The 113,938-nt window shown below is 35.1% G+C and carries 121 protein-coding genes and 5 tRNA genes (2 of these 126 only partly in view); 56 read left to right on the top strand and 70 right to left on the bottom strand.

The window, feature by feature from the left end:
* Positions 1–2,365, bottom strand: the 5' portion of a protein-coding gene (gene carB, locus ACZ5EP_RS06950; protein WP_464508508.1) for a carbamoyl-phosphate synthase large subunit. 908 nt of this gene lie to the left of the window's left edge; the window shows 2,365 of its 3,273 coding nt (coding positions 1–2,365); it begins with the start codon at positions 2,363–2,365; its stop codon lies beyond the left edge, outside the window.
* Between the two features lie 96 nt (positions 2,366–2,461).
* Between carB and ACZ5EP_RS06955 the strand changes: the two genes are divergently transcribed.
* The gene (locus ACZ5EP_RS06955; protein WP_464508509.1) at positions 2,462–3,277 is read left to right on the top strand and encodes a 3'-5' exonuclease; all 816 of its coding nucleotides are present in this window, start codon (positions 2,462–2,464) and stop codon (positions 3,275–3,277) included.
* Here the strand turns inward: ACZ5EP_RS06955 and ACZ5EP_RS06960 are convergent, their stop codons facing one another.
* A complete protein-coding gene (locus ACZ5EP_RS06960; RefSeq protein ID WP_464508510.1) occupies positions 3,278–4,033 on the bottom strand; it encodes a glycerophosphodiester phosphodiesterase in 756 nt (251 codons plus the stop codon).
* 9 nt (positions 4,034–4,042) lie between these two features.
* Positions 4,043–5,557, bottom strand: coding sequence for a glycerol-3-phosphate dehydrogenase/oxidase (locus ACZ5EP_RS06965; protein WP_464508511.1), 1,515 nt, complete (start codon positions 5,555–5,557; stop codon positions 4,043–4,045).
* Positions 5,558–5,618: 61 nt separating this feature from the next.
* Here ACZ5EP_RS06965 and ACZ5EP_RS06970 point away from each other — a divergent pair, with 61 nt between their 5' ends.
* Positions 5,619–6,407 (top strand): undecaprenyl-diphosphate phosphatase, encoded by a 789-nt coding sequence (locus ACZ5EP_RS06970; protein ID WP_464508512.1) that lies wholly within the window; start codon positions 5,619–5,621, stop codon positions 6,405–6,407.
* Between the two features lies 1 nt (position 6,408).
* Here ACZ5EP_RS06970 and ACZ5EP_RS06975 read toward each other — a convergent pair whose 3' ends face one another.
* The 24 genes from ACZ5EP_RS06975 to alaS form a co-directional block, all read right to left on the bottom strand.
* Positions 6,409–6,588: a hypothetical protein gene (locus ACZ5EP_RS06975; RefSeq protein ID WP_127679266.1), complete on the bottom strand. Its 180-nt coding sequence runs from the start codon at positions 6,586–6,588 to the stop codon at positions 6,409–6,411.
* A 1-nt stretch (position 6,589) separates the two neighbouring features.
* Positions 6,590–7,714: a glutamine-hydrolyzing carbamoyl-phosphate synthase small subunit gene (gene carA, locus ACZ5EP_RS06980; protein WP_464508513.1), complete on the bottom strand. Its 1,125-nt coding sequence runs from the start codon at positions 7,712–7,714 to the stop codon at positions 6,590–6,592.
* A gap of 6 nt (positions 7,715–7,720) precedes the next feature.
* Positions 7,721–8,278 carry a DUF507 family protein gene (locus ACZ5EP_RS06985; protein ID WP_464508514.1) on the bottom strand — a complete coding sequence of 186 codons (558 nt, stop codon included), beginning with the start codon at positions 8,276–8,278 and terminating at the stop codon, positions 7,721–7,723.
* An 80-nt stretch (positions 8,279–8,358) separates the two neighbouring features.
* Complete coding sequence (locus ACZ5EP_RS06990) at positions 8,359–9,072, bottom strand: hypothetical protein (protein WP_464508515.1); 714 nt, start codon at positions 9,070–9,072, stop codon at positions 8,359–8,361.
* The gene (locus tag ACZ5EP_RS06995; RefSeq protein ID WP_127679262.1) at positions 9,041–9,589 is read right to left on the bottom strand and encodes a MotE family protein; all 549 of its coding nucleotides are present in this window, start codon (positions 9,587–9,589) and stop codon (positions 9,041–9,043) included. The genes ACZ5EP_RS06990 and ACZ5EP_RS06995 overlap by 32 nt, the downstream gene beginning before the upstream one ends.
* Positions 9,590–9,606: 17 nt before the next feature.
* Positions 9,607–10,380: a phosphatidylserine decarboxylase gene (locus tag ACZ5EP_RS07000; protein ID WP_464508516.1), complete on the bottom strand. Its 774-nt coding sequence runs from the start codon at positions 10,378–10,380 to the stop codon at positions 9,607–9,609.
* Between the two features lie 11 nt (positions 10,381–10,391).
* Positions 10,392–11,381, bottom strand: coding sequence for a phosphoribosylformylglycinamidine cyclo-ligase (gene purM / locus ACZ5EP_RS07005; RefSeq protein WP_464508517.1), 990 nt, complete (start codon positions 11,379–11,381; stop codon positions 10,392–10,394).
* Complete coding sequence (locus tag ACZ5EP_RS07010; RefSeq protein WP_127679259.1) at positions 11,381–11,614, bottom strand: YgaP-like transmembrane domain; 234 nt, start codon at positions 11,612–11,614, stop codon at positions 11,381–11,383. Before ACZ5EP_RS07010 ends, purM begins: the two co-directional genes overlap by 1 nt.
* A 9-nt stretch (positions 11,615–11,623) precedes the next feature.
* Complete coding sequence (gene trpS / locus ACZ5EP_RS07015) at positions 11,624–12,595, bottom strand: tryptophan--tRNA ligase (protein ID WP_464508518.1); 972 nt, start codon at positions 12,593–12,595, stop codon at positions 11,624–11,626.
* Positions 12,592–13,395 (bottom strand): TIGR04219 family outer membrane beta-barrel protein, encoded by an 804-nt coding sequence (locus ACZ5EP_RS07020; RefSeq protein WP_464508519.1) that lies wholly within the window; start codon positions 13,393–13,395, stop codon positions 12,592–12,594. Before ACZ5EP_RS07020 ends, trpS begins: the two co-directional genes overlap by 4 nt.
* Positions 13,392–14,771: a ribosome biogenesis GTPase Der gene (der, locus tag ACZ5EP_RS07025; protein ID WP_464508520.1), complete on the bottom strand. Its 1,380-nt coding sequence runs from the start codon at positions 14,769–14,771 to the stop codon at positions 13,392–13,394. The genes ACZ5EP_RS07020 and der overlap by 4 nt, the downstream gene beginning before the upstream one ends.
* Before the next feature lie 21 nt (positions 14,772–14,792).
* Entirely contained in the window at positions 14,793–16,343 is a 1,551-nt protein-coding gene (locus ACZ5EP_RS07030; protein WP_464508521.1) for a 2-isopropylmalate synthase, read from the bottom strand.
* Between the two features lie 120 nt (positions 16,344–16,463).
* Positions 16,464–17,171, bottom strand: coding sequence for a CDP-diacylglycerol--serine O-phosphatidyltransferase (gene pssA, locus ACZ5EP_RS07035; RefSeq protein WP_127679254.1), 708 nt, complete (start codon positions 17,169–17,171; stop codon positions 16,464–16,466).
* A complete protein-coding gene (locus ACZ5EP_RS07040; RefSeq protein ID WP_464508522.1) occupies positions 17,161–17,799 on the bottom strand; it encodes a phosphatidylserine decarboxylase in 639 nt (212 codons plus the stop codon). Before ACZ5EP_RS07040 ends, pssA begins: the two co-directional genes overlap by 11 nt.
* Positions 17,777–19,687: an ATP-dependent zinc metalloprotease FtsH gene (ftsH, locus tag ACZ5EP_RS07045; protein ID WP_464508523.1), complete on the bottom strand. Its 1,911-nt coding sequence runs from the start codon at positions 19,685–19,687 to the stop codon at positions 17,777–17,779. The genes ACZ5EP_RS07040 and ftsH overlap by 23 nt, the downstream gene beginning before the upstream one ends.
* Entirely contained in the window at positions 19,688–20,512 is an 825-nt protein-coding gene (locus ACZ5EP_RS07050) for a 50S ribosomal protein L11 methyltransferase (protein WP_464508524.1), read from the bottom strand.
* Positions 20,509–20,880, bottom strand: a complete 372-nt coding sequence (locus tag ACZ5EP_RS07055) for a response regulator (RefSeq protein ID WP_127679250.1) — start codon at positions 20,878–20,880, stop codon at positions 20,509–20,511. The genes ACZ5EP_RS07050 and ACZ5EP_RS07055 overlap by 4 nt, the downstream gene beginning before the upstream one ends.
* A complete protein-coding gene (gene hisA, locus ACZ5EP_RS07060) occupies positions 20,880–21,584 on the bottom strand; it encodes a 1-(5-phosphoribosyl)-5-[(5-phosphoribosylamino)methylideneamino]imidazole-4-carboxamide isomerase (protein WP_464508525.1) in 705 nt (234 codons plus the stop codon). Before hisA ends, ACZ5EP_RS07055 begins: the two co-directional genes overlap by 1 nt.
* A gap of 9 nt (positions 21,585–21,593) precedes the next feature.
* Positions 21,594–22,202 carry an imidazole glycerol phosphate synthase subunit HisH gene (gene hisH, locus ACZ5EP_RS07065; protein ID WP_464508526.1) on the bottom strand — a complete coding sequence of 203 codons (609 nt, stop codon included), beginning with the start codon at positions 22,200–22,202 and terminating at the stop codon, positions 21,594–21,596.
* A 27-nt stretch (positions 22,203–22,229) separates the two neighbouring features.
* The gene (locus ACZ5EP_RS07070; protein ID WP_464508527.1) at positions 22,230–23,126 is read right to left on the bottom strand and encodes a PDC sensor domain-containing protein; all 897 of its coding nucleotides are present in this window, start codon (positions 23,124–23,126) and stop codon (positions 22,230–22,232) included.
* Positions 23,116–23,670, bottom strand: a complete 555-nt coding sequence (gene maf, locus ACZ5EP_RS07075; protein ID WP_464508528.1) for a septum formation inhibitor Maf — start codon at positions 23,668–23,670, stop codon at positions 23,116–23,118. The genes ACZ5EP_RS07070 and maf overlap by 11 nt, the downstream gene beginning before the upstream one ends.
* 39 nt (positions 23,671–23,709) lie before the next feature.
* The gene (locus ACZ5EP_RS07080) at positions 23,710–25,578 is read right to left on the bottom strand and encodes a sensor histidine kinase (RefSeq protein ID WP_464508529.1); all 1,869 of its coding nucleotides are present in this window, start codon (positions 25,576–25,578) and stop codon (positions 23,710–23,712) included.
* Complete coding sequence (locus tag ACZ5EP_RS07085; RefSeq protein ID WP_464508530.1) at positions 25,565–26,248, bottom strand: response regulator transcription factor; 684 nt, start codon at positions 26,246–26,248, stop codon at positions 25,565–25,567. The genes ACZ5EP_RS07080 and ACZ5EP_RS07085 overlap by 14 nt, the downstream gene beginning before the upstream one ends.
* Positions 26,249–26,272: 24 nt before the next feature.
* Complete coding sequence (gene alaS / locus ACZ5EP_RS07090; protein WP_464508532.1) at positions 26,273–28,810, bottom strand: alanine--tRNA ligase; 2,538 nt, start codon at positions 28,808–28,810, stop codon at positions 26,273–26,275.
* Positions 28,811–28,859: 49 nt separating this feature from the next.
* Here alaS and ACZ5EP_RS07095 point away from each other — a divergent pair, with 49 nt between their 5' ends.
* A complete protein-coding gene (locus tag ACZ5EP_RS07095) occupies positions 28,860–29,918 on the top strand; it encodes an aminotransferase class I/II-fold pyridoxal phosphate-dependent enzyme (protein WP_127679242.1) in 1,059 nt (352 codons plus the stop codon).
* A 1-nt stretch (position 29,919) separates the two neighbouring features.
* Positions 29,920–31,851 carry a transglycosylase domain-containing protein gene (locus tag ACZ5EP_RS07100; protein WP_464508533.1) on the top strand — a complete coding sequence of 644 codons (1,932 nt, stop codon included), beginning with the start codon at positions 29,920–29,922 and terminating at the stop codon, positions 31,849–31,851.
* Here the strand turns inward: ACZ5EP_RS07100 and ACZ5EP_RS07105 are convergent.
* From ACZ5EP_RS07105 to ACZ5EP_RS07140, 8 genes are all read right to left on the bottom strand, one after another.
* A complete protein-coding gene (locus tag ACZ5EP_RS07105; RefSeq protein WP_464509642.1) occupies positions 31,848–32,750 on the bottom strand; it encodes a 5-oxoprolinase subunit C family protein in 903 nt (300 codons plus the stop codon). The genes ACZ5EP_RS07100 and ACZ5EP_RS07105 overlap by 4 nt on opposite strands.
* Positions 32,743–33,405 carry a 5-oxoprolinase subunit PxpB gene (gene pxpB, locus ACZ5EP_RS07110; RefSeq protein ID WP_464508534.1) on the bottom strand — a complete coding sequence of 221 codons (663 nt, stop codon included), beginning with the start codon at positions 33,403–33,405 and terminating at the stop codon, positions 32,743–32,745. The genes ACZ5EP_RS07105 and pxpB overlap by 8 nt, the downstream gene beginning before the upstream one ends.
* Positions 33,402–34,121, bottom strand: a complete 720-nt coding sequence (locus tag ACZ5EP_RS07115) for a 5-oxoprolinase subunit PxpA (protein WP_464508536.1) — start codon at positions 34,119–34,121, stop codon at positions 33,402–33,404. The genes pxpB and ACZ5EP_RS07115 overlap by 4 nt, the downstream gene beginning before the upstream one ends.
* Positions 34,118–35,449: a TRAP transporter large permease gene (locus ACZ5EP_RS07120; protein WP_464508537.1), complete on the bottom strand. Its 1,332-nt coding sequence runs from the start codon at positions 35,447–35,449 to the stop codon at positions 34,118–34,120. Before ACZ5EP_RS07120 ends, ACZ5EP_RS07115 begins: the two co-directional genes overlap by 4 nt.
* Positions 35,439–35,921, bottom strand: a complete 483-nt coding sequence (locus ACZ5EP_RS07125) for a TRAP transporter small permease subunit (protein ID WP_464508538.1) — start codon at positions 35,919–35,921, stop codon at positions 35,439–35,441. Before ACZ5EP_RS07125 ends, ACZ5EP_RS07120 begins: the two co-directional genes overlap by 11 nt.
* A complete protein-coding gene (locus ACZ5EP_RS07130; RefSeq protein WP_464508539.1) occupies positions 35,918–36,874 on the bottom strand; it encodes a TRAP transporter substrate-binding protein in 957 nt (318 codons plus the stop codon). Before ACZ5EP_RS07130 ends, ACZ5EP_RS07125 begins: the two co-directional genes overlap by 4 nt.
* A gap of 62 nt (positions 36,875–36,936) precedes the next feature.
* Positions 36,937–37,782 carry a DMT family transporter gene (locus ACZ5EP_RS07135; protein WP_464508540.1) on the bottom strand — a complete coding sequence of 282 codons (846 nt, stop codon included), beginning with the start codon at positions 37,780–37,782 and terminating at the stop codon, positions 36,937–36,939.
* Complete coding sequence (locus tag ACZ5EP_RS07140) at positions 37,769–38,611, bottom strand: helix-turn-helix domain-containing protein (protein ID WP_464508541.1); 843 nt, start codon at positions 38,609–38,611, stop codon at positions 37,769–37,771. Before ACZ5EP_RS07140 ends, ACZ5EP_RS07135 begins: the two co-directional genes overlap by 14 nt.
* An 87-nt stretch (positions 38,612–38,698) precedes the next feature.
* Here ACZ5EP_RS07140 and ACZ5EP_RS07145 point away from each other — a divergent pair, with 87 nt between their 5' ends.
* A complete protein-coding gene (locus ACZ5EP_RS07145) occupies positions 38,699–39,838 on the top strand; it encodes an amino acid permease (protein WP_464508543.1) in 1,140 nt (379 codons plus the stop codon).
* Here ACZ5EP_RS07145 and gltX read toward each other — a convergent pair.
* Positions 39,835–41,220: a glutamate--tRNA ligase gene (gene gltX / locus ACZ5EP_RS07150; protein WP_464508544.1), complete on the bottom strand. Its 1,386-nt coding sequence runs from the start codon at positions 41,218–41,220 to the stop codon at positions 39,835–39,837. The genes ACZ5EP_RS07145 and gltX overlap by 4 nt on opposite strands.
* Before the next feature lie 116 nt (positions 41,221–41,336).
* Between gltX and ACZ5EP_RS07155 the strand changes: the two genes are divergently transcribed.
* Complete coding sequence (locus ACZ5EP_RS07155; protein WP_464508545.1) at positions 41,337–41,789, top strand: hemerythrin domain-containing protein; 453 nt, start codon at positions 41,337–41,339, stop codon at positions 41,787–41,789.
* Here ACZ5EP_RS07155 and ACZ5EP_RS07160 read toward each other — a convergent pair.
* From ACZ5EP_RS07160 to topA, 4 genes are read right to left on the bottom strand one after another with little or no spacing between them, the layout of a single operon-like run.
* Complete coding sequence (locus ACZ5EP_RS07160; RefSeq protein WP_127679235.1) at positions 41,786–42,919, bottom strand: cation:proton antiporter; 1,134 nt, start codon at positions 42,917–42,919, stop codon at positions 41,786–41,788. The genes ACZ5EP_RS07155 and ACZ5EP_RS07160 overlap by 4 nt on opposite strands.
* A complete protein-coding gene (locus tag ACZ5EP_RS07165; RefSeq protein ID WP_464508546.1) occupies positions 42,909–43,739 on the bottom strand; it encodes a biotin synthase in 831 nt (276 codons plus the stop codon). The genes ACZ5EP_RS07160 and ACZ5EP_RS07165 overlap by 11 nt, the downstream gene beginning before the upstream one ends.
* A 1-nt stretch (position 43,740) precedes the next feature.
* Complete coding sequence (locus tag ACZ5EP_RS07170; RefSeq protein ID WP_127679233.1) at positions 43,741–44,265, bottom strand: metallophosphoesterase family protein; 525 nt, start codon at positions 44,263–44,265, stop codon at positions 43,741–43,743.
* Between the two features lie 31 nt (positions 44,266–44,296).
* Complete coding sequence (topA, locus tag ACZ5EP_RS07175; protein WP_464508547.1) at positions 44,297–46,480, bottom strand: type I DNA topoisomerase; 2,184 nt, start codon at positions 46,478–46,480, stop codon at positions 44,297–44,299.
* A gap of 172 nt (positions 46,481–46,652) precedes the next feature.
* Between topA and ACZ5EP_RS07180 the strand changes: the two genes are divergently transcribed.
* Positions 46,653–48,698, top strand: a complete 2,046-nt coding sequence (locus tag ACZ5EP_RS07180; RefSeq protein ID WP_464508548.1) for an EAL domain-containing protein — start codon at positions 46,653–46,655, stop codon at positions 48,696–48,698.
* 52 nt (positions 48,699–48,750) lie between these two features.
* Positions 48,751–50,730, top strand: coding sequence for an EAL domain-containing protein (locus ACZ5EP_RS07185; RefSeq protein WP_464508549.1), 1,980 nt, complete (start codon positions 48,751–48,753; stop codon positions 50,728–50,730).
* Here ACZ5EP_RS07185 and nspC read toward each other — a convergent pair.
* From nspC to ACZ5EP_RS07215, 6 genes are all read right to left on the bottom strand, one after another.
* Positions 50,711–51,826 carry a carboxynorspermidine decarboxylase gene (gene nspC / locus ACZ5EP_RS07190; protein ID WP_464508550.1) on the bottom strand — a complete coding sequence of 372 codons (1,116 nt, stop codon included), beginning with the start codon at positions 51,824–51,826 and terminating at the stop codon, positions 50,711–50,713. The two genes, ACZ5EP_RS07185 and nspC, sit on opposite strands and share 20 nt — an antisense overlap.
* Positions 51,827–52,099: 273 nt before the next feature.
* The gene (locus ACZ5EP_RS07195; protein ID WP_464508551.1) at positions 52,100–52,549 is read right to left on the bottom strand and encodes a DUF1931 family protein; all 450 of its coding nucleotides are present in this window, start codon (positions 52,547–52,549) and stop codon (positions 52,100–52,102) included.
* Positions 52,550–52,625: 76 nt separating this feature from the next.
* Positions 52,626–53,147: a hypothetical protein gene (locus ACZ5EP_RS07200; protein ID WP_464508552.1), complete on the bottom strand. Its 522-nt coding sequence runs from the start codon at positions 53,145–53,147 to the stop codon at positions 52,626–52,628.
* Positions 53,148–53,180: 33 nt separating this feature from the next.
* Positions 53,181–54,368, bottom strand: a complete 1,188-nt coding sequence (locus tag ACZ5EP_RS07205; protein WP_464508553.1) for a molybdopterin molybdotransferase MoeA — start codon at positions 54,366–54,368, stop codon at positions 53,181–53,183.
* Positions 54,369–54,385: 17 nt separating this feature from the next.
* Positions 54,386–54,817 carry a molybdopterin synthase catalytic subunit gene (locus tag ACZ5EP_RS07210; protein WP_127679225.1) on the bottom strand — a complete coding sequence of 144 codons (432 nt, stop codon included), beginning with the start codon at positions 54,815–54,817 and terminating at the stop codon, positions 54,386–54,388.
* A gap of 43 nt (positions 54,818–54,860) precedes the next feature.
* The gene (locus ACZ5EP_RS07215) at positions 54,861–55,082 is read right to left on the bottom strand and encodes a MoaD/ThiS family protein (protein ID WP_127679224.1); all 222 of its coding nucleotides are present in this window, start codon (positions 55,080–55,082) and stop codon (positions 54,861–54,863) included.
* A 37-nt stretch (positions 55,083–55,119) separates the two neighbouring features.
* Between ACZ5EP_RS07215 and ACZ5EP_RS07220 the strand changes: the two genes are divergently transcribed.
* The gene (locus ACZ5EP_RS07220; RefSeq protein WP_464508554.1) at positions 55,120–55,764 is read left to right on the top strand and encodes an MqnA/MqnD/SBP family protein; all 645 of its coding nucleotides are present in this window, start codon (positions 55,120–55,122) and stop codon (positions 55,762–55,764) included.
* Complete coding sequence (locus tag ACZ5EP_RS07225) at positions 55,761–56,069, top strand: cupin domain-containing protein (protein WP_464508555.1); 309 nt, start codon at positions 55,761–55,763, stop codon at positions 56,067–56,069. The genes ACZ5EP_RS07220 and ACZ5EP_RS07225 overlap by 4 nt, the downstream gene beginning before the upstream one ends.
* Here ACZ5EP_RS07225 and aroC read toward each other — a convergent pair.
* The 4 genes from aroC to rnhA all read right to left on the bottom strand — a co-directional run bounded on the left by aroC (position 56,063) and on the right by rnhA (position 59,091).
* A complete protein-coding gene (gene aroC / locus ACZ5EP_RS07230; protein WP_464508556.1) occupies positions 56,063–57,136 on the bottom strand; it encodes a chorismate synthase in 1,074 nt (357 codons plus the stop codon). The genes ACZ5EP_RS07225 and aroC overlap by 7 nt on opposite strands.
* An 86-nt stretch (positions 57,137–57,222) precedes the next feature.
* On the bottom strand, positions 57,223–57,903 hold the full coding sequence (gene rnc / locus ACZ5EP_RS07235) for a ribonuclease III (protein WP_464508557.1): 681 nt from the start codon (positions 57,901–57,903) through the stop codon (positions 57,223–57,225).
* Entirely contained in the window at positions 57,893–58,669 is a 777-nt protein-coding gene (locus tag ACZ5EP_RS07240) for an HDOD domain-containing protein (RefSeq protein WP_464508558.1), read from the bottom strand. Before ACZ5EP_RS07240 ends, rnc begins: the two co-directional genes overlap by 11 nt.
* A complete protein-coding gene (gene rnhA, locus ACZ5EP_RS07245; protein ID WP_127679218.1) occupies positions 58,669–59,091 on the bottom strand; it encodes a ribonuclease HI in 423 nt (140 codons plus the stop codon). The genes ACZ5EP_RS07240 and rnhA overlap by 1 nt, the downstream gene beginning before the upstream one ends.
* A 113-nt stretch (positions 59,092–59,204) precedes the next feature.
* Between rnhA and ACZ5EP_RS07250 the strand changes: the two genes are divergently transcribed.
* The 10 genes from ACZ5EP_RS07250 (at position 59,205) to ACZ5EP_RS07295 (ending at position 65,211) form a co-directional block, all read left to right on the top strand.
* On the top strand, positions 59,205–59,591 hold the full coding sequence (locus ACZ5EP_RS07250) for a class II SORL domain-containing protein (RefSeq protein WP_464508559.1): 387 nt from the start codon (positions 59,205–59,207) through the stop codon (positions 59,589–59,591).
* 178 nt (positions 59,592–59,769) lie between these two features.
* Positions 59,770–60,000, top strand: a complete 231-nt coding sequence (locus ACZ5EP_RS07255; protein ID WP_464508560.1) for a DUF4492 domain-containing protein — start codon at positions 59,770–59,772, stop codon at positions 59,998–60,000.
* 1 nt (position 60,001) lies between these two features.
* A complete protein-coding gene (locus tag ACZ5EP_RS07260; RefSeq protein WP_464508561.1) occupies positions 60,002–61,576 on the top strand; it encodes a cytochrome ubiquinol oxidase subunit I in 1,575 nt (524 codons plus the stop codon).
* Positions 61,576–62,772, top strand: coding sequence for a cytochrome d ubiquinol oxidase subunit II (locus ACZ5EP_RS07265; protein ID WP_127679214.1), 1,197 nt, complete (start codon positions 61,576–61,578; stop codon positions 62,770–62,772). The genes ACZ5EP_RS07260 and ACZ5EP_RS07265 overlap by 1 nt, the downstream gene beginning before the upstream one ends.
* Before the next feature lie 9 nt (positions 62,773–62,781).
* Entirely contained in the window at positions 62,782–62,994 is a 213-nt protein-coding gene (locus ACZ5EP_RS07270) for a hypothetical protein (RefSeq protein ID WP_464508562.1), read from the top strand.
* A gap of 127 nt (positions 62,995–63,121) precedes the next feature.
* Positions 63,122–64,699, top strand: coding sequence for a phosphoenolpyruvate carboxykinase (ATP) (gene pckA / locus ACZ5EP_RS07275; protein WP_464508563.1), 1,578 nt, complete (start codon positions 63,122–63,124; stop codon positions 64,697–64,699).
* A gap of 78 nt (positions 64,700–64,777) precedes the next feature.
* Positions 64,778–64,854, top strand: a tRNA-Gly gene (locus tag ACZ5EP_RS07280).
* A gap of 25 nt (positions 64,855–64,879) precedes the next feature.
* Positions 64,880–64,954 (top strand) — tRNA-Cys (locus ACZ5EP_RS07285).
* Between the two features lie 46 nt (positions 64,955–65,000).
* A tRNA-Leu gene (locus ACZ5EP_RS07290) sits at positions 65,001–65,088 on the top strand.
* Positions 65,089–65,121: 33 nt separating this feature from the next.
* A tRNA-Ser gene (locus ACZ5EP_RS07295) sits at positions 65,122–65,211 on the top strand.
* Positions 65,212–65,347: 136 nt separating this feature from the next.
* Here ACZ5EP_RS07295 and ACZ5EP_RS07300 read toward each other — a convergent pair.
* Entirely contained in the window at positions 65,348–66,202 is an 855-nt protein-coding gene (locus ACZ5EP_RS07300; RefSeq protein ID WP_464508564.1) for a hypothetical protein, read from the bottom strand.
* A gap of 905 nt (positions 66,203–67,107) precedes the next feature.
* Between ACZ5EP_RS07300 and ACZ5EP_RS07305 the strand changes: the two genes are divergently transcribed.
* Positions 67,108–68,148 (top strand): GGDEF domain-containing protein, encoded by a 1,041-nt coding sequence (locus ACZ5EP_RS07305; protein WP_464508565.1) that lies wholly within the window; start codon positions 67,108–67,110, stop codon positions 68,146–68,148.
* On the opposite strand, the gene ACZ5EP_RS07310 is transcribed toward ACZ5EP_RS07305, so the two are convergent.
* From ACZ5EP_RS07310 to ACZ5EP_RS07340, 7 genes are all read right to left on the bottom strand, one after another.
* Positions 68,145–68,906, bottom strand: a complete 762-nt coding sequence (locus ACZ5EP_RS07310; RefSeq protein ID WP_464508566.1) for an alpha/beta hydrolase — start codon at positions 68,904–68,906, stop codon at positions 68,145–68,147. The two genes, ACZ5EP_RS07305 and ACZ5EP_RS07310, sit on opposite strands and share 4 nt — an antisense overlap.
* Positions 68,907–68,961: 55 nt before the next feature.
* Positions 68,962–69,741, bottom strand: coding sequence for a thiazole synthase (locus tag ACZ5EP_RS07315; RefSeq protein ID WP_012663827.1), 780 nt, complete (start codon positions 69,739–69,741; stop codon positions 68,962–68,964).
* Positions 69,742–69,756: 15 nt separating this feature from the next.
* Positions 69,757–70,809, bottom strand: a complete 1,053-nt coding sequence (locus ACZ5EP_RS07320; RefSeq protein WP_464508567.1) for a branched-chain amino acid ABC transporter permease — start codon at positions 70,807–70,809, stop codon at positions 69,757–69,759.
* A gap of 2 nt (positions 70,810–70,811) precedes the next feature.
* The gene (locus ACZ5EP_RS07325) at positions 70,812–71,726 is read right to left on the bottom strand and encodes a branched-chain amino acid ABC transporter permease (RefSeq protein WP_127679206.1); all 915 of its coding nucleotides are present in this window, start codon (positions 71,724–71,726) and stop codon (positions 70,812–70,814) included.
* On the bottom strand, positions 71,727–72,158 hold the full coding sequence (locus ACZ5EP_RS07330) for a PAS domain-containing protein (protein ID WP_246831072.1): 432 nt from the start codon (positions 72,156–72,158) through the stop codon (positions 71,727–71,729). It abuts the gene before it with no gap.
* 1 nt (position 72,159) lies between these two features.
* A complete protein-coding gene (locus tag ACZ5EP_RS07335; RefSeq protein WP_464508568.1) occupies positions 72,160–73,827 on the bottom strand; it encodes an oxygen-binding di-iron domain-containing protein in 1,668 nt (555 codons plus the stop codon).
* Positions 73,828–73,911: 84 nt separating this feature from the next.
* The gene (locus ACZ5EP_RS07340; RefSeq protein ID WP_127679204.1) at positions 73,912–75,051 is read right to left on the bottom strand and encodes an ABC transporter substrate-binding protein; all 1,140 of its coding nucleotides are present in this window, start codon (positions 75,049–75,051) and stop codon (positions 73,912–73,914) included.
* Positions 75,052–75,126: 75 nt separating this feature from the next.
* Between ACZ5EP_RS07340 and serS the strand changes: the two genes are divergently transcribed.
* The 5 genes from serS (at position 75,127) to ACZ5EP_RS07365 (ending at position 79,891) form a co-directional block, all read left to right on the top strand.
* The gene (gene serS / locus ACZ5EP_RS07345) at positions 75,127–76,377 is read left to right on the top strand and encodes a serine--tRNA ligase (protein WP_464508570.1); all 1,251 of its coding nucleotides are present in this window, start codon (positions 75,127–75,129) and stop codon (positions 76,375–76,377) included.
* An 8-nt stretch (positions 76,378–76,385) separates the two neighbouring features.
* Positions 76,386–78,608 carry a tetratricopeptide repeat protein gene (locus ACZ5EP_RS07350; RefSeq protein ID WP_464508571.1) on the top strand — a complete coding sequence of 741 codons (2,223 nt, stop codon included), beginning with the start codon at positions 76,386–76,388 and terminating at the stop codon, positions 78,606–78,608.
* Positions 78,609–78,690: 82 nt separating this feature from the next.
* Positions 78,691–79,437: a Bax inhibitor-1/YccA family protein gene (locus ACZ5EP_RS07355; protein ID WP_464508573.1), complete on the top strand. Its 747-nt coding sequence runs from the start codon at positions 78,691–78,693 to the stop codon at positions 79,435–79,437.
* A complete protein-coding gene (locus ACZ5EP_RS07360; RefSeq protein WP_464508574.1) occupies positions 79,427–79,825 on the top strand; it encodes a thiamine-phosphate pyrophosphorylase in 399 nt (132 codons plus the stop codon). The genes ACZ5EP_RS07355 and ACZ5EP_RS07360 overlap by 11 nt, the downstream gene beginning before the upstream one ends.
* Positions 79,816–79,891, top strand: a tRNA-Ala gene (locus tag ACZ5EP_RS07365). The genes ACZ5EP_RS07360 and ACZ5EP_RS07365 overlap by 10 nt, the downstream gene beginning before the upstream one ends.
* Before the next feature lie 107 nt (positions 79,892–79,998).
* Here the strand turns inward: ACZ5EP_RS07365 and ACZ5EP_RS07370 are convergent.
* The 6 genes from ACZ5EP_RS07370 to ACZ5EP_RS07395 all read right to left on the bottom strand — a co-directional run bounded on the left by ACZ5EP_RS07370 (position 79,999) and on the right by ACZ5EP_RS07395 (position 87,989).
* The gene (locus ACZ5EP_RS07370; RefSeq protein WP_464508575.1) at positions 79,999–80,991 is read right to left on the bottom strand and encodes a DUF4365 domain-containing protein; all 993 of its coding nucleotides are present in this window, start codon (positions 80,989–80,991) and stop codon (positions 79,999–80,001) included.
* Positions 80,992–81,033: 42 nt separating this feature from the next.
* Positions 81,034–83,757, bottom strand: coding sequence for a type I restriction endonuclease subunit R (locus tag ACZ5EP_RS07375; RefSeq protein WP_464508576.1), 2,724 nt, complete (start codon positions 83,755–83,757; stop codon positions 81,034–81,036).
* Entirely contained in the window at positions 83,758–84,237 is a 480-nt protein-coding gene (locus ACZ5EP_RS07380) for a hypothetical protein (protein ID WP_464508577.1), read from the bottom strand.
* Between the two features lie 12 nt (positions 84,238–84,249).
* Complete coding sequence (locus ACZ5EP_RS07385) at positions 84,250–85,449, bottom strand: restriction endonuclease subunit S (protein ID WP_464508579.1); 1,200 nt, start codon at positions 85,447–85,449, stop codon at positions 84,250–84,252.
* Positions 85,446–86,300 carry an Abi family protein gene (locus ACZ5EP_RS07390; RefSeq protein ID WP_464508580.1) on the bottom strand — a complete coding sequence of 285 codons (855 nt, stop codon included), beginning with the start codon at positions 86,298–86,300 and terminating at the stop codon, positions 85,446–85,448. The genes ACZ5EP_RS07385 and ACZ5EP_RS07390 overlap by 4 nt, the downstream gene beginning before the upstream one ends.
* Positions 86,301–86,411: 111 nt before the next feature.
* Positions 86,412–87,989 carry a type I restriction-modification system subunit M gene (locus ACZ5EP_RS07395; RefSeq protein WP_464508582.1) on the bottom strand — a complete coding sequence of 526 codons (1,578 nt, stop codon included), beginning with the start codon at positions 87,987–87,989 and terminating at the stop codon, positions 86,412–86,414.
* A 548-nt stretch (positions 87,990–88,537) separates the two neighbouring features.
* On the opposite strand from ACZ5EP_RS07395, the gene ACZ5EP_RS07400 reads away from it, so the two are divergent.
* The 7 genes from ACZ5EP_RS07400 (at position 88,538) to ACZ5EP_RS07430 (ending at position 94,047) form a co-directional block, all read left to right on the top strand.
* On the top strand, positions 88,538–89,335 hold the full coding sequence (locus tag ACZ5EP_RS07400) for a DUF932 domain-containing protein (RefSeq protein ID WP_464508583.1): 798 nt from the start codon (positions 88,538–88,540) through the stop codon (positions 89,333–89,335).
* Between the two features lie 72 nt (positions 89,336–89,407).
* Positions 89,408–89,974: a hypothetical protein gene (locus ACZ5EP_RS07405; RefSeq protein WP_464508585.1), complete on the top strand. Its 567-nt coding sequence runs from the start codon at positions 89,408–89,410 to the stop codon at positions 89,972–89,974.
* Between the two features lie 9 nt (positions 89,975–89,983).
* Positions 89,984–90,241 (top strand): hypothetical protein, encoded by a 258-nt coding sequence (locus ACZ5EP_RS07410; RefSeq protein ID WP_464508586.1) that lies wholly within the window; start codon positions 89,984–89,986, stop codon positions 90,239–90,241.
* A gap of 3 nt (positions 90,242–90,244) precedes the next feature.
* The gene (locus ACZ5EP_RS07415; RefSeq protein ID WP_464508587.1) at positions 90,245–90,862 is read left to right on the top strand and encodes a hypothetical protein; all 618 of its coding nucleotides are present in this window, start codon (positions 90,245–90,247) and stop codon (positions 90,860–90,862) included.
* A 779-nt stretch (positions 90,863–91,641) separates the two neighbouring features.
* A complete protein-coding gene (locus tag ACZ5EP_RS07420) occupies positions 91,642–92,625 on the top strand; it encodes a hypothetical protein (RefSeq protein WP_464508589.1) in 984 nt (327 codons plus the stop codon).
* Complete coding sequence (locus tag ACZ5EP_RS07425; protein WP_464508590.1) at positions 92,622–92,861, top strand: hypothetical protein; 240 nt, start codon at positions 92,622–92,624, stop codon at positions 92,859–92,861. The genes ACZ5EP_RS07420 and ACZ5EP_RS07425 overlap by 4 nt, the downstream gene beginning before the upstream one ends.
* Before the next feature lie 73 nt (positions 92,862–92,934).
* Positions 92,935–94,047 carry a tyrosine-type recombinase/integrase gene (locus ACZ5EP_RS07430; RefSeq protein WP_464508591.1) on the top strand — a complete coding sequence of 371 codons (1,113 nt, stop codon included), beginning with the start codon at positions 92,935–92,937 and terminating at the stop codon, positions 94,045–94,047.
* Positions 94,048–94,082: 35 nt separating this feature from the next.
* On the opposite strand, the gene ACZ5EP_RS07435 is transcribed toward ACZ5EP_RS07430, so the two are convergent.
* Positions 94,083–94,739 (bottom strand): methyltransferase domain-containing protein, encoded by a 657-nt coding sequence (locus ACZ5EP_RS07435; protein ID WP_464508592.1) that lies wholly within the window; start codon positions 94,737–94,739, stop codon positions 94,083–94,085.
* 53 nt (positions 94,740–94,792) lie between these two features.
* On the opposite strand from ACZ5EP_RS07435, the gene secG reads away from it, so the two are divergent.
* The 10 genes from secG to ACZ5EP_RS07485 are packed head-to-tail and all read left to right on the top strand — an operon-like array spanning position 94,793 to position 101,763.
* Positions 94,793–95,119, top strand: a complete 327-nt coding sequence (secG, locus tag ACZ5EP_RS07440) for a preprotein translocase subunit SecG (RefSeq protein ID WP_127679199.1) — start codon at positions 94,793–94,795, stop codon at positions 95,117–95,119.
* Positions 95,119–96,042, top strand: coding sequence for a polysaccharide deacetylase family protein (locus ACZ5EP_RS07445; RefSeq protein ID WP_464508593.1), 924 nt, complete (start codon positions 95,119–95,121; stop codon positions 96,040–96,042). Before secG ends, ACZ5EP_RS07445 begins: the two co-directional genes overlap by 1 nt.
* The gene (frr, locus tag ACZ5EP_RS07450; RefSeq protein WP_371264366.1) at positions 96,039–96,596 is read left to right on the top strand and encodes a ribosome recycling factor; all 558 of its coding nucleotides are present in this window, start codon (positions 96,039–96,041) and stop codon (positions 96,594–96,596) included. The genes ACZ5EP_RS07445 and frr overlap by 4 nt, the downstream gene beginning before the upstream one ends.
* Positions 96,597–96,608: 12 nt before the next feature.
* Entirely contained in the window at positions 96,609–97,217 is a 609-nt protein-coding gene (gene pyrE, locus ACZ5EP_RS07455; protein WP_464508594.1) for an orotate phosphoribosyltransferase, read from the top strand.
* On the top strand, positions 97,217–97,621 hold the full coding sequence (locus tag ACZ5EP_RS07460) for an HIT family protein (RefSeq protein ID WP_464508595.1): 405 nt from the start codon (positions 97,217–97,219) through the stop codon (positions 97,619–97,621). Before pyrE ends, ACZ5EP_RS07460 begins: the two co-directional genes overlap by 1 nt.
* Entirely contained in the window at positions 97,611–98,657 is a 1,047-nt protein-coding gene (locus tag ACZ5EP_RS07465) for an MFS transporter (protein ID WP_464508596.1), read from the top strand. Before ACZ5EP_RS07460 ends, ACZ5EP_RS07465 begins: the two co-directional genes overlap by 11 nt.
* A 28-nt stretch (positions 98,658–98,685) precedes the next feature.
* Positions 98,686–99,651, top strand: a complete 966-nt coding sequence (locus tag ACZ5EP_RS07470) for an ATP-binding protein (protein WP_464508597.1) — start codon at positions 98,686–98,688, stop codon at positions 99,649–99,651.
* Positions 99,633–100,208 (top strand): ribonuclease HII, encoded by a 576-nt coding sequence (locus ACZ5EP_RS07475; RefSeq protein WP_464509643.1) that lies wholly within the window; start codon positions 99,633–99,635, stop codon positions 100,206–100,208. The genes ACZ5EP_RS07470 and ACZ5EP_RS07475 overlap by 19 nt, the downstream gene beginning before the upstream one ends.
* A gap of 9 nt (positions 100,209–100,217) precedes the next feature.
* Positions 100,218–100,910: a glucosaminidase domain-containing protein gene (locus ACZ5EP_RS07480; protein ID WP_464508598.1), complete on the top strand. Its 693-nt coding sequence runs from the start codon at positions 100,218–100,220 to the stop codon at positions 100,908–100,910.
* 52 nt (positions 100,911–100,962) lie between these two features.
* Positions 100,963–101,763 (top strand): mechanosensitive ion channel family protein, encoded by an 801-nt coding sequence (locus ACZ5EP_RS07485; RefSeq protein ID WP_464508600.1) that lies wholly within the window; start codon positions 100,963–100,965, stop codon positions 101,761–101,763.
* Here ACZ5EP_RS07485 and ACZ5EP_RS07490 read toward each other — a convergent pair.
* Entirely contained in the window at positions 101,760–102,683 is a 924-nt protein-coding gene (locus ACZ5EP_RS07490; protein WP_464508601.1) for a D-2-hydroxyacid dehydrogenase, read from the bottom strand. The genes ACZ5EP_RS07485 and ACZ5EP_RS07490 overlap by 4 nt on opposite strands.
* A 157-nt stretch (positions 102,684–102,840) precedes the next feature.
* Between ACZ5EP_RS07490 and ACZ5EP_RS07495 the strand changes: the two genes are divergently transcribed.
* The gene (locus tag ACZ5EP_RS07495) at positions 102,841–103,575 is read left to right on the top strand and encodes a DUF3108 domain-containing protein (protein ID WP_464508602.1); all 735 of its coding nucleotides are present in this window, start codon (positions 102,841–102,843) and stop codon (positions 103,573–103,575) included.
* Here the strand turns inward: ACZ5EP_RS07495 and ACZ5EP_RS07500 are convergent.
* From ACZ5EP_RS07500 to ACZ5EP_RS07510, 3 genes are read right to left on the bottom strand one after another with little or no spacing between them, the layout of a single operon-like run.
* Entirely contained in the window at positions 103,559–104,893 is a 1,335-nt protein-coding gene (locus ACZ5EP_RS07500; RefSeq protein WP_127679188.1) for an acetyl-CoA carboxylase biotin carboxylase subunit, read from the bottom strand. The two genes, ACZ5EP_RS07495 and ACZ5EP_RS07500, sit on opposite strands and share 17 nt — an antisense overlap.
* A complete protein-coding gene (gene accB, locus ACZ5EP_RS07505; protein WP_464508603.1) occupies positions 104,894–105,355 on the bottom strand; it encodes an acetyl-CoA carboxylase biotin carboxyl carrier protein in 462 nt (153 codons plus the stop codon).
* A 9-nt stretch (positions 105,356–105,364) separates the two neighbouring features.
* Positions 105,365–105,622 carry a hypothetical protein gene (locus ACZ5EP_RS07510; RefSeq protein ID WP_464508604.1) on the bottom strand — a complete coding sequence of 86 codons (258 nt, stop codon included), beginning with the start codon at positions 105,620–105,622 and terminating at the stop codon, positions 105,365–105,367.
* A gap of 113 nt (positions 105,623–105,735) precedes the next feature.
* Here ACZ5EP_RS07510 and dcd point away from each other — a divergent pair, with 113 nt between their 5' ends.
* From dcd to ribE, 11 genes are all read left to right on the top strand, one after another.
* Positions 105,736–106,296: a dCTP deaminase gene (gene dcd / locus ACZ5EP_RS07515; RefSeq protein ID WP_464508605.1), complete on the top strand. Its 561-nt coding sequence runs from the start codon at positions 105,736–105,738 to the stop codon at positions 106,294–106,296.
* The gene (gene pyrF / locus ACZ5EP_RS07520; RefSeq protein ID WP_127679184.1) at positions 106,296–106,988 is read left to right on the top strand and encodes an orotidine-5'-phosphate decarboxylase; all 693 of its coding nucleotides are present in this window, start codon (positions 106,296–106,298) and stop codon (positions 106,986–106,988) included. The genes dcd and pyrF overlap by 1 nt, the downstream gene beginning before the upstream one ends.
* Entirely contained in the window at positions 106,988–107,722 is a 735-nt protein-coding gene (locus tag ACZ5EP_RS07525) for a thioredoxin fold domain-containing protein (protein ID WP_127679183.1), read from the top strand. Before pyrF ends, ACZ5EP_RS07525 begins: the two co-directional genes overlap by 1 nt.
* Positions 107,719–108,408, top strand: a complete 690-nt coding sequence (locus tag ACZ5EP_RS07530; protein WP_464508606.1) for an FIG domain-containing protein — start codon at positions 107,719–107,721, stop codon at positions 108,406–108,408. The genes ACZ5EP_RS07525 and ACZ5EP_RS07530 overlap by 4 nt, the downstream gene beginning before the upstream one ends.
* A 2-nt stretch (positions 108,409–108,410) precedes the next feature.
* Positions 108,411–109,256 carry an acetyl-CoA carboxylase, carboxyltransferase subunit beta gene (gene accD / locus ACZ5EP_RS07535; RefSeq protein ID WP_464508608.1) on the top strand — a complete coding sequence of 282 codons (846 nt, stop codon included), beginning with the start codon at positions 108,411–108,413 and terminating at the stop codon, positions 109,254–109,256.
* Between the two features lie 81 nt (positions 109,257–109,337).
* Positions 109,338–109,943: a thiamine phosphate synthase gene (locus tag ACZ5EP_RS07540; protein ID WP_464508609.1), complete on the top strand. Its 606-nt coding sequence runs from the start codon at positions 109,338–109,340 to the stop codon at positions 109,941–109,943.
* Complete coding sequence (locus ACZ5EP_RS07545) at positions 109,889–110,320, top strand: 23S rRNA (pseudouridine(1915)-N(3))-methyltransferase RlmH (RefSeq protein ID WP_464508610.1); 432 nt, start codon at positions 109,889–109,891, stop codon at positions 110,318–110,320. The genes ACZ5EP_RS07540 and ACZ5EP_RS07545 overlap by 55 nt, the downstream gene beginning before the upstream one ends.
* A 14-nt stretch (positions 110,321–110,334) precedes the next feature.
* Positions 110,335–110,688, top strand: a complete 354-nt coding sequence (gene dksA, locus ACZ5EP_RS07550) for an RNA polymerase-binding protein DksA (RefSeq protein WP_127679178.1) — start codon at positions 110,335–110,337, stop codon at positions 110,686–110,688.
* A 6-nt stretch (positions 110,689–110,694) separates the two neighbouring features.
* A complete protein-coding gene (locus ACZ5EP_RS07555; RefSeq protein ID WP_127679177.1) occupies positions 110,695–111,618 on the top strand; it encodes a hypothetical protein in 924 nt (307 codons plus the stop codon).
* Positions 111,590–112,534: a tRNA dihydrouridine synthase gene (locus ACZ5EP_RS07560; protein ID WP_464508611.1), complete on the top strand. Its 945-nt coding sequence runs from the start codon at positions 111,590–111,592 to the stop codon at positions 112,532–112,534. Before ACZ5EP_RS07555 ends, ACZ5EP_RS07560 begins: the two co-directional genes overlap by 29 nt.
* The gene (ribE, locus tag ACZ5EP_RS07565; RefSeq protein ID WP_464508613.1) at positions 112,527–113,132 is read left to right on the top strand and encodes a riboflavin synthase; all 606 of its coding nucleotides are present in this window, start codon (positions 112,527–112,529) and stop codon (positions 113,130–113,132) included. The genes ACZ5EP_RS07560 and ribE overlap by 8 nt, the downstream gene beginning before the upstream one ends.
* 154 nt (positions 113,133–113,286) lie before the next feature.
* Here the strand turns inward: ribE and ACZ5EP_RS07570 are convergent, their stop codons facing one another.
* Positions 113,287–113,682, bottom strand: a complete 396-nt coding sequence (locus ACZ5EP_RS07570) for a hypothetical protein (protein ID WP_464508614.1) — start codon at positions 113,680–113,682, stop codon at positions 113,287–113,289.
* A 133-nt stretch (positions 113,683–113,815) separates the two neighbouring features.
* On the opposite strand from ACZ5EP_RS07570, the gene ACZ5EP_RS07575 reads away from it, so the two are divergent.
* A protein-coding gene (locus ACZ5EP_RS07575; protein WP_464508616.1) for a Do family serine endopeptidase crosses the window boundary here: on the top strand, positions 113,816–113,938 show its start. The gene runs 1,260 nt beyond the window's last position; the window shows 123 of its 1,383 coding nt (coding positions 1–123); it begins with the start codon at positions 113,816–113,818; its stop codon lies beyond the right edge, outside the window.

Consider the following 113,938-nt stretch of genomic DNA (forward strand, 5'->3'; position numbering starts at 1 on the left):
GCGAACATGCACTGTCCCCTGAGTGGATTCCGGCTTCTTCGATATGCTGCATAATACCGCCGATATACACTTCTTTGGTATCACTGATAGCGTCTACGTCAAGTTCGATAGCTCTATCGAGGAATTTGTCTATAAGTACCGGGCTTTCATTTGAAACGCTTACCGCTTCATCCATATACGCTTTTAGTTCGTCTTCGTTGTAAACGATTCTCATAGCTCTTCCGCCAAGTACGTAACTTGGTCTGACAAGTACCGGGTAGCCGATATTTTCCGCGATTTTATATGCTTCTTCTTTTGTAAAAGCAGTACCATTTGCAGGCTGATTAAGACCAAGCTCTTCAATAAACGCTGAGAATTTTTCCCTGTCTTCCGCAGTATCGATTACCTCAGCGGATGTCCCTATAATATTAGCATTGATTCTTGTAAGACCTTTTGCAAGTTTAAGAGGAGTCTGCCCCCCGAACTGAACGATAACACCGTCCGGTCTTTCAAGCTCAACTACGTTTCTTACTCTTTCAAAAGTAATAGGTTCAAAATAAAGAACATCGCTTGTATCGTAATCAGTTGAAACCGTTTCCGGGTTACAGTTATACATGATTGTTTTAACGCCTAAATCTTCAAGTGCAAAAGCCGCGTGTACACAGCAATAGTCAAATTCAATCCCCTGCCCGATTCTGTTCGGTCCGCCGCCTAAAATAAGAACTTTTTTATCATTTTCAAGGTCGCTTCCTCTTAAAGGCACGTTTTTGGTAACGTTTACACTTGAATAAAGGTAGCTTGTAGTCGTATCAAACTCGGCCGCACAGGTGTCAACTTCGTTATAGTCGATTTCAACACCTAATTTTTTTCTTGCCTGATATACGTCCTCTTCGGTTTTGCCTATAAGTTTTGCAATCATTCTATCGCTGAATCCGTATGTTTTGGCTTTTCTTAAAAGATCTTCGTTTTCTAAAATCTCCGGAATTATCTCTTTTTCAAGTTCAATAATTTCTTTAATCTGATTTAAAAACCACGGGTCAATTTTGCAAATATCAAAAATTTCCTCAACGTTTTTACCTCTTCTGAATGCTTCCGCAACATACAATAATCTGTTTTCATTAGGAATTCTTATGTTTTTAACAAGAGTCTCTTCATCGCATTCTATTTTTTCAAATCCGTCAAGTCCCGTCTCAAGTGAATAAAGAGCTTTTTGAACTGATTCTTTAAACGTTCTTCCTATCGCCATAACTTCACCGACGCTTTTCATTGAAGTGGTAAGAGTAGCGTCAGCCTGAGGGAATTTTTCAAACGTAAATCTAGGAATCTTAGTAACAACATAATCTATTACGGGCTCGAAACTCGCCGCTGTGCCGGTAATATCGTTTTCAATTTCGTCAAGTGTGTATCCCACAGCTAAAAGAGTCGCTATTTTTGCAATAGGGTATCCAGTAGCTTTAGAAGCGAGAGCCGAACTTCTTGAAACCCTCGGATTCATTTCAATTACAATCATTCTTCCGTTTTGAGGGTTTACCGCAAACTGAACATTACTTCCACCCGTATCAACGCCTATTTCTCTAAGAATGGCAAAAGAGGCGTCTCTCATTTTCTGATATTCTTTGTCAGTAAGCGTAAGTGCCGGTGCAACCGTAATACTGTCACCCGTATGCACACCCATAGGATCAACGTTTTCTATAGAGCACACAATAATACAGTTATCATTTCTGTCCCTGATAACTTCCATTTCGTATTCTTTCCAGCCGAGCATTGATTCAAGAATTTCTATTTCGCTAATCGGGCTGGCTTCTATTCCCGTTTTGGCAAGAGCTTCAAACTCTTCCATGTTGTAAGCTACACCGCTTCCTAGTCCGCCAAGTGTATATGCAGCTCTTACAATTAAAGGAAATCCGATATTTTTTGCAATTTCAACAGCTTCATCAAGGGTATGGGCGGTTTCACTTTTTGCCAAATCAAGCCCTATTCTTTCAACGGCCTGCTTAAATTCTTCCCTGTCTTCACCCTTTTTAATCGCTTCCGGGTTCGCTCCTAAAAATTCAATGCCTTCAAGCATTCCTTTTTCATACATTTCCATTGCAACGTTAAGTGCGGTCTGCCCTCCCATTGTAGGAAGAATCGCATCAACATTTTCTTTTTCGATAATTTTTGCCACCACATCTGCGGTAATCGGCTCGATATACGTAGCGTCGGCAAATTCCGGATCTGTCATAATTGTAGCCGGATTTGAGTTTACAAGAACAACTCTATATCCTAATGATTTAAGTGTTTTTGCGGCCTGGACGCCTGAATAGTCGAATTCGCAAGCCTGTCCTATTACGATCGGACCGGAACCTATAAGCAGTATGGTCTTAATATCTTCTCTTTTTGGCATACGGTACCTTTTTTATATGTAATTATATCTTAATAATGAAAAATGGAAAACTGCAAAACATAAAAATAATGTATAATTCCATAAAAAAGGCTTAATTTGAGTTTACCTCAAAAAATTGAAACGTTAAGACTTGCCACCGTTTTTAATAAATCCGTAAGAGATTATGCAAAAGAAAAACTTAAAAACGACAAATCCTACCTGCTTAAATGTTTAAAAGAAGACATCAAAGAAAACATAATATTCAGAAACTATAACGATTATCTCGTATCCGTAGTTTTGGAAGAAGAAGGCAAACTTAAAAGATTCAAACCCATTAAAAGACAAAAAGTATTTTCCACAAAAGAATTTTTAAAATTTTACTTAACCGATTTAGAAAACACACCTAAAGACTACAGAATCAAAAAAGTAGGAGTATTCGATACCGAAACGACAGATATTGCGGGATATATCGTATCATATGCTTTTGTTATCCAAAATATGGAAGATTTAAGCACAGAGGAGATATACGACTTTTTAAACCCTGAGGCAAAAATAAGCGAAGAGGCGTATGAAGTTCACAAAATCAAACAGGAAGACCTGGTAAACAAACCGACTTTTAAAGAAAAAAAAGAGGAATTTTTAAAAATATTCGATAACCTGGATATGGTAGTGGGTCACAATGTATTATACGATTTCGGCGTACTTAAAAGAGAACTCGAAAGAGCAGAACATTTTCCGAATATCATTGATACTCCGATATTCGACACAATGTATTATTCAGCCGATGTCGTAGTGCTTGAAAAGAAAAAAATGCCCCGTCTTGAAGAGTGTGTGGCGTTTTTCTTCGGAAAACAGAACGTAAACTACCACGATGCTTTGGAAGACGTTAAAATGACGCTTAAAGTATTCAACAAACTTCTTGAAGAGAAATAATCAGTAATCGCAAAATATTCCCTTAACCCCTTGATCAAACAGTTTAAGTTTAAGTTTTTCGTCATCCACCGTATATACGTTCGTAAATATTCCGCTCTTTAGCAGTACCTGTATATCCTCTGTTTTTAAATGTTCTACATCCACATGATAAGAATCGACTTTTAAATCTTTCAGATAATCCAAAAGCCCTTCTTTATAACCGTCAAAAAGAGCGGCTTTATAAAAACCTTCTATTTTTCTGACATAATCATGGTTAAAAGAAGAAATTATCACATAATCTTTAACCCCGTGTTTTTCAACCCTGCTTAAAACATCCCCGACAATAAAACCGGCATCAAGATCGGAGTTTTTTATTTCCAGATTTGCCGGAAATCTGTTTTGTTTTATAAATTCCAGCACCTCATCAAGCGTAGGAATAGAGTGTTTAGGAATGGTATTTAAATAACCGTAATCCAAATCCGTATTAAAAGGGTTTTGTTTTATAAACCAGGATACATTGTCAAGACGTTTTATTTCATCAAAGGTCAGTTCTCTTACCGTATATTTGTCAAACATCTCCTTTACATTTGTACATCTCAACAGATCCTCGTCGTGAAAAATTACCGGCACCATGTCTTTGGTATACTGAACGTCAAACTCAAACATATCAAACCTGCCAAGAGCAGCCTGAAACGCAAAAAGCGTGTTTTCCGGGAAATATGCCCTGTATCCTCTGTGGGCTATGCAAATATGCTCTTTTTTAAACGGTGCAAACATCTTTTTTCCTTATATATCCGTATCCAGAATTTTTTGTGCTGATATGAGCTCATTTTGATATTTTTCATCAGACCAGCCAAGTTCTTTTTTAAATATTTTACATACAGGTTCTAAAATTCTTTTGGCTTTTACCCTGTCCACAATTCCTACCATACTCCGTCTGACGATAAAGTCCAGCGGTTTTTTGGCATATTCCATCCTAATGGAAAACAAAACTTCCCCTTTTAATATATCCTCAACCAAAACATCCTCTCCCATTTTTAATACTTGTTCAGTTTCATCCCCGTAAAGTTTCAGCAGCCTTTCATATTTTCCGTTTTTGTATTTTTCATACGCTTCTTTTAGATTGCGTGAACCGATAAGTTTATAATCGTATGTACGGCATTTTATATCTTTAAATCCGAAATTCTTAATTACAAAATCCACGGCGTCTTGAGCCATCTGCCTGTATGTAGTCCATTTGCCTCCCGCTATGGTTACAAGGCCGCATTCAAGCTTTTCAATAATATGCTCCCTTACTATATTGGCGGTATTCGTTTTTTTATCCAAACTTACAAGCGGTCTTATACCTGCAAAAGAAGCCAAGATATCGTCTTTTGTAACGTTTAAGGTAAAATACCGGTTAATGTGTTTCAAAATATAATCAATTTCTTCTTCACTCACTTTCGGATGCTCTTCAATCTCCGCTTCAACGTCTGTAGTCCCAACAAGACATTTATCCATAAAAGGCAGTATAAACAAAACCCTTCCGTCTTCGGTTTTAGGAATAAGCAGACCTTCATTTACAGGCAGAAACTTTTTATCAAGGACAATATGCACCCCTCTGCTCGGGACAATTATATTTTTAACGTTTTTATCCGCCATTTTTCTTATTTCGTCACTGAAAGGACCCGTGGCGTTTATTACCGTTTTTGAATATATTTTTTTAATTTCACCGCTTTCCCTGTCCAAAACTTCCACACCGGCGATTTTACCCTTATCGAAAATAAACCCGGTTACTTTATGATGGTTATATATTTCAGCGCCGTTTTCCGCTGCCGTTTTTAATATCGCAATTACCATCCTCGCATCCAAAAACTGTCCGTCGTAATATTTTACGGCAGCTTTATATTTTTTAACAGGAAGATTTTCTGGTTTATTTAAAATAAGAGAGCTTCTTCCGACTCTGAATTTTCCACTAAGCAGATCATAAAGAACAAGCCCCGAATAAATGTAAGGCACCTGAAGCCACTTATAAACCGGGGTAATCAAAGAAAGCCTGTTTGACAAATGCGGAGCATTATTGAGTATTCTGTATCTTTCCCTTAACCCTTCCAAAACCAGTGAAAACTGCTTTTTATCCAAATGTTTTACCGCAGCCTCAAGATATCTGACACCTCCGTGAGCCAGTTTGGTGCTTCTCGAGCTGGTGCCTTCGGCAAAATCGTTCTGTTCAAATAAAATTGTTTTAAATCCCCTCAGTGCGGAATCAAGCGCTATACCGCTGCCTGTAGCTCCGCCTCCTATTATCAATATATCATACATTTTTTGCCTTTGCTTCTTTTACATATTATAATTCGTTTTACAAATTAAATAAAGGGCGTTTATGACAGTAATAGACAGCATTATTCTCGGAGTAGTAGAAGGTGTGACTGAATTTTTACCGATATCCTCAACCGCTCACCTGATTATCGTATCTACCCTGTTAGGACTAAAACAGACAATGCAAAACGTGGCTTTCGAAGTCATTATACAGCTTGGCGCTACACTGGCTATAGTATGGATATATCTTGAAAAAATCAATTTCAAAGAAATAAAACTTTGGAAAAAAGTTTTTCTGGCGTTTATGCCGCTGGCTGTCATAGGTTTTCTGTTAAGGCATCAGATTAAAGAACTCTTTACCATAACTACGGTAGCATGGATGTTTATAATCGGAGGTATCGCTTTTTTTATCGTAGAAAAACTTTACAGTGAAGAAAAAGTAAAAGTTAACGATGTTGAAAAAGTAAGTTTCAGACAGGCGTTAATAGTGGGGATATTTCAGGTGTTTGCACTAATTCCGGGTACAAGCAGAAGCGGAGCCACAATAGTCGGAGGGATGCTCAGCGGACTCAGCAGAAAAACAGCTGCGGATTTCAGCTTTTTACTGGCAATTCCGACAATGTTCGCAGCAAGCGGATATGAGCTTCTTAAAAATATACACTCTTTTTCCGATCAGAATTTCACTGTTTTAGCCGTAGGATTCGTAATAAGTTTCTTAAGCGCATATGTTGCGGTAAAACTGTTTTTGAAATTTGTACAAAAATACACACTCAACGCATTCGGAATTTACAGAATAATATTCGGTATTTTACTGCTGTATCTGATCAATCAGGGAATTATCCAAAACGGATAATTCATTCTTCCATAAAATATTTTATAGCCAGATAATAAGCAAAATAGATTAAAAAGAAAAATATTACGGTAGAAACAAGAGGATTGCTCATAAAAGTGGTGACGAGTGCAAAAATTGCAACAAAAAGAATAAAAAGTTCAAAAATCCCAAACATTATTTTGTTCAGAATTTCAAACTTCATTTTAAATCATTTCATAAAACTGTTTAAAGATATATTTAGCGTCTCTCGGCCCTGGACTTGCTTCCGGATGATGCTGAACCGAAAAAACTTTTTCGTTTTTGTATTTTACGCCTTCAATTGTGTTGTCAAAAAGGTTTTTATGCGTTACTTCCGCAATCTCTTCAATCTTTTCAGGTACGTTGTAGTTATGGTTTTGTGCCGTAATTTCAACTTCCGGATATTTTCCTATAAAGTTTTTAACCGGATGGTTTCCGCCGTGGTGACCGAATTTAAGCTTAAATGTAGGATAACCGTGCGCTATGCTTAAAAGCTGATGCCCAAGACAGATTCCAAACATAGGAACTTTTGCCTCAAGCAGTTTTTTGATTTTTTCATGCACATCTTTTAAAATAAGAGGATCCCCCGGTCCGTTGCTTAAAAAGACACCCTGAATTTCTCCGTTTTGATATTTTTCAATTACTTTTTCTACAGGTGTATCGGCAGGTACTACCACACATTCCATTCCGGCTTCAGTCAGTTCGTTTAATATGTTTCTTTTTACCCCGAAATCATATACGACAATTCTCTTATCGGTGTTTTTAGGATTATATTTGAATTCTATATCGTTCCATGCGCCGTTTGGATGTATATATTCTTCTTTGGTTGTAACTTCTTTAATATAATCTATTTCCTGAATGCTTGGCGTTGAATCAAGTATTTTTTTAAGCTCTTCTTTATCGTGAATTTCACTCGATGCTATCATCATCATAGCACCTTCTTTTCTTAATGTTTTTGTTAAAAATCTTGTATCAATTTCGCAAATACCCAAAATTCCCTGTTGTTGTAAAAATTCTCCAAGACTTTTTTCGCCTCTGAAATTAGAATAAGTATCCACATATTCTCTGACAATTACGCCTTTTAACCATGCGCCTTTACTTTCCATATCGTCTTCGTTTACTCCGACGTTTCCTATTTCAGGCATGGTAAATACAACAAACTGCCCTGCGTAACTAGGATCTGTAATAATTTCCTGATATCCCGTCATTGAAGTATTAAACACTATCTCACCGACACTTGTGCCTTCAGCGCCGAAGCCTTTCGCTTCAAAAAACATTCCGTTAGCCAAAAGAATACTTATTTTCATCATTATCCTTTAAATTAATCCTCTTTTTCTCAGCTCCTGCTCATACAGTCTTTGAAAAACCAGTTCAAACTCTTCACTTCCCGGAACAAGCGGTCTTTTATAATTTTCTATTTTTTTGTAAACCGCATCTCTTGCTTCAACTTCCCTGTGTAAAAACTCCATAACCGATTTATAAATTACATTTTTGATTTTTCCGTCTCTTACATCATAATCTATTAACTCTTTATCCCAAAGCTCTTTTACCAAGAAATGAGCCAAATCGTCTATTCTTTCATCTCTTTTAAGATTAAAGCCTTCTTCTTCGGCTATTTTGCTTTTGATAAGTTTGAATACTTCTCTTCTGTCCACATCATAAAAAAGAAACTCGTTCTCTTCTTCCTGATTCGCTAAAATTTCTCTTGCTTTATCTTCTATTTCCCTTTCCCACGCAACATCGTCTGCAATAATTTCTTCTATCTCTTTTGTAGCGTTTTCTATATTATTCGGAAAAGTAACATAACCGCTGTTTAATAAATCTATACTGATTTTTCTAGCAAGAAAAGGCACTTGGGCTTCTTTTATAAGCATACTAAACCTTTTTTTAAAATTATATCAAATAATAAGATATAATAGGTCTAATACGTTTGATTAATTTTACAAAACGCCCTTCAAAAAATATATTCGCTTTGTGCGTTTATTCCGGTTTCGTTATATCTGTTTGCAAAGTCTACTGCTTCATTTATTTTCTCGCCTCTTACCAAAAACCCTACACCACCTTTTGAGTCTTCAATTCCACCGGAAAGAATAATCTGAGCGTCTAAATCAAAAAGTGTTTTAAAAGCTTCTATTTCCGTAAAAACCTCTCCGGTAAAAAACCTAAGCATTGCTATTTTACTGCCTGTGGAAACATCTACGTTTTGTGACGTCTCTACAAAACAGGGTATAAGTTTTTCATGTCCCACCGGTATAATAATTTTCGCCCCCCTGCAGGCAGCCTTTATATAAAAATTACCGTAAGTGCCGCCGTTTGGATCGGCTGCCGCAACAGCGGCGTGTTTTTTCCCGTTTTCATACCAAAGGGCGTTTGCGCCTTTTATAAAAACATCTTTTGAAGATATATCAAACTCACTTATATCCTTTAGATTTCCGTTTTGAACAATTACGGCTTTGTCTCTGTCGGCTGTTACGTTGAATTTGCCCTTTACGTTACAGCCCGCAGCATAAAGTTTTGAAGTTTTTATCCCTAAATGATAAAGAAGATAGTTGTTGGTTGTTCCGTATGCTATATATACGCGCTTTGAAAAATCAATATATTTAGTTAAAGCCTTTGCGATTAAATGTTTCGCGCCGTTAACGGTTAGTAGTATTTGTGCCTGTTTCATTATTATCGCCTTGTTGCATCATCTGTGTAAGTTTAGCAGCCGTATAAGGATCCATTTTAGCAAGGATTTTAGCCATAACTTTCGGCTGAAGACGCTGGAGTATTTCAAGGGCGTCTTTAGGTTTCATGTTTGAAAGAATCTGCGCCGCGTTATTCGGACGCATTTTCGCGTAACTTTGAGTAATTTTGTCAAGTTTGGCTTTTTTAATGTCTGCTAGAATCTGCTGATTTTTTTTAATTAGCTCCTCAATCTGTTTTTTTTCATCTTCTATTTTTTTAAGTGTTGCGTTTAACTCTTCCTGCTGCTGTTTTAGTTTTTGCTCTTTTTTCTTTACAAGAGCCATATATGTGTTTTTAAGGGCTTCAAAGGCTTCCTGCTTTTCCAGAAGTCTTTCGGCCTGCGCCTCAAGCTCCGCCCTTTTTTGATCGAATATTTCATAACAGTCAAGAAGTTTTTGCTGATCAACGGCAAAAAGGGCGATAGGTATTAATAAAACCCATAAAAATTTAATTTTCACTTCTTAACTCTCCATTTTTAATATATTTCTCCGAGAATATCTCCTACTTCCACATCATCCTGCTGATTTAAATATTTAAAATGATCAGGCCCGAAAAACAGTAAAATGGAACTACCGAACTCAAATCTTCCGAGCTCGTCGCCTTTTTTTAGTTTTACAGGTTTATTATATTCAAAAGTTGTTATTTCGTTATAGTCTTTTTGTAGTCTTTCATCGAAATTAAAATGTATTTTACCTACAATCATGGCTCCAACGGCCACGAAATAGAAATATCTGTCTTTTTTGTCTTTACATCGTAAAACAACCCTTTTATTTTTTGGGAAAACAAGCTCTTTTTCAAGCTGGGCGGGTTTAACCGGCATCAATTCTCCCGGAATGTATGTGGCTTTTACAATTTCCATGTCAATAGGAACGTGGAAACGGTGATAATCTTTAGGCGAAAGGTACAGATTAACAAAATGTCCGCCGTTTAATTTTGTTTCATAAGGTATAAGCTCGCTTATATGATACTTTTTGCCTTTTATCTGATAAACATATCCGTCCTCGATTTCATCATGCGCTATAACCAGAGAATCCGAAGGACTCACCACTATATCTTCGTCTTCATAAAATTCAATAAATTTCTTGTGTCTGATGAAAAGATCGTTTAACGTTTCATATTCGCAAGGGTTTTCGGGTTCGAAATCTTCCATATTGATTTTAAAGACTTTTACATAGGTTTTATTGATAAAACACTGTATAAATTTCGGAAATTTTGTAGTTGCAATTTTTACGACTAATTTAGAGAGCAAACGGGAGGGGCTCATTTTAGTTTTACTCCTTTTTGTCCTTTTTCGATATGTCCTATTACATAAGCATCGGAATTAGAAGTGATATATTCCACATTCTCTTCATCTACCGCAAGAACAAGTCCTACACCCATATTAAACGTTCTATACATTTCCGCTTCATCCACGTATTTTGCCATAAAATCGAATATAGGCAGTGTTTTTATTTTATCTTTATAAACTACCGCTTCCAAATCGTCCGGCAATACTCTCGGAAGGTTTTCAACAATTCCTCCGCCTGTAATATGTGCAAGAGCGTTTATTTTATCTTTAAATTTTTTAAATTCTTTCACGTAAATTCTTGTAGGAGTAAGTAAAATATCAATCAGTTTTTTACCTTCGATTTCATCGTCGAATTTCATACCCAGTTTATCAAAGAACAGTTTTCTAACAAGCGAATATCCGTTTGAATGAATGCCGCTGCTAGGCAATGCCAGTAAAACATCGCCTTCTTTAACCCTTGGATTAAGTTCGTCTTCTTCAGCCACACCCACTGCAAACCCGGCCAGATCGAAATCGTCTTCACTGTACATTCCAGGCATTTCTGCAGTTTCTCCGCCGATTAAAGCACATTCGGCCTGTTTACAGCCTTCGGCTATACCTTTTACGGTCTCAGCAGCGGCTTCAACGTCAAGCTTTCCGGTAGCATAATAATCCAGGAAAAACAGAGGCTCACCGAAATTACATATAAGGTCATTCACACACATGGCGACCAGATCAATCCCTACGGTATCATATTTTTTAGCATCGATTGCAAGTTTCAGTTTGGTTCCCACTCCGTCAGTGGCACTTAATAAAACGGGCTTCTTATACCCCTGAGGCATTCTGAATGCGCCCGCAAAACTTCCTATTCCCCCTACTACGTTTGAATTAAACGTATCTTTTACGAAAGGTTTTATCTTTTCTACTAAAGAGTTGCCGGCATCAATATCAACACCGGCGTCTTTATAACTGATCGTTCCCATTATTCCTCCTCTTTGCATTCACAGTAACAACTGCCGAACAGTTTTGTAAGCAACCATGTGCTAGGGCAAAAATCAAACGCACCGTAAATAAAAAGCATAATTGAAACAAACGCCAAAAGCGCTAACGCCAAAGTCGTTACGCCTTTTGCAAGCAGTACTAAAATCAAAAGCATCATAAACGCCATTAAAAATCTCTGTAATCTTTCGGCACATACAAATTTTTTAGTTTTCATTTTTCTCCTTTAAAATATTATTTGATTTACTTTTTCCATTTTTTTAGAAGCAATATCTTTTGCTTTTCTTTCTCCTGTTTTTATTATATCCAAAATATCATCGTCTTTTAAAGAGGCTTTTTTCTCCCTGATAGGAGCCACTATTTTTTCTATATTGGCCGCACATCTTTTTTTACATTCCACACAGCCAATACTTCCGGCTTTACATGCGCTTTCTATCTCTTTTACCTCTTCTTCGCTTGAAAACGCTTTATGGTATTCAAAGACTATACACACTTCCGGATGTCCAGGGTCTGTTTTTTTAATTCTGGCCGGATCGGTCTTAGCCTGACGCACCTTACCCCAGATATCTTCCGTTGTTTCTTCAAGATAAATGGCGTTATTGAAGCTTTTTGACATTTTTCTGCCGTCAAGCCCCGGAAGTCTCGGCATTTCCGTTAACAGCTCTTTTGGTTCTACAAATACGTTTTCGTTTTTAAACAGATAATGAAATCTTCTTACAATTTCCCTTGCTATTTCAAGATGCGGCTTTTGGTCTTCTCCGATAGGTACCAGGTTTGCATCGTAAAGTATGATATCAGCCGTCTGTAATACGGGATACGTAAGAAAACCGGCATTGTTTTTGTCTTTATATTCAACCTGCGCCATAGCGTCTTTATATGTAGGATTTCTCTCCAGCCAGCTTACCGGAGTAATCATATTCAGAACAAGATAAAGTTCCGCGTGCTCTTTTATATCGCTTTGTATAAATATTGTCGATTTTTCAGGATCAATACCGCACGCTATCCACTCTTTTACCAAATCTATGCTTAATTCCTTTAAATCAAGCCCTTCGTCGTATTTTGTCGAAAGCGCATGCCAGTCGGCGACAAAAAAGAACGTATCGTATTTTTCCTGCAGCTCCAGCCAGTTTTTTATAACACCTATATAATGACCAAGATGTAATTTACCCGTAGGTCTCATTCCGCTTACTACTCTCAAAACTTCGCTCCTATTTCTAAAAATGCACCTTTATATTTTAAAAGTGTTTCGTTGTCTCCGTCAACACCGTATGCCTCTTTATATCTGTATCCTATTTTTACAAAAGGATTTACAGGACCCGGCGCGTCAAACGTGTATTTTACGGCTCCTATATAATCGTAATGGTGATTGTCACCGGCTTTTGCCCATTTTACCGTAGCTATGCCTGAAAATCCGAATACTTTCATCGTCTCTATATGTCCGTATAAATACGGAAGAGCGACACTCCAGTCGTCATCGACCCAGTTTTTGGTTACTCCGCCCGCAGTACCGTATATTTTGGTATGCCCTTTCCAGTAATCAACTCCTAATCCCGCTTCAATATCCGCCACTACAGGTTTGAATTCATAAAAAAGCGTTAAATCATATGAATCGATTGTCTGGGAAGTCGAAGCGTTCGTAACAGCCGTAGGAATAGTTACGTCACCGAATATTTCAACGTTTCCGGCTATATAATCACTGTGACCGGTTGAATCGTATTTCGTATATTGAAATTTAACATTCGGGACAATAGGTATCGGATGAATAACTTTAATCCAGAAATAAGGATTTTTTTCATCCTGAAGTCCGAAATTACCTGTATTTACATTGCCGTCTGTTTCGGCTGATTTGTTATTAAAATAGTTGGTTACTCCGTTTAGCTTAACATATCCGCTTATATCCTGCTGTTCATACCCGACACCGGCGCTTATGCTTAACAAATCTGCGCTTACTATACTGACAGCTCCGGCTAAAATTAATGCAATACTGAGTTTTTTCATTCTTTTTCTCCTTTTTTTCTAGGCACAAAAATAATAGGAGTACCTGTAAAATCCTCTTTTTGTCTTAGGAAGTTTACCAAATATCTTTTATAAGAAAAATGCAGTTTTGTTCTGTTCATTACCAGAGCAATGGTAGGCGGCTTTGTTTTAAACTGCGTAGCAAAAAATATTTTAACTTCCTTACCTCCGATATCCGTCGGTATTCTGTGTCTCTGAGTCGCTTCTTCTATCCATTTGTTAAGAATCGAAGTAGGTATTCTTTTTGAATAATTTTTATAAACTTTTATTATTTCATCTTTGAGTTTGTCAATATTTCTTCCGGTTTTTGCGCTAACAACCAAAAACGGAGCAAAATAAAGATACTTAAATCTGTAATAAATCTCGTCTCTGAATTTATGAAACTCTTCAGAGTTTTCATCCCATTTGTTTGCTACTATAATTACACCGTTTTTATGCTTGTCTATAAGCCCTCCGATTTTTTCGTCAAGTTCTACGACACCTTCGTTCGCGTCGACTACAAGTATTGCTATATCCGCGTTTTCAAGAACTTTTTCCGTTCTTAAGAGTGCGTATTTTTCAATATCTTTTATTTTGCTTCTTCTTCTGATCCCCGCCGTATCCACAAACGTAATATTCCATCCGTCATGATAAATACTCTCGTCGATAGGATCTATAGTAGTGCCGTCAACATCGCTGACAATCGCCCTCTCTTCTCCTACAAGAGCGTTTAAAAGAGAACTTTTACCGACATTTACACGTCCAACAATCGCAACTTTTATCTCTTTTAATTCTTCCAGGTTTTCGTTTTCTTCATTTTCCTCAAAAAGAAGATCTTCAAGAGGTATTTCCTGTTCAAATTCGCTTACTTCAAACGTTTTGGGTTTTTTTGGAACAAACGCTTTTATTCTTTCTATAAGTTTGCCGACTCCTCTGTTGTGCGCAACGGAAATAGGATATATCTCATCGGCTCCGAGCTCGTAAAAATCATACACTTTTTCCATCATTTTATCGTTGTCAATTTTATTCACAACCAAAATGATATGTTTACCCAGCTTTTGAAGGTTTCTGAAATATTTTATTTCCTCTTCGTCCGGAATTGTTTTTCCGTCCACCATATAAAGCACTATATCGGCTTCTTTTGCCACTTCAAGGGCTTTTTCTTTAACTTTGTTAAAAAGTTCGTCCCTCTCTTCGAGTCCGCCCGTATCTAAAAGCACTATTTCTTCCAGATCGTCATCAAGACTTACCTCTCTTTTTTTAATATCTCTGGTCGTTCCGGCTCTTTCACTTACAATTGCGTCTCTTTCACGCAGTATTCTGTTAAAAAGCGAACTTTTCCCTACGTTAGGTTTTCCTAAAATTGCTACTTTAATCATTTTTATCCTGTTTTTTAATTTTTATATACTGTCTTTATAGCTTATTTTTTTCTGCAATAAATCTTTCATATGCACATAATTGTTAAGTGCGTTAATATACGCCCTCGCACTGGCAAGCATCGTATCAATACTGAGTCCGTGACCCATAACGGCAGGTTTGTTCTCATCAAACACCACCTTAACCATAACTTTCGCAAGAGCGTCTTTACCGCGGCTTACCGCTTCAACTTTATAATCCATCAAATGTCCGCTGAATCCGCTGATTCTGTCTATTACTTTAAACACCGCATCTATGGTTCCTTCCCCTATAGCCGCGTCTACGTAAATCTTGTCTTCAAATTTTATTTTAGCGGCGGCGCTTGGCATACCGTCGCTGCAGTCGCTAAGCTGAAGAGAAACCAGTTCATACGTCTTAGGCGTAGAATCCATAGTGTCGTTTAATATAGCAATAATATCTTCGTCGTAAATTTCTTTTTTCTTGTCAGCCAGTTTTTTAAATTTCATAAACGCTTCGTTTAATTCTTCATCGTTTAGTTTAAAACCTAAAGCTTCAAGTTTTTTGGAAAATGCGTGTCTTCCGCTGTGTTTTCCGAGCACAATCGTATCTTTAACGTCTAGCCCTATACTCTCCGCACTCATAATTTCATATGTTTCTTTATGTTTAAGAACACCGTCCTGGTGGATACCGCTCTCATGAGCAAACGCATTTTTACCTACAATTGCTTTATTCGGCTGCGGTTCTATGCCCGTAACACTTGACACAAGTCTGCTTGTAGGGTATATCTCTTTTGTTTCTATTCTGGTATCAATTCCGTCAAACAGATCACGCCTTACTTTTATAGCCATTACAATTTCTTCAAGAGCTGCGTTTCCGGCTCTCTCGCCAAGTCCGTTTATAGTGCATTCCACCTGTCTCGCCCCGTTTAAAACGCTGTAAAGCGAGTTTGCCGTCGCAAGGCCTAAGTCGTTGTGGCAGTGAACGCTGAAAATTACGTCTTTTGGAAAATAATCGGTAAGCTCTTTAATCATAGCCCCCATTTCGGTAGGAAATCTGTAACCAACGGTATCCGGGATATTTATAGTCGTAGCTCCCGCTTCAATAACCGCCGCAATTATTTCTTTTAAAAAGCTCATTTCGCTTCTACCTGCGTCTTCACATGAAAATTCTACGTCTTGTACGAAACTTCTTGCATATTTCACGGCGTCCACAGCTCTTTTTATAACTTCGTCAGGACTCATTCTTAGTTTATATTCCATATGAATAGGACTTGTCGCAATAAACGTATGTATTCTTTTAAGTTTTGCCGGAGCTATAGCGTCCGCAGCCGCTTTAATGTCTTTTTCCACAGCTCTTGCAAGCGAACATACCGTGCTTTCGCTTACTTCTTTTGCAATATTGTTAATAGCTTCAAAATCACCGGGGCTCGCAGCCGCAAATCCTGCTTCTATAATATCTACTTTAAGTTTTTCAAGCTGGCGGGCAACTTTTATTTTTTCTTCAATAGTCATTGATGCCCCGGGACTCTGCTCTCCGTCTCTTAATGTGGTATCAAAAATTTTTACCATTTCCATAAAATATCCTTTATAAATAATATGAAATTATACCAATTTGCAGTAATAATTACTTAATTAACCGTATATAACCTGTTTGGTATTGTACTTTAAATTTAATTTTTTGTCAATGGAAAAAAATTATCGTTTAGATTTCATCACTTTTATATATCCTCTTATTCCCCTGAAAAAACCGTAAAACGCATATACCGTTAATATAGCGGATAACGCTTCTACCGGATATAGGTAAATAAATGACGCTAATATTATGATTATTATCAGTACTTTTAATGCAACGTTTTTATTTAAGTCTATTTTTTTAAAACTAGGATATCTGAAATTGCTTACCATCAAAAAGCTCAAAAACAGAGCGCCTATCAAAATAGCAATATCGAAATTGCTTTGATATTTAACATCAAGCATTATCCAGCTGCCCAAAACAACTGCAGCCGTAGGAATCGGCAGTCCGATAAAATATCTCGGGTCATTTTCGTTTGTGGTAACGTTAAACCTTGCAAGTCTTATAGCTCCGAAAACAACATAAAGCCCGCTCACTAATGCTCCGAATCTTCCGTAATGCTCTCCTATAGCAAAAAATAAAAACATTGCAGGAGCCGTTCCGAACGCAACAATATCTGCTAAAGAATCAAATTCTACTCCGAATTTACTCGTCGTGTTTGTAAGTCTCGCAACTCTTCCGTCAAGACCGTCCGCAATAAGACTAAAAACAATATAAATAAACGCTTTTTCAAATTTTCCCTGTGATGAGGCAATAATGCTCATTATCCCGAAAAATACGCTTAATGCGGTAAAAAAATTAGGTATTAAATATGCAAACTTAACTTTCATTCAAAAATCCTATTAAACTTTCTCCGGCTTTTACTTTTTGAAATTCGGTAACTTTTATTTTTGTATTTTTAGGCAGATATAAATCAACCTGGCTTCCGAACATTATCATTCCGTATCTTTCACCTAAAGAGATTCTTCCAAATTTGCCGAAATCCACTATTCTTCTTGTTATAAATCCAGCAATCTGATTGACTACGACTTTTGATGCGTTTGAAAAAAGCACTCTGTTTTGTTCATTAAGCTCGCTTGCCTTTTTATCACTTAAAGACAAAAACAGCCCGTGAATATACTCTTTTGCAGTAATCTCACCCTCAATCGGGCTTCTTTGAACATGTACGTCAAAGAGTGAAAGTTTTATTGATATTTTTATCATATTTTCACCTGTTAAAGGCGCTTTTGTTTCCACAATTTCAATGATTTCACCGTCACTTGGAGATATTACGGCGCCTTTGCTGGTATCTTCGGGAACTCTTTCCGGATTCCTGAAAAAAAATACAAAAAAAGCAAAAAAGACAAAAAAAAGTATCTGCCAGAACAGAGCGAATTTAAAAACTAAAGAGATAAAAAAAAGCCCTCCGCTTACAAATATAAACGGATAACCTTCTTTAAGAATTATTTCCGTTTTCATTTTCCTCCCCGTTAGGTTCTTCATCCTGTTTTTCAGGATTTTCAAACTCTTTTATAAATTCTCTTACCACACTGCCTTCTATAACTTCTTTTTCATAAAGTTCTTTAACCATTTTTTCTATTACCGGCTTATATTCTTTCAGTTTGTTTTTAACGTGAGTATATCTTTCTTCAAGAGTTTTTTTAATAAAACTGTCGACTTCTTCCTGCATTTTTTCAGAATAGTCCCTGTTTTGCGCAAATCCTCCGCCTAAAAATTTGTTTGACTGTTTTTCAAGTACCATAAGTCCGGCCACTTCCGTCATACCGTATATCATAACCATTGATTTTAATATATCTGTAGCTCTTTCAAGGTCGTTTCCGGCACCGGTAGAAATTTCACCTATAAACACTTCTTCGGCCGCACGTCCTCCGAGCAGTGTATCTACTTCCGCCAAAAGCTCGCTTTTTTGCATTAAATATTTGTCTTCTTCCGGCAGATTCAGTGTATAACCTAAAGCCGCAAGACCTCTTGGCACTATTGAAACTTTTTTTACTTTTCTGGCTTTCGGTGTAATCTCCGCAATAACGGCATGGCCGCTTTCATGATATGCGACAATTTTTTTGTCTTTTTCGTTTAGACGTCTGCTTTTTTTCTCAAGTCCGGCTATCTGTCTTTCAACGGCTTCTACAAATTCTTCCTGGTTTACTTCTTTTTTGCCTTTTCTTCCGGCAAGAAGCGCAGCTTCGTTAACAATATTAGCCAAATCCGCACCCGCAAGTCCCGCGGTCATTTTTGCTATTTCTTTTAAATCAACGTCTTTTCCGGCTTTGATTTTTTTAATATGCACTTCAAGAATCTGCACTCTTCCTTCAAAATCAGGCTTATCTACCAGCACCTGTCTGTCGAATCTTCCTGGTCTGAGAAGTGCAGGATCCAAAACTTCTGGTCTGTTTGTAGCTGCAAGTACTATTACAGGCTCGTTTGAATCAAATCCGTCCATTTCCGCCAACAGCTGATTGAGGGTCTGTTCTCTTTCGTCATTTCCGCCCATCATACCGCCTGCGGCTCTGCTTTTACCTATAGCATCTATTTCATCTATAAATATAATACTAGGCGCTTCTTTTTTAGCCTGGTTAAACAGGTCTCTAACCCTGGCTGCACCGACACCGACAAACATTTCTATAAAACTGCTCCCGCTTACCGCAAAAAACGGAACATCCGCTTCCCCGGCAACCGCTTTTGCAAGAAGTGTTTTACCAGTACCCGGAGGTCCTACTAATAACACACCCTTGGGAATTTTTGCGCCGAGTTCTATATATCTTTCCGGATTTTTAAGAAAATCGACGATTTCGACCACTTCTTCTTTTGCTTCGTCGTTTCCAGCCACATCGCTGAATTTCACATTCGGTTTTTCACTTTTTATAAGACCTTTAGCACTTCCGACTCCTAAAACTCCTCCCATGCCTTTTTGCATACGGCTTGCCAAAAACATCCATATTGCAAAAAATATGAATATAGGAATTATCCATCCGAATATCAGATCGTTAAGCCAGTTGCTGTCGTTAATTGCCCCGTATGGTATATTGTTTTTATCCAAAATCGGAATCAACGTAGTGTCACCCGGAACTTTTTGAACAGTTACAACCGCTCCGTCTTTCAGTTTTGCTTTAATTATAGTTTTGCCTATCGCTACATATTCAAGTTTTTTTTCTTTTGCCAGTTTTTTAATATCCGAATACGTCAGATGCATCACCGGCTGATTACCGTTAACTATCGCACTTACTTCGCCTGTTGCACTAGGAGCTATGCTTCTAAATATAACTACAATAACCAAAGCAAAAATAATAAATAGTATTAAGGGATTTTTATTAAAAAAATTATTATCGTCGTTCTTTTTATTTGCCATCTATTTCCTTTTTAAAATTAATGTTACCCATTCGTTTTCAGGGATTTCTTCAACTAGTTCAAATTCATCTAAATATTTTTTAAGCACTTTATCTTTATATTTGTCTATTATACCCGATAAAATTAAATAACTATTAACCTTTTCTTTTAACTCTTTTGCTATAAAAATCAATACGTCCGCTATAATATTTGCCACTACCACATCATATTTTTTATCCGTATTGCCGGCGCTCCCCTGCCAAATGTTTTTATATTCGGCATTATTCAGTTCAAAATTTTCTTTTGTGCTCTCCACTGCCAGAGGATCGGTATCGCACGCGTCAACTTTTGCTCCGAGCTTGCTTGCCACGATTCCTAATATACCGCTTCCGCATCCTACATCAAGAAGGGTGTCCCCGTTTTTAACATATCTTTTTATAGCTTTTACACAGCTTCTTGTCGTCTCATGATGTCCGCTGCCAAAAGCCAGTGCGGGATCTATCAAAATATTTATTTTGTCTTTTTTCGGTTCATACCAGCTAGGATGTATATAAAATTCTTCTATTTCAACAGGTTTTACCGATTCCTGATACGTTTTAATCCAGTCCTGATTTGATTTTTCTTTAATATCTATTTTTAAATCTATTTTGGTATTAAATATTTCTTCTAAAGCTTTTACGTATTCTTCAAGTTCTTTAATTAAATCTTCAAATTTATCTTCGCTTCTTAATATAAGAGTATTGTTTCTTTCTTCAATCCCGTTAAAAAATCTTTCCATTAAAAAGTTTTCTATTTCATCTTTAAAAGATGAAACATTGACACTTAATTCATAATACTTATCTGTCATTTGCTTCCAAGTACCGCTTCGAGTTTTTCTTTTAATACCTGAGGTGTAAAAGGTTTAACAATATAGTTGTTCACTCCGGCTTTAAGAGCAGTAATAACTTCTTTTTTACCGCCTTCTGTAGTAACCATAATAATAGGAGTTTCTTTATCAACTTCTCTTACTTTAATTACAAACTCCAGTCCGTTCATATTTGGCATATTCCAGTCGGTAATAATTGCGTCTATGTTGTCTTTTTCTTTCTGATATGCTTCCCATGCTTCAACTCCGTCAGCCGCCTGGATAGTGTCTTTAAATCCAAGTCTGGCCAGAGTATTTACTATTATTCTTCTCATTGTTGAAGAGTCATCAACTACTAATATTTTTCCCATTAATACTCCTTTAAAATTTTTTCTAAATCTATCTTGCCTTCATAAAAAGCTTTTCCTATTATAACACCGTATATATTATTCTCTTTTACTTTTTTTATATCGTCTTCGCTTGCAACTCCTCCGCTCGCAATTACGGGCTTTTTACTGGCTTTACCTATATCAAGTATAAAATCGATATTAAGACCGCTTAGCGTGCCGTCTTTAGAAATATCTGTTGCAATTATACACTCTATTTTAGAATTTTCATACATTTTGGCAAGTTCGACAGCTTTTATACCCTCCGTCTTGTCCCATCCGTCTATAGCAACAAATCCGTCTTTTGCGTCTATTCCTACGGCTATTGGATAATTATCGGCAAGTTCGGAAACTAATTGAGGATTTTTTGCCGCTATACTTCCTAAAATCAGTCTGTTTATTCCAAGATCCAGATATCTTTTTATATTTTTTTCATCTCTGATTCCGCCGCCAAGCTGAATTTTAAGATTAGTGTTTTTTCTTATTTTTTCTATCTGTTCTATATTTTTCGGTTCTCCCGCAAAAGCTCCGTTTAAATCAACGATATGAAGCCACTCTGCTCCCATTTCTTCAAATCTTTTTGCAAGTTCGTAAGGTTCGCTGCTGTATACTTTTGCACTGTCCATTAAACCTTTTGTCAGTCTGACCGCCTGACCGTCTTTTAAATCTATCGCCGGAAATATTGTCATTTATTCTCCTTATAGTTTTACAAAATTTTCTAAAATTTTAAGCCCTGCGCTATGGCTTTTTTCAGGATGCGGCTGAAAACCGAAAACATTGTCCTTGTTAACCGCACTGACAAATTCATAACCGTATAATGTTTTGCCTATTATATACTTTTCATCACATACGGCATGATATGAATGAACAAAATATAAATAAGGGTTATTCAAAGTTTCAAAAAGAGGAGTCTCTTTTACAAAAAACATTTTATTCCAACCCATATGTGGGACTTTATGTGTGCTTTCTATTTTTTTATCAAATCTGACAACGCTTCCGGGTATGATTCCCAACCCTTCATGCGCACCAAATTCTTCGCTGCTTTCAAACAGAAGCTGCATGCCTAGACACACTCCTATAACATACTTCCCGCTTTTAACAAATTCTTTCATGGCTTCATCAAGATTAGTATCCCTTAAATGCTCCATTGCGTCTCCAAACGCTCCGACACCCGGAAAAACAAGTTTATCGTAGTTTTTTAATTTATCTGCATCTTTTACAATTTCAGCATCGGCGCCTATTTTTTGAAAAGCGTTGCTTACACTTGCAAGATTACCCATATTGTAATCAACAATACCAATCTTCATTATCAATTCTCCATTCTCAATTCTCAATTATTTAATGTCTTTACCTACGTTTTTCATATAATACGCCAGTCCCACCAGTAAAAACGTTACAGCGGCTAAAAGCATTGCTGCGTACATTAATTTCTGAGGCGCTATCATAGCAAATTTAAATACCAGCATCAAACCTTCGATAGCAAGCGCGATTACAATGCTTCCCAAAAACTTAATCATAGTTTTATGTATTGCAAACGGATGGTCTTCTTTTTCTCCTATAACTTCTTCAAAAAGAAGTGTTTTAACCAAATCGAAAAGCGCAAGCGACAAGGTAATTAAAATAGTAGATTCAAACATTTTTTTTACGTCTATATTGTTAAGCGTATACGTAAAAAACATTTTAATTCCGTCTATAAACAAAAGCACACAAATAGCAAATAACGCCGCTGCAAAAATACCGTAAACAACCCTGTTAAAATTATGCGCCCACGTATCACCTTTTTCATGATGCACAAATTTAAGTATCTCTTCGATAGGAAGGTCTATTACAGCTACATATAGAAGATCACCTTTATCATTAAAAATAGGCATTGCCGCGCTTACAACCATTTCTCCGCCGATAAGACTAGGATACGGATCCGTCAAAATACATTTTTTCTCTTTTACGGCTTTATAAAAATATGTTCTGTTGGACTGATTAAACTCAACCTGAAAATCTTTATATTTTTCTTTCACAGTAATCATTTTACTGATCTGTTTACCTGAGGCATCTAAAATATATGCGGCATTTGCTCCAGGAAGTTCGTGAACTATTCTTTCAAGCCCTTCATATACAACGTCAATTCCTATATTCGGAAGTCTGTTTGGAAGATTTCTCTGAAACAGATAACAAAAATACGCCCTTGCATCTTTTCTTATTTTTTGAAATTCCTGAATTTCCCTAATTAACATTTTCCACTCCTATAATTTTTAATAATTCCTCTACGCAAAGCCCCATAGCCGTTGATTCATAACCTTTAACGTTTTTAATATACTTTTTACAAAATCCTTCTACCATACAGGCTCCCGCTTTTCCATGCCATTCTCCGGAATCAAGATATCTCTCCAGATCTTTTTGGTCAAACTCTTCAAATTCATAAACAGTCTCATCAAGTCTCGAAAAAATTCTTCCGTTATATTTAACCCACATAGAAGTCACTATTCTTATCTCTCTGCCGCTTTGTTTTAATAAAATATTTTTAGCGTCTTCACGGGATTTGGCTTTTCTTAAAATCTCTTTACCGTCCGTAACCACGGTGTCAGCCGCTATAATATCTTCATTTTTAAAGCATTCTGTACATGCTTTAAATTTTCCTAAACTTGCTACAGAAACAAACTCATAAGGATCTTCGCTAACTATGCTTTCCTCGTCAAAACTGCAGCTTTTTTGTATAAATTCCACACCTGCGCGTTTTAATAATTTTGCTCTTGTCGGAGAAGAACTGCATAGTATCATATGAACCTTTTTTATTGAAATTGTATCAAAATTAACATATTAAACTTTAAACCGGTATTCGAATACATTCATTTCATTTTCATAATAAACTTTATATCTTATTGAATATTTATCGCATATGTTTTTAACAATGTTAAGTCCCAGGCCAAGTCCTCTTTTATGAGTCTGTTCCCTGTAATTTTTTTCAAATATTTTTTCAGGATCTTTTATCGGCTCTCCATAAGATCTGAATCTTAAAATTATTTTGTCTTTATATTTTTTTAATTCTATAAATATATCTTCATCCGTAGAATATTTAATTGCATTTGAAATATTATTGTCCACTATTCTTTCAAATTCTATTCTGTTTATATAATATTCTATGTCGTCATCAATATCCGTTATAAGCTTTTTATCGTTAACTTTTGCAATTGTATTGAAAAAATGCACTCTTTCTTTTAACACCTGTGAAATATTTATATGTGAAGGTTTATAAGTAATAGCGGTATTGTTTGACGATAAATAAGCCAAATCCTCATAAGAGTTGTTCAGCATGGCTACGGCTGCGTCTATTTCTTCAATAATATCCTGAACGTTTTTGTTCTGAATTTCAAGTTTTAATAAATCCATATTAAGCATAATAACATTAAGAGGGGTTCTTATCTGGTGAATGGTATCTACGATAAATCTTCTGTTTAAATCAAGCAGGTTTTTATTCTTTTCTATTTCCATATTCAGTTTGTAATGTAAAGAGTTATAACTCTCTTTTAATTCGTCTATTTCTTTAATAAACGATTTACAGTCTTCACACGGCTCGTTTTTTTTCATATAGTTAACTAATTTGATAATCGTCTGTGAAGCACGGTGTATAATAAGTATATATAATATTATAAATATCAAAATTAAAAACGCAAACGTCAAAAACAGATTGTTTAACAGTTTATCCAGATCCTTTTTCATACTTCCTATATCATAAACGGTTTTAATTATAACCCTGTTGTCAGTTTGGTCAAAAACGGAATTTATTAACGTATACATAACCAGTTCGTTTTTATCATAATTAAACTTTTTTATTATATTGTTGTTTTTCTTAAACAGATCAACTACTTTTTTAAAAAGAAAAGCGTTTTTATCTCCAAACTGAAGCTGAGGCTTTTTATTTTCACCGCTTTCATCACATTTGATTATTTCATTTAATATTTTATATGAATTTTTATAAAGTGTGAGCAATGGAGCCTTTTTCTGGTATCTTTTTTTCATATTTATTTTATAGATTAGATATTTGTTTACAAAATAGATATCCAAATCCTTAACACTCGGCCTTACAAAATCATATATTTTCTTAAGGTCATTATAAATATCAACAACATATGCAAGCTGAAGAAGATATTTTTTATCCGGAGAGCGTATAAGATAATATTTTTTAAGATTCATCGAGGCAATGTCTAAAAATATATTAGAAATATTTATTTCCTCTTTGCCTTCAAACACATCATTTAAAACTTTTCTAAAAGCCGGAAGCTTGCCTAAATCATAACCGATATCAGGTTTATATGTGGCTTTGACGACTTTGTATTTTCTGTTTATCATAAAAATTTCATAATGTCCTTTTCTGACATCAGAATTTAGCACTTTAGCAACATTGTCCAAATCCATATATCCGTTTTCATAAAAAAACGGAAGTAAATAAAGTTTTCCCACATCTGTTTCTTCATGGGTTTTAAAAATATACAAAGCCCTGTCAAAAACATTTTTAAATTTTTCTTTAATCTGAAGAGACTGAAAAGCAAATTTGTTTATATAACTCTGAACCAAAATTTTTTTAGAACTGTTATACTGTATATATATAAATATAAAAGTAACTATAGTCACTATTATAAAAAAAATAAAAATAACTCTGTTAAGCGTTATCTTTTTATTTTTTATCAAATCTGTATCCTATTCCGACTACGGAGGTTATATAGTCTTTGGGCAGTTTGTTTTTAAGTTCGCTTACCAGCTGTCTTAGAGGATACTCTTTTCTGTTTTCATTCTCCCACACATAACTCACTATCTCTTCTTTAGAAACGGTTTTGCCTATATTTTTAAGCAGTATTGCAAGAAGTCTTTTTTCTTTTTTTCTAAGATTTGCCAATACTCCGTCTATATACAGATCAAGTGTGTCAAAATAAAAATCCATATTGTCAATTGTAATTTTTTGAAGATCTTCCGCACTTTTTACACACTGTTCTTTTTTTACTTTAAGCCAGTGGTTGATTCTAAGAAGAAGCTCTTCGCTGTGAAAAGGTTTTTTTATATATTCGTCGCATCCGTCGTGGTTCTCGCCGTATGCTTTTTCCATATCTTCAATTTCCGCGGAAGCGGTAATCATTATGATTATTGCTTCGCTGTTTTTATGTCTTATAAGTTTTATAAGTTTAAGTCCGTCTATTTTAGGCAGGTTTATATCTAAAAGATAAACGTCGTATTCGTTAATCAGTATATCGTTAAAAGCATCCTCCCCGTCTTCAATATGATTAACTTCATACCCTTTGGCTTCAAGTGTTTTTTTAAGTGCGCGCCCTAACTGTTTATCATCCTCGACTAATAATATTTTCATCCTTTCTTCCTTTATTTATATTTACTAAATCAAATCTTCTTTTACTTTTGCAATAAGCTCGTCGATTTTACCGGCGTCTTTTCCTCCGCCCTGTGCAAAATCAGGTTTTCCTCCGCCTTTTCCTCCTACTATAGGGGCGTAGTTTTTAATTAAATCTCCAGCTTTTACGCTGTCAACGGTAGAAACAGCCACAAGCGTAACTTTGCCTTTGTTCTCACCCGCTAAAAACGCCACTAAATTATCAACCTTTCCTTTAAGGTCTGTTGCGATTTCTCTTAGGTTTGCATTGTCAATTCTTTCTATAACGTAATTGATTCCGTCTTTACTAACCGGTTTAATTTCTTTAACAGCCGCTTTTTCAAGCTCTTTTATTTCGGTTTTTAATTTTTTAATTTCTTCTTTTTGTTTTTCTACAAACACTTTTAGATCTTTTGCTTTGTTTTCAGACTTAATCTCTTCTACAAGATCTCTGAATCCTTTAGCATATTTATAAGCACCGAATCCCGCAACGGCTTCAATTCTTCTGACTCCCGCGCTTACACCGCTTTCTTTAATGATATAAAAGCTGTTAACTTCAGCCGTGTTGTTTACATGCGTTCCTCCGCAAAGCTCGACGCTGAAATCTCCGAATTTCACAACTCTTACAACATCTCCGTATTTTTCTCCGAAAAGCGCCATAGCACCCATTTTTTTAGCTTCGTCAATACTCATTTCCTTAACTTCGCCAGGAATTGATTTGGCGATAACTCTGTTTACCATCTCTTCTATACTATCAAGCTCTTCTTTCGTAAGCGCTTTTGGATGCGTGAAATCGAATCTCAGTCTGTTTGCTTCAACTAAAGATCCTGCCTGTGTCACATGCTCACCGAGTACTTTTCTAAGTGCCGCGTGAAGAAGGTGTGTAGCCGTATGGTTTTTGGCAATTTCGCTTCTGCTTTCATCAACCTTAGCCACCACCTCATCGCCTGTTTTAAGCTCAGCTTCAACTACTTTGCTTAAGTTCTTATCATCAAACTTTTTAGTATCCACAACTTTTGCGACTGCTTTACCGTCTTTAACAAGTTCACCCTTGTCTCCTACCTGTCCACCGCTTTCTGCGTAAAAAGGAGTCTCTTCAAGCATTACCCATCCGCTGCCGTTAAGCGAATCAACCATATTCATATTTTCATCAAAAAGGGCTTTTACTTTGGTTTTATACTCCGTATGCTCATATCCAACGAATTTGTTGTTTTCCACTTTTTCAAGATCTTTTAAATTAATCTTAACGTCCCCGCTTCCTTTCCAGTTAGCACGGGCTCTGTCTTTTTGTTCCTGCATAAGAGTATTAAACGTTTTCATATCAACCTGTTTGTTTACCTCTCTTAACATATCCTGAGTTAAATCAAGCGGAAAGCCGTATGTGTCGTAAAGTTTAAACGCAACCTCACCGCTGAACGTATTGCCCGTTGTTTTTTTAAGTTCTTCTTCGAAAAGCTGCATTCCTTTGTCAATCGTTTCGAAAAATCTCTCTTCTTCAAGTTTTATAGTGTCTTTTACCGATTCTTTCTTTTCAAGAAGATACGGATACTGTTCTCCCATTTGCTCTGCGAGGGTGTCTACGATTTTGTACATAAAAGGCTCTCTCATCCCCAGAAGATATCCGTGTCTAACGCCTCTTCTTAAAATTCTTCTAAGAACGTATCCTCTTCCTTCCCTGCTGAACTGCACGCCCTGAGCTGTCAGGAAAGTCACCGCTCTGATATGATCCGCAATTACCCTGTGGCTCGCGCCTCTTTTATCAGTGTGATATTCTTTGCCTGTAATTTCTACGATTTTTTTAAGAAGAGGTCTGAAAATCGAACTGTCGTAGTTGCTTGTGACACCTTCTTTAATAGCCGTAATTCTCTCTAATCCCATTCCCGTATCGATACTAGGTTTCGGAAGTGGAGTGAGTTTTCCGTTTTCATCACGGTTATACTGCATAAATACAAGGTTCCAGATTTCAAGAAATCTATCTCCGTCTCCCCCTAAATAATCTTCAGGAGAATTAAATTTATCCGCACCCTGGTCGAAATGTATCTCACTGCAAGGTCCGCAAGGCCCCGTGTCACCCATCTGCCAGAAGTTGTCTTTATCTCCCATTTTTACTATTCTCTCTTTTGGAACGTATTTTTCCCATATTTTACCGGCTTCGTCGTCGCTGTCGTGAATAGTAATCCATAATCTCTCTTTTGGAAGCTCAAGCACTTCGGTTACGAATTCCCACGCATAAGCTATGGCTTCTTCTTTAAAATAATCACCGAAGCTGAAGTTTCCGAGCATTTCAAAAAGAGTGTGGTGTCTGTTGGTATAACCTACGTTTTCAAGGTCGTTGTGCTTTCCGCCCGCTCTCATACAAAGCTGGGAAGAACATGCTCTAGGCGGTGTAGGAGCCGGTTTTTCACCCGTAAAAATAGGCTTAAAAGGGACCATCCCCGCGTTTGTAAAAAGAAGGGTAGGATCTTCCGGAACCAAAGGAGCCGAAGGATAAACTTTATGCCCCTTGCTTTCAAAAAATTCCAAAAACTTTTTTCTTATATCCATAAAAGGCCTTTTTTGATAAAATTTTAACAAAAAAGGCATTAAATTAATAATGTATGAAAAAGAATTAGCCGTTTTAAAGCAAAAAAACAGATTAAGAGAAAGAAAATTATATGACGAAAACATAATAGACCTTGCCAGCAACGATTATTTAGGGCTTGCCCACAACGGTCAAATCCTGGACAAAGCATACACACACGCAAAAAAATACCGATCCCATGCGGCCAAAGCTTCAATGCTTGTAAACGGATATCACCCTTCACATCAGCTGCTTGAAGAAAAGCTGAAAAAACTCAATAATTTTGAAGACGCTTTAATACTCGGAAGCGGATTTTTGGCCAATTTGGCGCTTTTTGAGCTTGGAAGAAAAGGCGATTTGTTTATAGTGGACGAAGAATACCATGCAAGCGGAATCATAGGAAGCAGGCTGACAGGCGCCGAAGTAAAATTTTTTGCCCACAACGACATTGAAGATTTAGCTGCAAAAGCCGAAAATTATAAAAATTATAAAAGGGTGTTTGTAGTCGTGGAAGGCGTATATTCAATGGAGGGAGACAAGGTTTTAAAAGAAATTACCGACTTTGCACAGGAAATAGGCATTCTTATAATAGATGAAGCACACAGTGTGGGAGTGCTGGGCGACAACCTGATGGGAATTACGGACGAATATAATCTTAATCCGGAAAAAACAGTTAAAATGGGGACTTTGGGAAAAGCTTTAGGAAGCTACGGAGCTTACATTCTCGCAAATAAAGAAATAATACAGTTTCTTCTGAACAGGGCAAAAAGCGTTATTTACACTACGGCTCTCAGTCCTATGGATACTTTGACGGCCTACTATTCGCTTGAAGAGATAGAAAAAAACATAAATTTTTATAAAAGAGAAATAAATAAGAGAAAATTAATCTTAAATTCAGATTCTTTAATTAAAATTCTACCTGCCCAAGACAATAAAGCACTCCTTTTAAAGCAAAAGCATTTATTTAACCGCAACATACTGATAGGGGCCATAAGGCCCCCGACCGTAAAAACGCCTATTTTTAGAATTATTGGACGCCTTGACGTCGAAATTGATATAATTCAAAATACAATTGATTTTTTAAAGGAATAATTTGTTCAAAAAAATATTCACATTTTTTCTTATATTGGGATTTATTATAACACTGGGCGTTTTAGGCTATTTTTTATATTTATATAACTCAATCAGATTCGCAAGCGAAAAAATCATATATTACAACCCGCCTCTTAGCGCAAGATTTTACGACAGAAATGGAAATCTGCTGGCCGTAAAATACAAAAACCAAAACCGCTTTTACGTAAAATACAAAGACATCCCCGGAAGAGTCATAGAAACGCTTATAGCAACGGAAGATACGTCATTTTTCGAACATGAAGGTATAAATTTCAATGCCATACTCAGAGCTTTAGTTAAAGACATAAAAGCCGGTAAAAAAGTAGAAGGGGCGTCTACAATAACCCAGCAGCTTGTAAGAAACATCTATCTTAACCGTAAAAAAACCATCCAGAGAAAACTCAAAGAAATGATTATTTCTCTTAAAGTGGAACATTTCCTGACAAAAGAACAGATACTTGAAAGATACCTGAACCAGATCTATTTAGGTCACGGCTATTACGGAATCGCCACTGCAGCTTACGGATATTTCCATAAAAGCCTTAAAGACCTCACCCTTAAAGAAATCGCTATGCTTATCGCACTTCCGAAAGGGCCTTCTTTATACGACCCTACAAGAAATTACGAACTGAATATCAAAAGAGCGGACAGAATTATAAAAAGAATGTATATTTTGGGATGGATATCCCCGCAGGAATATAAACAGGCCATTCTCGCAAGACCTAAAGTTTATAAAAAAATGCTTGAAGAAAAAGCCCCTTATGCGGTAGATACAGCTATTATGAGACTGCTTCCGAAATATCCGGACATGTTTACCAAAGGCTACGATATTTACCTTACAATCGACCTGCCTACGCAAAAACTGGCGCAGGAAACCGTCAAATGGAATAAACAGAGGCTTCTAAACATGAATCCGGACCTTAACGCCACACAGCTTAACGGAGCCATGATAACCGTAAGACCTCAAACAGGCGAAGTGCTTGCCCTGGTCGGAGGAGCGGATTACCAGAAAAGCAAATTCAACCGCGCCGTCCAGTCAAGAAGAAGCGTGGGAAGCTCCATTAAACCTTTTATCTACCAGATCGCTTTAAACATAGGATACAATCCCGCGAGTCTTGTTCCGGATATAAGCAGAACGTTCAAAATTCCAAGCGACGTGCCCGATGAGGACAAATACTGGAAACCTAAAAACTATGAAAAAAACACATTAGGACTGATTACCCTCAGAGAAGCTCTTGTCCACTCAAGAAACCTGGCAACGATTAACCTGGTAATGTCTATGGGACTGGACACGGTGCTTAAAGAAATGTACACGTTCGGATTTGACAAACTGCCTGACAATTTAAGTATAGCCCTTGGAAGTGTGGGTGAAAGCATGTGGAAATTCAGCGAACTGTATACGATATTCAGCAACTACGGAACAAAAAGCAAAGTTCACATAATCAAAAAAATAGTTATTCCAAGAGAAAACGTAACAATAACAACGGAACCTAAATACGAATATATAGAACCCGAATGCCAGGCTTATCTTATAACGAATATCCTTGAAGACGTAGTAAAAAAAGGAACAGGTAGAAAAGCAAAAGTAAAAGGTATTCAAATAGCCGGTAAAACCGGTACTACCAATGATTTCAGAGATGCGTGGTTCTGCGGCTACACTCCTGATACGGAAACACTGGTCTGGTTTGGAAACGACGACTCGACTACACTTGGTAAAAGTATGTCGGGCGGACGTGTTTCAGCTCCGGCTTTTGCATATTTTTACAGACATCTGCTTGAAATACACCCTGAGCTAATAAGAAAATTTAAAATACCAAAAGGTGTTCATTACTACTTTATAAACGGACACAAAGAGCTGTTTACCAAACAGTCCCCTCCTCCTAAACAGGAAACTTACGTTCCTGTTTTTTAATGATACATTTCATAAAAACTGAAATTCAGTTTTTTAAAAAAAGCATAAAAATCTATTACCTCTTTTTTTGCCTCTTCAAGTTTTATTTCCTGAAATTTTATTTTTTTACCTCTGAACTGGGAAAGTTTAAAACAGTCTATAGGCAATACATTACCTATTTTAGGATAGCCTCCTATGGTCTGATGTTCTTTAAGAAGCACGATAGGGTTGCCCCCGCCCGGTATCTGAACCGTTCCGAAGCTTATACCTTCGGATATAATATCGCCTTTTTTAGGCTTTATATCTCCTTTTAAAACAGCTCCCTGTCTGTTAATCCTTAACAGTTCAAAATCTTTTTTCAAAAATTCATCCGTATCAAACAGTTCTTTTTGATGACCGAATATTATTCTTAAATTTAAGAATTCCCCGGACTCCTGCGCAATAGTGGAATATCTGACAGGTACAACATCAGGTGCGTTTGCTTTTAATACATCTCCGTTTTCTATAGGAGAGAGTATTTTTTCTCTTATACTCACACTGGCGCTGGAATATTTTTTCGGAGCGTCAAATCCTCCTTTAATACACAGATATAAAAAATTGCCTTTTTTTAAGGGTTTTATTTTAACCTTATCGCCTTTTTTCAGCTTAAAACTGCGGTTTATTTTAAATACTTCTCCGTTTATTTCGATTTCACCTTCAGGAGCGCATACAGCCGCGGAAACATCGCTTAAAACCTCAAATTCAAATTTCCCAAAAGCAACTTCTATACAGGCTTTCTCCCTGTCTCCCAATAAAGCGTTTGCCAAAAGATAGGAAAATTCATCCATTACGCCGCTGTGGGTAAGACCTATATCCGTATACCCGGCTCTGCCCATATCCTGAAACGTGCTTAAAAATCCGCTGTTTAATACTTTAATCACCCTCAATTTGACCGCCTCTGTTGATAAACTCTTCTTTTGTTACAGGTTCGAATTTTACCCTGTCTCCGACTTTCAGCAGAGAAAAACCGTCAATATTTTCATCAAAAAGTTTTTCATATGTTCTTGCTATTATATTCCATCCTCCCGGACTTTTCATCGGATAAATACCAGTTTGTCCGCCCGCAATGCCTACAGATCCTTTAGCCACTTCGTCTCTGGGTTCAACTCTCGGAGTCGGAATATCTACTGTTCCCATATAAGCGAATCCTGGCAAAAAGCCTATCGCATATACGTCATAAACTTTTGAAGAGTGGATTTTTATAACATCCTTAACACTTATTTTATGATACTCGGCGACTCTTTTGAGGTCATATCCGACGGATTCGTCATAATACGCGCCTATGGTTATGATTTTGGAATTTTGTTCTGCTTCCTCCACATCATAAACCAGCAGTTCTTTAATTTTATCTACCGTATCGTCATACGTTTTATCCACACCGTATTTGATTAATATAGTGGTATACGAAGGCGTAACTTCTAAAAAATACGGTTTTAATTTTTCATAATTCGTCATAACGAGTTTATGTGTCTGGGTATTTATCTCATTTCCGAATTCAATGATTAAACTGTCCGCACCGGCCACTCTGAACTTCATAATACGTCTCTTACGGCTTTGATAATTTCAAGTGCTTTTTTATTATCTCCGTGTACGCATATACTGTCTATTTTAAGTTTTAATACCTTTTTATTTTCGCTTAAAATATATCCTTCTTTAAACATTAAGACTCTTTCGATTATTTCCGTTTCATTTTCTATAACGGCATTCGGTCTGGTTCTTGGGACAAGAAATCCGTCATCCGTATAGTTTCTGTCCGCAAAAGCTTCAAATATAAGTTTTACTCCGAATTCAGAAGCTATTTTTTCATATTCTTCATTTTTTCCGCTGCTTAAAACCATTAAAGGCAGAGACAGCGTCTTTGCTGCGTTTAAAACGGCTCTGAAAACTTCCGTATCTCTCATCATATCGTTATAAAGCGCCCCGTGAGGTTTTATATATTCGGTTTTTACGCCGTGTTTATCACAAAAAGCCATAAGAGCACCCGCCTGATAGATTATATAATTTTCTATTTCGATCCCCGCACACTTCATACTTCTCCGCCCAAATCCGAGCAGATCCGGATAACCGGGATGGGCACCTACCGTTACTCCGTTATTTTTGGCAAGCAAAACTGTTTTATCCATTATAAGCGGATCTCCGGCATGAAATCCGCATGCGATGTTTGCCATGTCTATAAGAGGCATAATCTCTTCATCCATACCTACCCTGTATGCCCCGAAACTTTCTCCTAAATCCGCATTAAGTTTTATCATTTTATCATCGTCCTTGGAAGATATAGTGCTATTTCAGGAAAAGCAGTCAATACCACTACTATTAGAATCATTATAACAAAAAACGGAAAAGTGGCTTTAAGAATATAATCTATTTTTTCTCCGGAAATACCCTGAATTACAAAAAGAGAAAAACCTACAGGAGGAGTTATCTGAGAAAGTTCTACCATCAGCACCAAAAATATTCCAAACCATAAAGGATCAAATCCTGCATGAATTATTATAGGCAAAACAATCGGAAGCGTCATTACAACAATTGATATACCGTCAAGAATCATTCCGAGTATTATATACATAATCCCTATTACAAATATAAGCATGTACGGACTTAAATGCATAGACGCAATCCATTCGCTGATAGCTCTCGCAATACCCAAAAATTCCACAACCTGAGATAAAAACCCGGCTCCCGCTATTATAAAACTTATCATTACCGTAGTTTTAATAGAATTCAGCATAGATATTTTAAACACTTCCCAATTAAGAGTTTTAAAAAACAAAGACAGTAATATACTTCCGAGCACACCTAAAGCCGCGGCTTCCGTAGGAGTCGCATATCCACCGTAAATACTTCCAAGTACGAGAGCTACAAGCAAAAACACCGGGACAAGCTCTTTAATAGCTCTTATTCTGTCTCCCCATGTATATTCTTTTTCATCGGGAGCCACGTTTTTTTTAATTTTTGCGACTATTATAATATACGCCGAATAAGCGCTCGCCAGCAACAATCCGGGAAGAATTCCGCCTATAAACAGTTTACCTATAGAAACGTCGGCTAAAACTCCGTAAATAATCATTATAAGGCTGGGAGGAATCAAAAATCCGAGAGTACCGCTTCCGGCAAGAGACCCTATTGCCAGTTTTTTGTCATAACCTCTTTTTTTAAGCTCCTCTAAGGTGATTTTCCCTACAGTCGCCGTAGTAGCAGCTGAAGAACCTGAAACAGCGGCAAATAAAGAAGAAGCGGCAACGTTTATATGCAAAAGCTTACCCGGGATTTTATTAAACCACGGTATAAGGCCGTTAAAAAGTTTGGTGGATATATCGCTTCTGAAAAGAAGCTCTCCCATAAAAATAAACATAGGAAGAGCCGCCAAAGACCATGAATTCAATGTATCGTACATAGAACTCGCAAGAAGCGAACCGATTTTGTCCCATATACTGATGACCGGAGGCAGATGCACCTGAAATATTAGCATTCCGATTATACCCGTCACTATCAGAGAAATGGCTATCCATACCCCCATTAAAAGAAAACTGAACATAACGACAAGAAGTATAACGGTTAAAACCAAAGGATCACTTATCATTAATCACCTTTAACAAAAATCCTATAATTGACAAAAGAAAAATAAATAAACCTATAACCATAGGTATCTGCGTTAAATAAAGAGGCGTTTCACTGACCGTTTCGCTGACCATGTCGTATGAATAAGATTCCCAGCAGAGCAGAATCGAACGGTAAAAAATAAAACCTACTACGGCCAGGGCAATCAGACCAGCAACAAAATCCATAATTTTTCTGATTTTTTTAGGCATTTTTGAATAAACTATAGTTATTCTTATATGGCCGTTTTCTTTAAAAGTATATCCTAAACCCAGAAAAACATAAGCCAGATAAAAATAACCGCTATATTCGTCTGCAATCATTGTAGAATGGTTAAAAATAGCTCTGGAAAATATTTCTGTCAATATAATTCCGGTCAGTAAAATAAAAGCTATTGAAGAAAAAAAAGCCCCCAGATCGGAGAGCTTTTGAGTTAATTTAATCAGAAATTTCATTGTCTGTATTTTTTAAATATTTCTTTTACGTCTTCAGGCGCGTTTTTTAAATAATCGTTTAACATTTTTTCTGCTATTCCGTCAAGCTGTTTTTTTAGAGTCGGTGTTGCGTCTTCAATTTTCATACCGTGAGCCTGAAGAGTTTTAAGCGCTTTTGCGTCTTCTTCTTTTGAAACTTTCCACTGCATAGCCTCCGTTTCTTTCGCAGCTCTCATAATCGCTTTTTGCTGTATAGGAGTTAACGATTTCCAGTAATCCAGGTTAATAGTAACACCCTGTAACGGATATGCGTAATTTATTTTTGTAAAATCATTCAAAACTTCCCAGAATTTTCCGTCTTTTCCGGAAACGGAAGAAGTAACAACCGCGTTAACCAGTCCCGTTCTAAGCGCGGAATAAACTTCCGCCCAAGGCAGGGCAACGGCGCTTCCGCCTGCCAACTGAATAAATTTAGCAGAGTTTTTATCATAAGTTCTGGCTTTAATGCCTTTAAAGTCTTTAAGACTTTTTACTTCCCATTTTGTATAAAGTCCGCTCGGCGGCCAGCTTACGGCATAAAGAAATTTTTGATTCCACTTTCTGCACACTTTCTCATAAGCGGGTTTTGATAACTCATAGAGCCTGTAAGCGTCGTTATAAGATTTGGCTATAAAAGGCAGTGCTGAAATTCCGAACACTTTTCCTCCCCCGGAAGTAAACGGCAAAAACATATCGCTGATAGGCACGACTGCATCTTTTACAGCTTTTAATGGATTTCCCTTCACAAGAGCGTTACCGGCGTGCACTCTGATTTTTAACGTTCCGTTTGAATATTTTTCAACCAGTTTAGCAAACGTTTCGGCACCTTTTGTGTGAAAGTTGTTAGGTCCGTATACACAGTTCATGTCCAAAGTCATTGTAGAAGCCAACAATGCCCCTGCAGTAGCCAGCACGGCTGATATTTTCTTTAACATCTCTCTCTCCTTTTATTAATTTAGCATTAATTATATCAAATTTTTTAAATTGTCAAAAAAAATTAACTTTTTACCTCTTTTACACTGCTTATCACTCCGGCGGCGGTAATTAAAACAGCACCGACAATCTGATTTGCCCCCGGTATCTGATGAAGAAAAATATATGCCAGAATCATTGCAAACACAATATCAAGATACTGCAAAACGGACGCAATCGACACTTTAATGTAATTAAGCGCGTCATACCATAAAAACAGTGCAAGCGCCGTATGCACAACACCGGTAATAAACGATATCAGTAAAGAAGTTACGCTAAATTCCCAGCGGGACACAAACAAAAAAGGAGCCGTTATAAATACTGAAACAATAATCTGCCAGGCGGTTACTGCAGCAGCCCTGTGATGCATTGTGGCAATTTTTGAAAAAAATCCGAGCGCCCCGTAACTAATTGCCGCAAACAATGCAATTACCGCGCCTTTTGAAAAATTCACCCCTCCGCTGCTTATTATTACCCCTGCAAAAGCCAAAACTGCGGAAAAAATAATAAAACGGTTTAAGCTCTCTTTTAAAAACACGCCGGCAAGAATCAGGGATATTATAGGTCCGGCATAATATATCGTAACTACAGTCGCCACATCGGCATAATTAAACGCCCAGAAAAAAAATATCCAGTTTACGCTAAGAGCTATCCCGCTGATTAGAAGAGGCCAAAACGGACGCAGTTTTAAAAATTCCCTTATACCGCTTTTTCTGACGGCAAAATAAAGTATAAACGGAAACGCAAACAAAACCCTGAAAAATACAAACACTCCGCTCGGAAGAGAGGAATAAATACTCATAAGAGGCGTTGACCCCCATATGAAGGTCGCTCCGAGCATTTCCAACAGACCTTTTTTAGTTTTTTCCATTTAAAGCCTTTTTAATATCTGTAAATTCACTGTTTAAAACCAAAGCTTTTGCGGCTTCCACCTCACCTATCAGCGCAAGATATGCGGCGTATACAAGTTCTTTTCTGAAATGTTTCAAAATCACTTTTCTTTCATATTCCCGTATGCTCAATGTGCCTGAAACATCCGTTTTCATATTCTTGTTAAAAATAAAAATTCCGTTTTCGTTTTTTATTACATTACCGGCGTCATATTTATCCTCTTTTGCAATAACCCTTATTATGGCTACGCCTGAACTGACAAGCCCGTTTAAGCGTTTATATTCTTTTTCATCAAAAACATCAATAAAAACGTCTTCTTTAAAATAGCGTTTTTCAGGATAAAAAATGGTTACGATAAGCGTGGATTTAACTGCGGCTTTATAAATATGCGTTTTGTCCGCGCCAAACTCGATTAAATCCCCCTCTTCGGCTTTTTCAGGATTATCTATACTTCCTGCCAAAACGCCGCCTTTTAATACGTATATTTTTTCTTTACTTCCCGGAAAATGAGGTTTTGCAATATATTCGGCCCCTTCTTTTAAAGTCATTTTATAACTTTCGAATCTGTCGGTTTTTTCTATCAAAACCACACTTACCCCGTCATCTTTAATTTCCCCTTCTCCGACAAGCTCTCCGAAAGCCACCCCCAACACATCCGCAATGGCCCATATGGTATTGATTGTCGGGTTTGTTTTATTCTCTTCTATTTTAAAAAGCGTGGATTTGGCGACTCCGGCTTTTTTGGCCAATTCGCTTAAATTCAGCCCCTTGTTCTCTCTTAGAAACTTAATCTTATCGCCCAACGTCATATTTTGCCTTTTTGTTTCTTTTAGGAAATTATATCATAATACTTGTTTCTTATTTAAAAGTTGCTATAATTTTAAAAAAGGCGGTTTATGAAACTCTCCCTTTCACAAGGCACGGCTACGATTGTAATTACGCTTCTTGGAAGCGGTGTTTTTATAGTTCCGGCCCTGAGTGCGACATACAGCGGATGGGCGGCACTTATACTCTGGTTTATTATGGCTTTGATGATACTGCCGGTAGCGTTTATTTTCGGAAAATTAGGTAATCTGTATCCGAGCGCCGGCGGTAGCGCCACGTTTGTGGAAGAGGCTTTCGGCAAAAAGACGGGATTTGCAACAAAACTTTTGTATCTTTCAATAATACCCATAGGCCCTCCTGTCGTAATTATAACTGCTGCGTCATATCTCGCCGGTGCATTCGGAAACGGCTATCTTATAGAATTCATAATTCTTGCAAGCTTAATTATTCTTATTCTAAACCTATTAAGCCTTAGAGTTTCGTCTAATATCAATATATTGATCACAATTACGATAATTACCATAATTTCTGCATTTTTTTTAGTTTCGCTTTTTCACAGTTACAAAATAACGCCGCATGAAATTCACATCATAAAAACACTCGGGATAATTTTCTGGTGTTTTGTCGGTATTGAAGCCATGAGCCATATTTCGCACGAGTTTAAAAACGAAAACGACTTTTTCAAAGCGGTTGTAATAGGGATAATTACTGTGGCGTTTATGTATATGGCGGTAACTTTTTCCCTTCTTGCCTTTAACGCTTACGGGAATGAGAGCAAAAACCTGCGTTCATTGGTTATTGTAGCTTCGCATATTATGCCTTATGCCGATAAAATTATGGCCGTTGTCGCGTTTATAATATGTATTATGGCTCTTAATCTTTACGTCGCTTCCCTTACACGCCTTGCCACCACCCTGAATATCGGGTTTAAAAAGGCTCTTTTTGTTATTATGGGGATTATTCTGGCAATCAGTATTTTAAAATTTATATTCAACTTTAAAGTGGATCTTTTAATAACATATTCAAACGGCGTGTTTGTTTTAATCTACTTTCTGGTATCTTTATCGGCACTTAAACTGCTTAAAACCAAAACAGCCCTTTCAGCTGTTGTTACAATGGGTGTAATTATTGCGATTTTAGGATTTGATATGGTTTATGCCGCAGTTATGTATGCTTTATTTTTATTGTTTTCAAAAGCAAAAGAGGTTTAAAAAACCTCAAATTTTGCAAGAAGAGAAGAGATTCTTTTTTTAACTTCTTCTTTGCCGAGAATACTTAACATAGCAGAGAGGTCTATACCTTTGGTATCCCCCACCATCGCAATACGCAAAGGCGGCATAAGGAATTTTGGTTTTATACCTTTAAGTTCTAAAAATTCATTCATTATATCATGCCAGTCAACCGGTGTTTTAGGGTCTTTATCGTTTAAAAACACTAAAAATTCCCTGAGATTTGCAATAACTTCGTCTTTTAAAAATTTTTTTACCGCTTTTTCGTTGTATTCTTTAGGTTCTGAAAGGATCTTCTTAATTTCTTCGGCCATTTCTTTAAGTGTTTTTACCCTATCTTTAAGTTCATCAATTAATATTTCTTTTTTATCATGATCTTCGATATCCACACCAAAATCTTCTTTTAGAAGTTTTACGATTCTCTCATTTGGAGAGTTTTTAATATAGTGCTGGTTCAGCCAGTCGAGTTTTTCTTTGTTGTATCTGCTAGGAGCCTTGTTTATGTCTTTCGGATCGAAAAGTTTAATCATCTCTTCAATTGAAAATATTTCCTGATCACCGTGACTCCATCCGAGTCTTACAAGGAAGTTTAAAAGAGCTTCCGGAAGATAACCTTCTCTTTTATATTCCATAACGTCAACGGCTCCGTCCCTTTTGGACATTTTAGAGCCTTTTTCGTTGTGAATCATAGGCACGTGATAGAATTTCGGCACGTCCCACCCGAACGCTTTATATACAAGCACCTGTTTAAATGTATTCGTAAAGTGGTCGTCCCCTCTTATTATATCCGTCATTCCCATTTCGTGGTCGTCTATTACCACTACGAAGTTATAAGTAGGTGTTCCGTCGCTTCTTGCGATTACGAAATCGTCAACCTGGCTTGCGTCGATTTGGGCTTTTCCTTTTACTCCGTCTTCAAAGCCGACTGTCCCGCTTAAAGGCGCTTTAAATCTGATAACGTAAGGCTGATCAAGCTCGCCTTTGAAATCTCTGTATTTTCTGATATCGATAGGAGGCTCTTCGCCTTTCATTCTGGCTTCTCTGATAGTTTCAAGCTCTTCTTTTGTAAGGTAGCATTTATAGGCCATGCCTTTTTCTAAAAGCTCGTTTACGTATTCTTTATATTTATCAAATCTTTCGCTTTGGAACACTACTTCACCGTCCCAGTGAAGCCCCGTCCAGTTAAACGCTTCAAGTATCGCGTCTACCGCTTCTTGTTTGTTACGGCTTAAATCCGTATCTTCGATTCTGAGTCTGAATTTTCCTTCGTTTTTTTTCGCCCAAAGCCAGTTAAAAAGTGCGGTTCTGAGTCCTCCTATATGTAAATATCCCGTAGGTGAGGGTGCAAATCTGGTAACTACCATTAATGTCCTTTTTGATGAAATTATATCAAATAAGACTTTTAGAGTTTTATTGATTATGATCAATTAATTTTCATTTAATATAAGCTATAATATGAAAAGTTCGGAAAGGACAGACAATGGGCATACTAAAAAACATACTGGCAAAACTCAGAAAAATTTATACTTATGAAGACAAACTGATCACTGAATTAAAAGACGATCATCAAACACTTTTTTCACTTTTTAATAAAATCGAAAAACATCTTCAAAAACAGAATTTTGAAAAAATTCCTGAAATACTTAAAAAGTTTCATTACGAATACAGACTGCACATAATTTATGAGGATAACTACTTTTACACGTATATGAAAAGCAAATATAAATACAACGAAAAAATCTTAAATTTCATAAATCAGAAACAGGAAGAAATGAAATCGATTTCCAAAGCGATTTCAGGATTTATAAACAGATTTGACAACGTTAAAAAAATTGAATCGGAACAGTTTAAAAACGAACTTGAAAAACTCGGAAAAGCCCTTAAAGCAAGGGTAGAGTTTGAAGAAAAAGAGCTGTATACGCTTTACAGCTAAAATTTTTTCTCTATTATTTTCACGCTTATCATAACGATTATTACTTCAAGAACAGCCGTAAAAACAAGCACATTGTACCAGTAATCGCTTATAGTTCCGTTTTGATGCGCAAGGGTTGCGGTTGCAATCAATAACGTTAAAGGCATAGAAAGCGACAACGCAAAAAGAAGCGTTTTTTTAATACCCAGCATCGTATAAAAAACAGCAGAAGCAAAAATTCTCACAAGAATCATAACTCCCACTATCATTAAAGAATCTTTCAGCATCTGCATAGAAATCAAAGAAAGATTTAGCGAGCTTCCGACATGCACGAAAAATATAGTAATCAAAAACCCGAATCCAAAAGGCGCAAGTTTGTGTTCAAGGTCTTTATTGTGCTCGAAAAACGTTGCAATAAACACCCCTACAACAAAAGCGCCGAGTACAACGTCAAGATGTATTTTCATTAAAAAAGCGATCATAATAAAGAAAAAACTGATTGCTATTCTTACATCCTGATGATATTTATCCACCCCCGGCATCAGATAATGTTTAAGTTTCGGAAACCACCAAAAAATTGCTCTGATAAGAAAAAACGCCAAAACAAGAAAAATTAAAAACAAAAACAGTATGCCTATATTGATTAAAAGTTTTTTATCAAAGCCGAACTCAAAATATCCGCTTACGACCGTTAAAATAAGGATAGAAATAAGTTCTCCCAGCACGCCTATTTTAATTGCCAGATCCAGCCACTCTTTTTTACCTATTTCCTGCTGAATGGATATCATAAGACCTATGGAAATCAGTGGCATAATTACCAAAAACACTTTTGAATAGCTGAATAAAAACACAAAAATAAAACTCGACACAACTAAAATAAATAAAAAAAGAACGCCTTTTTTAAAAAGGGATTTCTCCATTTTTAACAGATCTTTTAAATTTACCTCCATTCCGGCTAAAAGCATTAAATACAAAAATCCCACTTCCGCCAGCAAATTGAACATTTCGTTATGATGTATAAGCCCGACTGCGCTGAATACCGCTCCAAGAGTTATTTCAACCATGGAAATAGGAAGTTTTAATATATTGCTTAAAAAAGGTGATATTAACAGTATTACCGATAATGAAATTATTAAAAATTCAGCACTCATTGGCTATTTCAAACCCTTCGTCAATTAAAATTTTAAGATCCCTGTCGGGTCTTTCACCTTTTGTGGTAAGATAATCGCCTATAACTATGGAATTAGCCCCGGCTCTCAGAGCTTCGGTCCATCTCTCACCAAAGACGATCTCTCTTCCCCCTGCCAGCATTATTATAGCTTCTTTAAACTCATTTGCAAATCTCTTTACAAGATTTAACGCAAACTCTTTATCGTGTGTGGCTTTTAAAGGAAGCTTTTCGTTTTCAATAAAAAAATTCAGAGGTATTCCTTCCGGGTCTAGCATTTTTAACGATTTTATAAAACTTTCAATATCGCTTTTACTTTCTCCCATTCCGAATATCCCTCCGCAGCAGAGCTGAAGTCCTGCTGACTTAATGTTCTCACATGTCTCAAACCTCTCATCCCATGTATGGGTTGAGCATATTTCGGGATAATATTCCCGGCTTGTCTCAAGATTGTGGTTATATATTTTTACTCCGGATTTTTTAAGCTCTTTAAGAGAGTCTTTATCGGCGGTGCCGTTACACGCGATTATGGAAATATCCACCTCTTTGGAAACAGCTTCAGCCGCGCGGCAGACATATTCAAGCGTTTTTTCATCAAGTCCCCTGCCGCTGGTTACAAGACAAAAACCGGCGGCTCTGTTTTTTTTGGCCAGTTTGGCTTCTTTAACTATAGTTTCAATGTCTTTTTGTCTGAAACGGTTTATATCCGCTCCCCATTTCACGCTTTGCGTGCAGAATCTGCAGTCTTCATTGCATGCGCCGCTTCTTATATTGCTGATCGCACACAAAAATATTTTTTTCATATTATACCTTTGGCAGAGTAAACTCTTTTACTTTAGTTTTCCATTCATCCGTTTTTATTTTCCTGTAAAACAGCGTAACAATATACTTCTCATCCGTAATATCAAGTGTCATACAGGTGCTGAACCCGTGATCCCTGGCACAAACCTCTCCCGGATTTAATATCAGGTTTTTACCGTTGAACGTTATATCCACGTCATGTGTATGCCCGTATACGATAATATCAGTATCCAAAGGAAACATATATTTGGGATAGTGCATAAGTTTCCATGTTTTACCCGCCAGTTTAAAATAATGAGGCTCTGTTGTAAGATTGTATTTGTCTACCACTTTATACAGATGAAAATCATTGTTTCCAAGCACCGCCGCATATCTCACAGGAGCTTTTTCCAGATATTCAAGCACTTCTTCCTGAACAATGTCTCCGGCGTGGAGTATAAACTCCGCCCCTTCATTGATCAATAAATCTATAGCTTTTTTTGCCCTTCCGGTCTTTCTGTGAGTATCGGACATTATTCCTATTTTCAAATCCTATCCTTAAATAAAAAATTTTCTTTGCTTAATCTGCAGCGTCTTCTCTATGTTTACATTTAATACATTCGTAAATCTCTTTTTTTCTGTATGTTCTTTTTGCCATCAGATATCCGCATTCCGGACACTTTTTGTTAACCGGTCTGTATTTTGAAATAAACGTACATTTAGGATAATTCGCGCATCCGTAAAACTCTCCTCTTCTTGATTTTCTTTTTACGATATCGCCTCCGCATTCCGGACACTTTACATCGTCTAAAATTTCGGGTTCGTTTAGAGGTTTTGTGTTTTTACACTCAGGATAATTGCTGCATGCCAGAAATTCTCCGCTTTTACCTCTTTTCACAACCATATCGGCACCGCATTTGTCACATTTAACATCGGCTTTTTTCTCTTCTTTTTCTTCGAGAGGCCTTGTATATTTACATTTAGGATAACTGCTGCAAGCAATAAACTCGCCAAATCTTCCTTTTCTTATTACAAGAGGAGAGCCGCAAAGAGGACACGTTTCGTCAATCGGTTTTGCAATTTTCTGAGAAGGGATCTCTTTGTATCCTTTGTTTACAAGCTCCATAAACGGATTATAAAATTCTTTTAACACCTCCTGCCAGTCTTTTTTCGCTTCGGCTACGCTGTCAAGCATCTCTTCCATATTTGCCGTAAAGTTGGCGTCCACAATATCCGGAAAATGCTTTTCAAGCGTTTCAATTACACTGAAAGCTATTTCCGTAGGATGGAGTTTTTTCTCTTTTACCTCAACATAGTTTCTGTTTTGCAAAAGCGTAATCGTAGGAGCGTATGTCGAAGGTCTTCCGATTCCGAGTGATTCCAGTTTTTTAATAAGGCTGGCTTCGGTATATCTTTCAGGCGGTTTGGTGAAATGCTGGGTTGCTTTAACCTCTTCGGGTTTTAATATCTCGCCTTTTTCAAATTCAGGAAGCAGTGTATTTGCGCTAGGTTTTCCGTATACTTTATAAAATCCGTCAAATATCAGTTTTCTTCCGCTTATTTTAAATTCGCCCTTATCGTTTGATATGTAAATATTCTGAGTTTCAAATTTGGCGTCTTTCATCTGGGTTGCCAAAAATCTGTTAAAAATCAGAGTGTAAAGTTTAAGCTCATCAGGCTTTAAATAGTTTTTAAGATCATCCGGCGTTAACCTTACATCAACAGGTCTTATAGCTTCATGCGCTTCCTGTGCGGTCTGGTTTTTCGTATGGTATGTTTTAGGCTGGGCATACTCTTCGCCTATATTTTGTTTAATAAATTCCAATGCCGCTTTTTGAGCTTCTTTGGCAATATTAAGACTGTCCGTTCTCATATATGTAATAATACCCGTTTCACCCACAGGCGTTTTAACACCTTCATAAAGTTTCTGCGCAATCTGCATTGTTTTTCTCGGACTGAACCCGAGCTCGCTGCTGGCTACCTGCTGAAGTGTCGAAGTCATAAACGGCGCCGGGGATTTTACGGTAGTTGTTTTGGTTTCTATTTCTCTTACAGTATATTCGAGAGGTTTTAACTCGTCTACTATTTTGTGAGCTTCGTCTTTGGTTTTAATATCGAATTTATCAAGTTTTTTACCGTTATATTTAATTAAAGAGCCCTCTATTTTTTTAAAAATCCCTTCAATACTCCAGTATTCCTGAGGTTTAAAGGCCTTAATTTCCCTTTCACGGTCCACTACGAGTTTAAGGGCTGCGCTTTGAACCCTACCTGCACTAAGACCCTTTTGAATTTTTTTATTGAGAAGAGGGGAAAGTTTATATCCCACTATTCTGTCAAGAAGTCTTCTGGCCTGCTGGGCGTTTACCCTGTTCAAATCAATGGTTCTCGGGTTTTCAAGGGCTTTTTTTATAGCTGTTTTGGTAATTTCATGAAACACTATTCTTGGAAGTTCTTCCGGCTTTTTGCCTATTACGTGGGCAATATGATAACCGATAGCCTCTCCTTCCCTGTCCTCATCCGTCGCTATATAAACCGTGTCGGCTTTTTTTGCTTTTTCTTTCAGTTCTTTGGCAATCGCCTGATGGTCTTTTGTCACTCTGTACTGAGGTATAAAAGAATCGTCTTCAATCTTAATCCCGAAAGAAGTTTTAGGCAAATCTCTTATGTGCCCTTTGCTCGCCACTACTTCATAATCTTTACCCAAAAAATTTTTAATCGTTTTTGCTTTTGCCGGTGATTCGACAATTATAAGTTTTTTTGCCAAAACATATGCCTTTTTTTTGGCGGTATTATACCAAAGATGAAATTATGCATTATTAAACGAATTTACACACCCGTAACAAACTGCATATACATTAATATGTTTTTTCACTTTTATGTCACTTTTATTTGATAATATGTATATAAGCAGTATCTCTTTTCAAAGAAGGCCTTTTTTGAACGAAATTATAAAAAATAAAAAAATATTGCTTTTTATTATTACATTACAAGAAGCATTTACGGCAATTGTTCCTTTTTTTCTGTTAACGTCGGTTATTACCCTGCTGTTTTCTTTCTTGCTTTATTTTAATACGGATCTTTTTTTTATTTCCCAAAAAAACATTCTGTATCTTTCAAAAATACTTCAGTCGTTTTCATCTATCGTATCTGTAATAGCAATATCCTATTTTTTTGCACAGAGGTTAAAAGTTTCACAGATAATCGCCGTTATTTTATCCGTCAGCGTATTTGTCACACTCGTTCTTATAGAAAATTCGTCAATATATATTTTCAATATCCAGGGTTATACCTCCACAATTAAACTTATAGACGACATATCCATCCCTATTGTTCTTCCTTACGGCTTTACCCCGGCCACGCTGATATCCCCGGTGCTTTCAACCTACCTTTTGAAACTGTTTTATCCGAAACTAACCTTAAATATCAATATAGAAGACGGAAATTATCACATATATAAACTTTTTAATTATCTATTTGTATTTTTTGCCGCCTATATTGCAGCCGTTAATTTATATATATTCTTTGCAGTGATAATCAGTTACTTCTTACATAACTTCAATCCTTTGAAATTAAACATTCCTGATATATTAACCCTGATAATTAGAGACTTTCTGGTACAGATACTGTGGTTTGTCGGAATACACGGCAGCCACACCGTAAACGGTCTTTTCGGAAAGGCCATACTTTTTAAAGAAGCTTTCCCGAACCTTACGTTTGGAGAATTCAACAGAATGTTCGTTCTTATAGGAGGAGCCGGTGTAGGACTCGGCATGCTGATCTCTTTTTGGATCTATTTTAAAGAAAAAGCTTTAATGTACATAACAAAAATTTCGACTCCTTTTGTGTTTTTTAACATTAACACCCTGCTGATATATTCCGTAATCGTTTTAAACAGATTCTTTTTAATACCTTTTGTATTCCTTCCGATTTTAAATATCGTAATAGCCTATTCTTTTTTACATTTCGTACATATAAATTTTACCGATTATTATGTTGCGTGGACGACACCCGTATTTATAGATACGTATTTAAAAACCGGAGGCAATTTATCGGCCACGGCTCTGCAGCTGTTTTTGCTCGTTATAGACACTTCCGTTTATATTTATTTCACCAAAAAATTCGTAAACTCCAAATCATATTCGTCCCATAAAGAAATACTTCAGCACAACCTTGACATTTCGGAGGAAATAAAATCAAAAGAAGGCGTATACGCTTTTAAAGCCCAAAAACAGCTAATAGCCGCACAGGCAAAACTGGATGAGACAATCAGTTCACTCAATAAACATAATTTAAAAATATATTATCAGCCAAAAATAGACATTAAACACAACAAATGCAATAAATTCGAAGCGTTAATAAGATATAACGACAACGGCAAAATAACCGGCCCCTCATTTCTGCCTATAATCGAAGAAGCGGGGCTGGCTCCTATTATAGACATATGGGTGTGCAAAGAAGTAAAAAAAGATATTGAAAAATGGCAAAATGAAAGTTTTTACCCCGAAATAAGCGTTAACCTTCATCCGGACACCCTCAGCAGCAAAGATGCTGTTGAAAAAATAATTCAGATTTTTAAAGATAAAAAAGTGGTGTTTGAAATAATTGAAAGAAGCTTTCTTTACGGTAAAAATGCCGAACAAAACATTAAAAACCTTCAAAAACACGGCTTCAAAATCGCAATAGACGATTACGGCATAGGATATTCGAGCCTGGAGGTAATTACAAAATTAAATATTTACGAGTTAAAAATCGACAAATCCCTGATTGATATAATAGACACGCACAAAGGCTACGTTGTTTGCAAACATATAGTAAGTCTGTGTCACGATCTGGAATGCACGGTAGTCGCAGAAGGAGTTGAAACCAAACAGCAGTTTAACAGCGTAAAATTTATAGATGTCGATCTGGTGCAGGGATATTACTTTTCTCCTGCAATACCTTTTAACAAGGTCAAACGGTATGCAGAGTCGTTCAGTGTTTAAATTTAGACACAAAACATCTGATATAATTCCAAAAATTTAAAAAAGGCGGGACTTGAAATTTTTTTTGAATAAAAAAATCATTGCATTTATTATAACTCTTCAAGAGGCTTTTATAGCTGTAATACCTTTTATTATTTTTAGCGCTTTTCTTGCTCTTTTTAATATTTTCGTATCATACTTTCACATAAACATTATACCTGCGGATATAGTTTTCCGTTTTGAAAGATCCGTTCTTTCATTCACTTCTCTCGTAGCAATAGTGTCAATTGCATTTTTTGTGGCGAAAAGGATAAAAGTTTCCGAAATAATAGCCATTATTCTTTCAATGGTTACATTTCTGTCCATTCTGATATATGAGCACCCTCACTCAAAACTGGTTTTGCCGTACGGTTTTACGGCTGCTACGATTTTTGCACCGATTGTAAGTACATACTTTTTAAAAATACTTTACCCAAAATTTTCACTGCATATAAACGTAACAGACGGAAACTATCATATATACAGATTTTTTAATTATATCTTCGTATTTTTTGCTGCATACATTGCGGCTATGGCGGCATATATTGCCATAGACGCGGTTATGGACATAATTATCGATAAATACAATCCGTTAAAACTCAATCTTCCGGATATTGTAATTCTCGCAATAAGAGATTTTTTCGTACAGCTTTTCTGGTTTTTCGGTATACACGGGGAACATATGGTAAATGCACTTTTCGGAAAAGAAATACTTTTTAAACATATGTTTCCGAATCTTACCTACGGAGAATTTCACAGGATTTTTATCAATATCGGAGGAGCCGGAATAGGCGCCAGTCTTCTTATTGCTATTTTAATTAACGCTAAAAACTCTACCGTTAAAACGGTAGCCAAAATAGCGTCCCCTTTCGTGATATTTAATATAAACGATATTCTGATTTTCTTAATCGTTGTATTTAACAGATTTCTGTTTTTGCCGTTTGTGCTGCTGCCTCTTTTTAATCTTGCAGCCGCATATATATTTGTACATACGGTGCCTGTACATTTTACCTCTTACCACGTAGTCTGGTCCACTCCTATTTTATTTGACGGTTTTCTTAAAAGCAATTCATTTTCCATACCTTTATTTCAAATATTCTTACTGGCTGTAGATACGGCCGTATATTCGTATTTCATTAAAAAATATTTCAAAATACAGTCACTCGAAAACAAAAAACACATACTTCAGACAAACCTGGAAATTGAAGAAGAAATCAGAGCCAAAAAAGACATTAAAGCTTTTTTGGCAAATCAGGAAGTAATAGAGGCGAATACAAAATTAAACGAACTTATAAACAATTTAAACCAGGACAATTTATTAATCTATTACCAGCCTAAAATAGACATTAAAAACAATAAAGCGTTAAAATACGAAGCGCTTATAAGATACAACGACAACGGTCAGATAAAAGGCCCTTTCTTTTTGGATATCATAGAAAAATCTGGACTGGCTCCCATTATAGACGTCTGGGTGTGCAAAGAAGTAAAAAAAGACCTGCAGAAATGGAAGAATGAAAATTTTTACCCTCAAATAAGCGTTAATCTCCATCCAGATACGTTAAAAAGCAGCGATGCTATGGAAAAAATCATATCAATATTCGAAAATGAAAATATAATGTTTGAAATTATTGAAAGAAGTTTTATAAATAAAGATGCGCAAAAAAACATTCAAAAACTCAAAAGCAAAAATTTCCCTATCTCGGTAGACGACTTTGGAGTAGGCTATTCATCTCTCGAAACGCTTATTAAATATACAATAGAAGAGCTGAAACTGGACAAATCCCTCATTGACGAAATAGAAGACGAAAAAGGCTATCTGGTCTGTAAAAACACAATAAACCTCTGTAAAGATTTAAATATAAAAGTAGTGGCGGAAGGCGTGGAAAAAAAATCACAGTTAAATTTATTACAAGAAATGGGAATAGACTATATACAGGGATATATATTCTCTCCTGCCATACCGTTTAGAAAAGTAAAAGAATTCAGCGAGAACTTTAACTTAAACGGTTTTTAAAATCCTCATAATGAAATTCTCTTGCTTTATAAACTGATCCGTCTTTTCTTTTTATGATTATATCAGGAAGCTTTATACCGTTAAATGCCGTATTTTTAACCATTGTATAAATTGCCATATCTTCAAATATAATTTTATCTCCTATCTGTAAAGGCTCATCGAAACTGTAATCCCCTATAACGTCCCCGGCAAGACATGTAACTCCCCCGAGTCTGTAAGTGTATTTTTTCTCATTAGGCTCTCCCGCTCCCCTTACTACAGGTCTGTAAGGCATGGCTAAAACATCTGGCATATGAGCCTCGGCAGATGTATCGAGTATGGCTATTTTCATCCCGTTGTCAATAATATCGAGCACCTCCGCCATCAGATATCCGGCGTTAAGCCCCACCGCTTCGCCAGGTTCTAAATAAACATCTTTTATATTCGGATATCTGTTTCTGAATTCTTTTATCATTTCTATCAGATGATCGACATCGTATCCTTCTCTCGTAATATGATGCCCTCCGCCGAAATTCACCCACTGCATATCTTTAAGATACTCTCCGTAAAGCTTTTCAAACCCTTCCAGAGTTTTTTCCAGCGCCGTGTCCAACTGTTCGCAAAGCGCATGAAAATGCAGCCCGCTTACGTTTTTAAGTTTATCTGCTTTGAAATTGGCTTTTGGAATACCAAGACGGCTAAACGGAGCGCAGGGATCGTATAACGGTACCGGAGAACTTGACACTCCGGGATTTACCCTAAGTCCTATTAAAGATTTTTCTTTTACCCTGTCTTCAAATCTTTCAAGCTGATTAAAACTGTTAAATACCACAGTATGTGAAATATCAGCCACTTCGTCAATTTCGCTTTCTTTAAATGCCGGACAGTATGTATGCACTTCCCATGGTTTCATATTGGCAAGTTTCGCTTCCCATAAACCGCTTGCGGTAGCTCCGCTGAGATATTTTTCAAGCAAATCAAAAGTGGACCATGTAGCGTAACCTTTTAAAGCCACAAGAATTTTGGCATTGGCTTCTTTTTGCACCCTGTCAAGAATTTTAAGGTTTTTTTCAAGCAGGTTTTCTTCTATAACATATGCGGGTGTTTTAATTTCCATTAACAGCCTTTTTTATGAAATTATACTAAATACATCATCAAACTGACTAACTTTATTATCTATTTTAAATTTATAGGCGTCTGACACTAAAATAATTCTTAATTCTCTTTTCATCTCAAAAAATCTTACGACTTTCAGGGACCCCGATTTTTTAATTCTCAATTCTTACCCTTCAGCCTTCACAACTTAACTGCTTCACCACCTGTTTACTCCACAACTTTATCGGTGTCTGTCACCAATCAGTAATAAAATAAAAAAGAATAAAAGACCCGATTATAAAGTCAGGTCTAAAATTCTTTCAGCTTTTTCAATATCTTCTACACTAGGTTTTTTATGAGCTCCAAGCTGTTTAAGAACTCTTGCCACAATTAACATTAAAGCTCCGATATATTCCGGAAGCACTTCTTCAAGCTCTTTTGAAATCGGATATTTTAGAGGCGGAATCTGCTCTAAATATAATAACACGTCTTTCAAATCAACTTCTTCTTCAAGTTTTTTAAATTCTCTGATGCTTTCTTCAAAACCTTTTGTTAAAGGCAAGTCAGCCGGCATAATAATATCTCTGCCGTTAAATCCTGTTTTTTCCACTGCAACTAACAGCAAATCATGAAATTTTTTTTCAACAATATCGATAATTCTGTCTGCTTTAGATTTATCCAGTTCTAAACTTGCCGCTTTTTTAAATACAGCTTCTATTTTTTTGAATCCTACTACTCTTGACATTTTCTCTCCTTAAGTTTTTTGTAATTATAAAACTTTATCATTTAAATGTCAAGTAGTATTAGTGAAATAGGCTCAATTAAAATGTAAAGCCCACTCCCACATATAAACTGCTGTCATAAGTGTGATTAAATTTTATATCCCTGTAACCTGCAAAAACCTCACCGTTTTCAATAAACTGTGTTCCCGTTTCCACTTTAAATTTCATAAATTTATCAGCTTCGTCAAAACTTAAAATATTCGGAGCATATTCAAATTCTCCTCTTACAAACACCGGAAGAGAAAACTGCTGAATATATCCTGACGCACCTAAACCTATAGGAAGAGCAGAGTTGTGATCAGTATGAACAAAATCCATAAACAGTGAAAACTTAACAGGCAGATCAAGTCCTATCGCCTGGCCTTCGCTTTTAACTCCCGCATAAAAGAAATTTGATTTATCAGAATGAATCAGATATCCGCCTCTTGCATAAAAAGGCTGTTGATAAGTAACTTTTGCCTGACCTTCTACCATTACATTGTCACTGCTAACCTGCAGATTAATAAAATTACCCGCAAAAAGGCTTGCCGCCGCCAATGCGCTTAATACCAGTTTTTTCATTTCACATCCTTTTGTATTTTTTTAAAATTATATCTAATAGAGAATCACTTTTACTTTTTCCCCGGCTTTTAGCGTATACAGTCCCTCTTGAAGCATCATAAGAGCTTCATTGCCTATCAGGTTCGTAAGAATTCCGCTGCTTCCCTGTTTTTTGCCTCTTACATCTACAACGTATTCACCGTTTTCAAAAGAAATATTAACCGCTACAAACTGGGTTTTTTTAAATTTTTTCACAAACTCGTCTCTCAGTTTTGCCTCTACTGTTTTCAACGAGGTTTTATTTTCAAAACTGTCGGCTATAGGAACTACGTATAATAAAAACGTTACGAAACTGCTGTACGGAAATCCCGGAAGAGAAACAATATATTTGTCTCCTGCACGCGCAATCATAATCCACTGTCCAGGTTTGATGTTTACTCCGTGAAAGAGAACTTCAAATTCACCTGTGATTTCCTTTACAAAATCAAAATCCCCGACGCTTACGCCTCCCGTTGTCACAACAATATCGCTGTTTTTAAGAGCCGATGTTATTTTTCTTTTTATATCTTCTTTGTTGTCTCCCGCTATTCCCAGATTATGGGTTTCATATCCCAGGCTTTTACCTAGTGCGGCAAGTGTATAATTATTTGAACTTCTTATCTGCCCCATTTTGTACTCTTCATCAAGGTCAACCACTTCTTCCCCGGTCGCTACAACAGACACAACGGGCTTTTTGACAACGCTTACGACAGGTATGCCTAGAGAAGCAAGAACGCCGATTTCTCCGGCTTTGATTAAAGTGCCTTTTTTAAGAAGGACTTCTCCCTTTTTAAAATCTTCCCCTACAGGTCTTACGGAATAACCCTTTTGGACTTTTTCTTTTATTATTAGTCTATCTCCCATGACTTCTACATTTTCTATAGGCACAAGCGTATCGCTGTTTTCAGGCATAAAACTGCCGGTATACGTCTTAACCGCTTCACCTTTTTTAATTTTTGTATATTCAAAAGTTCCGGCCGGATTTCTTCCTATTATTTTTATTTCTTCGTCAATATCATCATGTCTAACCGCAAATCCGTCCATTGAAGCGGTCGGCATATACGGATTATCGTATTTTGCTTTAATATCATCCGCCAACACCCTGTTTAAGGCGTTTTCCAAAAAAACTCTCTCGCTTTCTTTTGTATCCGGAAGGTTTTCTTTTAAAATTTTTATTGAATCATCAAAACTTATATGTGCCATTACTTCTCCTTATGTTTTTATTCGCTTAACAAACCGGCTCCGGGAAGGTCTTTTGCCCTGTCTTCGGCAAAAATTCTTTTTCCGTCTATCAAATCGTATTTCCAAATCGGCGCGTTTGCTTTAAAATCTTCTACAAACTCTTCAAGATACTTAAAACCTTCCGTCCTGTGTCTTGTAAAAATAGCGCATAAAAAACTTGTCTCGCCTACCATAACATCACCGAAACTGTGCGCCATGGTTATTTTACAGTCTTCAAGATTTTGCCATTTTTTAAACCAGTCGTTAAGCATCGGAAGATAAAGATCAAAACTTAGCCCTTCAATTCCGTTATCGGGTCTTACTATTCCGATAAACGGTATCATAGCTCCGTATCCTTCAAGTTTAAATTCTTCATACCATCTTTCCAGTGTCGGAATTACGGGAACTCCTCCTTTAAAAACTTCTAACATCGGCTCTCCTTATTAATTTTCACTGTTTATTTTTCATTAAAGTTTATCCTCCGCATACAGGCGGAAGTATCGCTACTCTGTCTCCGTCGTTTAAAACAGCGTCGATTTCTTTTACTATTTTATCATTAATTGCGACAGCGCTGTTTTCCAGCCATTTGGAAAGCTCCTCGTCTTTATTTAAAACTTCTTTTAATTCTTTCAGGTTTTTCACGTCCAATTCAATGCTTTCTTTTCCAATAGGGCCCAAAAATTCTACTTTTACCATCAAAAACTCCTTCTTTGCTATATCAACAGCATATTATATGATAAAATATTACCCAAAAAAGGTTAATATGCTAATAGGTCATATCGATTATTTAAACCTTTTGCCATTTTATCAATTTTTAAAACAAAAAGGGATAAAAACAAAAAAAGCATATCCTTCAATAGTAAACGGCTGGTTTGAAAAAGGTATAATCGACGCAGCCTTTATCTCTTCTATAAAAGCACAAAACAAAAAATGCTTAAATGCAGGCATTGCTGCAAAAAAAAGAGTTAAAACCGTTTTAGTCTGCCCGGGGGAAGGATCCGATATAGAATCAGCCACTTCAAACGTTCTGGCAAAAGTTCTTCATGCAAACGGAAAAGTGGTCATCGGAGACAAAGCGTTTAAAGAAAAAAACTGCACGGACCTGGCAAAAGTCTGGTATGAAAAATATAAACTGCCTTTCGTATTTGCCCTGTTTTGCACAAACCGCAGCCATGATAAATACAAAAAACTTATAAACGAATTTTTAAGAAAAAAACAGAAAATACCTTATCTTACACTTAAAAAATATGCTGACAAAACCGGAATTTCGGTAAAAGAGGCAAAAGATTATCTTGATAATATCATTTACTACAAAATAGGCTGGCAGGAAAAAAGGGCTCTTAAAAAATTCTGGGAACTTTCAAAAAAAATAAAATGAAAAAAGAAAATTTACTTGAAATAAACGAACTGCCTGAAATCGACAGTGAACTGTTTTATACTCTTTTAAAATACAAAAATATAGAAATAAAAAAAATCGTTTCAAATACCCTGAAAACTCCTCAGATATTTGTTCAAAAAGAAGACGAATTCGTAGTGCTTTTAAAAGGCTGTGCAAAAATAGAAATAAACGGAGATGTAAAAAAACTAAAATCGGGAGATTGGCTGTTTATACCCGCAAATACGCCTCATACACTGCTCAAAACAAAAAAAACGGCCGTTTGGCTTGCCGTTCATATTTACTGATATATTTTTTTTATATATTCCATTTTTCTGGTCATATTAAGCATAAGCATATCGGCTATCACACACGCCGCCATTGATTCGGTAACAACACTTCCCCTGATTGCAACAATCGGATCATGCCTTCCTTTCAAATCAACCTCAACCTCATTTCCGTATATATCAACTGTTTTTTGAGTTTTGAAAATAGAAGGTGTTGGTTTGAAATAAATTTCCGCTTCAACGCTTTCTCCGTTGCTTATACCGCCTAAAACCCCTCCGGCGTTATTACTCAAAAATCCTTCTTTTGAGATTTCGTCGTTGTTTTTCAGACCTGTGAGTTTATGTGCCTCGCTGTTGCCTATATAGATGCCTTTTACGGCATTTATACTTACCATTGCGCTTGCCAGAATATTATCCAGTTTGTAATATATCGGCTCTCCAAGCCCCACAGGAAGACCTTCTATCTTTAACTTAACAACCCCTCCTAAAGAATTATGCTCATTCCTTTTTTCATCTATAAGCTCTATCCATCTTTTTTCAGTTTTTTCATCAAGGGCAAAAAGCGGAGAGGTTTTAGCGTATTCATAATTTTCTTTTTCGGCTCTTACTCCGCCTATTTCGATAACTCCGGCTTTTACTTCTATATTAAGCTCTTTAAGAATCATTTTGGCAACCGCTCCGGCTGCAACCCTTGCGGCCGTTTCACGGGCCGAGCTTCTTCCGCCGCCTCTGTAGTCTCTGATTCCGTATTTATGCCAGTAAGTAAAATCCGCATGTCCCGGACGGAACAGATCTTTTATGTTTGAATAATCCTTGCTTTTTTGATCTTTATTAAAAATAGCGATTGCAATAGGGGTACCGGTCGTTTTGCCTTCAAACACCCCGCTTAACACCTCTGCGGTGTCGCTTTCTTTTCTTTGTGTGGCAAATCTGTTTTTGCCGGGTTTTCTTCTGTCAAGCTCGCTTTGCAAAAATTCTCCGTCAAAATCAAGCCCGGCAGGAACCCCGTCAACTATAACACCTATGGCTTTACCGTGAGATTCGCCGAATGTCGTAAATCTGAATATCTCTCCGAAACTGTTAAACATTACTATTAGTCCTTTCTTTATCCTCTTCTATTCCCATCTTTTCTATCACCTTCACAACTTAACCACTTAACTACTCCTCAACTTAATTAAATATCGAGCTCTTTTTTCAGCATATCGATAGTAAGCCTTGCACCTTCCTGCTGTGCGGTTTTTTTACTTTTACCTTTTGCTCTGGCATACTCTTTGTCTTGAATAAACACTCCGATTTCAAACTCTTTTTTGTGATCGGGTCCGCTCGCACTTATAAGCCTGTACTCGGGAACAACCCCGAAATGTGCCTGTGTAATCTCCTGAAGAGTGGTTTTATAATCTTTAAGAAGCTCTTCAGGCGTAATAATAGGAAATTCCTCTTTTAACAGTTTAAGAGCCACGTCTTTTGCTTTTTCAAACCCGGACTCAAGATAAATAGCACCTATTACCGCTTCAAAAGCGCTTGAAAGAATAGACGGCTTTTCCCTTCCGTTATTATTCTCTTCGGCAGGAGAGAGATATAAAAATTTTCCTAAATTAAGTCTTTTTGCCAGCCTTGTAAAAGAATCCTCATTTACAAGAGCGGCTCTTAATTTCGAAAGTGTCCCTTCTTCTGCTTTTGGAAAAAGATGAAAAAGATATTCCCCTACAATCAGATCCATAACCGCATCGCCTAAAAATTCAAGCCTTTCGTTGTTTACCTCTTTTTTATAACTTCTGTGTGTCAGAGCCTCGGTTATCAATTTCTCATTCTTAAACTGATACCCCAAGCTCTTTTCTAATTCCTTAATCTGCATTCATTATCCTTTGTGTTGTTTTAGGTATTAAATCCATACATTTAGGATTAAATTCTATTAAAGAGTTTAAATCCATAAACTGAGGCTTACTGGCCATGTAAAAAAACAGAAAATGCGTAAGCGCGCTGATCGGATTTTCACATTTAATACATTCGCTGTTTTTGATTATTTCGCATTTTTCCTCTTCAAGTTCCCAGATTTTCGCTATTTCAGCCGCAATACCAAAAAGCGTTACTCCAGTCATTCTTTTAAGAAGAGTTCCGATTTCTAAAGGGGAAGATTCCAATATTAAATCAAGTTTATCTTTTTTATCTCCGAGCAGCATATCGCATACGCACACCGCCACAGGTATAATTGCTCCTATTTCCGGATATTTTTTATATGTCTCTTTTCCAAATTCCAAAATCATATATTCTTCATACGAAGCAAGAAACTGAGCCTGAAAATCTTTAAAATTAATATTGAATATTTTCCATTCCTTTGGCTCTAAAAGTGAAACAATATAACTGTATACAAGGCTTTTGGCCATTTCAAGACCTATCATTGTAAACAGCTGCACAGTATCTTCAACTTTGTTAGGCAGAGAAAAATATGCGGAATTAACAACATGTTCAATCTGCTTTTTTAATACAAGATCGTTTTCGGCTTCCTGTGCCGCTTTTTTTAAATCGCCTTCTTTTAAATATTTTAACGCTTTCATTGCATTTTCTGGAATAGGCGGCACCTGTGAAAGGTATTTTTTAATATCTTCCTGGGAAATAAGCATTATTTTTTCCTTTTTTCAGCTTCCTCTTTTGCAATTTTATCACAAATTTCATTTTCCTTGTGTCCGGAATGCCCTTTCACCCAGTTCACATTAATTTTATGCTTTTTGCTTACATTTATAAACTCTTTCCACAAATCCGGGTTTTTTACGTTTTTAAAATCTTTTTTAATCCATCCCTCAAGCCATTCGCTAAGCCCTTTAAGCACATAAGTAGAATCGGAATAAAGATTAATTTCACAGGGCTCTTTTAATGCCTTGAGAGCTTCAATTACAGCTGTCAGTTCCATTCTGTTGTTTGTAGTATGATCTTCTCCGCCTTTTAAAATTTTTTCATGTCCTTTATATCTCAAAATAGCACACCATCCGCCGGGTCCGGGATTCCCCAGGGAGCTTCCGTCCGTAAAAATTTCTATACTTTTCATTATCGCCTTTTTAATATTTTTTATTAATTGAGTATTTAAGTAAAAAGATAAAATTTGTCTTTTTTATTTTTTTCTGTTATAATACTTAAAAATTTTAACAAAAGGAGGCAAAAATGCCAAAAATTAACAGATATCAAGACATTTCTCAAATAGACAGAGAAGCAAAAAAAGACTACATCGACAGACACTCACCATTCGTACACTGTGAAGACACAGCTAAAAAAGGTGAAAAATTTAAAGTTAAAGTTAAAGTTGGAAACGAATACTCTCATCCGGATGATTTTGATCATTACATCGCATATGTTCAATTATGGAACGGTGAAACACTGTTAGGACAGGCGACATTTACACCTGGAACACTTGGCAATCAAAAAGACCACGTTGAAGTTGACTTCTACATTGTTCCTACTTCAAACAAACTAAAACTTACTGCTATGGCTTACTGCACAAAACACGGTTTATGGGAAAGCGAAGTTAAAGAAGTTACAGTATCAGAATAAAAGATACTTTTCTCCGAAATGCCCTTTTTTAGGGCAATCTGACAGAAATTTTACATTAATTAACCTAAATGAATATTCATATGTATAAAAAGACTATTTTTCTATTAAATATAGATTAAAATTTATTGACACCCCCATTTTTTTGATATATAATTTCCGTAGCCTCGAAGGAGGGCTTATGATTAAACGCATTCTGTTTTTTTACATTGACGGTTTTAAAAACATGTCAAGTATCGGTCAAAGGCTTTGGCTGATAATCATTATTAAGTTGGTTGTGATTTTTGTAGTGCTTAAGGTTTTTTTCTTTCCTACTTTAAATTCTAAAGTAAAAGGGAAAGAAGCTCAAAGAGCGCTTTACATCAATCAGTTAACTAAAATCACAGCCGACAAACAAAAAAAGGAGGAATAGCATGGTAGATTACAGCATGCTTGAATGGGCGAGAGCCCAGTTTGCTATGACGGCACTTTTCCACTTTTTCTTCGTACCGTTTACTCTCGGTATGTCGTTTATCGTAGCGTTTTTTGAAACGATTTACGTAAAAACTGGAAAAGCTGAATGGAAAGAAATTACGCAATTTTGGCAGTTAATCTTCGGTATTAACTTTGCAATCGGTTTATCTACAGGTATTATTCACGAATTTGAGTTTGGGACAAACTGGTCTACATACTCATGGGTTGTTGGTGACTTATTCGGAGCACCACTTGCAGTTGAAGGTATTGTTGCGTTCTTCTTAGAAGCGACATTTGCGGCTATCGCATTCTTCGGATGGAAAAGAGTAAGCAAAGGCGTTCACTTAACTTCATCTTGGTTATTAGCGGTAGGTTCAAACCTTTCAGCATTATGGATTCTTATTGCAAACGGATTTATGCAACATCCAAGCAGCGAATTCTATAGATACAATATAGACAACGCTAGACTTGAAATGACAAACTTTTTTGCAATGATTACTCAGCCAGTTGCACAGGTTAAATTTTTACACGTTGTGAGCAGCGCATATACATTAGCGGCTGTATTCGTTCTTGGTATTTCATCTTTATATCTACTTAGAGGCAAACATAAAGAATTTGCAAAAAAATCTGCAACTGTTGCAGCGGCATTCGGTTTAATCGCATCAATCTTTACAGCGGTAATCGGTGACGAACATGCATATGAAGTAGCTAATACACAGCCTACTAAAATTGCTTCGGCAGAAGGTCTGATCGTAGGTCAAAAAGGTGCACCTATCGTAGCGATCGGTATTCCTAAAACAGTAGACCCTAGAACTACTACTAGCAATGATCAGGCATTTGCATTTAAAATCGAACTTCCTGGAATGTTGTCACTTCTTGGAAAAAGAGATATCAATGCATTCGTACCAGGTTTAAAAGATTTAGTAAACGGAAATCCTAAATACGGAATCTGGCCATTTGAAAAATTACATGAAGAAGGTGCAAAAGCTATTGAAGCTCTAAAAGCATACCATGCGGCTAAAGCAAGAGGCGACAAAGCTGGAATGGAAGCTGCAAAAGCTGCATTCTATAAAGTTGTAGCTGATGTTAACGGCGTTAAAGTTACAAGAGCTGACTTAATGGGATACGGATACTTAACTGATCCTACTAAATTATATCCGCCGGTAGCTCCAGTATTCTATTCATTCCATATCATGGTTGCACTTGGATTCTGGTTCATTTTACTATTCATCTTAGCTTATGTTGCAATCATAAAAGGTACTTTCGAAAACAATACACTTGTTCAAAAACTTGCGGTACTTTCAGTTCCGTTACCATGGATCGGTACAAGTTTCGGATGGATGACTGCAGAAATCGGAAGACAGCCTTGGACAGTATTCGGTATTTTACCGACAAGCGAATCTGTTACACCAATCGCCTTAACAAATGTGCAAGCAACATTCTTTATGTTCTTAACAGCATTCGTAATCCTTGGTATTGCAGAGCTTAAAATCCTATTTACGGTCGTTAAAAACGGACCAAAAGGAGCGCACTAATGACTTGGGCACCAATTACAGTGGACGCAACGCATTTTTATCTACAGTTTTACTGGTGGATAATCGTTGCGGTTCTTGGAGGACTATTCTTATTTATGACATTTGTTCAAGGTGGACAAACACTATTTCACGTAGCTAAAACTGAAGTGGAAGAGAGAGGTATCTTAAATTCACTTGGTAGAAAATGGGAACTTACATTTACAACATTAGTTATGTTCGGTGGTGCGTTATACGCGGCATTCCCACTATTTTACTCAGTATCATTCGGTGGTGCTTACTGGGTATGGATGTTAATTCTTTTCGCATTCGTACTTCAGGCGGTATCATATGAATATATGAACAGAAGCAACAACCTTATCGGTAAAGGCGCATATAAATTTTTCCTATATTTCAACGGTTTAGTTGGTATCGTTTTAATCGGTGCAGCTGTTGGTACATTCTTTACAGGTTCAAACTTTACATATGATCCTGCTACAAGAGTTTTAGAATGGGGAACTGCAGCAAACGGATTCAACCTAAGAGGTCTTGAAGCTGCTATCGACTTCAGACACGGTGCATGGTTTAACCTTGCAATGGGTGTATTAGTTTTTGCAGTAGCTAGAATTTTAGGAGCGTTATGGCTAATTAACGACCTTGACGATAATGATTTTGCTGATGTAATCGCAAGACTAAGAGCGGTAGTAAAAAGATGTTTCATCGTTTTACTTGTAGCTTTAGTAATTGTTCTTTACGGTTTAATTACTATGAAAGGTTATGCATACAATATTCATGATCCAAAAGGTACTGTTTCATTAGTTGCAGGTAAATATTTACAAAACCTATTAGCATTCGGTGCTATTCAGTTAATCGTATTCCTAGTAGGTGTTGTTTTATTCGTTCTTGGTGTATTCCAAAGCGGATTCGGTAGTTCTAAAAAAGGTATCTGGGCTGCAGGTTTAGGTACAGTATTAATCGGAATTATCGTATTTACATTAGCCGGTCTTAACGGTACAGCGTTTTATCCAAGCTATGCTGACTTACAAAGCAGTTTAACTATTCAAAACGCATCTGGTTCTAAATATACACTAATGGTTATGGCATGGGTTAGTGTTGCTGTTCCTTTTGTTTTAGGATACATTATTTACGTTTGGTATCAAATGAAAAAAGCTGGTCCTATTACAAAAGAAGAAATCTTAACTGATGACCATGCATATTAAGGAGTGGCTATGAGAAAATTTTTAGCATTAATAACACTGTTTTTCGGAAGCTTTCTTTTCGCTTCTGAACAGCTTTTACCAAACGGAATTAATCCGGAAGCACAACACATTAATACTACATGGGGATTAATTTTATTCTTTATGTGGCCTATATTAATCGTAGTATGCTACAAATTCGTTGAATTTACACTTAAAAAAAGCGGGGTTGAAAAAGATCTTTAATCTCCCCTTTTTTTCTTTCATTTTTTTCTGCAAATCTTCAGATATTTAATTTCACTTTCAACTATTTGTGTTACCATTTTTTTGTTATAATTTTATTCCATACAACCACACTTATTAGGAGAATTTTATGATAACCGAATTAGACAAGATTGGTATTAAAGCAAATAAAATAATACACAATCCAAGCTATGAAAAAATTATTGAAGACACACTTAAAAAAGGTGAAGTAGAGTTAACCGCAAGCGGTGCTACAGCTGTTGATACTGGAGAATTTACCGGAAGAAGCCCAAAAGATAAATATTTTGTAAAACAGGCTCCAAGTGAACAGTATATAGCATGGGGCAGTATTAATCAGCCAATCTCTCTTGATACATTTAAAAAATTAGAAGCTTTCACAAAAGAAGAACTTTCAAAAAAAGACGAATTATATGTTGTTGACGTTTTCGTAGGTGCAAGCAAAGAAAGCAGAAGAGGTATCAGATTCGTAACACCTATAGCATGGCAGGCACATTTCGTTATGAATATGTTTATATTGCCTTCTGAAGAGGAAAAAGCAAACTTTAAACCTGATTTCACATTCTTGGTTGCCGGAAAAGCCAGATATCCAGAATGGAAAGAAGAAGGTCTTAATAGCGATATTTTCGTAGCGTTTAATATCGAAGAAAACCTTGCCGTAATGAGCGGTACAATGTACGGCGGTGAAATGAAAAAAGGTATATTTACTATGATGAATTACTGGCTGCCGCTTGAAGGCAAGCTTTCAATGCACTGTTCAGCTAACGTCGGTGAAGAAGGTGACGTCGCATTGTTCTTCGGACTAAGCGGCACAGGAAAAACAACTTTATCAACAGATCCGAAAAGAAAACTTATAGGTGATGACGAACACGGATGGGACGATAAAGGCGTATTTAACTTTGAAGGCGGATGCTACGCAAAAGTTATCAATCTTGATAAAGACAGCGAGCCTGAAATTTACGGTGCGATTAGAAAAGGTGCATTGCTTGAAAACGTTGTTATTAACGAAAACGGAGAAGTAGACTATACAGACGGAAGCAAAACGGAAAACACCAGAGTATCATATCCTATAGAACATATTGAAAACCATGAATGCACTCTTCAGGGCGGACATCCTAAAAATATTATATTCTTAAGTGCAGATGCATTCGGTGTATTGCCTCCTGTAAGCAAACTTACAAAAGAGCAGGCAATGTATTATTTCTTAAGCGGATATACTGCAAAAGTTGCTGGGACTGAAAGAGGTATTACCGAGCCTGTAGCCACATTCAGCGCATGTTTTGGTGAGCCTTTCTTACCGTTACATCCTACTGCATATGCAAAACTTCTAGGAGAAAAAATAGACAAACACGAAGTTAACGTATATCTTGTAAATACCGGGTGGACAGGCGGGCCATACGGAGTCGGTCACAGAATGAGCATTAAAGACACAAGAGCTTGTATTAATGCGATTCTTGACGGAAGCATAAATAATGCGGAATTTGAAGTGCTTCCGGTATTTGATCTGCAAATTCCAAAAGAACTGCCGGGTGTAAATACGAAAGTATTAAATCCGAGAAATACATGGGAAAATAAAGACGAATACGATGCTCAGCTTAAAAAACTTGCAAGTATGTTTGTAGAAAACTTCAAAAGATACGAAGACGTACCTGAAGGAAAAGAGTTCGAAAAAGCAGGTCCAAAAATATAATTTATACTTTTTTTCTTTTCCTTTTATCTTAAGTATTGCATTTTAGTTAGTTTTTTTATATAATTCTAGTCCTGATATGCGGGCTTAGCTCAGCTGGCTAGAGCGCCACCTTGCCAAGGTGGAGGTCGCGGGTTCGAATCCCGTAGCCCGCTCCATAAATTCAAAGCTTTGGATTTATCTGGCGCCATAGCCAAGTGGCTAAGGCAGGGGCCTGCAAAGCCCTGATCCCCGGTTCGAATCCGGGTGGCGCCTCCATTTAAGGGAAGTTTAAGCAATTTTAGATAAACTTTCACTTCACAATGCCCGGGTGGCGGAATTGGTAGACGCAAGGGACTTAAAATCCCTCGGGAGCTTTTCCCGTGCCGGTTCGAGTCCGGCCCCGGGCACCATCCACTTGTAAAACTTAAATTTAAGTTTTTAATGGAGAGGTGGGTGAGTGGTTGAAACCGGCGGCCTTGAAAGCCGTTGAGGTCGCAAGGCCTCCGCGGGTTCGAATCCCGCCCTCTCCGCCACTTTTTAATTCTTCAAATTTGTGCCTGACCCCAAACAATAACTCAATTTAATCTATTTTAATTTATAAAATCAACGAGGTAAGTGTCAGTCGTTTTTGGCGGATTTTTACTGACAATTTAACTGACAGTTTTAATTTTATAATATTTGATTATTTTTTAAGTCATTTATAATATTAACAAAATCTTGTTGCTTGAAAATTTCTGGAACAATATATATTTTATTTACTAATAATGAAGAAAACGCTCTAAAACGATTTAAAAAATACTGAGTATTTTGGATATTATTGTTAAATATTGAAGTAAACCCTCCATTATGTCCTTTACCACATATATGAATGCCACCAATGTTATCTACAACTTTTCGAGTACTTAAAATATTAAAAACATTATTAATTGTATTTTGAACGTTATTATTTTTGTTTAAAAAAAACTCTTTTCCAAATAATTGAGGAATATCTATTATTAATTTTAAATTTAATTTTCTGGCATTAATTTGGTTAGCAAAATCTATATAATCATTAGCTCTTGATAATAAAAAATTACCACAACAATTTCTGTTTTCAATTAAAATCGTTACATCAGGATATTTTTTTAAAACTATATTTTCAAATATGGTATATCTATTAAAAAAATCATTAATTTTCACATGGTTTTTATAAGGAGGATGGATTTCAATAATTGTTGGTGCTTTTCCAATTTGTTGTATCTTTTGGTCAATTAAATCAAAAAACTCTTTTACCCAATTATTAGAAGTCCATAGGCTGGCTTTACCATTAAAAGTTGAGTTAAACAAAGAAGGATAATTTTGCAAATAAGGATTTTTTATTGGAGAGGCAGAATATTCTGTATGTAAAGAATAATTAGATAAATATAATTTGCTTGCATTATTAAAATTATTAAAAGTACAAGATATTTCTTGTATTTTCGGGGTTATTCCGATCACTGAATAATTTAAGTTCCCATATTTTAAAAATTCGTAATTTTGTATCATAAAATTTCCCTTTGTCCATTTTTTTTAATTATATCAATTTTATTTGAATTTTTTTGGTTTAAATTTTTTCTTTGTTAAAAGCTCGTTTAATTTAGTTTTTTCATTAATGTTGTTTTTTTTCTGTTTTTTTATTTCCTTCTAATTTTTTCTCTTTTTGAGATTCATTCATTTTCAATTTTCTCATAATCCCTTTCAACCTTAAGTTTGACATTTTCATTTTCTAACTCTTTGATTTGTTCTTTTAAAAATTTGTTTTTCTCTTTTTCTTGTTTCAGTTCCTTTTGAAGCTGTTTGACTCTGAAAACGGCATCGATGAATTCTTTGCCGTAGTCTTTTTTGGTTGATGTTGTGGATTTGATTATCTTTTTAGCCGTAGAGGTTTTAACGACTTTTTCTTTATGAGGATGCGTGTTTCGGTTGAATGTTTCTCGATAAGCTCAAGCTCTCTTTTTCTGATTTTCTCTTTAATCGAGTTTTCAATATTCTATTTTACAATAATAGCTTGCTCAAAAAACAATATCATCAATATTGAAATCACAAGAAGTGTTGTCATATAATAATCATAAGTCCTTGCCTTGATAATACCGCTATCCGTGATTTAGGATTAATCACTTGAAACATCAGGGATTCTTTAAAAGTAACTGGGTTAACTCTGTTGAATTAAATCCAGCTTTAGGGTGGCTATTTTATATGTCTATAATTGTAACTCTTATAAAAACTTTTTTATTTATTTAAACTACATAAAAAAATAAAGTTTTATAAATGTATCAAAAAGTAGCACTTTATATTCTCAAAAACAAAAAAACGTAACCAAAATACACTTGCTAATAAAATATCCCACACTCAAAATACAAATTAAAGGAAAACTTATGTAAATTTAAGCAATATAAGGTATAATATTAAGTATGAACGATATAAATTATTTAAAATATTTTAAATATAACGTTACTAAGATAAGTCTTTTTCTGGCTATTGTTATTACATTTACTTTTTTTGTATTAAGAACGACAGACTTTATTCCGGAAAACGTATTAGCCACACTAAATACTACAGGTTTATTGCTGTTTTTAATCTCTATGTATATATGTCTTTTAAAGTGCAAAGAAAAACTCGAATTAATTCAGCTGATAACATATTTCGTATTAGTTACTTTTATTAGCGCACAGACCGTTTTATCCACAAGAGATATATTTATACCAATATGGCTGGATTTTACGTTAATGACAGCTTATATCGTTACAAATAAAAGAATAGCGGTATATATTTCTGTATATTCTCTCCTTACCCTGCTTTTAATAAGAATTACTGGCCATTACAATATAGATCTGTATTCATACGTTACGTTAATAATGAGTATAATCGCATTTTCTATTTTAGGTTTTTTGGTAGCCGTTCAACTCGAAAGATATAATAAAGAGAATATCGAACAAAGTAAAAAACTTGAACGTCTCGCCCTTGTTGACGAGTTAACGGATACTTTTAACAGGCGCGCATTTTTTAAAATAGGCCACAAACTGTTAAAACAGGCTGTAAGGGAAGGAAAAGTTATAAGTATTATCATGATGGATATAGACCACTTTAAAAAAGTAAATGACACATACGGCCACAAAACGGGAGATATAGTTTTAAAAGAGTTTGTAAATGCAATAAAACAGATAATCAGGGAAAATGACTTTCTTGCAAGAATAGGCGGTGAAGAATTCGTTTTACTTCTGTATGATGTTAACCTTAAAGAAACAGATACATTAATCAATAAAATATTAAACAGAATCAGAACACTGCAGATTCCTCTTGAAAACGGAAAAAATTTACAGATAACGGCAAGTATGGGAGTTTATACATTCAAACCCGAAGAAAAATCTGAAATTCAACAGGCACTTATTAATGCAGATAAAGCATTATACGTAGCGAAAAAAACCGGAAGAAACCGTGTAGTTTATTATTAATCCAAAAGCTGTTTTAACACTTCTGTAATATTCTCATATTCATATACATTTCCGTGTTTTACACCTGAAACAGTTATTTTCTTATCCAGATGTTTTATATGCGTTAATAAATTATTTATATTTTCTTCAGGAATAATATCATCGTCTTTGACTAGCAGAACGCTTACAGGTATATTTAATTCTTTAACCCATAAATACTCGTTAAATTTATATTTTACAAGCACTTCCACGGGCAATAAAGGGTATTTGTTTTTTGCAATATTCAATATAGAATCAAAAGGGGTAATCAAAACTAGTTTTTTCACAGGCCTTTTATATGCGACGTATGAAGCTACGGCCGTTCCGAGACTCCTGCCTATTACTATCTGAGGTTTATATTTATCATATATTTCCAAAGCGTATTTAAGTATACATTTTTCACACGGTTTACCCTCGCTTCCGGCATATCCAGGATAATTAAACCCTATAAAATTATAATTTTTAATTTTAGGCGCGATCTTATCCAAAAACTCTATAACATTATTTGCGTTACCACTGAAATACAGAACAAGAGGCAATTTTTCGCCGTTTTTAGTATATGCCCCTTCCAGCTTTATCCCGTCACTTGTGATAAAATATATTTTTTCGGCAACGACGGGTTCATACGGTTTTGCCCATTTACGGTTAAAAATTTTACTGTCTTGTGTTAAATATAAATATAAAGCAGCACCGATATATATAAAAAAGGCTAAAGCCGCCAAATCGATTATTATTTTCATAAAAACTCCTAGTGTCTGTCACTCAATTATACAAAAACAAACGGGGATAAACCCGTTAAAATTCAATTAGACCTTCTAACGGTGAACTGGCCGTCGCATAAGGTTTTTTAGGTATTCTTCCTGCTTTATAAGCCATTCTTCCGGCTATTACGGCATGTTTCATAGCTTCCGCCATTGCTATAGGATTTTTAGCCTGTGCAATGGCTGTATTCGTAAGCACACCGTCCGCTCCAAGCTCCATGGCAACCGCAGCGTCGCTTGCAGTACCTATACCCGCGTCTACAATCACAGGAACATTTACAGCATCTTTAACAAACACAACATTGTATCTGTTTTGAACGCCCAGTCCGCTTCCGATAGGAGCGGCAAGAGGCATTACTGCATGAGCGCCGGCATTTTCAAGTCTTTTAGCCATAATCGGATCGTCATTTGTATAAGCCATAATAGTAAAATCTTCTTTGGCTAAAACTTCACATGCTTTTAACGTTTCCATTACATCAGGATATAAAGTTTTTGCCGTATCTCCTATTACTTCAAGTTTAATAATGTCAATTCCCGTTGCTTCTCTTACGAGTCTGAATAATGTAATAGCTTCTTCCGCAGTTGTACATCCCGCAGAGTTTGGAAGAATTTTGACATCAGTATCTTTAAAATAATCCATTAAATTCTCTTCATTGGGATCCATAATATTTACACGTCTTACGGCAACGGTAATCATTTCCGCACCGCTGGCTAGAGTGGCATCTCTCGTGGTCTGAAAATCAGGATATTTTCCGCTTCCGACTATAAGTCTGCTTGTAAATTCATATTTGCCAATTTTTAAAATATCGCTCATTAAATCTCCTTAAAACTATTTCTTTTTAAATCTTATATAATCCCAGATTTCTTTATCTCCGAAAAGACCTTTTCTTGCAAAAAGCATTATTCCTAAAAGGATAAGACTAAATACAACCATTCTGAGTCCAGGAATACCGTGAACAGGTCCTAACGTCCATGTCGCATCGTCTAAAGGTCTCAATACTTCCATACCGCCAAGGAATAATAAAGTACCTAAAATCGCTCCGCTCATACTTCCAAGACCGCCAAGAACAATAATAATCAATAACTGGAACGTTAGCATAAATGTAAACTGATCCGGTGAAATAGAACCGATAGAACTTGCAAGAAGCCCTCCTCCGACTCCTTCAAAAAACGCACTTGTCATAAATGCTATTGTTTTTACTTTAAACGTATTAACACCCATGGCCAATGCCGCATCCTCATCGTCTCTTACGGCTTTCATTCCTCTTCCGTATTTAGAATAAACTATATTATAAACGAGGACAACAGTAACCAGAGCACTAAACCCTATCCAAAAATAACTCGCAAATCCGGGAATAGAATCAAGCCCCATCGAACCGTTTGAAATTTCCGGGTTGTTGATTAAAAAGATTCTAATAATAAATCCGAATCCCAAAGTAACGATAGCAAGATAGTCTCCTCTAACCCTAAATACAGGGAAAGCAAGCGTTAATGCCACAAGCGAGGAAACAATACCACTGATAATCAGTGTGAAAAACGGATTAGGTAAAAATATATCTTTAATAAAAGGATACGGATCAGCAATAATATACATATCCGCCTTTACATCAGGACTCAACATCAGTAAAGCGGTTACATACGCACCGATTGCCACAAATCCATTCGGTTCTAGTGAAAACTGGCCTGTTACACCATTGATCAGGTTATAGCTTACAGCCAATATTATGAAAATATAAACATTTCCCAAAACTGTAATGGTATAATCGTTAAACCATTTCGGAGAAATATACAAAAATCCTAAAAACAGCGCCGTTACTACCGCAATAATCGCAAAATATTTCGGCGCGCTTAAGTTTGCCATTTTTACTTTTGCCTTTTCCATTATTAAAACCTTTGTCTTTCAAAGTCTATTCCCATAATACCTGTAGGTTTAAATAAAAGTACGAAAATCAGGAATATAAATGCAAACGCATCTTTCCATCCCCCTAGTTCAGGGAAGAATCCAGGAACCGCAACTTCAGCAAATCCTAAAATAAATCCACCAATAACCGCACCTGTAACACTTCCGATACCTCCTACAACAGCAGCGGCAAATGCTTTAAGACCAACAAGCATACCCATATACGGGTCAATACTCGGATAAGCCATCGCATAAGCTATACCGCCGATTGCGGCAAGACCGCTTCCTAATGCGAATACAAACGCAATAATTTTATTAGAATCCGCTCCCATAAGCTTTACTGTCTGGATATCAAATGCAAGAGCCCTAATAGCAATACCGATTTTTGTTCTGTATAAAATAAAAAGTACAAGTCCCAACAAAGCAAGCGTTAAAATAGGTACGAGTATAGTTAACACCGGCACTGTTAATGAACCTATATGAATAATGTGAGAAAACCATTTTGGAAAATAAAACGCCTGATAAGTACCTCCTAGATACTGGTTGGCAATTACGTTAAATAAAGATTCAAGGAAAAACGAAATACCGATTGCTGTAATTAAAAGTGAAATTTTAGGCGCACCTTTGTCAAGCAAAGGTTTATATGCGCTTGCATATGTCAAAATACCCACTGCAGCCGTAAAAATAATTGCAAACAGCACAGCTACATAAAAGTTAAGCCCTAATATTTTAAAAAAGATAAACGCCATAAAAGCGCCTACCATCATAATATCTCCGTGTGCAAAGTTGATTAGTCTAAGAACACCGTAAACCAATGTATACCCGATAGCGATAAGGGCATACATACTACCTAATGAAAAACCGTTTACAATTTGCTGTAAAACAAATCCAACATCCATCTACTTTTCCTTTTCTCTCATTTCTTTGTAAATTTTTTCGTACTCTTTTTTCACTTCGTCACTGATACTTCTTCTCGCAGAAATAAAACCGATTATAGCATTATTTTCGTCTTTTATAGGCATAATTGTGGCTTCTACCCAGTAATATTTTCCATCTTTTCTTAAATTTTTTACAATTCCGCTCCATTCTTCACCTTTTAAAATGGTATCCCACATCTCTTCAAATACTTTTTTAGGCATGTCAGGATGTCTTACAATATTATGAGGACGTCCTTCCATCTCCCCTTTATCATATCCGGACAATGCTCTGAATACCGAATTGGTATATGTGATTTTTCCTCTGATATCTGTTTTTGAAACAACCGGTCTGTTTTCTTTATTGACATCTTCAAAACGGACCTCTTCGTCAACAACCTTCACCATTCTGCTCATTTTATCCCCCCTTTTCGCAGACTACTTTATTTCTACCTTGTTTTTTAGCAAAATAAACCTTTCTGTCAACTTTTAATATTAAATCTTCTATTCCGTCATTTTCTTTGTCAAATTCGCATACACCAGCACTTATGGTTATTTTAACGCTTTTTTTGTCGCAGAATGTATATTCTTCTACCAGACTTCTGAAATATTCCAGTTTTTTACATGCATTTTCACAATCCGTAAAAGGCATAATAATAAATATTTCTTCCCCGCCGTATCTCGAAACAATATCTGAACCTCTGAAATTATTTTTAAGAAGCTCTGAAAGCTCTTTTAAAACACAGTCTCCTATCAAATGTCCGTATGTATCGTTTATTTTTTTGAAAAAATCTATATCTATCATAGCAACGCTTAAAGGAAAATTATAACGTTTGGCTTCTTCTATTTTTTTGTTTAAAAATTCTTTCATATATTCTCTGTTGTAAAGTTTAGTCAAAGGATCCGTAATAGATTTTTCGTAAAGTTTTTTATTGTTGTCTTCCAATTCTCTTAATATCAGCTCTTTTTCCAATGAAATGGCCACAGGCACCGCAATTTTATTTAAAAGCATTTCAAGAAGTTTTTTTTCTCTTTTATTCATATTTTTATTGATTATAATATAGATATCGCCTATTTTTTTATCATTTTGTTTAAGCTCTTTTTTGAACGAGTAATTTTCATCCATCTTGTCAATTTCTACGATTTTATGGTCCTCCCCGAAAGAAAAACAGTGCTCTGCCTCCGATAAAGGGGAAATACCACAGATTTCTATTTTTTGTATAGACGGTATAACTTTTTTAATATTGTCAAAAAGATTTCTAAGCACTAGATTAAAAGAACTGAGAGAAACCGTGTCTTTAAAAAACTGTTTTAAAACCTCATCCGTTTTATTTAAAATATACAAATCACTCTCATAATCGTCTAAAAGGTAAAGCCCGCATTCCAGATCTTTTAATTTTTCTATTAACGGATTTATCAAATCTTTTTTTATAATCGACCCATGTTGAGGCGCTATCATTAAAGGATGTTTTTTCTGCACCTGTTTTAACGCATGATGGAGTACTTCCTGACTCGGCATGTAATGTTTATGAAAAGGTTTTGCCGCTTCAAAATAATCGTCCACATTCTTCGCAAACAAAGAAAACTCCTCCGTCAATCCGCCGAAAAGATCGCTTGAAAAAAGAATCCCGGTTTTTTTGTCATAAGTACAAAAAGCTCCCGGAAAATGCGCATACGGAGTAAATACGAACTCCAATTCCCTCTTGCCGGCTTTGAGTTTCCAGTTATGCTGGTCTATAAGGTAAAACGGCGTCTCCCACATGTAATGTTTAAGAAGCATTTCCGTACGCCAGTGTGTAACTATATATCTTTCGGCTTTCGGCATTATTTTTTCAAATGTAGAATAGCATCCCACTATATCAGGATCCTGATGATGCATTATTATGTATTTTATATCTTTTAAATTTACTAAAGAATTTATTTTTTCCAAAACTACAGGAAAAGTTATCATACTGCCCGGGTCTATAAGTATAGACTCTTCTCCGTTCTTAATTAAATAAACATGGCACTGAAAAGGATCGTCGGGTATAACATACCCTACCCAAAACACATCATGTGCTATTTCTATCGGTTTACTAAAATCCATTTTTCCTCTTTTTTATAAAAATACTAAATAGCATTTTATAATGCGCTTTAGTATTTTTACTCCCAAAAGGGAGAAAAACTGTAATTAAGGCTTAATTAGCTCTTTAAATACAACTTTACCGTCTTTAATTGCTTCAATAACAGCCGGTTTGTCAACTGGGTTTCCAGTTTTAGGATCAATTGTTAAATAACCTGTAACAGCTTCAAGGTTTTTAGTATGTCTTAAAGCATCGTTAATACACTGTTTGAATTGAAGATTTGTTTTATTTGCTTTAGTATCGCATTGTTTAATTGCGTTATAAATTAATAGATATCCGTCAGCTCCAGTTGCTGCGAATGCACTTGGAAGTCTTCCGTATTTAGCTTTGAAATCTTTAATAAACTGTTTTGATAACGGAGTAGGCGCTTTTGCAGGGTCGAAATGGTCAGTATACATTACGCCGTTTGCAGCTTTTCCTGCAAGTTTTTTAAGTAGTCCAGGATCCGCAATACCGTCACCACCCATTACAGGCGCTTTAACTCCAGCCGCTCTTAACTGTCTTAAGAACAGTCCTTCTTCAGGTGCATAAATCGGAGTATAGATAAACTGAGGATGAAGTTTTTTAATCTGTGCAACCTGTGCGTTGAAGTCTTTATCACCAGTATTGATAAATAGTTTTTTAAGAATTTTTCCTCCGCCTTGTTTATAAGCTTTTTCAAAAGCTCTGGCAAGACCTACAGAATAATCCTGTTTCATATCGAATACAACTACTGCATTTTTAAGGTTGTGTTTAAGTGCGTATTTAGCAGCCACAGTACCTTGGAAATCATCTGTAAAACATGCCCTTGTTAGATATTTGCTACCTTTTGTAACTCTTGGGTTTGTAGCAATCTGTGTAACTGTAGGAGTTTTAGTAGCTCCTGCGAATCTTTTTACAGCTAATGCCATTGAACTTGCAAGAGGCCCTTCAATTGCAACTACGTTTTCACCGCTAGCTAATCTTTTATAACCGTTAACAGTCTGTACTTTGTCAAACTGATTGTCAACTACAACCAATACGATTTTATCACCGTTTGGAAGTTTGTTGTATTTTTCATGTACAAGTTTAATACCGTCAAGTGTTTTTTGACCAAATGACGCAATAGGTCCTGTTAATGGTTGTAAAACACCAACTTTAATATCTTTCGCCATTAAAGTACTTGCAACTAATGCGCTAAGCCCCAATGCTAATAATTTCTTTTTCATTCACGCTCCTTTTATGTTAAAATTACCCAAGTATTATACCAAAAATGAAATTACTATAAAGAATAAAGGAATTTAATGATAGATTTGAAGCTGCTTGAAAAAAATTTTGACGAAACAGCTAAACGCCTGCAGTTAAAAGGCGTAGATGAAAAAAGCCTTGAAGAGATTAAAAACCTTTTTAAAGAAAAAAAAGAGATAAAAACAGCTCTTGATAAACTTCTTGAAAAAAGAAACTCTCTTTCAAAACAGATCGGCGCCCTTATGAAAGACGGAAAAAAAGAAGAAGCTGAAAACATTAAAAAAGAAGTTTCCGACTTAAAACAGCATATTTCAGAACTGGAAGAAAAACTGAAATCCATAGACGACGAATTAATGCAAAAAGCCCTCGTCATTCCGAATATTCCGGATGAAGACGTACCGGTAGGAAAAGACGAAGACGAAAATGTTGAAATTGAAAGAATCGGAGAGCCGAGAAAGTTCGACTTTGAACCGAAACCTCACGATGAACTCGGAGAAAAGCTGGACTGGCTTGATTTTGTCAGAGGAGTAAAACTCGCAAAAAGCCGTTTTACGGTTATGAAGAAAGACGCCGCAAGACTTGAGAGGGCATTAATAAACTTCTTTTTAGACCACAACAGAGAATGGGGGTTTGAAGAGGTATATGTTCCTTTTATGGTCAATAAAGAGACAATGACAGGCACAGGACAGCTTCCGAAATTCGAAGAGGACCTGTTTAAAATTGAAAATGAAGATTTATATCTTATTCCTACAGCTGAAGTGCCTTTAACCAATCTTTTCAGAGACGAAATAATTCCTGATTTAAACGAACCTATTAAACTGACGGCTTATACGCCGTGTTTCAGAAAAGAAGCCGGAAGTTACGGAAAAGACACCAAAGGAATCATAAGACAGCATCAGTTTGACAAAGTGGAGCTCGTAGCCATCACCCGTCCTGAAGAGAGCGATAAAATGTTTGAAGAAATGGTAAAATGTGCCGGAAGCGCTTTAGAAAAGCTGGGTCTTCCTTACAGGAAACTCATGCTCTGTACCGGAGATTTGGGATTCAGCGCGGCAAAAACAATAGATCTGGAAGTATGGATTCCTTCACAAAACAGATACAGGGAAATAAGTTCCGTTTCAAATACAAGGGATTTTCAGGCCAGAAGGGCAAAAATCAGATATAAAGACGGCAAGAAAAACAGACTAGTTCATACATTAAACGGAAGTTCGCTGGCCGTCGGAAGAACTCTCGTGGCGATTATGGAAAATTACCAGACAAAAGACGGAAATATCGAAATACCTGAAGCTTTAAAAAAATACTTATAAGGTAAAATGTGGCTGAAGAGAACAAAACCAATTCTCAAGACGAAAACGTCATCGTAATTGAAGAAGGGGAAAAAGAAGAAAAAAAGAAAAACAAATTAATATACATAATTATTATTCTTCTTTTGGTTACCATTATATTGGTTTTGGTTCTGGCCGCCGTTATAATCATTAAGAAAAAACGTGAAGCCGAAACACCGGCTCAGCCGCAGGAAATTGCGCAGATAACCAAAAAACTTGAAAAACGGCACATTATACAAAAAGACGAAATAAAACAGCTTATCAAAAAAGCGACAATTCTTTATGAAAAGGGCAATAAAATAAAAGCCCTTCAGCTTCTTAACAAACTTTCCAGTTATTCTGAAGCACTTTCCTATTACAATTTAGGAGTTATAAAACTGGAAGAAAAAAACTATAAAAAAGCTCTTGAATACTTCCAAAAAGCCATTAAAAACAAAGACAACAGAGCCTTAAGCGCCATTAACGCCACATATGCCGCCTTGATGATGGGCAATAAAAAACTTTTTAACTACTACAGAAATCTGGCATATACGTTTCTTCCTGAAATTGCCAAATTAAAAAGCTACCCTTACTATTATGCGGTTGTTATGTATTATATGGGATATGAGTTTGAAGCCATTCCGGCTTTAAAAACAAAAAACTTATATAAAGAAAAATCTGAAAAACTTTTAAGCGCTATATATGAATACTACCAGGATTTCACCAAAGCACAGGCAATTGAAAACAATCCTTTCTACAAAGGGATATCCCTTGCAAGAATAGGCGAATACTCCCTGGCCAAAAACTATCTTTCAATGTCCGATTTAAACGAGTCCCAGTTTGCTTTGGGACTGGTGGATTTAAAACTTTCCTATTTTAAAGAAGCATCAAGAATATTTAAAAAATTCCAAGACAATAACATATATCCGATTTTAGTGTATTTAAAACCTTCTTTATTTGAAACAAAAACCGCTCAAAAAGAGTTTCAAAAATCATTTTTAAAACAAAAAGAAGATTTCTACGACCTGTTCTTCTACTATGCTCCTTATAAAGTATTTAATATGAATCAGACTATCTCCTATCTGAAAAAAGGTATTGCCGGAATACCTATAGGCTCAATTGAAGAATCACAGTCATATTTAAGCAAAAGTGCTACTTATTCAGCATTAAACATTAAAATTTCCCATGCGCTGAAACTGGCTCTTAACGGCCATATATATCTGGCTAACAAAGAATTTCAAAAACTTATCAAACACAGAGAAACATCATATATCCTCCATTACGACCTGGCGCTAACCTATGCACAGCTTGGAGATTACAAAAATGCTTATATCCATTTCCTTAGGGCATATCATTTGAATCCTAACGATTTAAAAAGCGGTATTTACGCACTTATGGCTCTCGGCAAACTTAAAAAAACAAACGACTACCTCATAGCTTCTATCAAAGAAGATTTAAATTCAAATACTCCTTTAGAAGAAGCCTTGCTTGCCATTACTCAAAACAATACAGTAAAAATGGCGGCGTTTTTAGACAAAAACGATAAAAACAATCCAACCTGGATAATAGCAAGACTGACTTCAAAAGCTCTATTGGACAGAGACTTTACATATGAAGCGTTAAAACTCAAAAGCATGTATCCTAATGAGATCATCGCCAATCTTTTATATTTTTACGCAACCAATAAAAATCTGCCTGTATATAAACAGGCTTTGAATTATCAGTCTCTGTTTTTTTCACAGCATTTTGATATGAACGATTTTTATTACGGAGCCAAAATAGTCAGAGACTGGTATTTTACCTTCGCAAAAATTTCAGGTTTACTAAACAAAGTCCGATTAAATTTAATAAAAAAAGCAAAAAAAGAAAACTTCGATCTTATACCTATATTAAAGAGGGTGGCTTTTGCAGATCTGTATACCAAACATTTTGAAGAAGCTTATGTAATTTACAATGACTTAATCAACAACAAAAACGTAATGGACCCTCATACGCTTTATCATGCCGCAGTAGCCGCAATAGGCGCCAATCATCATGCCAACGCAGTGGCTTTAATGGAACTGGCAAAACTTAAAAACCCTACCTATTACGAAGCCAGATACGGACTTGGACTTTTATGGCAGGAAGCAAACAATTTAAGAGCGGCATCTATACAGTATTCGAGAATTCCGGACGGATTTGAAAGTAAATATTTCGACTTTAATATCAAGCCTCCTTCCAATCAACAATTTTAATTCTTAAAACCCCTCAAAAGCGATTTTAACACTAATTTAATCCTTTTTGTTGTATAATCTCAATAAAAAAAGAGGAGGTTTTATGAAATTCAGCTCTAATGACTTTGGCGGCAACCCAAAAAATGTAGATTTGCAAACAGAAAAAACAGTAAATAATTATACTCACACACACGAAATTACGGATATTAACGCATTTGTTAAAAGAACTTACCAGCTGCTTGCAGGTTCATTAATAGCGGGAGCTGTAGGCGCATATGTTGGAATGGGCTTCGTCGGCAATATGGTAAATTATGCTACGGGTTCTTTAACGTTTACTTACTGGGGTGCTGTAATATTAGAATTTATTCTTCTGTTCGGTCTGTTCGCCGCTAAAAATAAAACTCCTCTTAATCTTGTGCTTTTATTTGCTTTTACTTTTATGACAGGATTTACCCTAGCACCTACATTAGCTATGTACATTGCCGCTAATATGGGATACGTAATCGGTGAAGCGTTCGGACTGACTGCAGTCGCTTTTGCTTCTTTGACAATCTTTGCAATGAATACAAAAAGAGACTTTTCAACAATGGGTAAAGTTCTGTTTATTACATTAATAATAGTAATCGTAGCAAGTATTGCCAATATTTTCCTTCATCTGCCTATGCTGCAGCTTGCAATAGCAAGTGTAAGCGCAATACTTTTCAGCTTTTTTATATTATACGACACTCAAAACATAATAAGAGGAAACGTATCAAGCGAAATAGAAGCCGCAGTTGCGCTATATCTAGATTTTCTAAACCTATTTATATCTTTACTTCAAATCTTAGGATTCTTAAACAGTGACGACTAATCCTCCTCTTTTCCGCACTATAGACGCCAATATTAACAGATACAAAGAAGGTATAAGGGTAGTTGAAGATATTTTAAGATACGAATTCGACTCTCCTTTGGCTAAAGAATTAAAAAAATTAAGACATATTAATATCCCGGATTATGAAAAGTATGTCGAATACAGAGATTCAATAAACGATATACTTAAACCGTCCACAAAAAGCGAACAGCAAAGAAGCTCAATAAAAGAAATAGTTATAGCAAATTTAAAAAGATCTCAAGAAAGTGCAAGGGTTTTGGAAGAAAGTTTTAAACTTTTTGATATAATAACATCTGAAAAATTCAAAACCGCCAGATATAACCTTTATAATCTGGAAAAAGAAATACTCAAACTTCTGGGGACATAGCTCAGCTGGTAGAGCACCACGCTGGCAGCGTGGTGGTCACGGGTTCGAGTCCCGTTGTCTCCACCATGATTCATAAACTCCCGAAATTTAGGTATTTCCAACAATCAAATTCAAACAGTGTCAGTTGTTTTCGTGGGATTTTAACTGACAGTGTGACTGACAGTTTAAAAAATTTATTTAGTTAATAACTTTCTTAGTAACTTTAATTGCTTATATTTATGATAATCAATATTTATTTTTAAAAGACTTTCCATAATCAAATAACAATCTCCTTTTACATTAGCTGAAAAATAATCACATACAAATTTAGCAAACTTTCTACCTCTATTTGTTAAAGGAGCTAAAAACATCGATTGCATATATCTCTCTTTATAATCAATTAAATAGCTTAAATAATCAACATTAGCTAACTTCTGATTTATTAAAAACCTTACATATTGATGTAAAAAATCATGTTCCATTGGTCCACATCCAATATAATCACATTCTGATAAACTCTCACTTAAATCCCATGCTAACTGCATACTAAAATATAAATGCATACCTAAATTTGTTAAACCACCTAAAAATAGTTCTAAAAAATTAATATTAAAATCTATACTTCCACTCCATCGTTTGTGCATATAATTCATCAATTTTTCAAAATCTTCAATATATTCAAAATCACTCTTAACACTTGGAAACCATATTGACAATTCATTAATATTCTCTAAAGAAATTGTATTTGGAATTATAGATTTACCATAAATAATGAACAAATCGTTTTTATCTTTTAATTCATTTTTTACTATAATATATTTTTTGTTATTAGAGGGATTTTTTAAATAAATACTAACATTTTCATAATAAATTTTTTGATTCTTTGGATTGTATAAAATCAAATATACTGGAAGTGGAAAAGTTTCCCAATATTCAATATGCTTTTTATTAAAATAAAATTTAAAACCATCATTAACTTTATTATTAAAATAGCTCTCCCCTGATTTTATTTGAACTGCTATCATTTCTCCAGTAACTTTTCCATTTTCATTAACATATTCTACAATTCCATCTAATCCAACATCGTTATTAGTAGTCTCTCTAAAAATTAGCCCAAATTCAGATATTTTATAAGCAAAAAAATGAACTCCCTTTCTCTCTTCTACATTTGCATGAGGATAAAGCATTTTAACCCTTTATTTTGTTTTGTATTTTACTTCAAAACAATCTTACCACTCAAACATTTCAATAAATTTAATAATCTGAGCTTTCACTTGTTTAGCTACTTTATTTCTTTGAAGTAATTTTGGTTTATAGTAAAGTGCTTTTATTATCTCATCATTTTTTGGAAATTTGCCGCTAAATTCGTATTCTTTAATAAACTCTTTTAATTTTTCAAAATCTGCATTTATCTCTTTTGCCATTGTTTTTAGCTTTTCTTCTTTCTTTTCATCCCAGAATCTATCAAACTCTTCTTTTATATTTTCTTTGCTGACTTGTTTTAGGTTGTTGTTAATAAATTCTTCAATAAGTTCTTTTTTGTCTCTTAATTTAATATCTCTGTCAAACTGTTTAAGAAGTTCTTCTTTTTTCTTAACATATTCGTCACTTTCAAATAGCGTATCTTCTTTAAGAGATGTTAAAAGATTAATTATGTAATCGTAATTGATTAAATCGCTTCTTATAAGCTCTATCGAAAAATCTATTTCGTTAATTGGTGAATCATCACTTTCGGTCTTTGATTCATTGTATATATCCAAATACACACTTATATAATCAAAAAATTCCTCTTCATTCACATCCACATCATCAAAGCTAAAATCTACATAAGTTTCAAGTGATGATTTAAGCTTTAAAATTTCCCTGAATGTTTTCACAAACTCAATTTTTTCCTCTTCACTCTTTAGATTTAATACATCAACAGGGGTTTCAAATTTATCTTTAAACAAAGTCCAAAGTTTTATAAAATCGTCTCTTACTTCTTCATACTCTCTTTTTAGAACTATATCGTTTTTGTCTTTATTGCCAAACAGTTCAAGTGCTTTATCAACGTTCGGCTTTAAATCTCTAAACGCTACAATATTGCCGTATGGTTTTGAGGAGTCAAGCACTCTGTTTGTTCTTGAAAATGCTTGAATGAGTCCGTGATATTTTAGGTTTTTATCAACATATAAGGTATTTAATCTCTTATGGTCAAATCCCGTTAAAAGCATTCCTACCACTATTACAATATCGAGTTCATTGTTTTTAATTCGTTTTTGGAGGTCTATGTAGTATCTATAAAATTCACTTCCGCTAAAATTTGTTTTAAACAGTTTGTTATAATCTTTTATAGCCATTTCAAGCATATCTTTGCTTCTTTTGTCTACTTCTTTTGTATCAGGGTCTATGTCTATATCTTCATTTGCAGCATAAGTAAATACTACTCCGACTTTTAAATCGTGATTTTTTTCTTTAAATGTTTCATAATACATCATTGCCATATCTTTGCTTGCAGTTGCAAGAAGGGCATTAAATTTTCTGTGTTTTGTTTTTTTGTCGTGTATTTCTATTATTTTATCTACAATTTTAGAAATTCTATCCTTATTAAGAAGTTGCTCTTCTTTTACATCTTCATCCGTCGTATTAAAATACTCTATCATAAATCCAAGCACATTCCCATCAGCAATGGCATCAGTTATTACATATCTATGTAAAGCTTTTCCGAATATATCGGCGGTTGTGGTATTGTCGATTTTATTTTCTTCAAATATAGGCGTTCCCGTAAATCCAAACATTATGGAATTACGGAAAAACTTCTTAATTTCTGCGTTTGTTTTACCGAACTGATTTCTATGACATTCATCAAAAATCAAAACCACTTTTTTATCTCTTATATCTTCAAGCTCATCTTTTTTTATTGCAAGTGATAGTTTTTGAATGGTTGTAACTATCAGCTTTTTATCGCCTTTTAGTTGCTTTACAAGGGTGGAAGTATTTTCTGTCCCTTCAATTGAAGCGTCAAACTTTTTAAATTCTTTTATAGTTTGAATATCCAAATCTTTCCTGTCAACCACAAACATAACTTTATCAACTTCCGGTATTTTTGAGATTATCTGAGAAGCTTTAAAAGAAGTTAAAGTCTTTCCACTTCCTGTTGTGTGCCAAATATAACCGCCTTTTTGCTCTTTGAATAGTTTGACTTGTTTTATAATTTTTTCAACCGCATAATATTGATATGGTCTTAGGATAAACATCTGACTTGTCTCTTCGCTTACTACAACATACTCACCGATAAACTTAGCCAAAAAGCAAGGCTTTAAAAAATTATCACTAAATTCAAATATATTGTGATAAGCATTATTTTCTTCATCACTCCAATTAAAAGTAAAGTTAAAACTAAGATTTGAATTATTTGCAAAATATTTCGTATCTGTTTTATTTGAGATTATAAACATCTGGATATATTCAAAAAGTGTTTCGGTGTAGCTTTCAAGATGGTATCTTTTGACCTGATTAAACGCTTCTTTTAACTCAACTCCGTTTCTTTTAAGCTCCGCCTGAACAAGCGGCAAGCCGTTTACTAAAATAGTTACGTCGTATCTGTTTTTATACTTCCCTTCAACTTCTATCTGATTAGCTACCTCAAATATATTTTTACACCACTCTTCAGTGTCACTAACCCCTGAAAATTTAAAAAAGTCTATATAAACACTCTCGCCATTATCTCTTTCAAGACGATATTTTGAGCGAAGTAGTTTGGCTTTTTCTATCCTGTTTCCATTCATTAAGTATTTATAGATTTTGTTAAATTCATTATCACTAAGAGGTTCTTTTAATTTATCACTATTTAGAAGGTATATTTTTTCTTTTAAATTTTTCTTTAAATCTTCGTATGTTTTTATATTGCTTCTTTTGTAGCCAAGTGAAACTAATTTATCAATAAACTCATTTTCAAGGGTTAGTTCTTTCATTTATCCAACCTTCAATTGTTTTCTTAACTTTTTTCTTATTTTTGTTAATAATTCATCATATTTTTCTTTTAATTGTTTGTTGTTTTTAATGATTTCACTAATTATTTCATTCGATAAATTTGTGTCTCTTGATTTAATAAGATTTTCTTTGCCTACTTGATAGTTTTCAAAACTATTTAAAATCTTTATTAATTCTTGATAATCATTTTCTTCAATAATTAAACTATATTTTCTAATACTATTTTTTGTTCGTTTTAATTGGGAAATAAAATTTCTCATTTTTGAACTTTGAGCTTTTTCCCATAAATCATCAGCAATTATTTGTAACTCAACTAAATCACTCCATAATTTATTATACTGTTCAAATTGAAGGTCATAATATTTTAACGCTCTTTCTTTTTTTAGTTCTGATTTCCATCCCCAAAAAAGTAATAAAATTGTAGGAATGATACCTATTAAAGACACAATTACGGTTACCATTTATCTATTCTTTCACACAAACATCTTTTGAAGTAATCCACGTTTATATTCTTTTAGTTTATCCAAAAACTGTTCATTTAGCTCTATTTTTTCATCAATCCTGCTAAGGAATGAGGCTATTTTTTGCTGTTCTTCAATGGCTGGGGGTATAATTATTTTTAAATTAAAAAATTCTGTTTTACTTATTTCTTTTTGTCCTGTTCCACCCAATAAATATTCCACTCTTTTATAAAAATCTTTTCTTCCTAAATAATAAAAAATAAATTTTTTTTCTATTCCTTTTTCTTTTAAATGAAAAATAGCATTAGAAGTAACCATATTTACATACTCGTCAGTAACAATTCCAATACTGCCATTATGAAAATTTTGTTTACCAATTAATATATCTCCTGTTTCAACTAAAAAATATGGTCGTCCTTTTTCCGTTATATTAGGTTTCTTACCGGTTTTTTCTAATCCTTTTGTGTGCAATTTTATACTTAATACTTCATAGTTAGTAAGTTTTGATTTCGGAATTTTTTCTTTTTTTACTTCATATAGAACCTCCCCAAGCTTCTTTTCCACCCAATCTCCGCTGAACTTTGGAAATCTAAACTCTGGCACTCCATTTTTTACATTCAAAAGCTTTTGAAGAAGTCCTTTTTTATACTCTTTTAATTTTTCGATTTTTTTAGTAGTTATATCTATCTTTTCATCAACTACACTTAGAAACTTAGCTATCTTTTGTTGTTCAGCGAGAGTTGGTAAGTTCATTTTAAGAGTTAAAAAATCATTGAAATATATTCTTCTTTTCTCGATTAAAGAGCCTATTGCTACCTTGTTATATAGTTTAATTCTATTTGGATGTAAAAAGAAATATTCTAAAAATACAGGATTAAATTCCTTTTTACATTTAAATATATTGTAATATTTAGATACTTTTGCTTTATCTACGTTCTTTAATCTTGCTAATGCTCCAAATCTTATATTCATTGGGTTATAAGCAAATTGATTTTTATAAATGCTTACATAAGCATTTGTTTCGTCTTTTACTAAAAAATCTCTTTTGTATTTTTCAGTTTTAGGTACTAAACCTTCTCCTATAATTAAACTATATAATGGAAAGTTATCATTGTTTTCTGTTGACTTTATTTCTTCTATTACCTCCCCAAGCCTTTTTTCTTTCCACTCCCCACTAAATTCAGGAAATCTAATCTGTGGTATTTTTTTCATTGTAATGCCTTTAATATTGTTTCGTTTAATCCCATTTCATTTAATGGTATTTTGTAATTATTAGCTAACTCTATTACTTCATTTACAATATCGTTTTTGTTTATTTTGTTTAATAATAATTTCATTACAAGTAATGTATGAGATAATTTGTAAGTATCGTTATTAAAACACTCTTTATACTTTCGTGGTATTACAAATTTATGCGAGAAGGATTTATTCCATATTCTGCTATGGTGAGCACATTTGTTTCTTATTTCCGTTAAATGATAAAGGAAAGATTTAAAAATATGAACCGATTTTATTCCGTATTCTTTTGCTATTAATTTAGTATCTTTATCGTTAAGGTTATTTACCCATTTTGAAAGCTCTCCAAATGTCATAAGCTCAACACTCACCCAAATAGGCGGAAGCGGCTCTTTATATGTTTTTCTATAATGAATGGCAAATATCTCATCACTATCGTTAAAATTCTGTTTTAATTTTTCTATGCCGCTTTTATAATACTCTTTGTTTTTGAAAATAGTATCATCTAAAATTATATGGGGATTATTGTATTTTATTGCCAGAGTATAAGCAAAATTGCTTTTGATTGAAATTTCGATAGTTTGAAGATATTTTGAAAGCAGTAATCTTAATCCATTGTCAAAATTATATAAATTAACTACATCTTCAAAAGTAGCTTTTAATCCTTTTTTTTCAAAGTATAACCAATATCCTCTAAGTCTATAATAATTATGATGTTTTAAATAAAAAAAAGCTAAATCATCATTTTTACAAGCTATTTTGTAATATTCTTTTATATGATTTAGTTGTTCTTGTAGAGTTAAAGGAGGTTTGTTATATTTTTTCATAACGACCCCTCCATTTGAGCATGCCACATAAGTGGCAGAGGCTTGAGGGGTTCTGTTAGTGTAATTATATCACAGATATCGGCAATTTTTTTCTTTTTTTTATTTTTTTTTCTAAAAAGGCGTATCAATTTGTAACTCCTCGCAAAATTTAGCTATTTTTTCATCAATCTCCTGCTCTTTTTTGTTTAATTCTTTTATCTCTTTTGCTACTTCTGCAATATCCACAGGCTCTTCTTCTTCAAAGGTATCTATATATCTTGGAATATTAAGATTAAAGTCATTCTCTTTTATCTCTTCTAAGCTTGCCCTGTGGCTAAATTTTTCAACTTCTTTTCTATCTTTGTAAGTATCAATTATTTTTTGTATATGTTCATCTTTTAAGTAATTTTGGTTTTTGCCTTTTTCGTATAATTTGCTTGCGTCTATAAATAAGATATCATCATTCTCACGACATTTTTTAAATACTAATATACAAGCTGGAATAGTTGTTCCAAAAAATAAATTTTCAGCAAGTCCAATAACTGCATCAAGATAGTTAAATTTTTCAATTATAGCTTTTCTTATTTTTGCTTCTGATTTCTCTCTAAATAATACACCATGAGGCAAAACAACAGCCATCGTTCCATCATCGCTTAAATGATGAAGCATATGAGTAACAAAAGCATAATCAGCGTATGATTTAGGAGGAAGTGCCCCATAAGGTATAAATCTTTCGTCATTTGCTAAGGTCGGGTCGTCTTTACTTTTCCATTTAGCACTAAAAGGAGGATTGGCTACAATGGCTTCTGCTTCTAAATCAGGGAATTTATCATCCGTTAGGGTATCGCCTTGACGGATTGTAAAGTCTTTATAGTGAATTCCGTGCAATAACATATTCATTCTTGCAAGGTTGTAGGTGGTTCTGTTTAGTTCTTGTCCGTAAAAGTGCGAAATTTTTGCGTAATCTTTTGTTCTGATTAAAAGCGAGCCGCTTCCGCATGTAGGGTCGTAAACCGATTTGATTTTATCTTTGCCAAGAGTTACTATCTGAGCTAAAATTTTACTCACTTGTGCAGGAGTGTAAAACTCACCACCTTTTTTACCTGCACCCGCTGCAAACTCACCTATTAAATATTCATAAGCGTCTCCTAAAATATCACTTTTGGGATTTTTTATATCAAAATCAATTTTTGAGAGGCTTTTGAATATATCAACAATCAAAGCATTTTTGTCGTTTTCTGTTTTTCCAAGTTTTGGAGAAGTTAAATCCACATCTTCAAAAAGTCCTATAAAATCTTCTTCGCTTTCTCTTCCAAACACTCTGTTTTCAATAGCTTTTAAGGCGTTTTGCAAATCTTCGAGTATAAAAGTATCACTACCAAATTTCCCATTTGCTTTTTTTACAAGATAGTTAAAAAGTTCATTAGGTTTTAGGAAAAATCCAAGTGATTCAAACGAAGCTTCTTCAATTTCTTTAATAAGCTCATTATAACCTTCTGTTTTTTCGTTTAAATTTAGATAATCAACTCCCGTCTCTTCAACAAGTCCAAGTTCCTCATTTACATAAATTTCCTGCTTTTCGCTTAGATATTTATAAAAAATAAATCCCAAAATATAGTTTTTATACTCATCCGCATTCATTTTGCCTCTAAGCAAATCCGCTATGTTCCAAAGCTCTCTTTCCAATATGCGTTTTTGTTCGTCACTCATTTTCATCCTTTTTAATATTTCTATTGGCAAAGTTGTCGGTGTAATTGTTGAAGAATTCTTTCTTTCCCCTTTTGATTATTAAATTGTATCACATTTATCGTTTTTTCTAAGATGATTTTTTATTTGAAGCAAACAATACAATTGAATGTAAAGTGTTTATTTTGGCAAAACTGTCGGTGTAAATGCTCTCTTTTTCATACTTCAAACTCTTTTCGGAAAAACCCCTCTTTTCACGGTATCTATATGTGAAGGAGAGGTTATGTTCAGAATCACCGTTCTTGTCAGGTTTTTAATCCATCTAATCAAAAGGAGAAAAAATGAGGGAAATTCAGGTTCTTGTTGAAGCGGCGGTTATTGTTGCAGACATAGTGAAATCACTGCTTCAGAGCAGATGAAAAAAGCTGAAATTCTGTGTTATATACAAATGAGAAAAAACTCAAAAAGGAGGCTTTTATGAATGTTTTATTCAAGGTGTATTCAGGTATAAAAAAGGTATATTACGCAATGGATGCGGTCATAGAGACAATAGAAAGCATAAGGAGTAAAAAATGAGTCATTACATGCCGTTAAGCAACGAAATATTAAGGGAAAAAGCACCGAGTGTGTTTGCAGCTAAACCGATTGAAGACGTAAGCGACAGATACGCATTTATCCCTACAATCAGTGTGGTTGACGTATTCAGGGACAGCGGATGGTATCCCGTTGAAGTAAAGGAAAGCAGGGTCAGAACCCTTAATAAAAAAGGTTATCAGAAACATTTAATAAGATTCAGACACTTAGACCATATCCTTACAAAAGAAGACGACATTCCTGAAATTGTATTAACAAACTCACACGATAAAACATCGTCTTTTATCATTAAACTCGGAGTGTTCAGGTTTGTATGCGAAAACGGACTTGTGGTTGCAAGCAGTATGTTTGAATCTTTTAACATAAGACACATAGGCTACAACACTTTTAAGGTTGAAGAGGCGATAAACAGAATAGTCGAATATCTTCCGAATCTTAATGAGAAAATATCCCTTTACAAAAGCATTGAACTCTCACCTTACGAACAGCTCTCCCTTGCAAAAGCCGCAAAGGATATAAGGTTTGAAGATTATCATGAGATAGATTACGAATCAATGCTTAAAGTAAAAAGAAAAGGAGACGAGGGAAATGATTTATGGAAAGTATTTAACAGAATCGAGGAAAACTCTGTCAGAGGAGGAATCAAAGGCAGAAATGTTCTTACTGGCAGAAACTTTACCTCAAAGCCTGTTACAAACATTGACAAGCTACTGAAAATAAACGAAGAGCTTTTTAACATCACCGACAGATTTGCCAATATAAAACTGTCCGCTTAATAAAATCAAACTCTTAATTCAAACTATATTCAAAATATTCAAATCAAAAAATCAAAACTAAAAGGAGTTGTTATGGATACAAAATTAACTATAAAAGGAAACAGTCTGTTATATTCACTTCACACAGAAAACACACAGACACTTAAACTCTTTGAAGAAGAGATTAAATCCCTTCTTGAGAGTAATAAACCAGTATATGAAAAAACAGATTCAATAGCCGAAATGATTACGGACATTGACGAAAAGATAAACTATATAAAATCAAAAATCATACTTCTGAACTCAATCAAAAAACAGCTTGAAAAAGACAGGGCTGTGGCAAAAGAGGTAATTGCAAAAGCCTTGAAAGATTACGGAATAGAAAAACTTGAAGGTATGCAGGTGTCTTCAATAACGGTTGCACCCGAAAAAGAAGAGGTAAAAGAGCATATCAAAATCAAAAACGAAAAAGCACTTATCAGTCTTGGATACGCAAAGGTTGATGAGAAAAAAGTAAAAGAGGCTCTTTATACCGACGGATACAATGAAGTAGAACCTTACATCGACATCGAACTTGAACAGGTTAAAAAACCTTCAAGTATAAGAATCAACAAAAGAAAAATTCACATTCCCGCAATAGAAAATGAAAAATCAGCTTAAGGAGAATTAATGGTTATAGAAAAAAGGGCTTTATTCAATATAGGCAAAAACTACTGCAAATTAATTACGTGGCTTGACGAACACAACATTCAATACTTTGAAAACGATAAATATGATGAAACGACGATAGACCTTGAAGAGTATTCCCATATTCAGGGTTTAAAAGAATCTGTTATTGACTCTCTTTTTCTTGGAAACTTCATATCGCTAAACGAAAAAGAGACCATACAAAACAAAAACATAAACACATTACTGTTCTGGAGGTAAACAATGGAAAAACTGATAAACGCAATGGAAGAGCTTAAAAAAGTTCCGAAAATCAATATCAAAGGTAAAGAATACGCAACGGTTGCAAGCAGGGTGGAGATATTCAGGAAACATTTTCCTCTCTATTCCATTACAACGGAACTGATTGCAGACGATGAACAAAGAGTAGTTATGAAAGCCGAAATAAAAGATGAAAACGGCAGAATTTTGGCAGACGGATATTCCGAAGAGATAAGAGGCGAAGGACTTATCAATACAACGTCCGCAATAGAAAACTGCCAGACAAGTGCAATAGGAAGAGCGTTAGCCGCATTCGGTTTAATAGGCGGTGAGTATGCAAGCAGCTTCGAGGTTGAAAACGCAATATCCCAGCAAAACACTTCAAATTCCACAAACAACACTTCAAAACCTTCTTCAATAAACTACAAAGACTTAATCATTCAGGAAAACAACAAACTTAAACAGGCAAACTTATCCGTATATATGCAGGATGATATGCTGATTGTTCAGGGCAAATCATTTGGACAGCAAAGCCTTCTTAAACAGCTCGGGTATAAATGGAATCCGGGTAAGAAGGTGTGGTATAAAACACTGACAGATTTTTCAAAGAAAGCTTCTTAACTGAAGCTTTTTTTAGGTTGAATTTTCAAAATTTTGTTAAATCTCTCCAAAAATAGCTCAAAAAATCTACGATGTTACGCGCTTTTTTGTAAAAGAATTTTTTTTGCTTATAATAGCATTGAAATCATTGATTTAATTGATTGAAACCACCTGGTTCTCAGGGCAGGCCAACAGTGGTGAGGGCCTGTTTAAAAAGAAAATCCACAAAAATTTTGAGGAGCCATTATGTATCTAACAAGCAAAGATGTAAAAGAAATTTATAAGCTCTCTTATCAGTTACAGCATAAATTGAGAGAAAAAGGTTTACCTTACATTAAGGTCAAACAAACGAACAAAATATTATATAGAAAGGAGGATATTGAACAATGGTTACATGAAAGTTAAAAACCTCAAATCATGTTAAGCATTATTGCTTAACACGACATTGAAGAGGTGAAGTGTATTTTTAGTACCAATGAAATTATACTTCTTTTCCTCTTCCAATGTCAATTCAAAATTGTTGATGTCAAATTGCTAAATCTATGGCGTGTAATATGAAAACCTGCCCATCCTTTGTGGCACCCTATCGCCTAATGATAAAAGTATAAAAAACATCGACAATAGGAATACCTATTCCACCTAATATTACATGGAAAAAAATTTCCAAAACCGCAAACGGGTGTTTATTGCCTGATTTACGGGAATTTTAAATATTTTCTGTTCAAAGGAAAAGTTACCTTTTAACATCATATAAATAAAATCAAAAGGTAACGAATTGTAAAACCTATAAAAGGATTGATATGAACTTAAGAATAAAAAAGTTTAACAGTATCAAAGAATATATGGAATATAAAATCGAAAAAGATATAAAAATCGTAACTAATTTAAATCATGCATATTTCAGACTTATTGCAGAATTAAAAAACTATATTACTGTTTTTTTGACCACAACATTTGGAAATACAGATAATATGAAATTCGATTCCAATACAAAAGAATATATAAAACAAAAAATTTTACATAAACAATGTGATTCTTTAAATCACTTTTTGAAAAAAATGAGAAAAAGTAAAAAGATAAAACATAAAATATATTACTTTGCCGCAAAAGAACTTCAAAGCTTAGGAAATTTACATTTACATGCAAGTGTAAATATTCATATAGATGATTTAATTCCGTTAATTGAATTCATTTTCTGGTTTAAAAAACAAAAATTTAAAAACATCGGTCAAATAGGACGGACATTTCTTGTTATTTCAAATGCTTACAAAAAAATGATAGAGGATTATCTTAAAATTGAAGATGTTAAAGACAAGAAAAATCCTGAAAAAATATATTACTGGTTTCCTTATTTGGAAAATAGAAGATTTAATTCCGGAGAAATAACTTTCATTGAATTTGTAACTTTAAATGACTTAGAAGAAAGGTATAACGAAAACATAACAAAATATATTACAAAAACTATTATTGCTCAATATGATTTAAAAACTATAAAAACAGGTGTGATAAAAAGTATAAATAAACACAACTTGAAAGGTATCATTAAAAGTGCAAAAAACCTTAAATTTAGGGAACAAGTTAAAATAATCAGAAATATATGTGGCAAAGTATATACCACATCCAGGTTTCCCGTATCTTTTCATTTATATCAGCGAAATTACACAAAATTGGTCAAAATAAACAAAAAATTTAAAAGCTTTTATAACGTTATTAAATCCTGTGAAAACGGCTATTTACAAATTAAAAACGGTAAGTTTTTTTATATGGGAAAGGAAGTAAAATGACTCCTAAATATCTTCCTACCGGACAAATGGCTAAATATTTGGGAGTCAGCAAAGACTTTTTACTCAGTCACAGAGGTTCATTATTTTTAGAGGGGGAACATTATTACAACCCCGCAGGTATAAATAAATTGCTTTGGAATGTAGTAGCAATGGACAGATGGGTTACAGGTTGTGACAGTGAAGCAGGAGTATTCGGCAATGTTGATGAATTTTTAAATCAAATTTTAGGAGTATAAAATGAATATTACAACTTGTTATAATTATATATCTCACGAAAACACTGGCACTGTATTAAACAGGAGGCCAGGGATGATTGAAAATCCAAGAGTAAGTTTATTCAACCGTAACGGTATATTATATGTGCAGTTTTATGTAAACGGCAAATTGAGACAAAAATCACTCAAAAAGCCTTACACAAAAGAAAATATCAAATTGGCAAAAAAACATATTATTCCTCAAATTGAGAAAAAAATCTTATTGGGTGAAGTTTCCGACAAAAATAAAACGGCAAAAAACTTTGAGTTTTATGCTGATATTTATCTCAGACAAAAAGAAAAAATTAAAAGTTACCGGGAATATTACAATATTGTTATGAATCAATTTATGCCGCTTTTTAAAAACAGAAAAATTTCCACGATAAAAAAAGGTGAAATCAAAGCATGGGTTGATAAAAGACTGCAAGAAATTTCACCAAAAAGAATGCGTCACCTTTTGGGAATATTGTCTGCAATATTTGAAATTGCCATAGAGTATGAACATATTGACATTAATCCTGTAAAAAATATAAAAACACCAAAACATAAGCCTAAAAGAGAAATGTTGCCATTTACAAAAGAAGAAGTGGTTGTAGTATTAGAAAATGCAGAGGGGCAATTCAAAAATTATCTTGCCATTGCATTTTATACAGGAATGAGACCCGGAGAAATTATCGCTTTAACAATCAGTGACATTGACTTTGAAAACAAAGTGATTAACGTTAACAAACGAATCAGAAAAGGAGATTTAGACACTCCAAAAACATATCACTCACTTCGTAAAATTCCTCTAATGGATGAGTTAAAACCCTATTTGGAAGAACAGGTTAAAATTGCGAAAGAGAAAAAGACATTTACCCTTTTTACCACTAAAAATAAAAAGCCTTATCACTCATCCGATAAGTTTCATGATATGTGGTATGATTTACTTGAAAAGTGTAACATAAAAAAAAGGGTGATGTATAATACAAGACACACATTTGCAACACAGGCAATAAAATCAAATGTGCCTATTTATATAGTATCACAGATACTCGGGCATAAAAACATTCATCAGACATTAACAACTTATGCCAAATTTATCAATAACGAACATTTACAAATTGACAGACATTTATCTATTTTTACTGACAGTGTAACTGACAGTAGCTCTGAAAGTGCCAAATAACGGGATGTGGGGGCAAGTCCCGTTGTCTCCACCAATTATCTGATTACAATCACCTCAAACTCCAAATAATTAACCGGAAACTGTTTTAAAAAGTTTTTTATTTTTACGGGATTTGCCTTTACATTGCCTCCGACACCCGAATATTTTATATACTCCAAAAGTTCTTTAGGATTAGTGAAAGTCATTTCATAATTTAAAATTTCCACTTCTTTAGGATTCAGTATGCCTGCGCTTTTGAGTATGTCTTCTTTTGAAAAAATCGGAGATTTTATATTAAGAAAACGATGAAGCGTTTTAAAAGTATTTGAAGTAAAAACAGCAAGCAGAAAATCCCTATTTAATTTTCTGATTTCTCCAAATACAAAATTTAAATCTTTAGACCACTGAAGTGCGGAAAATGAAACAATCTGATCAAATTCGTATTTCTTTATAAGTTCAAAACACTCTTTTGTATTAAAATCGGCTTTTAATGACTTGCATGGATTTCTTTTTAACATCTCTTCCGAAGAATCGATTCCAAGATAAAATTCAAAATTTTTATATTTGCACAATCCTTCACTGCCGCATCCAAGATCAACTATCCTGTCTTTTACTAAAGAAAGATATTTTTTTATTATTCTTTTCTGTATTACGTTGTATTCTCCGTATGTATGAGCAAACCTATCAAAGCTTTTTAATGTTCCGTTTTCCATTTTTTATTTTCCATTTTAAATTGTGATATAATTCTACCCAAAAAAGGTATAAAATGACCGGTATATTATTCACAATCCAGATTATAATTGTTGTAGCTATAGTTATTTTAGTGTTACTTCAAAAATCTGAATCTATGGGGCTTGGCGCATATTCAAGCTCTAACAACACTGTCTTCGGGGCAAAAGGGCCTATGAACTTTTTAACAAAAGCCACTATGGTGCTTGGACTTCTGTTTGTTTTAAACACTCTTACTTTAGTTTATTTATACAACAAACAGGCAAATACTTCTGCTCTTGACGAAGTAAAAATCAAAACTACAAAGCAGGCTCCTAAAACTACTCCTGCGGTTCCGAGTGTACCTCAGGCTCCGACTAAATAATGAAATATCTGTTTTTATTTTTTCTACCGCTTTGGCTTTTTGCCGAAGCGCATCTGTTCGTTTTGCACAGAATAGACGATAACCGCCATCCTTATACTAACACATCGTCGCAGGAATTAATTAAATATTTTAAATACATACACTCCCACGGATATAAAGCGGTCAAACTCTCAACACTTATAAAAATGAAAGAAAAACACGAAAATATAGATAAAATCGTTGTTTTTACCATTGACGACTCTTATAAAAGTTTTTATCAAAACGGACTTCCGCTGTTTATTAAATACCATATTCCTTTTACACTTTTTGTTTACGGCAAAGCAACCACCGAACACTGGGGCGACTTTATGAGCTGGAAAGAAGTTAAAGAATGTGCGAAATACGGGGAACTCGGGGTTCACAGCTGGGCACACCCGCATTTGGCGATGCTTGACAATAAACAGATAATTGCAGACACCAATAAAGCGATAAACGCATTTAAAAAATACATCGGATACGTTCCCGACATGTACGCTTACCCGTATGGAGAATACAACGAAAGGGTTAAAAAAGTCATTAATTCTTTTTTCCCTGTTATAGCCAATCAAAACGTGGGTGCATTCGGTTTAACTTCACCTGTAAACGATATCGACAGAATTGCCCTTACCGGAAAAGTAAATATAGCGGACAAACTGAAACTGAAAATACTACACATTAAAAATCTAAAAATAGAAAGAAACAAAAACACAATTACTAAAATAAGCGGCTATACAGACAAACCTTACGTAAACATATATATAACAAAACTCGGATGGAAAGGTGTAAAAGTCAAAAAAGGATATTTTGAATATAAACCTAATTTCACACTAAAAAAATACAGAAACAGGGTTATCATAAGATATAATTATAAAATAGTTTCAAAATTAATCTTAAAGGAGGAATAATGGAAGAAGTATTCGAGTTTGCCAAAGAGCATATGGAAAAGAGTATAGAAGTGCTCAAAAAAGATTTAAACACTCTAAGAACAGGAAAAGTTTCAATTCACGTTCTTGACGGTGTAAAAGTGGAATATTACGGAGCGCCGACTCCGCTTAATCAGGTGGCTAACGTAAACGCCGTAGACGCTACTACCATCGTAGTCAGTCCATGGGACAAATCAATTATCAACGATATCGAAAGAGCTATCCAGGAAGCAAACGTCGGTGCAAATCCGAATAATGACGGTGATGTAATTAAGCTTTATTTCCCTCCAATGACTGAAGAAGAGAGAAAAAAACAGGCTAAAAAAGCTAAAGAATTTGCAGAAAAAGCAAAAATAGCAATCAGAAACATCAGACGGGAAGCAAACGACGATATTAAAAAAATGTTTAAAGATAAAGAAATAACAGAAGACGATCAAAAAAGAGGACTTGACAAAGTTCAGGAAATTACGGATTCATATGTTGAAAAAGTTGACGAAATAGTTAACAAAAAAATCGATGACGTTATGAAAGTTTAATAAAGAGCTAAAATGAACGTAAGAGAAATATATGAAAACCAGGGAGCCCTTTTAAAAGGCCATTTTTTACTCAGCAGCGGTAAACACAGCGAATATTATCTTCAAAGCGCAAGAGTGCTTGAACATCCGGAAATTGCCCAAAAACTTGCGGATGAACTTGCAAAACAGATAAAAGAGGCTGGAATAGAAGTAGACACCGTATGTTCTCCGGCAATCGGAGGGCTTCTTGCCGGATACGAGCTTGCACGGGCTCTTGGAGTCAGATTTATCTTTACCGAAAGAGTTAAGGGGTTAATGACTTTAAGAAGAGGATTTGAAGTAAGCAAAGGCGAAAAAATTTTAATCTGTGAAGACATCATTACAACCGGCGGAAGCGCAATGGAAGCCGCAAGGGAAGTCGAAGCAAGAGGCGCTGAAGTAGTTGCGTTCGCAGCTATAGCAAACAGAGGCGTATGTAAAAGAGTTAACGGCAAAAGTGAAAGAAAACCGGAATGCAAACTTCCTGCCGATAAACCGTTTTTTGCGTTAGACGATTTCGATTTTGAAGTTTACGATCCTCAAAACTGTCCTATGTGCAAAGCCGGAAGCACACCTGTTAAACCCGGCAGCAGAGGGAATTAATGTCCTGCCCTCTGTGTAATCCGTCAAATGAAAACATTATTTTTCAAAATGATTTTTTAAGAGTTGTTTTAGTTGACGAAATTCCCGGATATATAAGAATAATCACACAAAAACATATTAAAGAATTCAGCGATTTAAATGACGAAGAAACCGCGAAAATTATGCTTTTGCTTAAACAAATTGAAAAAGTAATGATTAAAACTTTAAATCCTGACAAAATTAATATTGCAATGCTCGGCAACATGGTTCCTCACCTGCATATTCACATTATTCCGAGATTTATAAACGATCCATGGTGGCCCGGAGCGACTTTCTGTCCTAAAATCAGGAATTTTAATTATCCTGTAACCGAAGAGCAGATTAAAAATTTAACAACAGCGGTAAAAGAGCTAAATGGTAAATAAAACATTTATCGCTCTTAGCCTGTTTTATTTTCTTTTTTTTACGCTTATAGGGGATTATGTTATTTTTATGCCCAAATTTTTTAAACAGATAGGTTTCAGCGCGGCTGAAATAGGTATAATATTTTCAATGCTTCCGATAGCCAGATTTATTACTCCTTTTATTTATCTTAAAAAACCTTTAACAAAACTTGATTATATTTCAGCGCTGATTGTTTCTACATTTGCGTCATTTCTGCTTTTAACTCATAATTTTTATCTGATATTGGCCGCATTTTTTCTAATTGGAGTCAGTTTCAGTGTTGTATTCCCGTATATTGAAGCGATTGCAATAGAAAAGCTCAAAGAAAAATACGGAAAAACAAGGGTATACGGCAGTATAGGTTTTATGCTTTTTGGAATAGTGTTCTCTTATATAAACGGCAATCTTGTCTGGCTTTTCATTATTCTTATGATTTTAACTAATATTACGGCTTTATACTTTTTAAGAGATACGGAAATAAAAAAATCTTCCTCTTCTATTAATCTTCTTAAAGAATGGAAATTTTGGCTGGCTGTTATATTTTTACAGATAAGTTTCGGAGGATTTTACAATTTCTTCACTATTTACAATCTAAACCACGGTATACCTAAAGAATACATCGGATGGCTATGGGCTATAGGCGTAACGGCCGAAATAGCCATTTTTATATTTCAGCACAGGTTTATTAAAAATTTCAAACCGTCGTTTCTTCTTAAAATTTCTATTTTGCTTACTTCATTCAGATGGTTTATACTTTATCTGTTTCCCGGAAATCTGATAATGGTAGCTCTTTCTCAGCTTATACATGCGTTTTCGTTTGCTATTTTTCATACTTCCGCACTTTTATATATTTCAAAACATTATACAAACAAAACCCTCGCCCAGCAGTTTTATGCAGGTATTGCTTACGGTATGTCCGCTTTTCTTGGAAGTATTCTTTCAGGTGTTTTATATGGAGAAAATCTGTTTTTATATGAAAGCATAATAGCGTTTTTCGGATTTTTGATTATGTTATAATACATTAATACAAAATTAAAGGAGCATTTTGCTACCGAAAAAAGTGCACGACAGAAAAACTAAACTATCTTTTGAAAATACCGTAATATCCGGGCCTAAGGCAGTCGGAAAGACGTTTTTAGTATTCAATTTTTTAGAAAGTTTCAACGGAAAATACAAATATGTAGATTTTAAAGATTACAGGGAAAAAAACCTGGATTTTGACGGATACGATTTAATTATATATGATAATTTTGATTTTTCGGCTGAAATTCCTCCGGTGACGACTTTCATAATCTCCGATAAACCTTTAAAAATTGAAAACTTTAAACAGATAAATTTAAAAGCTCTAGATTTTGAAGAGTTTTTTTCATTTGACAATTCACAAAGCATAACACACAGCTTTGACAAGTTTTTAAAAACGGGCAATTTCCCCAGAAGCCTGTTTTTAGATGATTATTTCAAAGAGGAATATTTAAAAGAACAGTTTGAGCTGATGCCTTTTAATAAAGAAATACTGAAATTCTATTTTGCCCATATAGGTGAAAAATTTACGCTTTATCAAATATATCAGATTTTAAAAAAACGTATCAAAATCAGCAAAGACAGTTTTTACAAAACGACAAACGAACTCATAGAAAAAAAAGTAATATACGAGGTAAATAAATTTAATTCACCTAAATCGCCTAAAAAATTTTATTCATACAATTTTGCATTTAAAAATATTCTCACAACCAGAAAAAATATTCTTTTAACTTTTGAAAATATCGTATTTTTAGAATTAAACGAAGAAGAGATATATTATAAAGACACTCTCAGTTTTTATCTTCCTCAAAAAGAACTTGGAATTATGGTTATGCCGTTTGCAAATGAAGAGGTTTTGGAAGAAAAACTGAAAAAAGTAAAAGACGTAAAAAAAGTTCAGGTTATCACTATATCAAACGAATTTGAAATAGAAAACAAAAATTTTGAAGTGGAGGTAATACCGTTTTGGCAATGGAGATTTGCGGAATAGACGAAGCGGGAAGAGGGCCTATTGCGGGACCTCTTGTCGTAGCGGGATGCATTTTTAAAATTGAGAATGGAGAATTGAAAATTGAGAATTATTTAGAAATGTTAAACGACTCGAAAAAACTCATCGCAAAAAAAAGGGAGGAGCTTTTTGAGATTATTAAAGAAACGTGTGAATATCATATAGTTTTTGTTGATAACGTAACTATTGATAAAAAAGGGCTTTCTTTTGCAATTAAATCGGCTTTATCCGAAATAAAAGAAACACTGAAAGCTTCGAAATACCTGTTTGACGGAAATTCCAATTTCGGAGTAAGCGGTATTGAAACAATAATCAAAGGCGATTCCAAAATCAAACAGATAAGCGCTGCGAGCATATTGGCCAAAGTCAGCCGGGATAAATATATGCTTGAAATTGCCGATAAATATCCTATGTACAATTTTAAAAAACACAAAGGTTATATTACGCAGGAACATATCGAAGAAATTAAAAAGAACGGTTTTAGCGATATTCACAGAAAAAGCTACAGATTAAAAGCGCTTGAGCCTACACTTTTTTAAGGAGATTTATTGAAAAGACTTATTTCACTGGCACTTGCCTTAAATTTATACGGAGCGTTTCCCGACTGGTACTATAAAGTCAAAGGAACTACGCAGCAAAAACAGGCTTTTGTCGAAATTATGCTGCCTCTTATTCAGGCGGAAAACAAAAAATTAGAACATTTAAGAAAGCACATAATGGATATTTTCAACGATCCTTTTTATCTTATAAATCCTAAAAAAGTAGCATTTTTGGCGAAAATCGCAAAAATATACAAAATTAAAAACATAACCGATAAAAAAGAATTCTTAAAAAAAATCAACACCATTCCTCCTTCTTTGGCTCTCGCACAGGCGGCAATAGAAAGCGGCTGGGGCAAAAGCCGTTTCGTAAGAGAGGCCAATAATATTTTCGGTCACTGGGAATATTCAAACAAAGGTCTTGCTCCAAAAAGCAAATACGACGATATAAAGATCGATTATTCGCTAAAGATATTCCCTTCACTTGAAGCTTCAATAGCCGCATATATGAAAAACTTAAACCGTAACCCTGCATATAAATCATTCAGAGATTTAAGAGAAAAATACACTGAAGAAAACAAAACGTTTACAGGACTCGCCGCTGCAAACACTATGATTAACTATTCTCAAAAAAAAGAAGAATATGTAAAACTTCTCAAACAGATGATAAAAAACAATAAATGGAGCAAATACGACAAATAATCACTTATATGTCACTATTTTAATATACAATTAATCTAAAAAAGGAGAAAAAATGAGCGGATTCGTTACACTGGCCATAGCATGGGGGATTAAAATTCTCGGTGCCGTTGCCATATACATTATCGGTAAATGGATAGCACAAGTATTGACAAAACTGTTTAGAAAAATGCTTGAGCGTTCTAATACCGACATTACACTGGTTAAGTTTTTAGGAGATTTGGTTTATTTCGGTTTAATCGTACTGGTAATTATTGCAGCCCTTGGAACTTTAGGGGTTAACACCACTTCATTTGCGGCAATTATAGGTGCTGCAGGTTTGGCTGTAGGTTTGGCTCTTCAGGGAAATATTGCCAATTTCGGTGCGGGAGTTGTGATTTTATTCTTAAGACCTTTTAAAGTCGGAGATTTTGTAGAAGCCGGAGGAGCTGTAGGTGTTGTCGATACAATAGGTATTTTTAACACTACCTTCAAAACAGGTGACAACAGAGTAATTATCGTACCTAACTCAAACATAATAGGCGGAAATATTACAAACTATTCAAGAGAAGCTGTAAGAAGAATAGATCTTGTTATAGGTGTAGGTTACGAAGACGATCTTAAACTAGTAAAAAGCACTCTGGAAGAAATTTTAAACAGCCACCCAAAAGTTCTAAAAGATCCGGCTCCTGCTGTAGCACTTGCGGAACTTGCTGACAGCAGTGTAAACTTTAACGTAAGACCTTGGGTTAAAAGCGAAGATTACTGGGGTGTAAGAAGCGAACTTCTTGAAACAATCAAAACAACATTTGACGAAAAAGGAATTAATATCCCTTATCCTCAAATGGACGTTCATGTAGACAACAAAGCGGCTTAATTTCCGCTTTGTTTTACAAATTCCTCAATATTTTTATAAATTCCATCCATCAGTTTATTTCTTGCTTCAATACTCGTCCAGGCAACATGAGGCGTTAAAAGCAGTTTATCCTTAACCTCTAAAAGCGGGCTGTCTGCATTTAAAGGCTCTTTTTCAAAAACATCAAGTCCTGCCAATATATTTTTTTGTTTCAATATTTCAGCCAAATCTTTTTCGTTAATAATACCTCCTCTTCCGAGATTAACAATAACGCAGCCGGGTTTTATTAAAGACAGCTTTTCATAGTTTAAAAGATTTTTAGTATTATCGTTTAAAGGAGCGTGAATAGAAATTATATCACTGGAAGATAAAAGCTCTGTTAAATCAACCCTCTTATATCTGCTGTTTCTGTTTTTTCCGCTTGTTGAATAATATACAACATCCGCACCGAAACTTTCGGCAATTTCAGCCACTCCTCTTCCTATTTCTCCAAGTCCTATGATTCCCCATCTTTTTCCTGAGATTTCAAACCAGTTCTGTATATGTGTGAAAATTTCACTGTTCGGATATTCTTCCTTAGTATACTTATCAAAATAGCATATTTTATTTAAAAGCCCCAAAACCAGTGCAAATGTATGCTGTATTACTGCTTTGGTGGAATACCCGGCAACGTTTTTTACAATAATTCCTTTTTTGGATGCATATTCCAAATCAACATTATTCATACCGGTTGCCGCTATCTGAATAAATTTTATATCAGAATTATCCATAATATATCTGTCAATTACTACTTTATTGCTCACCACTATATCGGCGTCTTTTACTCTTACGAGTGTTTCGTCCGGATTAGTTGTCTGATAAATTTCAATTTCTCCCAAATTTTTAAATCTTTCAAAATCCACATCTCCCAATGTTAATGCATCTAAAAAAACTATTTTCATTAATATCCTTTAATTTTTGAATAATTATATCAAACATCTATTTGTGTCTGTCACTGTTTAAAACATCAAATCAGCCCTTTTTTCCGACTTTTTTATAATTTATATTTTTATATCCGTTAAAAAACATTGTGTTATAATTACTCAAAAAAGGGCATGAATGAGAATTTTCTTACTGCTGCTAATCGCCATTTTACTTAACGCAAAAACAATGATAGCCAGTTATTATGCAAAATACGGCATATTCGGAACAATAGCGGAAGCTAATGCCATTTATGAAGTAAATTCGACTGATTACAAAATTTATACACAAAGCAAAGCGCTGGGTCTTGCCGCAGCTTTGTCAAAACACATGGTTCAGACATATTCAAGTATAGGAAAGGTTATTAACGGAAGGCTGGTTCCTACAGCATATATTTCAACAAGAAAAAAGGGGGACGATTTTTATAAGAGAGTATATCTTTTTGACCACACCGATAAAAAAATAATAAGATTAAAATATAAAAACGGAAAACTGGAAGCAAATGAAACCATGCCTTATTATACACCCGATGACGTACTCAGTCTTTATTTTAATCTTCCGTATTATTTCAAAAAAGAAGGTAAAAAAAACTTATATACTTTTTATGCATTAGGAGGAAGAAAAAGTGACGGAAGGGTTGATGTGACTTTTCCGAAAGGCAAAGAACTGGAAAAAGTAAAAGATACTTTTGACGACGTTAAAGGGGTATATATCAAAGCCAACCTTTACAACAAAGTATTTGCCGGAGACAAAGGAATCCTATATCTGGTAATAGATCCTAAAAACTGGGTAACAATTAAAGGAATGGTTAAAAACGTTCTTAAAATAGGGGATTTAAAAGGAGGGATTAAAAATTTTAAACTAATCCCTTAGTTTCAAGGTATTTTGTATCGTAGTTATTATTTATGAAATCTTCATTTTCAAGCATTTTAAGATGGAACGGTATAGATGTTTTTATTCCGCTTACCTGAAACTCTTTTAAAGCTTCTTTCATAACCGTAATGGCTTCATTTCTGTCTCTTCCCCACGTAATTACCTTGGCAATCAAACTGTCGTAATATTGAGGAATAACATATCCAGCATATACATGAGTATCAACCCTGACGTCTTTACCGCCCGGAACGTAAAGCTTTTGTATTTTTCCTGGACTCGGAATAAATTTTTCAGGATCTTCTGCAAGAATTCTGCATTCTATGGCATGGCCTTTAACCTGAACTTCCTCCTGAGAAGGTATTTTCTCACCCTCTTCAACTCTCAGCATCCATTCAACCAGATCAAGTCCCGTTACCATTTCGCTTACAGGGTGTTCTACCTGAAGTCTTGTGTTCATTTCCATAAAATAAAAGTTAAGGTTTTTATCAACTAAAAATTCTATCGTCCCTGCACTGTAATACCCTATTGCTTTTGCCGCTTTTACAGCCGTTTCGTGAAGTTTTTTTCTTGTTTGCTCATCAAGAATATTCGCAGGGGACTCTTCTATGAGTTTTTGATGTCTTCTTTGAAGAGAACAGTCTCTCTCACCCAGATGAATTACGTTTCCGTGTTTGTCCCCTAAAATCTGAACTTCAACATGGCGAGGTTTTTCAATATATTTTTCCATATAAATAGTCGGATCTCCGAATGCGCTTTCTGCTTCGCTGCTTGCTGCAAGAAATGCGTTTTCGATATAGCTTTCGTCTTCAACTACTCTCATACCTCTTCCGCCGCCTCCGCTAGCTGCTTTAAGAATTACCGGATATCCGATTTCTTTTGCCACTTTTTTAGCTTCTTCAACAGAACTGATAGCACCTTCGCTTCCCGGAATTACAGGAACACCGGCTTTTTTCATAACTTCTTTTGCTTTGGATTTGTCGGCCATTGTTTCCATTACTTCCAAAGAAGGTCCGATAAATGCTATATTATGAGCCTTACACACCTCAACAAACGTCTGGTTCTCACTTAAAAACCCGTATCCCGGGAAAATAGCGTCGCATTCAGTCATTTCTGCAGCTGTTATTATTGCCGGAATATTAAGATAACTCTCATTGCTTCTTTCCGGTCCTACACATACGGCACCGTCGGCAAATTTCAAATAAATAGCTTCTTTATCGGCTTTTGAATAAACACAAACAGCTTCTTTGTCAAGTTTATGAATCGCCCTAATAGCCCTAAGAGCGATTTCTCCTCTGTTTGCAATTAAAATTCTTTTCATTTATACCCTTTTTACCCTGAAAAGAGGTGTGTCGAATTCAACAGGCTGTCCGTCTTCAACTAAAATTTCGAGTATTTCACAGTCAAACTCCGCTTCAAGCTCGTTCATAATTTTCATAGCCTCTATAATACATAAAGTCTGGCCTTTTTTTACTTTGTCTCCCACTTTTACGTAAGGAGGAGAATCAGGACTAGGAGCCTGATAAAATGTACCAACCATAGGAGAAGTTATAAGTTCTCCTTCTATTTCAGCTTTTGCTTCCGCAGTACTTTCTGCCAAAACCTGAGTTTCCTGAGGAGCTGCACTGCTCTGCTGCACAGGAGCCGCCTGTACAACCGGAGCCTGAACCGCTGTAGCCGATTTATCCAGATAAATTCTGAACTCTTCGTTTTCATACTCTAAAACGTTTGCCGTTGATTTATCAAATGCTTCAAGAAGCTTTTTAATTTCTCTTAAATCCATTTATACTCCTTATTTCTTAAGTTTGTCTAGACATTCGTTTACAGCAAAATCAATCAGTTTTTTTGCTTTTTGTTTATCCTGAAGAGCAGTAATAAACTCCTTTAACGAATATTTATTTTCTATAGCGTTTAACGTACATATGCAGTAACCTTCCATATTGCTATGCGTACCTATACATCCTTTTAAATAATTATATTCTGCAATCATAGGATATCTCGCTGCAAAAAGCGCCCCTGCTAAACCTAATAAAACTAGTAGCTTTTTCATCTATTCTCCTTTAATATTTTAAAATAATAACATAAATTTGATACAATTTTAAATACACGAAATATTTATAAATCGGTGATATAACAACAATTTAATGCAAAAAAAGGACGGTAATGGGTGTTAAATCCGATAAGTGGATTAGAAAAATGGCAAAAAATTTTTCAATGATTTCCCCGTTTGAAGAAAAACAGGTAAGAAAAGGAATTATAAGCTACGGAGTCAGCTCTTACGGATACGATATAAGAGTCAGCGACGAATTTATGGTTTTTACAAATATAAACTCAACAGTTGTGGATCCCAAAAATTTTGATGAAAGAAACGTTGTAAATATTAAAGGAGACTGTATTATTCCTCCAAACTCTTTTGCTTTATGCAGAAGCGTTGAATATTTTCAAATGCCGCGCGACGTACTTGCAATATGCGTAGGAAAAAGCACTTACGCCAGATGCGGAATTATCGTAAATGTTACACCCATAGAACCGGAATGGGAAGGTCATATTACTATAGAAATCAGCAACACCACTCCCCTTCCCGCTAAAATATATGCAAACGAAGGTATAGCCCAGCTGATCTTTTTAGGTGCGGATGACGGTATATGCGAAACAAGCTATGCGGATAAAAGCGGAAAATATCACGGCCAGCAGGGAATAACGCTGCCAAAGGTGGATAAATAATGAAACTGTGTATAGCTTTGGACAATCCGACAAAAGAAGAAAATCTCAAGCTCGCAAAAGAACTTAAAGAATACGCAAACGATTTATGGCTAAAAATAGGATTTAGAAGTTACATAAGAGACGGAAATGAATTTATAAAAGAATTAAAGTTATTGGGTTATAATCTGTTTTTGGATCTGAAACTTTATGATATTCCGAACACTATGGCCGATGCCGCGGAAGAAATAGCCAAACTCGGCGTTGATATGTTTAATGTTCACGCGAGTGCCGGAAGCACTGCTTTAAAAACCGTTATGAAAAGACTTGAAAAGTATGAAAAAAGACCTCTTGTATTAGCCGTAACGGCTCTTACAAGCTTCAGCAATGAAGAGTTTGAGAAAATTTACGGTGATAGTATTGAAAACAAAGCAAAAGCATTCGCTAAGATCTCTTTCGAAGCGGGGCTTGACGGAGTAGTATGCTCCGCATTTGAAAGCGGTATGATAAAAAACATAACAAACGAACATTTTATAACCCTGACTCCTGGAATCAGACCTTTCGGAGAAGATGCGGGAGACCAGGCGAGAGTTGCGGATATAACTCTGGCAAAAAAAGAAAAAGTTGATTTTATAGTAGTCGGAAGACCTATATACAAAGACGCAAACCCAAAAGAAAAAGTAGAAAAAATATTAAATAAAATCAAGGAGATTTAATGAAAAAAATCATTTTAAGTTTAGGAATTATCGCAAGTCTGTTTGCAAGCGACAAACTGCTGTCACAAAAAAAATTAAACGAAGTGTTAAAATCAAGTCTTATATATCCGAAACTTTCTAAAGACATTAAAAAAGGCATCGTAAAAGTAAGAGGAGTGGAAAAAGACGGGTTTTATATAATCAATATCAAAACTCCTAGAGGAGTCGGAAATATATACATAACAAAAGATAAAAAATACACTATTATCGGAAATATATTAAACAACAAAAACGGACAGCCTCTCACAGGCAACTTTCCTGTAAATAAAAAAATAGTTGAAAAAGGCGTGTTATTTACATTCGGAAACGGGAAAAAAGAGATATATCTTGTAACAGACCCTCAATGTCCTTTCTGCAGAATGATGGAAAAAGAGAAAAAAGGTTTCCTTAATAAAAACTATAAAGTTCACGTAATACTGTTCCCTCTTCCTTTCCACAAATATGCAAAAGCTATGAGCTATTATATTTTAGCAGCTAAAACGGATCAGGAAAAAGCAAAAAGACTTCAGGAAATACTCGGCGGAAGCAACGAATGGAAAAACTTCCATCCAACAAAAGCGCAAAAAGCAAAATTTGATAAAATGTTAGAAAATTCTAAAAAAGCGGTTGAAGAATTAGGAGCAAGAGGAACACCTACCGTTTACGACAAAAACTTCAACAAAATAAACTGGACTACACTGGGAGCAAAAAAATGAGTTTCATCGATGCAACTTTATGCGCAAGTTTAAAAATCATAAGAGCTCTTCATGAAGAAGAAAACCTTTTTGAAGAAAAAGGTGTCGGCTTCGGCGGAGACAGAAGTTTAAACATCGACCTTATCGCCGAAAAGATTTTTATCAAAGCTCTTAGCGACTACGGAAACATTTTAAGTGAAGAAACTGGTTTTATAGACAACGGCAAAGAGAAAAAGATTATTATCGACCCGATTGACGGAAGCTACAACGTTTCAAACCATATTCCTTATTTCGGATGCAGCGTTTACCTTGAAAACGAAGCGGCAATCGTAGTAAACCTGAGCAACGGTGATTATTTTGTTAAAGACAAAAACGGAAAAAGATTCGACAATTTATTCAGAAAACCGTTCGCGGCAAATTACAGACATGATGTAATTATTTTTGAAAAAGCTTATAAAAATCCTGACATAGTGCAAAAATTAAGCAGTCATGGTCTTAAATTCAGAGCTCCGGGAGCCCTCAGCCTGTCACTTTGTTATGGCGAGTCTTCAAAAGCGGTTATTTACAAAGGCGAAATAAGAGAATTCGATATTGCGGCGGCTAAATTTTACAACAGCGAATGTCACTGGCATTTTGAAGACGATTTAATTTTAATGAGTCCTAAAAAAGAAGAATTAGAGGAAGTTTTAAGTATAATAAAGGAATAAAAATGGGATTTAGCAACTTTTTAAAAAAATTTAAAAAACCTCAGCCTACAAAACAAGAGCAGAGCACATGGATTAAATGCCCGGCGTGCGGTGCCATCAGTTTTTATAAAGAGGTTCAAAAGGAATTCAACACATGCCCTAAATGTGAGTACCATTTCAGGATGAGCGCTGAAGACAGAATTAAACTGCTCGCCGATGAAGGCACCTTTACGGAATATGACAAAAATTTAGAACCGAACGATCCTCTAAATTTCGTAGACAAAAAAAGCTATAAAAAAAGAGTAGAAGAAAATTTTAAAAAAACGGGAAGAAAATCTTCAGTAATAAGCGGAGAATGTAAAATCAACGGAATTCCGACACAGTTAGTGGTATTCGACTTTGCTTTTATGGGAGGAAGTCTCGGAAGCGTTGAAGGCGAAAAAATAGTAAGAGCCGTTAACAGGGCTATTGAAAAAAATCAGGGCGTAGTAATAGTTTCAACTTCAGGCGGAGCCAGAATGCAGGAAAGCACATTCAGTCTTATGCAGATGGCAAAAACTTCAGCAGCGCTTGCAAGTCTTGCTGAACACAACCTGCCTTATATTTCGGTTCTTACCGATCCTACTTTCGGAGGAGTAAGTGCGTCTTTTGCATTTTTAGGTGATTTTATTATTGCCGAACCGGGTGCGATTATCGGCTTTGCAGGTCCTAGAGTTATTAAACAGACAATAGGCGAAGATCTTCCAAAAGGTTTCCAAAGAGCCGAATTCCTTCTGGAACACGGTCTTATAGATATGGTAATCAAAAGAAATGAATTAAAAGACACTATAGCCAACTTATTAAAATATACACTAAAACAGGCAAGCTGATTCCTCTTTTTTTCCTCTTCACAATTTATCTGCTTCACAACTTTACAACTTTTTAATATAATTCACCCAAAAAGGCGGCACGTGGCTATATATGCTCTTTTAGACTGGGATACACTGCAAAAATACAATATATCAATCAAAGACTTCTGTAAAACGGCAAAAGGGCTTAAGGCCAAAATACTTCAATACAGGGACAAAAACTCCACACTCGAAGAAAAATACAGCCGTTTAATGGAAATAAAAAAATATTGGAAAAAAACGTTAATAATAAATGACACAATAGAACTGCTGCCTTACTGCGACGGAATACACATAGGACAGGAAGACCTTGATACGCTTTGTCAAAAGTTTAATTTAAGCAGATATGATGTAATTGATATGTTAAAAAACAGTAAAAAGATAGTCGGTCTCTCAACCCACAACAAAGAAGAAATCCTCGAAGCTAACAGACTTCCTTTAAGCTATATAGGTCTCGGGGCATACCGTCCTACGTCAACAAAAAAAACAGACAATATATTAAAAGAAAAAGTTATGGATTTAATAAAAATTTCACATTTTCCTGTTGCGGTTATCGGTGGAGTTAAAATTTATGATAAAATTCCGTCAAAATTTAAAGTTATAGGAAGTGATATATGCAGATTAACGTTTTCTCGATTGAGAAAAAAGAAGACTTTCAAAATGAAATAAAAGACTTTATAAAAAAATCCAAACAGTTCGCACAAGTTAACAATCACACCCTATATTCTAAAAATCTATCAAAATCAAACAACCCCAAAGAAGAGTACTCCAAAATATTTGCAAAATATGTTAACGACGGTTTTAACGTCATACTTACTCCTGAAGGAAAACTGATGGACAGTTATGAATTTGCAGATATTTTCGAGCACTCTAAAATTAATTTTTTTATAGCCGGTGCTTGGGGGTTTGATGATAGTTTTAAAAAAAACGGACTCAATATTTCTCTCAGTCCGCTTACAATGAGCCATAAAGTTGCAAAATTAGTATTGTTTGAACAGATATATAGAGCTCTAAGCATTAAAAACAATCATCCGTATCACAAATAAAACAAGGAGAAGGAATGAATATGAAAAAGTACCATCTGTACAAGGAAATGCTGCTAATGAGAAAAGCGGAACTTGAAAAAATATTATATTCTTTAACAAACGACATTAAAGATATTAATAAATGCGAAATTAACGACGAAGCCGATTATGCGGCTGCAAGTATGGACAGCGGAAGAGATTATCAGATATATATTAATCAGAAAAAAGAACTGGAAGAGATTAATGAAGCTTTGAAAAAAATTGATGAGGGAACTTACGGAATCTGTGAAATGTGTGAAGATCCGATTCAGGAAGCAAGGCTTAAAATAAAACCTTACGCAAAATATTGTATAATATGTAGAGAAATCATCGAAAAAGAAGGAAAATAACAAAAAATGAAAAAATATACCCTTTTTAGCATTATATTAATAGCTCTTATTACACTTTTTGTGTATATTGAAGAAAACAGCGCCACGACGTTCAGTATGCTTGGACTCAATATCACTCTTCCGAATGCCGTATGGACTGCTATATTTTTAGGTATATTTTTTATTTTTTCTATAATATTTTTCGGCGTACTGAATATAAAAGAATACTTTTACAAAAAAAATATAAAAAAAGACATAGAAACTTTAATTGCAAATATTAAAAACAGAATTCTTTATAAAGACCCTGTAAATAAAGAAGTAAAAATTTTAAAACACTGCAATAATTTCGTTAACAACATCGAAGGTTTGAACATTATTCCGAAAAAATGTGAAAAATTCGAATTTTTAGAAGATATAGAAAAGCTTAAAAACGGAGAAGTTATAGAAATAAGCAAATACAGACTTAATGAAAACAACCCTTGGTTCATTTTAAATATTAAAAACAGACTTTCGAAAGATGAAAATTTTGCAAAAGAAGTCTTAAAAAAATATAAAAACGAAGAGCTTAAAAAACTTGCTTTTAAAATTTACGCAAAATACGCAAGTATCAATGAAATATTAAAATATGACTACGAAATTGACTTAGAAATCATTAAAGCTCATCTTGACGATCCGGATGTAAAATTCCTGCTTCAAAAAGCAAAACTTATCCCGAAAGAAGAAATTGAAATTGCAAAAGCCATCCATCAGACAATGACACCGGATAAAGAATTTGAAATTCTTGAACCGTTAAAATGGGCAAGCGCTTATCTTGCTCTTAAATACGAACATATAGAAAAGGCAAAAGAAATTATCGAAGAAAACGATCTTAAATTTTTCGAATTTTTCTTAAAACTTCGTGAAGCCGGAATAAGGGCGGATATTGACGAATATATCGATTCTGAAATCTGAGCCTCCTTATTTTTTTTTAGCCCCTCTTGCGGGTTATACAGACCTTCCTTTCAGAAGCGTTGTTAAAAAATTCGGATGCGATATGACGTTTAGTGAAATGACAAACGTTAACGCTATCGCATACGATAATGAAAAAACAAAAAAAATGATGGAAAAATCTCCTTTTGAAAATCCTTATTTTGTACAGATTGCCGCAAACAACATTGAAAACGCCGTTAAAGCTGTTGAAACTATAAATGAACTTGACTGGATTAACGGAATAGACATCAACCTGGGATGTCCTGTAAATAAAGCCAGACGAAGCGGTTTCGGCGGAGTGTTGCTCAAAGACGAAAACAGGGATTTTCTAAAAGAAGTGGTAAACGCTATAGTAAAAACATCCAAAAAACCGGTAAGCGCAAAAATGAGAATAGGTTTTGACAAAAGTGTTGTGGAAGATAGGGCTAAACTGCTTGAGGATTTGGGTATTGTGTTTTTGACGATACACGGAAGAACGGTCAAACAGATGTATAAAGGCGCCGCCGATTATGATGAAATAAAAAAAGGCGTAAACGCCGTAAATATCCCCGTAATCGCAAACGGAGATATTACCGATTATGAAAAGGCAAAATATGTACTTGAATACACGGGTGCCAGCGGTGTATCAATCGGAAGAGGAGCGGTAGGGAAACCCTGGATATTCCTAGAAATGAAACAGCAGGGCAACATAACTTCTGAGCAGAAAAAAGAAGTTATAATAGAGCATTTTAATCAAATGGTATACTGGTATGGTGAATACGGAGTGATTTTATTTAGAAAACACGCTCATGCATATTCTAAAGGCATTCCAAAAGCCAGTGAATTCAGAAGTAAAATGAATGAGGTAAAAGATCCCCAAACCGCGAGAAAACTTATTGAGGAATATTTTAATGTTTAACGGACTGATAAGGGAAACGGCAAAAATAAAAAATTTTAATAATAATAAATTAAGACTTTTAGCAAAATACAAACCTCAAATCGGCGACAGTATTGCAATAAACGGAGTATGTCTTACAGCCACTAAGGTATATCCGGACGGATTTGAAGTGGAACTTTCCCCCGAAACACAAAAAATAGTCCCTCTAGAAAATTATCAGGCAGGGAAAGAAGTACATATCGAACCGGCTCTTAGATTCGGAGACAGAATAGACGGACACCTGATCCAGGGACACGTAGACGCAATAGGGGAAATACTTGAAATCAAAAAAAACGCCAACTCATACGATGTAATAATAAAAACTGATCCCAAAATTATAAAATACATAGCTCCTAAAGGCTCAATAGCGATAGACGGAGTAAGTCTGACCGTAAATGATGTATTTAGCGACAGGTTCAGACTCACTATTATCCCGCATACATTCGAAAACACACTGTTTAAAACATATAAGCTGCATCAGAAAGTAAATATAGAAACGGATATGTTTGCAAGATACATATATCATATGCTGAAAAACTCACCTGAAGACATAAACGAAAAAATCCTTGCCTGGTGGTAGGAATAATAATTATTAAAGTTAGTTGAAGTTATTATTGAAGTTTTTAAAATTGTTTAAATTTTATTGCTATTGAAAAATCCCAATTACCCATATACCAATTACTAATACACTAATTAACCAACCTTAACAACTTAATAACCCTAAAAACCCTTCCTTATTTCAAATTCTTCAAAAACTGTTTCGCCTCGTCAAGATCCATAAGAGGCATTAATTCACCGTCTTTTACGTAATACCACTCTCTTTTGTCAATTTTCCTGCCTGTAGTAAGCCTTGTTTCTATTACATCGTTTTCAAATATCTCCACGTCCCAGTCTTCTTTGTAAGATTTTGCTTTTTTACACCACTCTTTTCCGTTTGAGGGTACAAATTCCCTATCAATTTCATCTCTTGCCAAAAAAAGCTTAGCTACGTAAGCCGGACCAAATTTAGGAATAAAACACCCTTCCGTTTTAAAATGAATCCATTTGCCCTCTCTTCTTTTGGCTAGTTCGGCTTTTGCTTTTTCTATAATGTCGTTTAATTCTTCATCAGTGTATTTTGAAAAATCCATACTTACTCTTTTTTAACGAATCATAATATAAGAAATAATTTTAAGCAAACTTTAAGAAATTTAATGTTTTTAATTCTTTTTTAACCCTATTGTTGTATACTGACATTGGGAAATTAACTTTTAAGGAGCGGAAATGAAGAAATTGATTATGGCGGTAAGTGTCAGTGTTGCACTAATGGCCGGAACTTTAAATTTAAAAGTAGATAATTCAAATCTACACAGGGTAAGCCCTAACCAAAACGGTTTAGTTATGTCT

This window comes from Nautilia abyssi (assembly GCF_055388085.1).

What these genes read in the sequence shown, in the direction of transcription:
- ACZ5EP_RS07555 (WP_127679177.1), top strand. Translation starts at nt 110,695, where the DNA reads ATGAAAAAATATACCCTTTTTAGCATTATATTAATAGCTCTTATTACA.
- aroC (WP_464508556.1), bottom strand. Translation starts at nt 57,136, where the DNA reads ATGTTTAACAGTTTCGGAGAGATATTCAGATTTACGACATTCGGCGAA.
- ACZ5EP_RS07130 (WP_464508539.1), bottom strand. Translation starts at nt 36,874, where the DNA reads ATGTTAAAGAAAATATCAGCCGTGCTGGCTACTGCAGGGGCATTGTTG.
- ACZ5EP_RS07355 (WP_464508573.1), top strand. Translation starts at nt 78,691, where the DNA reads ATGAAATTCAGCTCTAATGACTTTGGCGGCAACCCAAAAAATGTAGAT.
- ACZ5EP_RS07445 (WP_464508593.1), top strand. Translation starts at nt 95,119, where the DNA reads ATGAAATATCTGTTTTTATTTTTTCTACCGCTTTGGCTTTTTGCCGAA.
- purM (WP_464508517.1), bottom strand. Translation starts at nt 11,381, where the DNA reads ATGGGAACGATCAGTTATAAAGACGCCGGTGTTGATATTGATGCCGGC.
- ACZ5EP_RS07485 (WP_464508600.1), top strand. Translation starts at nt 100,963, where the DNA reads ATGAGCGGATTCGTTACACTGGCCATAGCATGGGGGATTAAAATTCTC.
- secG (WP_127679199.1), top strand. Translation starts at nt 94,793, where the DNA reads ATGACCGGTATATTATTCACAATCCAGATTATAATTGTTGTAGCTATA.
- ACZ5EP_RS07340 (WP_127679204.1), bottom strand. Translation starts at nt 75,051, where the DNA reads ATGAAAAAGAAATTATTAGCATTGGGGCTTAGCGCATTAGTTGCAAGT.
- ACZ5EP_RS07325 (WP_127679206.1), bottom strand. Translation starts at nt 71,726, where the DNA reads ATGGATGTTGGATTTGTTTTACAGCAAATTGTAAACGGTTTTTCATTA.
- ACZ5EP_RS07085 (WP_464508530.1), bottom strand. Translation starts at nt 26,248, where the DNA reads ATGAAAATATTATTAGTCGAGGATGATAAACAGTTAGGGCGCGCACTT.
- ACZ5EP_RS07545 (WP_464508610.1), top strand. Translation starts at nt 109,889, where the DNA reads ATGCAGATTAACGTTTTCTCGATTGAGAAAAAAGAAGACTTTCAAAAT.
- pyrE (WP_464508594.1), top strand. Translation starts at nt 96,609, where the DNA reads ATGAACGTAAGAGAAATATATGAAAACCAGGGAGCCCTTTTAAAAGGC.
- ACZ5EP_RS07490 (WP_464508601.1), bottom strand. Translation starts at nt 102,683, where the DNA reads ATGAAAATAGTTTTTTTAGATGCATTAACATTGGGAGATGTGGATTTT.
- ACZ5EP_RS07495 (WP_464508602.1), top strand. Translation starts at nt 102,841, where the DNA reads ATGAGAATTTTCTTACTGCTGCTAATCGCCATTTTACTTAACGCAAAA.
- ACZ5EP_RS07205 (WP_464508553.1), bottom strand. Translation starts at nt 54,368, where the DNA reads ATGGCACATATAAGTTTTGATGATTCAATAAAAATTTTAAAAGAAAAC.
- hisH (WP_464508526.1), bottom strand. Translation starts at nt 22,202, where the DNA reads ATGAAGATTGGTATTGTTGATTACAATATGGGTAATCTTGCAAGTGTA.
- gltX (WP_464508544.1), bottom strand. Translation starts at nt 41,220, where the DNA reads ATGGTAGTTACCAGATTTGCACCCTCACCTACGGGATATTTACATATA.
- ACZ5EP_RS07260 (WP_464508561.1), top strand. Translation starts at nt 60,002, where the DNA reads ATGGTAGATTACAGCATGCTTGAATGGGCGAGAGCCCAGTTTGCTATG.
- ACZ5EP_RS07020 (WP_464508519.1), bottom strand. Translation starts at nt 13,395, where the DNA reads ATGAAAAAACTCAGTATTGCATTAATTTTAGCCGGAGCTGTCAGTATA.
- ACZ5EP_RS07430 (WP_464508591.1), top strand. Translation starts at nt 92,935, where the DNA reads ATGATTGAAAATCCAAGAGTAAGTTTATTCAACCGTAACGGTATATTA.
- ACZ5EP_RS07460 (WP_464508595.1), top strand. Translation starts at nt 97,217, where the DNA reads ATGTCCTGCCCTCTGTGTAATCCGTCAAATGAAAACATTATTTTTCAA.
- ACZ5EP_RS07270 (WP_464508562.1), top strand. Translation starts at nt 62,782, where the DNA reads ATGAGAAAATTTTTAGCATTAATAACACTGTTTTTCGGAAGCTTTCTT.
- ribE (WP_464508613.1), top strand. Translation starts at nt 112,527, where the DNA reads ATGTTTAACGGACTGATAAGGGAAACGGCAAAAATAAAAAATTTTAAT.
- pssA (WP_127679254.1), bottom strand. Translation starts at nt 17,171, where the DNA reads ATGAAAGTTAAGTTTGCATATTTAATACCTAATTTTTTTACCGCATTA.
- ACZ5EP_RS06975 (WP_127679266.1), bottom strand. Translation starts at nt 6,588, where the DNA reads ATGAAGTTTGAAATTCTGAACAAAATAATGTTTGGGATTTTTGAACTT.
- ACZ5EP_RS07140 (WP_464508541.1), bottom strand. Translation starts at nt 38,611, where the DNA reads ATGACGTTGGGCGATAAGATTAAGTTTCTAAGAGAGAACAAGGGGCTG.
- ACZ5EP_RS07415 (WP_464508587.1), top strand. Translation starts at nt 90,245, where the DNA reads ATGGAAAAACTGATAAACGCAATGGAAGAGCTTAAAAAAGTTCCGAAA.
- ftsH (WP_464508523.1), bottom strand. Translation starts at nt 19,687, where the DNA reads ATGGCAAATAAAAAGAACGACGATAATAATTTTTTTAATAAAAATCCC.
- ACZ5EP_RS07390 (WP_464508580.1), bottom strand. Translation starts at nt 86,300, where the DNA reads ATGAAAAAATATAACAAACCTCCTTTAACTCTACAAGAACAACTAAAT.
- pyrF (WP_127679184.1), top strand. Translation starts at nt 106,296, where the DNA reads ATGAAACTGTGTATAGCTTTGGACAATCCGACAAAAGAAGAAAATCTC.
- ACZ5EP_RS07145 (WP_464508543.1), top strand. Translation starts at nt 38,699, where the DNA reads ATGAAACTCTCCCTTTCACAAGGCACGGCTACGATTGTAATTACGCTT.
- ACZ5EP_RS07040 (WP_464508522.1), bottom strand. Translation starts at nt 17,799, where the DNA reads ATGAAAACGGAAATAATTCTTAAAGAAGGTTATCCGTTTATATTTGTA.
- ACZ5EP_RS06965 (WP_464508511.1), bottom strand. Translation starts at nt 5,557, where the DNA reads ATGTATGATATATTGATAATAGGAGGCGGAGCTACAGGCAGCGGTATA.
- ACZ5EP_RS07395 (WP_464508582.1), bottom strand. Translation starts at nt 87,989, where the DNA reads ATGAGTGACGAACAAAAACGCATATTGGAAAGAGAGCTTTGGAACATA.
- ACZ5EP_RS07310 (WP_464508566.1), bottom strand. Translation starts at nt 68,906, where the DNA reads ATGAAAATAATAATCGATTTGGCGGCTTTAGCCTTTTTTATATATATC.
- alaS (WP_464508532.1), bottom strand. Translation starts at nt 28,810, where the DNA reads ATGGATATAAGAAAAAAGTTTTTGGAATTTTTTGAAAGCAAGGGGCAT.
- ACZ5EP_RS07160 (WP_127679235.1), bottom strand. Translation starts at nt 42,919, where the DNA reads ATGAGTGCTGAATTTTTAATAATTTCATTATCGGTAATACTGTTAATA.
- ACZ5EP_RS07370 (WP_464508575.1), bottom strand. Translation starts at nt 80,991, where the DNA reads ATGCTTTATCCTCATGCAAATGTAGAAGAGAGAAAGGGAGTTCATTTT.
- ACZ5EP_RS07010 (WP_127679259.1), bottom strand. Translation starts at nt 11,614, where the DNA reads ATGAAAACTAAAAAATTTGTATGTGCCGAAAGATTACAGAGATTTTTA.
- ACZ5EP_RS07120 (WP_464508537.1), bottom strand. Translation starts at nt 35,449, where the DNA reads ATGATAAGTGATCCTTTGGTTTTAACCGTTATACTTCTTGTCGTTATG.
- ACZ5EP_RS07210 (WP_127679225.1), bottom strand. Translation starts at nt 54,817, where the DNA reads ATGTTAGAAGTTTTTAAAGGAGGAGTTCCCGTAATTCCGACACTGGAA.
- ACZ5EP_RS07165 (WP_464508546.1), bottom strand. Translation starts at nt 43,739, where the DNA reads ATGAAAAAAATATTTTTGTGTGCGATCAGCAATATAAGAAGCGGCGCA.
- carA (WP_464508513.1), bottom strand. Translation starts at nt 7,714, where the DNA reads ATGATGAAAATAAGTATTCTTTTGGCTAACGGAATGTTTTTTGAAGCG.
- ACZ5EP_RS07330 (WP_246831072.1), bottom strand. Translation starts at nt 72,158, where the DNA reads ATGAGCAGAATGGTGAAGGTTGTTGACGAAGAGGTCCGTTTTGAAGAT.
- hisA (WP_464508525.1), bottom strand. Translation starts at nt 21,584, where the DNA reads ATGACAATATTTCCGGCGATAGATTTAAAAGACGGTCAGGCGGTCAGA.
- ACZ5EP_RS07050 (WP_464508524.1), bottom strand. Translation starts at nt 20,512, where the DNA reads ATGACAGATAAGTATTATGAATTAAGTGTCAATGTTTCATCTTTTAAA.
- ACZ5EP_RS07225 (WP_464508555.1), top strand. Translation starts at nt 55,761, where the DNA reads ATGAAAAAAGAAAATTTACTTGAAATAAACGAACTGCCTGAAATCGAC.
- ACZ5EP_RS07425 (WP_464508590.1), top strand. Translation starts at nt 92,622, where the DNA reads ATGACTCCTAAATATCTTCCTACCGGACAAATGGCTAAATATTTGGGA.
- ACZ5EP_RS07070 (WP_464508527.1), bottom strand. Translation starts at nt 23,126, where the DNA reads ATGTTAATTAGGGAAATTCAGGAATTTCAAAAAATAAGAAAAGATGCA.
- ACZ5EP_RS07570 (WP_464508614.1), bottom strand. Translation starts at nt 113,682, where the DNA reads ATGGATTTTTCAAAATACACTGATGAAGAATTAAACGACATTATAGAA.
- ACZ5EP_RS07030 (WP_464508521.1), bottom strand. Translation starts at nt 16,343, where the DNA reads ATGGAAATGGTAAAAATTTTTGATACCACATTAAGAGACGGAGAGCAG.
- ACZ5EP_RS06960 (WP_464508510.1), bottom strand. Translation starts at nt 4,033, where the DNA reads ATGTTTGCACCGTTTAAAAAAGAGCATATTTGCATAGCCCACAGAGGA.
- ACZ5EP_RS07500 (WP_127679188.1), bottom strand. Translation starts at nt 104,893, where the DNA reads ATGAAAAGAATTTTAATTGCAAACAGAGGAGAAATCGCTCTTAGGGCT.
- ACZ5EP_RS07405 (WP_464508585.1), top strand. Translation starts at nt 89,408, where the DNA reads ATGGATACAAAATTAACTATAAAAGGAAACAGTCTGTTATATTCACTT.
- accD (WP_464508608.1), top strand. Translation starts at nt 108,411, where the DNA reads ATGGGATTTAGCAACTTTTTAAAAAAATTTAAAAAACCTCAGCCTACA.
- ACZ5EP_RS07380 (WP_464508577.1), bottom strand. Translation starts at nt 84,237, where the DNA reads ATGGTAACCGTAATTGTGTCTTTAATAGGTATCATTCCTACAATTTTA.
- serS (WP_464508570.1), top strand. Translation starts at nt 75,127, where the DNA reads ATGATAGATTTGAAGCTGCTTGAAAAAAATTTTGACGAAACAGCTAAA.
- ACZ5EP_RS06990 (WP_464508515.1), bottom strand. Translation starts at nt 9,072, where the DNA reads ATGAAACAGGCACAAATACTACTAACCGTTAACGGCGCGAAACATTTA.
- pxpB (WP_464508534.1), bottom strand. Translation starts at nt 33,405, where the DNA reads ATGAAGTTCAGAGTGGCCGGTGCGGACAGTTTAATCATTGAATTCGGA.
- accB (WP_464508603.1), bottom strand. Translation starts at nt 105,355, where the DNA reads ATGGATTTAAGAGAAATTAAAAAGCTTCTTGAAGCATTTGATAAATCA.
- ACZ5EP_RS07250 (WP_464508559.1), top strand. Translation starts at nt 59,205, where the DNA reads ATGCCAAAAATTAACAGATATCAAGACATTTCTCAAATAGACAGAGAA.
- ACZ5EP_RS07385 (WP_464508579.1), bottom strand. Translation starts at nt 85,449, where the DNA reads ATGAAAAAAATACCACAGATTAGATTTCCTGAATTTAGTGGGGAGTGG.
- ACZ5EP_RS06970 (WP_464508512.1), top strand. Translation starts at nt 5,619, where the DNA reads ATGACAGTAATAGACAGCATTATTCTCGGAGTAGTAGAAGGTGTGACT.
- nspC (WP_464508550.1), bottom strand. Translation starts at nt 51,826, where the DNA reads ATGGAAATTAAAACACCCGCATATGTTATAGAAGAAAACCTGCTTGAA.
- rnc (WP_464508557.1), bottom strand. Translation starts at nt 57,903, where the DNA reads ATGCAGATTAAGGAATTAGAAAAGAGCTTGGGGTATCAGTTTAAGAAT.
- ACZ5EP_RS06985 (WP_464508514.1), bottom strand. Translation starts at nt 8,278, where the DNA reads ATGCTTATAAAAGAAGCCCAAGTGCCTTTTCTTGCTAGAAAAATCAGT.
- ACZ5EP_RS07400 (WP_464508583.1), top strand. Translation starts at nt 88,538, where the DNA reads ATGAGTCATTACATGCCGTTAAGCAACGAAATATTAAGGGAAAAAGCA.
- ACZ5EP_RS07055 (WP_127679250.1), bottom strand. Translation starts at nt 20,880, where the DNA reads ATGGGAAAAATATTAGTAGTTGATGACTCTTCAACAATGAGAAGAATA.
- ACZ5EP_RS07220 (WP_464508554.1), top strand. Translation starts at nt 55,120, where the DNA reads ATGATAAAATATTACCCAAAAAAGGTTAATATGCTAATAGGTCATATC.
- ACZ5EP_RS07410 (WP_464508586.1), top strand. Translation starts at nt 89,984, where the DNA reads ATGGTTATAGAAAAAAGGGCTTTATTCAATATAGGCAAAAACTACTGC.
- ACZ5EP_RS07265 (WP_127679214.1), top strand. Translation starts at nt 61,576, where the DNA reads ATGACTTGGGCACCAATTACAGTGGACGCAACGCATTTTTATCTACAG.
- ACZ5EP_RS07465 (WP_464508596.1), top strand. Translation starts at nt 97,611, where the DNA reads ATGGTAAATAAAACATTTATCGCTCTTAGCCTGTTTTATTTTCTTTTT.
- ACZ5EP_RS07315 (WP_012663827.1), bottom strand. Translation starts at nt 69,741, where the DNA reads ATGAGCGATATTTTAAAAATTGGCAAATATGAATTTACAAGCAGACTT.
- ACZ5EP_RS07375 (WP_464508576.1), bottom strand. Translation starts at nt 83,757, where the DNA reads ATGAAAGAACTAACCCTTGAAAATGAGTTTATTGATAAATTAGTTTCA.
- ACZ5EP_RS07195 (WP_464508551.1), bottom strand. Translation starts at nt 52,549, where the DNA reads ATGTCAAGAGTAGTAGGATTCAAAAAAATAGAAGCTGTATTTAAAAAA.
- ACZ5EP_RS07155 (WP_464508545.1), top strand. Translation starts at nt 41,337, where the DNA reads ATGGGCATACTAAAAAACATACTGGCAAAACTCAGAAAAATTTATACT.
- ACZ5EP_RS07510 (WP_464508604.1), bottom strand. Translation starts at nt 105,622, where the DNA reads ATGAAAAAGCTACTAGTTTTATTAGGTTTAGCAGGGGCGCTTTTTGCA.
- ACZ5EP_RS07200 (WP_464508552.1), bottom strand. Translation starts at nt 53,147, where the DNA reads ATGAAAAAACTGGTATTAAGCGCATTGGCGGCGGCAAGCCTTTTTGCG.
- ACZ5EP_RS07255 (WP_464508560.1), top strand. Translation starts at nt 59,770, where the DNA reads ATGATTAAACGCATTCTGTTTTTTTACATTGACGGTTTTAAAAACATG.
- ACZ5EP_RS07525 (WP_127679183.1), top strand. Translation starts at nt 106,988, where the DNA reads ATGAAAAAAATCATTTTAAGTTTAGGAATTATCGCAAGTCTGTTTGCA.
- ACZ5EP_RS07115 (WP_464508536.1), bottom strand. Translation starts at nt 34,121, where the DNA reads ATGATAAAACTTAATGCGGATTTAGGAGAAAGTTTCGGGGCATACAGG.
- ACZ5EP_RS07135 (WP_464508540.1), bottom strand. Translation starts at nt 37,782, where the DNA reads ATGGAAAAAACTAAAAAAGGTCTGTTGGAAATGCTCGGAGCGACCTTC.
- ACZ5EP_RS07435 (WP_464508592.1), bottom strand. Translation starts at nt 94,739, where the DNA reads ATGGAAAACGGAACATTAAAAAGCTTTGATAGGTTTGCTCATACATAC.
- pckA (WP_464508563.1), top strand. Translation starts at nt 63,122, where the DNA reads ATGATAACCGAATTAGACAAGATTGGTATTAAAGCAAATAAAATAATA.
- ACZ5EP_RS07125 (WP_464508538.1), bottom strand. Translation starts at nt 35,921, where the DNA reads ATGAAATTTCTGATTAAATTAACTCAAAAGCTCTCCGATCTGGGGGCT.
- ACZ5EP_RS07240 (WP_464508558.1), bottom strand. Translation starts at nt 58,669, where the DNA reads ATGCTTATTTCCCAGGAAGATATTAAAAAATACCTTTCACAGGTGCCG.
- ACZ5EP_RS07420 (WP_464508589.1), top strand. Translation starts at nt 91,642, where the DNA reads ATGAACTTAAGAATAAAAAAGTTTAACAGTATCAAAGAATATATGGAA.
- maf (WP_464508528.1), bottom strand. Translation starts at nt 23,670, where the DNA reads ATGATACTATGCAGTTCTTCTCCGACAAGAGCAAAATTATTAAAACGC.
- rnhA (WP_127679218.1), bottom strand. Translation starts at nt 59,091, where the DNA reads ATGAAAAGTATAGAAATTTTTACGGACGGAAGCTCCCTGGGGAATCCC.
- dcd (WP_464508605.1), top strand. Translation starts at nt 105,736, where the DNA reads ATGGGTGTTAAATCCGATAAGTGGATTAGAAAAATGGCAAAAAATTTT.
- ACZ5EP_RS07335 (WP_464508568.1), bottom strand. Translation starts at nt 73,827, where the DNA reads ATGGATTTTAGTAAACCGATAGAAATAGCACATGATGTGTTTTGGGTA.
- ACZ5EP_RS07530 (WP_464508606.1), top strand. Translation starts at nt 107,719, where the DNA reads ATGAGTTTCATCGATGCAACTTTATGCGCAAGTTTAAAAATCATAAGA.
- ACZ5EP_RS07095 (WP_127679242.1), top strand. Translation starts at nt 28,860, where the DNA reads ATGTATGAAAAAGAATTAGCCGTTTTAAAGCAAAAAAACAGATTAAGA.
- dksA (WP_127679178.1), top strand. Translation starts at nt 110,335, where the DNA reads ATGAATATGAAAAAGTACCATCTGTACAAGGAAATGCTGCTAATGAGA.
- ACZ5EP_RS07475 (WP_464509643.1), top strand. Translation starts at nt 99,633, where the DNA reads ATGGAGATTTGCGGAATAGACGAAGCGGGAAGAGGGCCTATTGCGGGA.
- ACZ5EP_RS07305 (WP_464508565.1), top strand. Translation starts at nt 67,108, where the DNA reads ATGAACGATATAAATTATTTAAAATATTTTAAATATAACGTTACTAAG.
- ACZ5EP_RS07300 (WP_464508564.1), bottom strand. Translation starts at nt 66,202, where the DNA reads ATGATACAAAATTACGAATTTTTAAAATATGGGAACTTAAATTATTCA.
- der (WP_464508520.1), bottom strand. Translation starts at nt 14,771, where the DNA reads ATGATTAAAGTAGCAATTTTAGGAAAACCTAACGTAGGGAAAAGTTCG.
- ACZ5EP_RS07320 (WP_464508567.1), bottom strand. Translation starts at nt 70,809, where the DNA reads ATGGAAAAGGCAAAAGTAAAAATGGCAAACTTAAGCGCGCCGAAATAT.
- ACZ5EP_RS07215 (WP_127679224.1), bottom strand. Translation starts at nt 55,082, where the DNA reads ATGGTAAAAGTAGAATTTTTGGGCCCTATTGGAAAAGAAAGCATTGAA.